102 protein-coding genes and 1 riboswitch (1 of these 103 running past the window's edge) are annotated in these 114,785 nt (G+C 73.6%); of the genes, 64 read left to right on the forward strand and 38 right to left on the reverse strand.

The window, feature by feature from the left end; translation table 11 throughout:
* Window positions 1-57 precede the first annotated feature (57 nt).
* Both V6U88_RS16580 and V6U88_RS16585 read right to left on the reverse strand, forming a co-directional pair.
* Window positions 58-1,662, reverse strand: coding sequence for a YbjN domain-containing protein (locus tag V6U88_RS16580; RefSeq protein WP_442934640.1), 1,605 nt, complete (start codon window positions 1,660-1,662; stop codon window positions 58-60).
* Window positions 1,659-2,135, reverse strand: coding sequence for a YbjN domain-containing protein (locus tag V6U88_RS16585; protein ID WP_334453993.1), 477 nt, complete (start codon window positions 2,133-2,135; stop codon window positions 1,659-1,661). The genes V6U88_RS16580 and V6U88_RS16585 overlap by 4 nt, the downstream gene beginning before the upstream one ends.
* Before the next feature lie 114 nt (window positions 2,136-2,249).
* Between V6U88_RS16585 and V6U88_RS16590 the strand changes: the two genes are divergently transcribed.
* Window positions 2,250-4,703, forward strand: a complete 2,454-nt coding sequence (locus V6U88_RS16590; RefSeq protein ID WP_334453995.1) for an FtsK/SpoIIIE family DNA translocase — start codon at window positions 2,250-2,252, stop codon at window positions 4,701-4,703.
* Between the two features lie 60 nt (window positions 4,704-4,763).
* Here the strand turns inward: V6U88_RS16590 and V6U88_RS16595 are convergent, their stop codons facing one another.
* Together V6U88_RS16595 and V6U88_RS16600 are read right to left on the reverse strand one after the other, a co-directional pair.
* The gene (locus V6U88_RS16595) at window positions 4,764-5,009 is read right to left on the reverse strand and encodes a hypothetical protein (protein WP_334453996.1); all 246 of its coding nucleotides are present in this window, start codon (window positions 5,007-5,009) and stop codon (window positions 4,764-4,766) included.
* A 107-nt stretch (window positions 5,010-5,116) separates the two neighbouring features.
* On the reverse strand, window positions 5,117-5,431 hold the full coding sequence (locus tag V6U88_RS16600) for a DMT family transporter (protein ID WP_334453998.1): 315 nt from the start codon (window positions 5,429-5,431) through the stop codon (window positions 5,117-5,119).
* Between the two features lie 64 nt (window positions 5,432-5,495).
* Window positions 5,496-5,558, reverse strand: a riboswitch (guanidine-III (ykkC-III) riboswitch).
* A gap of 92 nt (window positions 5,559-5,650) precedes the next feature.
* Here V6U88_RS16600 and V6U88_RS16605 point away from each other — a divergent pair.
* The 7 genes from V6U88_RS16605 to pspM all read left to right on the forward strand — a co-directional run bounded on the left by V6U88_RS16605 (window position 5,651) and on the right by pspM (window position 11,992).
* Window positions 5,651-6,574, forward strand: coding sequence for an ornithine cyclodeaminase family protein (locus V6U88_RS16605; protein ID WP_334453999.1), 924 nt, complete (start codon window positions 5,651-5,653; stop codon window positions 6,572-6,574).
* A 76-nt stretch (window positions 6,575-6,650) separates the two neighbouring features.
* A complete protein-coding gene (rimO, locus tag V6U88_RS16610; protein WP_334454000.1) occupies window positions 6,651-8,153 on the forward strand; it encodes a 30S ribosomal protein S12 methylthiotransferase RimO in 1,503 nt (500 codons plus the stop codon).
* 77 nt (window positions 8,154-8,230) lie between these two features.
* The gene (gene pgsA, locus V6U88_RS16615; RefSeq protein WP_334454001.1) at window positions 8,231-8,818 is read left to right on the forward strand and encodes a CDP-diacylglycerol--glycerol-3-phosphate 3-phosphatidyltransferase; all 588 of its coding nucleotides are present in this window, start codon (window positions 8,231-8,233) and stop codon (window positions 8,816-8,818) included.
* Window positions 8,819-8,942: 124 nt separating this feature from the next.
* Window positions 8,943-9,506: a CinA family protein gene (locus V6U88_RS16620; RefSeq protein WP_334454003.1), complete on the forward strand. Its 564-nt coding sequence runs from the start codon at window positions 8,943-8,945 to the stop codon at window positions 9,504-9,506.
* A gap of 161 nt (window positions 9,507-9,667) precedes the next feature.
* On the forward strand, window positions 9,668-10,114 hold the full coding sequence (locus V6U88_RS16625; protein WP_334454005.1) for a helix-turn-helix domain-containing protein: 447 nt from the start codon (window positions 9,668-9,670) through the stop codon (window positions 10,112-10,114).
* Window positions 10,115-10,310: 196 nt separating this feature from the next.
* A complete protein-coding gene (locus V6U88_RS16630; protein WP_334454006.1) occupies window positions 10,311-11,183 on the forward strand; it encodes a PspA/IM30 family protein in 873 nt (290 codons plus the stop codon).
* 23 nt (window positions 11,184-11,206) lie between these two features.
* Complete coding sequence (gene pspM, locus V6U88_RS16635; RefSeq protein WP_334454008.1) at window positions 11,207-11,992, forward strand: phage shock envelope stress response protein PspM; 786 nt, start codon at window positions 11,207-11,209, stop codon at window positions 11,990-11,992.
* Window positions 11,993-12,002: 10 nt separating this feature from the next.
* Here the strand turns inward: pspM and V6U88_RS16640 are convergent, their stop codons facing one another.
* From V6U88_RS16640 to V6U88_RS16655, 4 genes are all read right to left on the reverse strand, one after another.
* Entirely contained in the window at window positions 12,003-15,608 is a 3,606-nt protein-coding gene (locus V6U88_RS16640; RefSeq protein WP_334454009.1) for a hypothetical protein, read from the reverse strand.
* 172 nt (window positions 15,609-15,780) lie between these two features.
* Complete coding sequence (locus V6U88_RS16645; RefSeq protein ID WP_334454011.1) at window positions 15,781-16,596, reverse strand: DNA-formamidopyrimidine glycosylase family protein; 816 nt, start codon at window positions 16,594-16,596, stop codon at window positions 15,781-15,783.
* 256 nt (window positions 16,597-16,852) lie between these two features.
* Window positions 16,853-17,095, reverse strand: coding sequence for a CPCC family cysteine-rich protein (locus tag V6U88_RS16650; RefSeq protein WP_334454012.1), 243 nt, complete (start codon window positions 17,093-17,095; stop codon window positions 16,853-16,855).
* Between the two features lie 39 nt (window positions 17,096-17,134).
* Entirely contained in the window at window positions 17,135-17,962 is an 828-nt protein-coding gene (locus V6U88_RS16655; protein WP_334454014.1) for an SAM hydrolase/SAM-dependent halogenase family protein, read from the reverse strand.
* A 100-nt stretch (window positions 17,963-18,062) separates the two neighbouring features.
* Here V6U88_RS16655 and V6U88_RS16660 point away from each other — a divergent pair, with 100 nt between their 5' ends.
* On the forward strand, window positions 18,063-18,605 hold the full coding sequence (locus V6U88_RS16660) for a hypothetical protein (protein WP_334454015.1): 543 nt from the start codon (window positions 18,063-18,065) through the stop codon (window positions 18,603-18,605).
* A 75-nt stretch (window positions 18,606-18,680) separates the two neighbouring features.
* Here the strand turns inward: V6U88_RS16660 and V6U88_RS16665 are convergent, their stop codons facing one another.
* Window positions 18,681-23,291 (reverse strand): ATP-dependent helicase, encoded by a 4,611-nt coding sequence (locus V6U88_RS16665; RefSeq protein WP_442934641.1) that lies wholly within the window; start codon window positions 23,289-23,291, stop codon window positions 18,681-18,683.
* A gap of 161 nt (window positions 23,292-23,452) precedes the next feature.
* Between V6U88_RS16665 and V6U88_RS16670 the strand changes: the two genes are divergently transcribed.
* The 10 genes from V6U88_RS16670 (at window position 23,453) to V6U88_RS16715 (ending at window position 33,958) form a co-directional block, all read left to right on the forward strand.
* Window positions 23,453-23,839 (forward strand): hypothetical protein, encoded by a 387-nt coding sequence (locus V6U88_RS16670; protein WP_334454016.1) that lies wholly within the window; start codon window positions 23,453-23,455, stop codon window positions 23,837-23,839.
* Window positions 23,840-24,209: 370 nt separating this feature from the next.
* A complete protein-coding gene (locus V6U88_RS16675) occupies window positions 24,210-27,047 on the forward strand; it encodes a Na+/H+ antiporter subunit A (RefSeq protein WP_334454017.1) in 2,838 nt (945 codons plus the stop codon).
* Window positions 27,044-27,526 (forward strand): Na(+)/H(+) antiporter subunit C, encoded by a 483-nt coding sequence (locus V6U88_RS16680; RefSeq protein WP_334454019.1) that lies wholly within the window; start codon window positions 27,044-27,046, stop codon window positions 27,524-27,526. Before V6U88_RS16675 ends, V6U88_RS16680 begins: the two co-directional genes overlap by 4 nt.
* Window positions 27,523-29,028 carry a Na+/H+ antiporter subunit D gene (locus V6U88_RS16685; RefSeq protein ID WP_334454020.1) on the forward strand — a complete coding sequence of 502 codons (1,506 nt, stop codon included), beginning with the start codon at window positions 27,523-27,525 and terminating at the stop codon, window positions 29,026-29,028. The genes V6U88_RS16680 and V6U88_RS16685 overlap by 4 nt, the downstream gene beginning before the upstream one ends.
* Window positions 29,025-29,612 (forward strand): Na+/H+ antiporter subunit E, encoded by a 588-nt coding sequence (locus V6U88_RS16690; RefSeq protein WP_334454022.1) that lies wholly within the window; start codon window positions 29,025-29,027, stop codon window positions 29,610-29,612. The genes V6U88_RS16685 and V6U88_RS16690 overlap by 4 nt, the downstream gene beginning before the upstream one ends.
* Complete coding sequence (locus tag V6U88_RS16695) at window positions 29,609-29,878, forward strand: monovalent cation/H+ antiporter complex subunit F (RefSeq protein WP_334454024.1); 270 nt, start codon at window positions 29,609-29,611, stop codon at window positions 29,876-29,878. The genes V6U88_RS16690 and V6U88_RS16695 overlap by 4 nt, the downstream gene beginning before the upstream one ends.
* A gap of 82 nt (window positions 29,879-29,960) precedes the next feature.
* Entirely contained in the window at window positions 29,961-30,302 is a 342-nt protein-coding gene (gene mnhG, locus V6U88_RS16700; protein WP_334454026.1) for a monovalent cation/H(+) antiporter subunit G, read from the forward strand.
* Between the two features lie 160 nt (window positions 30,303-30,462).
* Window positions 30,463-31,821, forward strand: coding sequence for a hemolysin family protein (locus V6U88_RS16705; protein WP_334454028.1), 1,359 nt, complete (start codon window positions 30,463-30,465; stop codon window positions 31,819-31,821).
* Window positions 31,818-32,882, forward strand: coding sequence for a hemolysin family protein (locus V6U88_RS16710; protein ID WP_334454029.1), 1,065 nt, complete (start codon window positions 31,818-31,820; stop codon window positions 32,880-32,882). Before V6U88_RS16705 ends, V6U88_RS16710 begins: the two co-directional genes overlap by 4 nt.
* A gap of 152 nt (window positions 32,883-33,034) precedes the next feature.
* Complete coding sequence (locus V6U88_RS16715; protein WP_334454031.1) at window positions 33,035-33,958, forward strand: sporulation protein; 924 nt, start codon at window positions 33,035-33,037, stop codon at window positions 33,956-33,958.
* Window positions 33,959-34,011: 53 nt separating this feature from the next.
* Here V6U88_RS16715 and leuE read toward each other — a convergent pair whose 3' ends face one another.
* Both leuE and V6U88_RS16725 read right to left on the reverse strand, forming a co-directional pair.
* Window positions 34,012-34,680, reverse strand: a complete 669-nt coding sequence (leuE, locus tag V6U88_RS16720; RefSeq protein ID WP_334454327.1) for a leucine efflux protein LeuE — start codon at window positions 34,678-34,680, stop codon at window positions 34,012-34,014.
* Window positions 34,680-35,924, reverse strand: a complete 1,245-nt coding sequence (locus V6U88_RS16725; RefSeq protein WP_334454032.1) for a bifunctional pyridoxamine 5'-phosphate oxidase family protein/GNAT family N-acetyltransferase — start codon at window positions 35,922-35,924, stop codon at window positions 34,680-34,682. The genes leuE and V6U88_RS16725 overlap by 1 nt, the downstream gene beginning before the upstream one ends.
* Window positions 35,925-35,962: 38 nt before the next feature.
* On the opposite strand from V6U88_RS16725, the gene V6U88_RS16730 reads away from it, so the two are divergent.
* Together V6U88_RS16730 and V6U88_RS16735 are read left to right on the forward strand one after the other, a co-directional pair.
* Window positions 35,963-37,303 (forward strand): aminotransferase class I/II-fold pyridoxal phosphate-dependent enzyme, encoded by a 1,341-nt coding sequence (locus V6U88_RS16730; protein ID WP_334454033.1) that lies wholly within the window; start codon window positions 35,963-35,965, stop codon window positions 37,301-37,303.
* A gap of 83 nt (window positions 37,304-37,386) precedes the next feature.
* Window positions 37,387-38,088 (forward strand): UdgX family uracil-DNA binding protein, encoded by a 702-nt coding sequence (locus tag V6U88_RS16735; protein WP_334454035.1) that lies wholly within the window; start codon window positions 37,387-37,389, stop codon window positions 38,086-38,088.
* A 9-nt stretch (window positions 38,089-38,097) separates the two neighbouring features.
* On the opposite strand, the gene V6U88_RS16740 is transcribed toward V6U88_RS16735, so the two are convergent.
* A complete protein-coding gene (locus tag V6U88_RS16740) occupies window positions 38,098-38,454 on the reverse strand; it encodes a nuclear transport factor 2 family protein (RefSeq protein WP_334454037.1) in 357 nt (118 codons plus the stop codon).
* A gap of 117 nt (window positions 38,455-38,571) precedes the next feature.
* On the opposite strand from V6U88_RS16740, the gene V6U88_RS16745 reads away from it, so the two are divergent.
* The 7 genes from V6U88_RS16745 (at window position 38,572) to rny (ending at window position 46,669) form a co-directional block, all read left to right on the forward strand.
* A complete protein-coding gene (locus tag V6U88_RS16745) occupies window positions 38,572-39,714 on the forward strand; it encodes an acyl-CoA dehydrogenase family protein (protein ID WP_334454038.1) in 1,143 nt (380 codons plus the stop codon).
* Between the two features lie 75 nt (window positions 39,715-39,789).
* On the forward strand, window positions 39,790-41,133 hold the full coding sequence (locus V6U88_RS16750; RefSeq protein WP_334454040.1) for an MFS transporter: 1,344 nt from the start codon (window positions 39,790-39,792) through the stop codon (window positions 41,131-41,133).
* Window positions 41,134-41,137: 4 nt separating this feature from the next.
* Window positions 41,138-41,338, forward strand: a complete 201-nt coding sequence (locus V6U88_RS16755) for a DUF3046 domain-containing protein (protein WP_334454041.1) — start codon at window positions 41,138-41,140, stop codon at window positions 41,336-41,338.
* A gap of 185 nt (window positions 41,339-41,523) precedes the next feature.
* Entirely contained in the window at window positions 41,524-42,570 is a 1,047-nt protein-coding gene (recA, locus tag V6U88_RS16760; RefSeq protein WP_088978017.1) for a recombinase RecA, read from the forward strand.
* Window positions 42,571-42,584: 14 nt separating this feature from the next.
* On the forward strand, window positions 42,585-43,280 hold the full coding sequence (locus tag V6U88_RS16765; RefSeq protein WP_334454047.1) for a regulatory protein RecX: 696 nt from the start codon (window positions 42,585-42,587) through the stop codon (window positions 43,278-43,280).
* Window positions 43,281-43,467: 187 nt separating this feature from the next.
* On the forward strand, window positions 43,468-44,172 hold the full coding sequence (locus tag V6U88_RS16770; protein WP_334454049.1) for a 3-keto-5-aminohexanoate cleavage protein: 705 nt from the start codon (window positions 43,468-43,470) through the stop codon (window positions 44,170-44,172).
* A 730-nt stretch (window positions 44,173-44,902) separates the two neighbouring features.
* Window positions 44,903-46,669: a ribonuclease Y gene (gene rny, locus V6U88_RS16775; RefSeq protein ID WP_334454051.1), complete on the forward strand. Its 1,767-nt coding sequence runs from the start codon at window positions 44,903-44,905 to the stop codon at window positions 46,667-46,669.
* Between the two features lie 60 nt (window positions 46,670-46,729).
* Here the strand turns inward: rny and V6U88_RS16780 are convergent, their stop codons facing one another.
* The 4 genes from V6U88_RS16780 to V6U88_RS16795 all read right to left on the reverse strand — a co-directional run bounded on the left by V6U88_RS16780 (window position 46,730) and on the right by V6U88_RS16795 (window position 50,137).
* A complete protein-coding gene (locus V6U88_RS16780; RefSeq protein WP_334454053.1) occupies window positions 46,730-47,698 on the reverse strand; it encodes an amino acid ABC transporter permease in 969 nt (322 codons plus the stop codon).
* Complete coding sequence (locus tag V6U88_RS16785) at window positions 47,695-48,402, reverse strand: amino acid ABC transporter permease (protein ID WP_334454055.1); 708 nt, start codon at window positions 48,400-48,402, stop codon at window positions 47,695-47,697. Before V6U88_RS16785 ends, V6U88_RS16780 begins: the two co-directional genes overlap by 4 nt.
* A gap of 42 nt (window positions 48,403-48,444) precedes the next feature.
* Window positions 48,445-49,320 (reverse strand): glutamate ABC transporter substrate-binding protein, encoded by an 876-nt coding sequence (locus tag V6U88_RS16790; RefSeq protein WP_334454057.1) that lies wholly within the window; start codon window positions 49,318-49,320, stop codon window positions 48,445-48,447.
* A gap of 61 nt (window positions 49,321-49,381) precedes the next feature.
* Window positions 49,382-50,137, reverse strand: coding sequence for an amino acid ABC transporter ATP-binding protein (locus V6U88_RS16795; RefSeq protein ID WP_334454059.1), 756 nt, complete (start codon window positions 50,135-50,137; stop codon window positions 49,382-49,384).
* Window positions 50,138-50,329: 192 nt separating this feature from the next.
* On the opposite strand from V6U88_RS16795, the gene selD reads away from it, so the two are divergent.
* A complete protein-coding gene (gene selD, locus V6U88_RS16800; RefSeq protein WP_442934642.1) occupies window positions 50,330-51,325 on the forward strand; it encodes a selenide, water dikinase SelD in 996 nt (331 codons plus the stop codon).
* Window positions 51,326-51,594: 269 nt separating this feature from the next.
* Window positions 51,595-52,074 (forward strand): hypothetical protein, encoded by a 480-nt coding sequence (locus V6U88_RS16805; RefSeq protein WP_334454063.1) that lies wholly within the window; start codon window positions 51,595-51,597, stop codon window positions 52,072-52,074.
* Window positions 52,075-52,097: 23 nt separating this feature from the next.
* Here the strand turns inward: V6U88_RS16805 and V6U88_RS16810 are convergent, their stop codons facing one another.
* Window positions 52,098-52,325, reverse strand: coding sequence for a DUF2277 domain-containing protein (locus V6U88_RS16810; RefSeq protein ID WP_334454065.1), 228 nt, complete (start codon window positions 52,323-52,325; stop codon window positions 52,098-52,100).
* Between the two features lie 52 nt (window positions 52,326-52,377).
* Between V6U88_RS16810 and miaB the strand changes: the two genes are divergently transcribed.
* Window positions 52,378-53,877 (forward strand): tRNA (N6-isopentenyl adenosine(37)-C2)-methylthiotransferase MiaB, encoded by a 1,500-nt coding sequence (gene miaB, locus V6U88_RS16815; protein ID WP_334454067.1) that lies wholly within the window; start codon window positions 52,378-52,380, stop codon window positions 53,875-53,877.
* A gap of 58 nt (window positions 53,878-53,935) precedes the next feature.
* On the opposite strand, the gene V6U88_RS16820 is transcribed toward miaB, so the two are convergent.
* Window positions 53,936-55,543 (reverse strand): cellulase family glycosylhydrolase, encoded by a 1,608-nt coding sequence (locus V6U88_RS16820; protein WP_334454069.1) that lies wholly within the window; start codon window positions 55,541-55,543, stop codon window positions 53,936-53,938.
* A 311-nt stretch (window positions 55,544-55,854) separates the two neighbouring features.
* Window positions 55,855-57,063, reverse strand: coding sequence for a DUF349 domain-containing protein (locus V6U88_RS16825; RefSeq protein WP_334454071.1), 1,209 nt, complete (start codon window positions 57,061-57,063; stop codon window positions 55,855-55,857).
* Window positions 57,064-57,214: 151 nt separating this feature from the next.
* Here V6U88_RS16825 and V6U88_RS16830 point away from each other — a divergent pair, with 151 nt between their 5' ends.
* The 3 genes from V6U88_RS16830 to dapF are packed head-to-tail and all read left to right on the forward strand — an operon-like array spanning window position 57,215 to window position 59,776.
* Complete coding sequence (locus V6U88_RS16830; protein WP_334454073.1) at window positions 57,215-57,985, forward strand: class III extradiol dioxygenase subunit B-like domain-containing protein; 771 nt, start codon at window positions 57,215-57,217, stop codon at window positions 57,983-57,985.
* A complete protein-coding gene (gene miaA, locus V6U88_RS16835) occupies window positions 57,970-58,923 on the forward strand; it encodes a tRNA (adenosine(37)-N6)-dimethylallyltransferase MiaA (protein WP_334454329.1) in 954 nt (317 codons plus the stop codon). The genes V6U88_RS16830 and miaA overlap by 16 nt, the downstream gene beginning before the upstream one ends.
* Window positions 58,924-58,930: 7 nt before the next feature.
* Complete coding sequence (gene dapF / locus V6U88_RS16840; protein ID WP_334454075.1) at window positions 58,931-59,776, forward strand: diaminopimelate epimerase; 846 nt, start codon at window positions 58,931-58,933, stop codon at window positions 59,774-59,776.
* A 146-nt stretch (window positions 59,777-59,922) separates the two neighbouring features.
* Here dapF and V6U88_RS16845 read toward each other — a convergent pair whose 3' ends face one another.
* Window positions 59,923-61,395 carry an NAD-dependent malic enzyme gene (locus tag V6U88_RS16845; RefSeq protein WP_334454077.1) on the reverse strand — a complete coding sequence of 491 codons (1,473 nt, stop codon included), beginning with the start codon at window positions 61,393-61,395 and terminating at the stop codon, window positions 59,923-59,925.
* A gap of 178 nt (window positions 61,396-61,573) precedes the next feature.
* Here V6U88_RS16845 and hflX point away from each other — a divergent pair, with 178 nt between their 5' ends.
* Together hflX and V6U88_RS16855 are read left to right on the forward strand one after the other, a co-directional pair.
* A complete protein-coding gene (gene hflX, locus V6U88_RS16850) occupies window positions 61,574-63,019 on the forward strand; it encodes a GTPase HflX (RefSeq protein ID WP_334454079.1) in 1,446 nt (481 codons plus the stop codon).
* A 49-nt stretch (window positions 63,020-63,068) separates the two neighbouring features.
* Window positions 63,069-64,802, forward strand: coding sequence for a hypothetical protein (locus tag V6U88_RS16855; RefSeq protein WP_334454081.1), 1,734 nt, complete (start codon window positions 63,069-63,071; stop codon window positions 64,800-64,802).
* Window positions 64,803-64,906: 104 nt separating this feature from the next.
* Here V6U88_RS16855 and lexA read toward each other — a convergent pair whose 3' ends face one another.
* Window positions 64,907-65,692: a transcriptional repressor LexA gene (lexA, locus tag V6U88_RS16860; RefSeq protein ID WP_334454083.1), complete on the reverse strand. Its 786-nt coding sequence runs from the start codon at window positions 65,690-65,692 to the stop codon at window positions 64,907-64,909.
* A gap of 573 nt (window positions 65,693-66,265) precedes the next feature.
* Here lexA and nrdR point away from each other — a divergent pair.
* From nrdR to V6U88_RS16915, 11 genes are all read left to right on the forward strand, one after another.
* Window positions 66,266-66,751, forward strand: a complete 486-nt coding sequence (nrdR, locus tag V6U88_RS16865) for a transcriptional regulator NrdR (RefSeq protein ID WP_334454085.1) — start codon at window positions 66,266-66,268, stop codon at window positions 66,749-66,751.
* A gap of 68 nt (window positions 66,752-66,819) precedes the next feature.
* On the forward strand, window positions 66,820-69,699 hold the full coding sequence (locus tag V6U88_RS16870; protein WP_334454330.1) for a vitamin B12-dependent ribonucleotide reductase: 2,880 nt from the start codon (window positions 66,820-66,822) through the stop codon (window positions 69,697-69,699).
* Between the two features lie 132 nt (window positions 69,700-69,831).
* Entirely contained in the window at window positions 69,832-70,614 is a 783-nt protein-coding gene (locus tag V6U88_RS16875) for a hypothetical protein (RefSeq protein WP_334454087.1), read from the forward strand.
* A gap of 11 nt (window positions 70,615-70,625) precedes the next feature.
* A complete protein-coding gene (locus V6U88_RS16880; RefSeq protein ID WP_334454089.1) occupies window positions 70,626-71,036 on the forward strand; it encodes a tyrosine-type recombinase/integrase in 411 nt (136 codons plus the stop codon).
* A complete protein-coding gene (locus tag V6U88_RS16885; protein ID WP_334454091.1) occupies window positions 70,994-71,344 on the forward strand; it encodes a hypothetical protein in 351 nt (116 codons plus the stop codon). The genes V6U88_RS16880 and V6U88_RS16885 overlap by 43 nt, the downstream gene beginning before the upstream one ends.
* A gap of 347 nt (window positions 71,345-71,691) precedes the next feature.
* Window positions 71,692-72,297, forward strand: a complete 606-nt coding sequence (locus V6U88_RS16890) for a vWA domain-containing protein (protein WP_334454093.1) — start codon at window positions 71,692-71,694, stop codon at window positions 72,295-72,297.
* Window positions 72,297-73,685, forward strand: a complete 1,389-nt coding sequence (locus tag V6U88_RS16895) for a protein kinase domain-containing protein (RefSeq protein WP_334454095.1) — start codon at window positions 72,297-72,299, stop codon at window positions 73,683-73,685. Before V6U88_RS16890 ends, V6U88_RS16895 begins: the two co-directional genes overlap by 1 nt.
* Window positions 73,667-76,981: a DEAD/DEAH box helicase gene (locus V6U88_RS16900; RefSeq protein ID WP_334454097.1), complete on the forward strand. Its 3,315-nt coding sequence runs from the start codon at window positions 73,667-73,669 to the stop codon at window positions 76,979-76,981. The genes V6U88_RS16895 and V6U88_RS16900 overlap by 19 nt, the downstream gene beginning before the upstream one ends.
* Before the next feature lie 82 nt (window positions 76,982-77,063).
* A complete protein-coding gene (locus V6U88_RS16905; protein ID WP_334454099.1) occupies window positions 77,064-78,506 on the forward strand; it encodes a hypothetical protein in 1,443 nt (480 codons plus the stop codon).
* A complete protein-coding gene (locus V6U88_RS16910) occupies window positions 78,499-80,832 on the forward strand; it encodes an AAA family ATPase (RefSeq protein WP_334454101.1) in 2,334 nt (777 codons plus the stop codon). Before V6U88_RS16905 ends, V6U88_RS16910 begins: the two co-directional genes overlap by 8 nt.
* Window positions 80,832-82,685 carry a DUF2357 domain-containing protein gene (locus V6U88_RS16915; protein ID WP_334454103.1) on the forward strand — a complete coding sequence of 618 codons (1,854 nt, stop codon included), beginning with the start codon at window positions 80,832-80,834 and terminating at the stop codon, window positions 82,683-82,685. Before V6U88_RS16910 ends, V6U88_RS16915 begins: the two co-directional genes overlap by 1 nt.
* A 254-nt stretch (window positions 82,686-82,939) precedes the next feature.
* On the opposite strand, the gene V6U88_RS16920 is transcribed toward V6U88_RS16915, so the two are convergent.
* Window positions 82,940-83,554, reverse strand: a complete 615-nt coding sequence (locus V6U88_RS16920) for a hypothetical protein (protein ID WP_334454105.1) — start codon at window positions 83,552-83,554, stop codon at window positions 82,940-82,942.
* A 180-nt stretch (window positions 83,555-83,734) separates the two neighbouring features.
* Window positions 83,735-84,892, reverse strand: coding sequence for a hypothetical protein (locus tag V6U88_RS16925; protein WP_334454108.1), 1,158 nt, complete (start codon window positions 84,890-84,892; stop codon window positions 83,735-83,737).
* 1,064 nt (window positions 84,893-85,956) lie between these two features.
* On the opposite strand from V6U88_RS16925, the gene V6U88_RS16930 reads away from it, so the two are divergent.
* Entirely contained in the window at window positions 85,957-86,892 is a 936-nt protein-coding gene (locus V6U88_RS16930) for a DUF2332 domain-containing protein (RefSeq protein WP_334454109.1), read from the forward strand.
* An 81-nt stretch (window positions 86,893-86,973) separates the two neighbouring features.
* Here the strand turns inward: V6U88_RS16930 and V6U88_RS16935 are convergent, their stop codons facing one another.
* From V6U88_RS16935 to V6U88_RS16945, 3 genes are all read right to left on the reverse strand, one after another.
* Window positions 86,974-87,291, reverse strand: a complete 318-nt coding sequence (locus tag V6U88_RS16935; protein WP_334454110.1) for a TraR/DksA family transcriptional regulator — start codon at window positions 87,289-87,291, stop codon at window positions 86,974-86,976.
* Window positions 87,292-87,353: 62 nt separating this feature from the next.
* A complete protein-coding gene (locus tag V6U88_RS16940) occupies window positions 87,354-87,554 on the reverse strand; it encodes a hypothetical protein (protein WP_334454112.1) in 201 nt (66 codons plus the stop codon).
* An 80-nt stretch (window positions 87,555-87,634) separates the two neighbouring features.
* Entirely contained in the window at window positions 87,635-88,180 is a 546-nt protein-coding gene (locus V6U88_RS16945) for a dihydrofolate reductase family protein (RefSeq protein ID WP_334454113.1), read from the reverse strand.
* 220 nt (window positions 88,181-88,400) lie between these two features.
* Here V6U88_RS16945 and V6U88_RS16950 point away from each other — a divergent pair, with 220 nt between their 5' ends.
* The 5 genes from V6U88_RS16950 (at window position 88,401) to V6U88_RS16970 (ending at window position 92,404) form a co-directional block, all read left to right on the forward strand.
* Complete coding sequence (locus tag V6U88_RS16950; protein WP_334454115.1) at window positions 88,401-89,270, forward strand: hypothetical protein; 870 nt, start codon at window positions 88,401-88,403, stop codon at window positions 89,268-89,270.
* Window positions 89,168-89,950 carry an alpha/beta hydrolase gene (locus tag V6U88_RS16955; protein ID WP_334454117.1) on the forward strand — a complete coding sequence of 261 codons (783 nt, stop codon included), beginning with the start codon at window positions 89,168-89,170 and terminating at the stop codon, window positions 89,948-89,950. The genes V6U88_RS16950 and V6U88_RS16955 overlap by 103 nt, the downstream gene beginning before the upstream one ends.
* A 47-nt stretch (window positions 89,951-89,997) precedes the next feature.
* Window positions 89,998-90,240 carry a DUF5522 domain-containing protein gene (locus V6U88_RS16960; RefSeq protein WP_334454119.1) on the forward strand — a complete coding sequence of 81 codons (243 nt, stop codon included), beginning with the start codon at window positions 89,998-90,000 and terminating at the stop codon, window positions 90,238-90,240.
* 119 nt (window positions 90,241-90,359) lie between these two features.
* A complete protein-coding gene (locus V6U88_RS16965) occupies window positions 90,360-91,628 on the forward strand; it encodes an MFS transporter (RefSeq protein WP_334454121.1) in 1,269 nt (422 codons plus the stop codon).
* Between the two features lie 227 nt (window positions 91,629-91,855).
* Window positions 91,856-92,404, forward strand: coding sequence for a hypothetical protein (locus V6U88_RS16970; RefSeq protein ID WP_334454122.1), 549 nt, complete (start codon window positions 91,856-91,858; stop codon window positions 92,402-92,404).
* A gap of 84 nt (window positions 92,405-92,488) precedes the next feature.
* Here the strand turns inward: V6U88_RS16970 and V6U88_RS16975 are convergent, their stop codons facing one another.
* A complete protein-coding gene (locus V6U88_RS16975; protein ID WP_334454124.1) occupies window positions 92,489-93,172 on the reverse strand; it encodes a metal-dependent transcriptional regulator in 684 nt (227 codons plus the stop codon).
* Window positions 93,173-93,267: 95 nt separating this feature from the next.
* Between V6U88_RS16975 and V6U88_RS16980 the strand changes: the two genes are divergently transcribed.
* From V6U88_RS16980 to V6U88_RS16990, 3 genes are read left to right on the forward strand one after another with little or no spacing between them, the layout of a single operon-like run.
* Entirely contained in the window at window positions 93,268-94,125 is an 858-nt protein-coding gene (locus V6U88_RS16980; RefSeq protein WP_334454126.1) for a sulfurtransferase, read from the forward strand.
* A 48-nt stretch (window positions 94,126-94,173) separates the two neighbouring features.
* The gene (locus V6U88_RS16985; RefSeq protein WP_334454128.1) at window positions 94,174-95,355 is read left to right on the forward strand and encodes an acetoin utilization protein AcuC; all 1,182 of its coding nucleotides are present in this window, start codon (window positions 94,174-94,176) and stop codon (window positions 95,353-95,355) included.
* 27 nt (window positions 95,356-95,382) lie between these two features.
* Window positions 95,383-97,938, forward strand: a complete 2,556-nt coding sequence (locus V6U88_RS16990) for a bifunctional acetate--CoA ligase family protein/GNAT family N-acetyltransferase (protein ID WP_334454130.1) — start codon at window positions 95,383-95,385, stop codon at window positions 97,936-97,938.
* A gap of 8 nt (window positions 97,939-97,946) precedes the next feature.
* Here the strand turns inward: V6U88_RS16990 and V6U88_RS16995 are convergent, their stop codons facing one another.
* Both V6U88_RS16995 and sigB read right to left on the reverse strand, forming a co-directional pair.
* The gene (locus V6U88_RS16995) at window positions 97,947-98,354 is read right to left on the reverse strand and encodes a VOC family protein (RefSeq protein ID WP_334454132.1); all 408 of its coding nucleotides are present in this window, start codon (window positions 98,352-98,354) and stop codon (window positions 97,947-97,949) included.
* 91 nt (window positions 98,355-98,445) lie between these two features.
* Window positions 98,446-99,462 (reverse strand): RNA polymerase sigma factor SigB, encoded by a 1,017-nt coding sequence (gene sigB / locus V6U88_RS17000; RefSeq protein ID WP_442934643.1) that lies wholly within the window; start codon window positions 99,460-99,462, stop codon window positions 98,446-98,448.
* A 222-nt stretch (window positions 99,463-99,684) separates the two neighbouring features.
* Between sigB and V6U88_RS17005 the strand changes: the two genes are divergently transcribed.
* A complete protein-coding gene (locus tag V6U88_RS17005) occupies window positions 99,685-100,473 on the forward strand; it encodes a sporulation protein (protein WP_334454135.1) in 789 nt (262 codons plus the stop codon).
* Window positions 100,474-100,561: 88 nt separating this feature from the next.
* On the opposite strand, the gene dtd is transcribed toward V6U88_RS17005, so the two are convergent.
* Window positions 100,562-100,984 carry a D-aminoacyl-tRNA deacylase gene (gene dtd, locus V6U88_RS17010; RefSeq protein WP_334454137.1) on the reverse strand — a complete coding sequence of 141 codons (423 nt, stop codon included), beginning with the start codon at window positions 100,982-100,984 and terminating at the stop codon, window positions 100,562-100,564.
* A gap of 46 nt (window positions 100,985-101,030) precedes the next feature.
* Window positions 101,031-102,515 carry a DUF7782 domain-containing protein gene (locus V6U88_RS17015; RefSeq protein ID WP_334454140.1) on the reverse strand — a complete coding sequence of 495 codons (1,485 nt, stop codon included), beginning with the start codon at window positions 102,513-102,515 and terminating at the stop codon, window positions 101,031-101,033.
* Window positions 102,516-102,702: 187 nt separating this feature from the next.
* Here V6U88_RS17015 and V6U88_RS17020 point away from each other — a divergent pair, with 187 nt between their 5' ends.
* Complete coding sequence (locus tag V6U88_RS17020; RefSeq protein ID WP_334454142.1) at window positions 102,703-103,923, forward strand: S8 family peptidase; 1,221 nt, start codon at window positions 102,703-102,705, stop codon at window positions 103,921-103,923.
* A 62-nt stretch (window positions 103,924-103,985) separates the two neighbouring features.
* On the opposite strand, the gene V6U88_RS17025 is transcribed toward V6U88_RS17020, so the two are convergent.
* From V6U88_RS17025 to V6U88_RS17035, 3 genes are all read right to left on the reverse strand, one after another.
* A complete protein-coding gene (locus V6U88_RS17025; RefSeq protein WP_334454146.1) occupies window positions 103,986-105,074 on the reverse strand; it encodes an ABC transporter ATP-binding protein in 1,089 nt (362 codons plus the stop codon).
* A complete protein-coding gene (locus V6U88_RS17030; RefSeq protein ID WP_334454148.1) occupies window positions 105,071-106,603 on the reverse strand; it encodes an ABC transporter permease in 1,533 nt (510 codons plus the stop codon). The genes V6U88_RS17025 and V6U88_RS17030 overlap by 4 nt, the downstream gene beginning before the upstream one ends.
* 71 nt (window positions 106,604-106,674) lie before the next feature.
* Window positions 106,675-107,733, reverse strand: a complete 1,059-nt coding sequence (locus tag V6U88_RS17035; RefSeq protein WP_334454150.1) for an iron ABC transporter substrate-binding protein — start codon at window positions 107,731-107,733, stop codon at window positions 106,675-106,677.
* A 144-nt stretch (window positions 107,734-107,877) separates the two neighbouring features.
* Between V6U88_RS17035 and V6U88_RS17040 the strand changes: the two genes are divergently transcribed.
* Window positions 107,878-108,453, forward strand: coding sequence for an HhH-GPD-type base excision DNA repair protein (locus V6U88_RS17040; protein ID WP_334454151.1), 576 nt, complete (start codon window positions 107,878-107,880; stop codon window positions 108,451-108,453).
* Window positions 108,454-108,510: 57 nt separating this feature from the next.
* On the forward strand, window positions 108,511-109,707 hold the full coding sequence (locus V6U88_RS17045; protein WP_334454155.1) for a low temperature requirement protein A: 1,197 nt from the start codon (window positions 108,511-108,513) through the stop codon (window positions 109,705-109,707).
* Between the two features lie 25 nt (window positions 109,708-109,732).
* Here V6U88_RS17045 and V6U88_RS17050 read toward each other — a convergent pair whose 3' ends face one another.
* Both V6U88_RS17050 and V6U88_RS17055 read right to left on the reverse strand, forming a co-directional pair.
* Window positions 109,733-110,044 carry a hypothetical protein gene (locus V6U88_RS17050; protein WP_334454157.1) on the reverse strand — a complete coding sequence of 104 codons (312 nt, stop codon included), beginning with the start codon at window positions 110,042-110,044 and terminating at the stop codon, window positions 109,733-109,735.
* A complete protein-coding gene (locus tag V6U88_RS17055) occupies window positions 110,034-110,345 on the reverse strand; it encodes a hypothetical protein (RefSeq protein ID WP_334454159.1) in 312 nt (103 codons plus the stop codon). The genes V6U88_RS17050 and V6U88_RS17055 overlap by 11 nt, the downstream gene beginning before the upstream one ends.
* A 106-nt stretch (window positions 110,346-110,451) precedes the next feature.
* Between V6U88_RS17055 and V6U88_RS17060 the strand changes: the two genes are divergently transcribed.
* Entirely contained in the window at window positions 110,452-110,808 is a 357-nt protein-coding gene (locus tag V6U88_RS17060) for a DUF3099 domain-containing protein (protein ID WP_334454161.1), read from the forward strand.
* Window positions 110,809-110,902: 94 nt separating this feature from the next.
* Here the strand turns inward: V6U88_RS17060 and V6U88_RS17065 are convergent, their stop codons facing one another.
* Window positions 110,903-111,802, reverse strand: coding sequence for a carbohydrate kinase family protein (locus tag V6U88_RS17065; protein WP_334454163.1), 900 nt, complete (start codon window positions 111,800-111,802; stop codon window positions 110,903-110,905).
* A complete protein-coding gene (locus V6U88_RS17070; RefSeq protein ID WP_334454165.1) occupies window positions 111,799-112,734 on the reverse strand; it encodes a pseudouridine-5'-phosphate glycosidase in 936 nt (311 codons plus the stop codon). The genes V6U88_RS17065 and V6U88_RS17070 overlap by 4 nt, the downstream gene beginning before the upstream one ends.
* A gap of 88 nt (window positions 112,735-112,822) precedes the next feature.
* Between V6U88_RS17070 and V6U88_RS17075 the strand changes: the two genes are divergently transcribed.
* The 3 genes from V6U88_RS17075 to V6U88_RS17085 all read left to right on the forward strand — a co-directional run.
* Window positions 112,823-113,041, forward strand: coding sequence for a DUF3039 domain-containing protein (locus V6U88_RS17075; RefSeq protein ID WP_154942858.1), 219 nt, complete (start codon window positions 112,823-112,825; stop codon window positions 113,039-113,041).
* A 42-nt stretch (window positions 113,042-113,083) separates the two neighbouring features.
* Entirely contained in the window at window positions 113,084-113,734 is a 651-nt protein-coding gene (locus V6U88_RS17080) for a trimeric intracellular cation channel family protein (protein WP_334454168.1), read from the forward strand.
* 291 nt (window positions 113,735-114,025) lie between these two features.
* On the forward strand, window positions 114,026-114,785 hold the 5' portion of the coding sequence (locus tag V6U88_RS17085) for a DEAD/DEAH box helicase (protein ID WP_334454170.1). It continues 974 nt past the right edge of the window; 760 of the gene's 1,734 nt are visible here — the first part of the coding sequence; it begins with the start codon at window positions 114,026-114,028; the stop codon falls past the right edge of the window.

The following is a 114,785-nucleotide window of genomic DNA, read 5'->3' on the forward strand; positions in this document are numbered from 1 at the left end:
AACCGTCGGTCAGGGCAAGGGTCAGACAGCCGGGTGACCGCTCCTACATCCTCACTGTCAGGGCAGCGCGGCGACCGCGTCCGCGTACGCGACGCCGGTGGCGACCGCCGCGTCGATGAGGACGCCCAGTTGGGCCGGGGCCACCCCGTGCTCCAGGTCGGTGGTCACGTCGCCGGCCAGCACCAGCTCGCCCTCGCCCAGGTCGTGCACGTACGCCTTGGGCAGCAGCCGGTCGTGGTTCCAGCCGTTGCAGAACTCGTACGCCTCGGTCAGCCGGGACGCGGGCAGGCGCCGGGCCGCCACCACTCGGGCGTGCAGGATCTCGCCGTGCTGCCCGACCTGCCGGAACTGGATGACCGCCTCGTGCCAGCGCCCGACCACCACCGGACCGGCGTCCACGGCGTAGACGTCGCCCCGGCGGTCCAGCGCGGCGATGATCATCGACAGGCTCAGCGGGGCCAGTTCGTCGGCTGCCGGGGCGAACGGTGTGCCGTCCGCCGCCGGGTCCTCGCCGGTCTCGTCGGGCAGCGGCACCGGGGTGGCCAGCGGCCGCTCCGCCAGCCAGGAGGCCATCCGGCCGGACTGGTGCCCGGTGCCGTTGCGCGCGTCGAAGCTGCCGGCCAGCCCGGTGGCCAGCGTCAGCAGGTCGGTGCCGAGGGTCTCCACGTCCACCTCGGCCGCCGGCCGGCTGCCGTGCGCCGGCCGGCGCACCCGCCGCCCGGCCAGCCCCGCCTCGGCGGCCAGGACGCAGACCAGCGCCCCGGCGGCGGCGAACTCCATCGCGGACAGGTCGTCGTACGGATGGTCCAGCCGGTGCAGTTGCTCGGCCAGGATGTCCAGCCCCCGGCCCGGGTGCCCGGCCAGCGCGCAGAAGCGCAGGTGCGCGGCGAGGTACGGGAAGGCGCCCTGCTCCCGCCGGTGCCGCCGGTACGCCCGCAGGTGCGCCTGCCCGGCCCGCTCCGCCTCCCCGCTGCGCAGCCACGGCAGCAGCGCGACGGCCAGGGCCCGCTCCGGGGAGTCGGTGCAGTCCACCGCGCCGTCGAGGACGGGACGCAACGTCTCCAGCGCCGCCGCGTCGTCGCCCCAGCCGGCGAGCAGTTCCGCCCGGCGTACCGGCAGGCAGCCGGGGCAGCCGGCGGTCGGGTCGGGTTCGGCGGCGGTCCAGTCGTCGTACCGGCGGCGGGCGGTCGGTTCGTCGCCGAGGTGGTCGGCGAGCCGGCAGCGCAGCTGGGCGACGAGCGCGGTCGGCTCGCCGGTCCGCCGGGCCAGGTCGTCGAGGAGGGCGCGGGCCTGGTCGAGGCCGATCCGCGGGGTGCCGATCGCCGCCTCGACCGCGTACCGCTGGTGCCGGCGCAGCAGCTCGGCGTCGCCGGGGCGCTCCGCCAGCAGGTCGGGTGCCCGGTCCACGGCCGCCAGGCAGCGCCGCACCGGCTCGGCCAGCCGCCACCGCTCCCCGTGCAGCAGGTACGCCTCGACCAGCGCGAACCGGGCGTCCAGGGCGGAGTGCGCGTCGCCCAGCGCGTCGGCGCGGGCGGCGATCCGGTCCAGCTCGGCGAAGCGGGCCTCACCGTCGGGCATGTCCCGGGCGTCGGCCAGCGCCGCGACCAGCTCCGGGACGCGCGGGTTCAGCCCCCGCCGGAGGTGCTCGCCCCGGCCAGTCACCGGATCGCCCCGGGGAGCTGGGCGACGGCGGCGGCCAGCTGACAGCCGGTGGAGATGCCGCAGTCGACGAGCTGGTCGAGCTGGTGCGGCGTGACCCCCCGTTCCAGGTCGGTGATCACCTCGCCGCAGACCCGGGCCACCCCCTCGTCGTCGACGTGCACGAACGCCTTGGGCCAGAGCCGGTCGTGGTTCCACGAGTTGCAGAAGGCGTAGAGCGTCGGGACGTACTCGATGCCGAAGGCCGGCGCGGCCATGGTGCGGACCTGGAGCAGCTCGCCGGCCTCGCCGGGGCGCAGGAACCAGATCAGGTTGTCGTCCCAGCGCCCCACCAGGTCGCCGTCGGCGTCGGCGGAGAAGGCGTACCCGCGGTTGGCGAGCACGGCGGCGATCAGTTCGCCGGTCAACGGCCGCAGGGCCTGCGGGTGCCCGGCCAGGGGGTCGTCCGGACCGTCCTCGAAAGCAGGCGACGCCATCGGGCATCCCTTCCTGAGGCGAATAACACGTCTGTGGGCGTGGTCCGCGCTGCGACGCGCGGACACGACCCGGAAAAGCGGCGATCTCCCGGGTCACGCCGTTACGGTGACTGTATGGCGGGCCGTACCTCTCAGGCGAGCCGGCGACGCGGCGCGTCGCCGCGCGGTACCACGAACAGCCGTGCCCGCCAGCCGGCGAAGAAGGCCACCCGGGCTCCGGCCCGGCGGCGGCCGGCGGCCCGGCCCGGCCCGGCGGTCTACGTCGGACGCGCGGTGGGTGCACTGTGGATGGGGCTGGCGCACGGCGTGGGCTGGGCGGTCCGCGCGGCCGGCCGGCAGGCCGCCTCCGCCGGCGACCTCGACCCGGAGCACCGCCGCGACGGCGCCGGGCTGCTCCTGTTCGGCCTGGCCATCCTCAGCGGGGTGGGGATCTGGTTCTCCGGGGCCGGCCCGCTCGGCGCCCGGCTCGCCGACACCGTGCGGCTCTTCCTCGGCGCGATCGCGATAGTGGTCCCGGTGCTGCTGATGATCGGCGCCTGGCGGCTGATGCGGACGCCCGCCGACCCCGAGCACCGCGGCCGTGGCCTGGTGGGCTGGGGCTCGATGCTGGTGGCCACGGCGGCGATGCTGCACATCGGACAGGACCCGGTCGACCCGGTGCAGCGCGACTACGCCGGTGGGCTGATCGGCGCCGGCGTGGGCGACCTGCTGGAGGCGGGGGTCACCGCCTGGGTGGCGGTGCCGCTGCTGATCCTGCTGCTCGTCTTCGGGCTGCTGGTGGTCACCGCGACCCCGATCAACAAGATCCCCGAGCGGCTCGGCCTGCTCGCCGGCACGCTGGTCGCGCCGCCGGCCGGCCCGGAGGCGGAGGAGGACCCGGCGGCGAAGCCGGCCCGCCGCCGCCCGGCGAAGCGGACCGCGCCGCCGCCGCTGGACCCGGACGACCTCGACGAGGACGAGGACGCGGTCAACCTCCAGGACACCCTGGTGCTGCCGCGCAAGCCGAAGGTGCCGGCCAGCCGCAAGCCGGTCGAGCCGCCGGAGCACTCGCCCGCGCCCACCCGGGCCGAGCAGCTCGCGCTCACCGGCCTAGCCGGCGACTACACGCTGCCGCCGGCGAACATGCTCAGCAGCGGTGCCGCGCCGAAGACCCGGAGCAAGGCCAACGACGAGGTGATCGCGGCGCTGACCGGCGTCTTCGAGCAGTTCGACGTGGACGCCGCGGTGACCGGGTTCACCCGCGGCCCGACGGTCACCCGCTACGAGGTCGAGCTCGGGCACGGGGTCAAGGTCGAGCGGATCACCCAGCTCTCCCGCAACATCGCGTACGCGGTGAAGTCGCCGGACGTGCGCATCCTCAGCCCGATCCCGGGCAAGAGCGCGGTCGGCGTGGAGATCCCGAACACCGACCCGGAGAACGTCGCCCTCGGTGACGTGCTGCGCTCGCGGGCCGCCACCAGCGACCACCACCCGATGGTGGTGGCGCTCGGCAAGGACATCGAGGGCGGCTACGTGGTGGCCAACCTGGCCAAGATGCCGCACATCCTGATCGCCGGCGCGACCGGCGCGGGCAAGTCGTCCTGCCTGAACTCGCTGCTGGTGTCGATCCTCACCCGGGCCACCCCGGACGAGGTGCGGCTGCTGCTGATCGACCCGAAGCGGGTCGAGATGACCGGGTACGAGGGCATCCCGCACCTGGTCACGCCGATCGTGACCAACGCGAAGAAGGCGGCCGACTCGCTGGAGTGGGTCGTCCGCGAGATGGACATGCGCTACGACGACCTCGCCGCCAACGGGGTCCGGCACATCGACGACTTCAACCGCAAGGTACGCAACGGCGAGATCAAGGCCCCGCCGGGCAGCGAGCGGGAGATGCGGCCGTACCCGTACCTGCTGGTGATCGTGGACGAGCTGGCCGACCTGATGATGGTCGCCCCGCGCGACGTGGAGGACTCGGTCGTCCGGATCACCCAGCTGGCCCGCGCGGCCGGCATCCACCTGGTGCTGGCCACCCAGCGCCCCTCGGTCGACGTGGTCACCGGTCTGATCAAGGCGAACGTGCCGTCCCGGCTGGCGTTCGCCACCTCCTCGCTGGCCGACTCGCGGGTCATCCTCGACCAGCCGGGCGCGGAGAAGCTGCTCGGCCGCGGCGACGGGCTCTTCCTGCCGATGGGCGCCTCCAAGCCGGTGCGGATCCAGGGCGCCTGGGTGACCGAGCGCGAGATCGCCGACGTGGTGAAGTTCTGCAAGGACCAGCGCGAGCCGGAGTTCCGCCCGGACGTGCTGGCCCCGGCGCAGGACAGCAAGAAGAAGATCGACGAGGACATCGGCGACGACCTGGACCTGCTGGTCCAGGCGGTGGAGCTGGTGGTCACCTCGCAGTTCGGCTCGACCTCGATGCTCCAGCGCAAGCTGCGGGTCGGCTTCGCCAAGGCGGGCCGCCTGATGGACCTGATGGAGACCCGGGGCGTGGTCGGCCCGTCCGAGGGCTCCAAGGCCCGCGACGTGCTGGTCAAGCCGGACGAACTGGAAGAGGTCCTGGTCGGCCTCCGCGGCGACCAGGACTAGCCCTTTCGCACGACGAGGCCCGCCGGGATCCGGCGGGCCTCGTCGTGCGAAGGTGGTGGGTCAGTTGTTCATGATGGCGGCGACGAGGGCGATGCCGATGACGGCGCCCACGACGCTCGCGGCGGCGGCGTACCAGCCGAGCGGCTTGTCGCCCAGCACCGCGCCCACGATGCCGAGCACCAGGCCGGCGAGGCCGAAGATCACCGGCGCCACGAAGATGGCGACGACGGCGAAGACGAAGGCCAGGATCGTGCAGATCCGGGCGGCGTTGCTGCGCGGGCGGGCGGTCGCGTGCATGTCGGCCATGACGTCCTCCGAGGTGAGAGCCGCTGTAGGTGTCCGGCCGATCTCTACCCACTCCCGCCTCGGACTACGCATCCGGGTCGATACCACCCCCGCCCGGGCGCTCGCGGTCAGTGGAAGAGCTTGAGCCCCACCACGCCGGCGACCACCAGCAGCAGGCAGGCGATCCGGGCGAAGCTGGCCGACTCGCCGAGGGCCACCATCCCGTACACGGCGGTGCCGACCGCGCCGATGCCGACCCAGATCGCGTAGCCGGTGCCGACCGGGATCTCGCGCAGCGCGTACGCCAGCCCGAGCATGCTGAGCACCAGGGTCACCACGAAGACGACGGAGGGGAGGGGGCGGGTGAAGCCGGCGCTGCGGTCGAGCGACACCGCCCACGCGGTCTCCAACAGGCCGGAGAGCACCAGCACGATCCAGGCCACGGGTCATCACCTCGGTACAGCGGGCCCCGGGCCCTCGCGGCCGGGACGAGTCGGTCTGTTCCTCGCGGGGCGTCTTGGCCTGACCGGGTACGCCCACCACTCGTCCGGGGCGGCCGGGGCCGCCGTCGCCGACGCTAACACCGCCCGGTCCGGGCGGGGCGTGATTCGGCGCACCCACGGGTTGAGCTGAAGCTGACTTCAGGTTGCACGATGGCGGGCATGACGCTGCTCTTCACCGACCGGGAGGTCGCCGCCGCCCTGGACGCCCCCGCGACCGTCGCGGCGATGCGGGACGCGCTGCTGGCCGCCCACGCCGGGCGGCTCGTCGCCCCGCCCCGGACGGCCGCCCCGCTCGGCGGCGGGCGGCTGGTGCTCACCGCCGGCCACCTCACCGGCGAGTGGTACGGCTTCCGCTCGTACGACACCTTCGGGTTGCCGGAGGCCGAGCAGCTCGTGGTGCTGCACGACGGGCGTACCGGGGCGGTGCGGGCGGTGGCGGTCGGCGAGGAGCTGGGCTCCCGGCGTACCGGAGGGCTGGGCGGGGTGGCGGTGGACGCCCTGGCCCGGCCGGACGCGGCCACCCTCGGCGTGATCGGCTCCGGCCGGCAGGCGTGGACGCAGGTCTGGGCCGCCGCGGCGGTGCGCCCGCTGCGCGAGGTGACCGTGCACAGCCGCTCGGCCGCCCGCCGGGACGCGTTCGCCGCCCGGGTCCGCGCCGAGCTGGGGGTACCGGCCCGCGCGGTGGACTCGGCCGGGGCGGCAGTCCGGGACCGGGACGTGGTGGTGCTCGCCACCACCAGCACGACGCCGGTGCTCGACGCCGCCGATCTCGCCCCGGGCACCCACGTCAACGCGGTCGGCTTCAAGCAGGCCGACCGGCACGAGTTCGGCACCGACCTGCTCGACGCCGCCGACCTGCTGGTCACCGACTCGCCGGCCCAGGCGGGCGCGTACTCCCCGCCGATGCTCGCCGCCGTCGAGCCGTACGCGGGAGGGCTGCGCGACCTGGGCGCGGTGCTGGCGGGGGCGGTCCCCGGCCGGACCGGCGCGGACCAGCTCTCCGTCTTCTGCTCCACCGGCCTGGCCGGCACGGAGGTCTTCCTCCTCGACCGGCTGGTGCGGGTGGGTGCGGCGGCGGTCTGACCGGAGGGCGGTGTGAGCCGCCCGATGCGGCGGCGCGGGCGTTGCCGGGCCCCGCCGCGCCGCCCGGTACCCTCGGATGGTGTCTGCCACCTCCCCTTCCCCCGCTGCCGACGGCCGCCGCGTCGCCCTGCTGACCCTGGGCTGTGCCCGCAACGAGGTCGACTCGGAGGAGTTGGCCGCCCGGCTGCACGCCGACGGCTGGCAGGTCACCACCGACGGCGAGGGCGCCGACGTGGTGGTCGTGAACACCTGCGGCTTCGTGGAGAAGGCCAAGCAGGACTCCATCCAGACCCTGCTCGCCGCCGCCGACACCGGCGCCAAGGTGGTCGCGGCCGGCTGCATGGCCGAGCGGTACGGGCGTGAGCTGGCCGACAGCCTCCCCGAGGCGCAGGCGGTGCTCAGCTTCGACGACTACCCGGAGATCTCCGCCCGGCTGAACGCGGTCGTCGCCGGCGAGGCGGTCGACGCGCACACCCCGCGTGACCGGCGCGAGCTGCTGCCGCTCACCCCGGTCTCCCGCCGGGACAGTGCTGTCTCGCTGCCCGGCCACGGCACCCCCGCCCGGGGCGTCACCGAGACCGACGAGCACACCCCGGCGCACCTGCGCCAGGTGCTGCGCCGCCGGCTCGACACCGGCCCGGTCGCCTCGCTGAAGCTGGCCAGCGGCTGCGACCGGCGCTGCGCGTTCTGCGCCATCCCCGCCTTCCGCGGCGCCTTCGTCTCGCGTACGCCGGACGAGCTGCTCGCCGAGGCGGAGTGGCTGGCCAAGACCGGCGTCCGCGAGCTGGTGCTGGTCAGCGAGAATTCCACCTCGTACGGCAAGGACCTGGGCGACCCCCGGGCGCTGGAGAAGCTGCTGCCGCAGCTCGCCGCGATCGACGGCATCGTCCGGGTGCGGGCGAGCTACCTGCAGCCCGCCGAGACCCGGCCCGGCCTGGTCGAGGCGATCGCCACCACGCCCGGCGTGGCGCCCTACTTCGACCTGTCCTTCCAGCACTCCAGCGAGCCGGTGCTGCGCCGGATGCGCCGGTTCGGCTCCACCGACCGGTTCCTGGAGCTGCTGGCGGGCGCCCGCGCCCTGGCGCCGGAGGCCGGCGCGCGGAGCAACTTCATCGTCGGCTTCCCCGGCGAGACCCGCGCCGACGTCAACGAGCTGGTCCGGTTCCTGACCGAGGCGCGCCTCGACGCGATCGGCATGTTCGACTACAGCGACGAGGACGGCACCGAGGCCGCCGGGCTGCCTGGAAAGGTCTCCGCCGCCACCGTCAAGCGCCGGTACGACCGGCTCAGCGCGCTCGCCGACGAGCTCTGCTCGCAGCGGGCCGAGGAGCGGCTCGGCTCGACCGTCGAGGTGCTGGTCGACTCGGTCGACGGCGGCGTGGTCGAGGGGCGGGCGGCCCACCAGGCGCCCGAGGTCGACGGCTCGACCACGCTGGTCGCGCCGGTCGGCGGCGGCGTCGACCTGGCCGCGCTGCGCCCGGGCGATCTGGTCCGCGCCACGGTCACCGCGACCGAGGGTGTCGACCTGGTCGCCGTGCCGGATGAGATGATCTCGGCGGCGCCCGGCGCGGAACGGTGACGGCGCGTCCGGAGAAAGCGGGGGAGCCACGTGGTGCGGTGCCTGGTACGCCACGGCGGCCGGAGCGGGGGGCGACCGTGACCGGTGCGACGGAGTCGGCGCCGGTGGTCGCCCGGGTGCCGGTGGTCAACGCGGCCAACGCGCTGACCGCCCTGCGGCTGGTGCTGGTGCCGGTCTTCGCGGTCTCGGTGATCGTCTCCGGGACGACCCGCGCCGGCTGGCAGATGGCCGCCTGCCTGATCTTCGCGGTCGCCTCGGCGACCGACCTGGTCGACGGCTGGATCGCCCGCCGGTTCAAGCTGGTCACCTCGGTCGGCAAGGTCGCCGACCCGATCGCCGACAAGGCGCTCACCGGCGCCGCCCTGGTGCTGCTCTCCTGGTACGACCGGCTGCCCTGGTGGGTGACGGCGGTGATCCTGGTGCGGGAGTGGGGCGTCACCGCGCTGCGCTTCTGGGTGATCCGGCGCGGGGTGATCGCGGCCAGCCGGGGCGGCAAGATCAAGACGGCGCTGCAGATCCTCGCGATCACCTGGTACCTCTGGCCGATGCCGGCCGCCCTCGCCGCCGTCGGCCCGTGGATCATGGCCGCGGCCGTGGTGGTCACCGTGGTCACCGGCTTCGACTACGTCGCCCAGGCGCTGCGCCTGCGCCGCCCCACCCGCTGACCGGAGCCCGCCGACCCGTGGTCGCCGGTGACGCGCCCGGCGCGGGTCGCCGCAACGGCGCCGCCACCGGCGCTTGCGGGCGCAGGATGAATACGGGCCGGTAGGCGGGGAAGGGAAGCAGAGCATGGGGACGGATGCGAACAACGAGCGGCCCGCCGGGAGCCCGGCGGCGGCCGTGGTGCACAGCCTGCACGAGCGGCACGAGACGCTGGCCACCGTCGAGTCCCTCACCGGCGGGCTGCTCTCCGCCGCGATCGTGGAGATCGCCGGGGTCAGCGGGGTCTACCGGGGCGGACTGGTCACGTACGCCACCGAGCTGAAGTCGGAGCTGGCCGGCGTGCCGGCGGACCTGCTCGCCGAGCGCGGGCCGGTCGACCCCGACGTGGCGCGGGCGCTCGCCGACGGCGGGCGGCGGCGCTGCGGGGCGGACTGGGGGCTGGCCACCACCGGCGTGGCCGGGCCGGAGCCGCAGGACGGCAAGCCGGTCGGGCTGGTCTACGTCGCGGCGGCCGGGCCCACCGGCACCGTCGTCCGCCAGCTGGACCTCGACGGTGGCCGGGACCACATCCGCTCGGCGGCGGTGATCGAGGCGCTGCGCCTGCTGGCCGAGCAGATCCAGGCGGCCGGCGAGGAGACCGGGGCCGGCGTCGACGACGACGCCACCGCCAGCCCGGCCGGACGCCGGTGACGAGTGATCCGATTTGACGGGCGGGGTGGGATGTCGTGGGGGCGGGCAACGGGTACGGTTGCGGGAAGGCTCCGGCGCGCGACGCCGGCGACGGCGCGGGGGACCGCGTCCGGCGCGGGCGGGCGCCCGGGGGAGAGGGATTCCCGTCAGGGGGAGGTGCGATGGTCCTGCTACGACGCGTGATCGGCGACGCTCTGCGGGCGCGCCGACAGGGTCAGCACCGCACCCTGCGTGAGGTCTCGACCGCCGCCAACGTCAGCCTCGGCTACCTGTCCGAGATCGAACGCGGCCAGAAGGAGCCCTCCAGCGAGCTGCTGGCCGCGATCTGCGACGCCCTCGGCGCCCGCCTGTCCGAGCTGCTGCGCGAGGTCAGCGACACCGTCGCCCTCGCCGAGCAGCTGCCGGGCGTGCTGGTGCCGGTGCAGGACGAGCCGGCCCAGCCGGCGCCGGCCCCGGTGGCCGTGCGCAAGGCCACCAACCGGGGCGTCCGTCAGGTCACCTCCGACGGCAAGGTGGCCGTCTCGGTCCGCCAGGACTCGCCGCTGAAGGCCACCCTGCGCAGCACCCGGGTCCGCCCCGCCGAGCGGGACGTGGTCTGCGCCGCCTGACCGCCCGCCCTCCGCGCGACATGGCCGCGCTCGCGCCCGCCGCGTAGGGTTGATCGCAGGCCGTACGGCGCTCCCGCGGTACGGATGCCCGACTGGCGTCCGGCTGCGACGATGGGAGGACACCGCGCGGCCGACCGGTCGGCCCGGTCCGGCTCCGGTCGAGGCGCAGCGACGCTACTGAGGGGATACCGCGGAGATGGCGAACCCGTTCGTCAAGGGCTGGCACTACCTGATGGCGCTCTTCGGTTCCAAGATCGACGAGCACGCCGACCCGAAGGTGCAGATCCAGCAGGCCATCGAGGAGGCGCAGCGCCAGCACCAGGCGCTGGTCCAGCAGGCGGCCGCGGTCATCGGCAACCAGCGCCAGCTGGAGATGAAGCTCTCCCGGCAGATGTCCGAGGTCGAGCGGCTCCAGGGCAACGCCCGGCAGGCGCTGGTCCTCGCCGACCAGGCCCGCGCCCGGGGCGACGAGACCGAGGCCGGCCGCTACGAGCAGTCCGCCCAGGTGCTGGCCACCCAGCTGGTCTCCGCCGAGCAGGCCACCGAGGACCTGAAGACCCTGCACGACCAGGCGCTCGGCGCGGCCGCCCAGGCCCGCCGCGCGGTCGAGAACAACTCGATGATCCTCCAGCAGAAGCTCGCCGAGCGCACCAAGCTGCTCAGCCAGCTGGAGCAGGCCAAGATGCAGGAGAGCGTGGCCCGCTCGCTGGAGTCGATGTCCGCGGTCACCGCCCCCGGCAACACCCCCTCGCTGGACGAGGTGCGCGACCGCATCGAGCGCCGCTACGCCAACGCGATGGGCCGCGCCGAACTGGCCGGCAACTCCGTCGAGGGGCGGATGCTGGAGATCCAGAAGTCGACGCTGGACAGCGCCGGGTCGTCCCGGCTGGAGCAGATCCGCGCGAGCATGGCCGGCGACCAGTTGGGCAAGCAGGAGCAGCCGGCCGTGCAGCAGCAGAAGCAGCCGGCCGCCCCGGCGGCCGACCCGGCCGCCGCCGCCCGGCTCGACGAGATCCGGGCGAGCATGACCCGCGACCGCGGCACGGGGGACACCACCGCCGCCGGCTGAGCGGACGGTACGAGGAGGTACGGGTGGCGGACGAGCGAGCACGACACTTCCGTCGGTTGCGCCGGTTGCGGCGTTCCGCCCGGCGGTGGAGCGTCCTGGCCGGTGGGCTCGGCGGCGCGGCGGCCGTGCTGACCCCGTACGCCGGGCTCGGGCTGCCCGACGCGGCCTGGGCCGGCGCGGCGGGCAGCGCGGTGGCGCTGGCCGCCTGGCGCTGGGTCGACCTGCGGGCCCTCGCGGCCCGGCCCGCACCCCCCGCGCTCGACCCGGCCGAGGCCGCCGCCCGGTCCCGGGCCCGGCTGGTCGCCGCCGTGGAGCGCCTTCCCGTCGGCCCGGGCGTGCTGGCCGAGGTACGCCGGGTCCGCTCCCGGTTGGCGCTGCGCGGCACCACCGCCGCGCCGGCGTGGGCCCGGCTGGACCGGGCCGCCCTCACCCTCGCCGGCATGACGCCCCGGCTGACCGGGCTGGCCGAGCCGGCGGTGCTGGAGGCCGCCGCGGCCGACCGCTCGCTGCGTGACCTGGCCAACCGGGTGGCCAGCGTGGAACGCGCCCTCAAGCTGGCCCCGCCGGAGGCCCGGTCCCGCCTCGGCGAGGCGCACCGCACGCTGGTCGGCCAGCTCGACAGTGGGGTGGCCGCGTACGAGGGGCTGGTCGTCGCGGCGGCCGGCTACGTGGCCGAGGACGCCCGCCCCAGCACCGAGCACCCGGCCGCCTCCCGGCTGACCGAGGCGACCGACCTGCTGCACGGCGTGGCCTCGGCGCTGGCCGAGCTACGCGCCGTCGGCGATCCGCTGCGCGCCCCCACCCGCTGACCGCTGCGGGTCAGTCGGGCGTGGTGACCGGGATCGGCCCGGTGAACGGCGAGCTGCCGACCACGTTGAACGAGCGGATCCGGTAGTGGTACGTCACGCCCCGGGCCAGCCCGGTGTTGGTGAAGCCCCGGCCGGTCACGGTGAAGGTGGCCACCTCCTGGGTGAACGACGGGTCGAGCGCCCGCTGCACCGTGCAGCCCGCGCCCGGGCCGTTCGGCGTACCCGCCGCCCAGTTCAGCACCACCGTCGCCGTGTCCGGCGCGGGGGCGCTCGGGGTGGCGGTCACCCCGGTCGGCGCCGTCGGCGCGGGCGGGCTGGTCACCGTGGCCACCGTCGACCACGGCGAGGCGGCCCCCAGGTACGTGGTGCGGACCCGGTAGTAGTACGTGGTGTCCGGGGCGACCGCCGGGTCGAGGTGGTTGTCCGCCACCGCGATCGCGGTGGTGACCGGTCCGCTGCTGAAGGTCGGGTTGGTGGCCCGCTGCACGTCGATCCCGGTGGCGAAGGAGCGGTTCGTCCAGCGCAGCGCGATCCGCAGCGGCGCGGCCGGCGGGACGGCCGCGGCGACACCGGTCGGCGCGCTGAGCCGCACCGACGCGGGGACGCTGTTGGACCAGGCCGAGCAGCTCACCGCGTTCTCCGCCCGGATCCGGTAGTGGTACGTGACGCCGGGGGTGACCGTCGCGTCGGTGTACCGGGTGGCGGTGGCCGCCACGGTGATCGTGGTCAGCCCCTCGGTGAAGGCCGTGTCGGTGGCCCGCTGCAGCAGGTGACTGGCGGCCGGTGGGCGGCTGCCGTTGCCGGTCCAGGCCAGGGCGATCGCCGGCAGCGCGGTCGCCGAGCCGGGCACCGGCGTCGCGGTGAGCCCGCTCGGCCCCCGGGGCGCGACCCGCAGCACCAGCGGGCGGCTCATCCCCAGGTCGCGCTGGCCGGCCGCGCCGCTGGACCAGCGGTACTCCCAGCCCAGGTTGACCAGTTGGTTGACCACCGTCGCCGGGCGCCCGTCGACCGGGCTGACTCCGGTGGTGCCGACCCGGGCGCCGGCCGGCCGGGTCGGGTCGAGCAGCCGTACGCTGTCGCCGATCTTGAACGGCAGCGGGGGCACCACCGGCCGCAGCGCCACCACCACGTCCTCGGCGGGGTTGACCCGGATCGTCTCCTTCCAGCCCAGCTCCCCGCCGTCCGGGGGGCGGACCGTGCCGTCCCAGCCGACCCGGTTGACCAGTTGCACGTCGCAGCCGCTGATTCGCACCACGTGGGTCTGCCGGTCGGTGCCGCTGATCCGCCACACCTGGGTGCCGTCGGCCACCGCGCCCGGCGGCCCGTCCGGGTCGGCGGCGACGAGCACCTCGGTCGCGGGATCGGCCGGGCCCAGCGGCAGGGACGTCGGGCCGAGCGGGCCCGCGTGCGGGTGGGCGACGCCGAGCCGCCCGGCCTGCCGCCCGTGCCCCGGCTCGAAGACCTGCCCGACCGTCTTGACCTCGATCGGCAGGGTCACCGGGGCGGTGGCGCCGGTCGGGGTGAAGCTGATCGTGGTGTCGTGCACCGGCACCTGCGTCCGGCCGGCGGTGCGGGTGCCGAACGCCGCGTCGTACTCCGGCTGCGGCACGATCGGCGGTCGCTGGCTGGCCGCGTACGCCCCGGGCAGCCGCTCCACCAGCCGGCCCAGGTCGTACGGCTCGGCCGGGGTGCCGGCCACCCGGAACTGGAGCAGGGTACGGGTGTTCGGGCCGTACCCGGGGCGGGTGCCGGCGACGCCCCCCTCGGCGGCGCGGTCCGGTGCGTCGGTGTGGTGGTCGTAGCGGGGGTCGAAGCAGGGCAGCGGGGCCGGGGCGTCGTTGTAGAGGATCAGCGTGCCGCCGGGCGCGACGGTGGAGAAGTCGACGACCACGTCGGCCCGCTCGCCTGGGGCGAGCAGCAGCGCGTGCCCGTCCACGTTGAGCACCGTCGGGTCGCGCCGGTCGTAGCGGTAGCCGATCGGCCGGTTCGGCACCACCACCGGCGCGGGGAGCAGACCGCCCTCGTTGCCGATCCGGATCATGCGGGGCCCCGCCGCCCGGGGATCGGGCACGCCTCCCTCCCGCCCGTCGGTGGGCCAGTCGGCGGGCCGGCCCGAGGCGCGTATCGCCTCCACCATCGGCACCTCGCCGGCCCCGGCGTCGGCCAGCGCCCCGTCCGGGTGCCACATCGCCGCGTCCGAGCGGGCCCGGTAGAGCGCCAGGTTGAGGCTGCGGTCGGCGCAGGCGTTGAGGATCCGGAACCGGTACGCCTTGGGCCGCACCGTCAGGTACGGGTACGCGACGCCGTTGACCAGCGCGGTGTCCCCGTACGCCTCGGGCACCGCGCTCGGGTGCGGCAGCCCCGGCGCCCGGGGCGGCTCCTCCGGGGCGGCGACCGGGTCGTGGTGCGGGTTGTCCACCGGGCCGACCCAGAGCGGGTCGGCGCCGCCCGGCGCGGGTACCCACGGGCCGTAGTCCCAGCGGCCGGTCAGGTTGCGCCCCGACGGGACGTACGGGTTCTGCCGGGGTTGGTAGACGTGCGGGTGCCAGAGGTTGCCCCGGGTGCCCCATCGGTCCCGGTCCCAGGTCGGGTCCTCGGCGGCGAGCTGGGCGTCGTCGGGGACGAAGGTCTTGTCCTGGATCACCAGTGGGAGCTGCTCGGCCGGGAGCACGCCGTCGGCCGCCAGCCGCTCCTCGGCGGGGTCGGTGAGCAGGTAGGGGGCCAATTGTCCGGAGTAGACGGTCAGGCGGGACGTCCCCAGGGTGTTGTCGTGCAGCCACATCAGCCGGCCGCTCTGCTCGTTCGGGAAGTAGAGCGTGGTGGCACCCAGCCCGGGGTGCGGCATGTCCGGCACGTGGCTCAACCCCGGGCCGTTCGGGTACGGGGTGATCTCGCCCGCCGGGGTCACCCACTGCCACGGGTTCCCGGCGCTGGTCCAGCCGGTCTGCGCGCCGGCCAGGTGCGGCACCGCCCGGTTCTGCGGGTACGGCGCCGGCCCGTCCAGCGGCCCGATGCCGGTCCCGTCCAGGGTGGTGTCGACGGGCAGGAAGAGTTCGCCGGCCCGGCCGGTGGGCAGCTGGTTGATGAACTTGACCCGCACCGGCCGCCCCCGCCGCGCGACGATCATCGGCCCCAGGTGGTACGGCCGCTCCGGCGGGGCGACGGTGTTGTGCCCGTCGGGGTCGGTGCCGAGGTTGAGCTGCCGGTAGCCGCGCAGCCGGGTGGTGGGCAGGTCGCGGTGCAGCCGCTGGGTGTACTCGCAGAGCCCGATCTCGTAGTAGTCGCAGCCCGGATAGCTGATCGTGTCCGGCACCGCGACGGGCAGGTGCGCGCCGAGCCCGTTGCGTCCGAGCGGGCCCGGCAGCGGCAGCGCGTCGACGAACTTGCGGATGCCGGTGCCCGGCACCACCCGCCCGCGGTCGTCGAGCGCCGGCAGCGGGCTGTGCGCGAAGTTGGGCACCGGGCCGAAGCAGCGCGGGACGGCGGCCGGGTCCAGGCTGGCCGGCGCCGGCCCGGCCGCCTCGGGGGTACGCGCCGCCGGCACCGTGGGCCCCCCGGCGCGGTCGCGGACCGCGCGGACCGGCCAGCTGGAGCGCAGTCTGCGGAACAGGGCCATGGCTCTCCCCGGGGCCTGGGGGGCACGACGGCCGCCACCTCGACGTGGCGGGTGGTCGCGCCCGGCAGTGACGAGCGGTGAGCACTCAACCGCAGCATGCGACCTCGACGGCCGGATAGGAACTACCCAATCGTCCCAATCCGGTACGTGTCCCGTCGCCCGGGCGTGTCGGTCAGGGCTGCGCCGGGTCGGGTGCGGGCTGGCACACCGGGCACCAGTAGGTGACCCGCTCGCCCAGCTCCTCCTTGCGGATGGCGGTGCCGCAGCGTCGGCAGGGCTGTGCCCGCCGGCCGTAGACGTAGCTGGTGCCGCCCCGGTGCAACGAGCCGGTGGTGCTCTGCGTCCAGCGGCCCCGGTTGGCCGCCAGCAGCCGCTGGGCCAGGGTCACCGTGCCGGCCAGGTCGGGCACCGCGCCGACCGGCGTCCACGGCGAGACGCCGCGCAGGAAGAGCGCCTCGCACTTGTAGAGGTTGCCGACCCCGGCGAGGTTGCGCTGGTCCAGCAGCGCCTCGCCGATGGTGGCCTCGGGGTGCGCGGCGAGCCGGCGGACCGCCTCGGCCGCGTCCCAGTCCGGGCCGAGCAGGTCGGGCCCGAGGTGGCCCACCAGGGACTCCTCCTTGGCCGTCGGCAACAGGGCCAGCTCGTGCAGGTGGTAGCCGACGGCCACCGCGCCCGTGCTGCGCAGCACCACCCGGATCAGGTGCGCGGGCCGCGCGGCCCAGCGTTCCCCCGGCGCGTACGCCCGCCAGGCGCCGTCCATCCGCAGGTGCGAGTGCAGCGTCCAGTGCCGCACGTCCGACCCCGCCTCGGGCGCGGCCAGGCGCAGCAGCAGGTGCTTGCCCCGGCTGGCCGACTCGCGCACCGTCCACCCGGTCAGGTCGATGGTGGCCAGTTGCGGCACCCGGAAGTCGCTGCCGGTCAGGGTGGCGCCGGCCAGCGCCCGGTGCAGGACGCGGGCCGTGTTCCAGACGGTGTCGCCTTCGGGCACCCCACCATCCTCCCTCGCCCGAGCCGAATTCGCAGGTGTCGCAATTTGTACCGTGGTTCCCCTTGATCTCCTGACAAGACACCATCAGGGGGTTCTGAGGAGGATGACATGGGCTGTCCCACGCGTACATCTCGGGCGTCTACGGCGGGCCGTGCCGCGCTGCTGCGCCCACGGGCGGACCGGCGGGGCGCGGGACGCCTCGCCGGTCCGGCGGCCTCGGTGCCGCCCGGTCAGGGCGGCGGAGGTGTTTCCCCGGTCAGGGCCGCTCGTCGGGGCGGGGGGCGCGGACCATGTCCTGGTAGCGGGGGTGGCTGGCGCCGTAGACGGCGAAGTTCAGTCGGGCGTGGGTGAGGCTGAGGTCACCGTTCGGGCCGCCCCGCACCTCGTCGGCGTCCGCCTCGGCCTGGCCGTCGTCCGTCCAGAAGCAGACCGGGCAGGTGCCCCCACCGGTCCGCGAGGCGCAGCAGGGACAGGCGACCGGTACCCAGAGCTCACCCACGCCGAGCAGCATTCCACACCGGACCGTACGGCGGCAGGGTCAGTGTCCCCCGTTGCCGGCCCGCTGCCCGTTGCCCCCGTCGTGGTCCCCGCGCACCGTGACCAGATCGCCCGGCGCCACCCCGAGCAGGTCCGCCGCCCGCCCGCCGTTCACCGCCACCGCCGGCAGGCCGGCGGAGTCGGCGAAGAGCACCAGCGCGCCGGTCGGGGCGTCGCCGAAGGTCCGCCCGCGTACGGCGGGCCGCCCGGCGACCCGCACCGCCCCGGGCAGGGCGGGCAGCAGGTCGGCGCCGGCGGCGAGCTGGACGTTGCCGAAGTGGTCGACGGTCAGCACCTCGGCGGTGAACCCGTCGCCGTCCCGGCGCAGCACCGGCTCGGGCAGCCGGACCAGGGTGGCCGGGTCGACCGGCGGTCCGGCGTCGGCCGGCGGGGCGCCGAGGGCGAGCCGGGCGGCGACCGGCGCGAAGACGTCCCGGCCGTGGAAGGTGCGGGACACCTGCGGGGCCAGCCACTCCGGGTTGGTCAGCTCCACCGCGGCGGTGACCCCGCCCAGGGCGGTGGCGGCGGGCGGCAGCAGGCCGTTGTCCGGCCCGACCAGCAGCCCGCCCGGGGTGACCAGCGCGACGCCCCGCCGGGTCGTGCCGACGCCCGGGTCGACCACCGCCACGTGCACCCCGTACGGCAGGGACGGCACCGTCTGGGCCAGCACCGCCGACCCGCGGCGGACGTCGCCGGCCGGCACCAGGTGGGTCACGTCGACGACCCGCACCGCCGGGGCGATCCGGGCGATCACCCCGTGGCAGGCGGCCACGAATCCGTCGGCGAGGCCGTAGTCGGTGGTCAGCGAGATCCAGGCGGTCGGGGCCATGGGGTGGAGGCTAGCCGGTGCGGGGGCGGCGCTGACCGGAGAACGCCGCTCGGCCGACCGGCCGGTGCCGCTCGGTCACCGCGTTCGGCAGACTGCCGGGGTGACGAAACGCGTTCGTGTCCTGCCGGCCGCCGTGACGATCCTGCTCGCCCTCGGGCTCTCCGCCTGTGGCAGCGACCCCGAGCCGGGTGATCCCTCCTGGGCGAACGGTTCACCGAAGGCCGTCGCCACCAGCGAGGCGCCGCCGGAGGAACCGGCCGGCCCGACGAACGGCAAGGCGCCCCGTACCCCGTCGGAGAGCCCGTCCACTCCGGCCTTCCGGATGCCGACGAAGGCCGCCGGCACCCCCGGGGCCCGGAAGGTCGTCGACGCGTTCAAGGCGGCCGGCCTGAAGGTGACCAACCTGCGCAACCGGACGGTCGACTGTGGACCGGACGGCGCCGGCACCGGCTGCGCCGAGCTGCTGACCACCGACACGGTGAAGGTGTACGTCTTCCCCACCGAGGCGAACGCGACCAACCAGATGGACGTCTGGGGCGCGGACGCCTACCGCAAGGGCGCCGTTGTGCTGAGCTACCTCGGCACGAAGACCGGCGCGGGGGAGCGCAAGCGGTACAACGACGTCCTCGCCAAGCTGGGCTGAGCCCGCTCCGGTCCCGGCCCTTCGCCCGCTCTCGGGGGTCTCGGCGGCGGGCGCTCCCGGCCGCCGGCCCGCGCGTCAGCCGCGCAGCCGCAGCCCGCGCGGGGTGGCCCGGAAACCGGCGGCGGTGAGCGCGTCGCGCAGTGGCGAGGACCCCACCGCCTCCCCGTCGGCCCGCTCCACCGACATCGCCCCCAGCGCGCCGGAGTGCACCGCGTCGGCGAGCGCCTTGCCGGCCGCGGCGAGCGCCTCGGCGTCGTCGGTGAACGACAGGATCGTCCGGCCGCCCCGCTCGACGTAGAGCGCCAGATCCCCGTCGACCAGCACCACCAGCGCGCCGGCCTTGCGCCCGGCCCGGTGCCCGGTCGCTGGGGTGGCCCCGTCCCCGGAGTCCACCACGCGTTCCGGCCAGGGCAGCGCGGCCCCGTACGGGTTGGCCGGGTCGGTGGCCGCGAGCACCAGCGTCGGCCCGCCCCGGCCCCGCCCCCCGTCGGCCGGGTCGGCCAGCGCCCGGATCCGGTCCACCGCCCCCGGCACGGCGAACTGGGCCGCGCCCAGCCCCTCGACGAAGTAGCCGCGCCGGGCGGCGCCGCGCTCCTCCAACGCGGAGAGCACCGGGTAGACCGCGGCGAAGCCGCCGACCACCTGCTCGGCCATCACCGCGCCCCGGGTCACCACCCCGTGCCGTTCCAGCAGCAGGTCGGCCAGCGCCGCGGAGCGGCGGGTCGGGTCGGTGTCCCGCTCCGGCAGCCGGGACCAGCGCCCGGCCACGGTGGGCGGCCCGCCCCGGGTGGGCAGCGCCACCCGGCCCGGACGGCGGTAGCGGGTGCGCGGCGCGGACGGCCGGGACCGGTGCGCCCCGCCGCCGCCCAGCACGGCCCGCAGCGGGGCGAGGGTGTCGTTGGTGAGGTGACCGGCCCAGACCAGGTCCCAGATGACGCCGGTCAGCGCCGCGTCGTCGGTGGCGCCCACCCGGTCGGACAGCGAGCGGAAGAAGAGCGCCTGCCCGTCGGCGAGGGCGTCGAGGACCGCCTCGTGCAGCGGGGTGAGGCTCAGCGCCTCGTCCGGCGGCGACAGCAGCAGCGGCGCGGCGTCGGCGTACGCGAAGGTGACCCAGCCGTCCCCGCCGGAGATCGCCCCGGCGCCGGCCCAGAGCACCTCGCCGCTGGCGCAGAGCTCGTCGAGCTGGGCGGGGGAGTAGTCGGCGACCCGGGCGGGCAGCACCAGCCGTTCCAGCGCGGACGCGGGCACCGCCGCCCCCTGCATCTGTTCGATGGTGGCGGCCAGCGCCTCCACCCCCCGCGCCGACGAGCCGACCTGCTGCCAGCGGGGCAGGAACGCGGCCAGCGCCCGGGGCGGCACCGGCTCGATCTCCCGGCGCAGCGCGGCCAGGCTGCGCCGGCGCAGCAGCCGCAGCACCTCGGCGTCGCACCACTGGGTGCCGACGGTGTCCGGGGCGAACTCGCCGGAGACGACCCGCCCGGTGGCGGCGAGCCGGCGCAGCGCCTGCTCCACCACGAACACCCCGAGGCCGAACCGGGCGGCGCAGGTGGCTGCCGCGAACGGCCCGTGGGTGCGGGCGTACCGGGCCACCAGGTCGCCGAGCGGATCGGCCACCGGCGCCAGGTACGCCTCGGCCACCCCGACCGGCAGCGCCACACCGAGCGCGTCGCGCAGCCGGGCGGCGTCCTCGACCACCACCCAGCGTTCCTCACCGGCGACGCGGACCCGCAGCACCCGGCGGGCGGCCTCCAGCTCGCTCAGCCACGGCAGCGGCGCGCCCCGCTCGGCCAGCTCCGCCTCGGAGAGGTCGCCGACCACCCGGAGCAGCTCGACGACGTCCTCCGCGTCGCGCGGCCGGCGCTGGTCGGTCAGCCAGCGCAGCTGGCGTTCGGTCTCGGCGAGCACCGCCGGGTCCAGCAGCTCGCGCAGGTCGACCCGGCCGAGCAGCTCACCGAGGAGCGCCGAGTCCAGCGCGAGCGCGGCGGCCCGGCGCTCGGCCAGCGGGGCGTCGCCCTCGTAGAGGAAGGCGCCGACGTACCCGAAGAGCAGCGAGCGGGCGAACGGCGACGGCCGGTCGGTCTCCACCTCGACCAGGCGCACCTTGCGGGCGGTCAGGTCGCGCATCAGTTCGGCCAGGGCCGGCTGGTCGAAGACGTCCTGGAGGCATTCCCGGGCGGCCTCCAGGGTGACCGGGAAGTCGGCGTACTCGCGGGCGACGTCGAGCAGCTGCGCGGCGCGCTGCCGCTGCTGCCAGAGCGGCTGGCGGCGGCGCGGGTCGCGGCGGGGCAGCAGCAGCGACCGGGCGGCGCACTCGCGGAACCGGGACGCGAAGAGCGCCGAGGTGCCGACGGACTCCTCGACCAGCTGGGCGATCTCGTCGGGCTCGAAGACCACCACGTCGGCGCCGGGCGGCTCCTCGGCGGTGTCGGGCAGCCGCACCACGATGCCGTCGTCCGAGGGCATGACCTGGGCGTCCACCCCGTACCGTTCGGCCAGCCGGCGGCCGATCGCCAGCGCCCACGGCCCGTTGACCCGGGCGCCGAGCACGCTGTGCACGGCGAGCCGCCAGTCGCCCAGCTCGTCGCGGAACCGCTCGACCACCACCGTGCGGTCGTCGGGCAGCGAGCGGGTCGCGGCCTTCTGCTCGCGCAGGTAGGCCATCAGGTTGCCGGCGGCCCAGTCGTCCAGCCCGCCGGCGCGCAGCGCGGCGACCGCGGTCTCGTCGCTCTGCCGCAGCAGGGCCCGGACCCGGGCGCCGATGGCGCGACCCAGCTCCACCGGCCGGCCGAGCTGGTCGCCCTTCCAGAACGGCATCCGGGCGGCCTGGCCGGGGGCGGGGGAGACCAGCACCCGGTCGGGGGTGATCTCCTCGATCCGCCAGGAGGAGGAGCCGAGCAGGAAGACGTCGCCGACCCGTGACTCGTAGACCATCTCCTCGTCCAGCTCGCCGACCCGGGCGGCGCGTTCCGCGCCGGCCAGGAAGACCCCGAACAGCCCCCGGTCGGGGATGGTGCCGCCGCTGGTGACCGCCAGCCGCTGGGCGCCGGGCCGGCCGGTGAGCACGTCGGCGGCGCGGTCCCAGACCAGCCGGGGACGCAGCTCGGCGAAGGCGGTGGACGGGTAGCGCCCGGAGAGCATGTCGAGCACGGCGTGCAGCGCGGAGTCGGGCAGCTCGGCGAAGGGGGCGGCCCGGCGGACCAGCACGGCCAGGTCGCCGACCCGCCACGGCTCCAGGGCCACCATCGCGACGACCTGCTGGGCCAGCACGTCCAGCGGGTTGCGCGGGTAGTGCAGCTCCTCGATGGCCCCTTCGGCCATCCGCTCGGCGACCACCGTGCAGGAGAGCAGGTCGCCCCGGTGCTTGGGGAAGACCACGCCCCGGGAGACCGCGCCGACCTGGTGCCCGGCCCGGCCGACCCGTTGCAGCCCGGCCGCGACGCTCGGCGGCGCCTCGATCTGCACCACCAGGTCGACCGCGCCCATGTCGATGCCGAGCTCCAGGCTGGAGGTGGCCACCACGGCGGGGAGCTGACCCGACTTGAGTGCCTCCTCGATGTGCTTGCGCTCCTCGCGGGAGACGCTGCCGTGGTGCGCACGGGCGATCACCGGTGGCGCGCCGACCGCCGCGCCCGACTGGGCCATCACCTCGGCCGGCGGCCGGTGGGACCCGACCGGCCCGGCCCCCGGCCCCGGCGTGCCGTCCGGGGCACTCGCGGCGGCCAACTCGTCGGCGGCGAGCTCGTTGAGCCGGGCGCAGAGCCGCTCGGCGCTGCGCCGGGAGTTGGTGAAGACGATGGTCGAGCGGTGCGCGCGGATCAGCGAGAAGACCCGTTCCTCGACGGCCGGCCAGATCGACGCCCGGCGGGGCCCCGGACCGCCCAGGTCGTCCTCCGGCTGCTCCTGCTCGTCGAGGCGGGTCATGTCCTCCACCGGGACCTGCACGCTCACCTCGATGGTCTTGGTGCTGGCCGGCTGCACCACGTCGACCGGGCGGGCGCCGCCGAGGAACCGGGCGCAGGCGTCGATCGGCCGGACCGTGGCGGAGAGGCCGATCCGCTGCGCCGGGGCCTCCAGCAGCTCGTCGAGCCGTTCCAGGGAGAGCGCGAGGTGGGCGCCGCGCTTGGTGCCGGCGACCGCGTGCACCTCGTCGACGATGACCGTCTCGACGCCGCGCAGCGAATCCCGGGCGGCGGAGGTGAGCAGCAGGAACAGCGACTCGGGCGTGGTGATGAGGATGTCCGGCGGGGTGCGCGCGAAGGCCCGCCGCTCGTCGGCGGGGGTGTCACCGGTACGCATCCCGACGGTGATCTCCGGAGGCGCGACACCGAGCCGGGTGGCCGCCTGCCGGATGCCGGCCAGCGGGCCGCGCAGGTTGCGCTCGACGTCGACCGCGAGCGCCTTGAGCGGGCTGACGTAGAGCACCCGGCAGCGCTGCCGCGCCTCGGCGGGCGGCGGCTCCTTGGCCAGCCGGTCCAGTGACCAGAGGAAGGCGGCGAGCGTCTTGCCGGAACCGGTCGGCGCGACGACCAGCGCGTTGCGCCCGGCGGCGACCGACTGCCAGGCGCCCGTCTGCGCCGGGGTGGGCGCGGCGAAGGCGGCCGTGAACCACTCCCGGGTCGCCGCGCCGAAGCCGGCCATCACCCGTGCGCCCTCGGCCCCGCCCGCCTGCTCTGTCACGCCATCCATCCTGCCTCGCCGGTGTGACAACCGGCCGGGCGCGGACGCGGTCTGTCCCGCTGCGGCTGCTTACGGGCCGGATGGGTGTTACGTCTTAACTAACTGCTTGCTTGCGACACGCAACATAAAGTAACTTCACTCGCAGCGCAGCGTCGGGTGGAGGGGATCGGATGACCGTCGAGGAGCACGGCTTCACGCCCGCCACCGACGTGCTCATCCGCAAGGTCGACAGTCATCTCACGGCCGTCCGGGGCAGCCTGCGCGGCCCGGAGCTGGAGCTCGCCGAGCGGCTGGCCCGCTCCCTGCGCGAGCTGGTCGTCTCCACCGCCCAGGCCAGCGCCGCCGACCGGGGCCAGGTGCGGGCCGCGGTCCACTACTTCGTCCTGCGCCGGGAGAGCCGGGGCAACCTGCTCTCGGTGCGCTCGCTCGCCGCCGCCCAGCGCGTGGTCAACAAGGTCGTCGTCCAGCTGGGCCGTCCTGATCTGCTGGTCGAGACCCGCCGGGACCGCCCGTCGCGCGAGGCCGCCGTGCCGGCCGGGGACGTCGCGCTGCGCTGACCGGCAGCGCCCGACCCGCCCGGTACCGACTCCGGGGCGGTTCGTCAGTGCCGACCGTCGCCGGCTGCGGGTCGGCACCCGGTCCCGGAGGGTCATCCGGTCGTCAGGGACCGCGATGGCCGGCCCGGGCGCCCGCGATGCGGATCTCGTCGGCGGTGCCCGCCGCCGGGCGGAGCGGAGCGCCACCGCTGAGTCGTCTACGACATCAGCTCGACAGGACCACCCGGGGTACCTGCCACCCCCGCCCGCGGACGGGCCGGGACGGGTGATTTCCGGAAAACCGCACGTCGCCCGCCGATCTGGCGTCTGATCGGTGCAGACCGGGACGTTCCCGCCCGGCGCGCGCCGCCAGCTCGACCGGGGAGGACGCGTGCTCGTACTGCTGCTCCTCCACCTGGCGGCGGCCCTCGCCGCGCCGCTACTGGTCCGGCGGTGGGGCCCGCGCGCCTGCTACCCGCTCGCGGTGGCGCCGGCCGCCGCGTTCGGCTGGGCGCTGACCCGTACGCCGGCGGTCCGCGACGGCGGCGCAGTCGTCGAGACGTACCGGTGGATCGACCAGCTCGACGTCGACGTGGCGCTGCGGCTGACCACGCTCTCCTGGCTGATGACCCTGCTGGTCGGCGGCGTCGGCGCGCTGGTGCTCATCTACTGCGGCCGGTACTTCGCCGCCGACTCCGCCGGGCTGACCCGGTTCGTCGCGGTGCTGGTCGCCTTCGCCGGCGCGATGCTCGGCCTGGTCCTCGCCGACGACCTGCTGCTGCTCTACGTCTTCTGGGAGCTGACCACCGTCTTCTCCTACCTGCTGATCGGCCACAGCACCGAGCGGCGCTCCAGCCGCTGGGCGGCGGCGCAGGCGCTGACCGTCACCACCATGGGCGGCCTGGCCATGCTGGTCGGCTTCCTGATCCTCGGCGAGCACGCCGGCAGCTACCGCTGGTCGGAGATCGCCGCCGCGCCGCTGCCGGGCGGGGCGGCGCTGGTCACCGCGGTGCTGCTGATCCTGGCCGGCGCGCTCGCCAAGTCGGCGATCGTGCCGTTCAACGCCTGGCTGCCGGTGGCGATGGCCGCGCCCACCCCGGTCAGCGCGTACCTGCACGCGGCGGCCATGGTGAAGGCGGGCGTCTACCTGATCGGGCTGCTCGCCCCGGTGCTCGCCCACGTCGGACCGTGGCGACCGGTGGTGCTCACCCTCGGCCTGGTCACGATGATCGCCGGGGGCTGGGCGGCGTTGCGGCAGTGCGACCTGAAGCTGCTGCTGGCGTACGGCACGGTCAGCCAGCTCGGCCTGCTGGTGGTGGTGATGGGCGCCGGCAGCCCCGACGCCGCGCTCGCCGGGGTGGTGATGCTGCTGGCGCACGCCCTGTTCAAGGCGGCCCTCTTCCTCGTCGTCGGCATCGTCGACCACGAGGCCGGCACCCGCGACCTGCGGGAGCTGTCCGGGCTGGGCCGGCGGGCGCCGGTGCTGACGGCCGTCGCCGCGCTCGCCGCCGCCTCCATGGCGGGGGTGCCGCCGCTGCTCGGCTTCGTCGGCAAGGAGGCGGTCTTCACCGCGCTGGCCGAGTGGCCGGTCGTCCTCGCCGGGCTGGTGGTGGGCACCACCCTCACCGTCGCCTACACCATCCGCTTCCTCTGGGGCGCCTTCGCCACCCGCCCGGACACCGAACCGACCGAGGTCGACCGGGCGCCCCTGGCGATGCTGCTGCCGCCGGCGCTGCTCGCCGTCGGTGGCCTGGTCGCCGGTCCCGCCGTGGCCGCGCTGGACCGGCCGCTGCGCCCGTACGCGGAGCTGTTCGGGACGCCGCACGAGCACCTGGCGCTCTGGCACGGCCTGACCCCGGCACTCGGCCTGTCGGCGCTGGTCCTGGCCGGCGGCTTCGTGCTGCACGCGGTGCGCGGCCCGCTCGCGCCGGTGCTGACCCGGCTCCGCTCGCCGGTGGGCGGCAACCAGGGGTACGAGTGGGTCACCCGCCGCTTCGACCGGCTCGCCATCGAGGTCACCGGCGCCACCCAGCGCGGCTCCCTGCCGCAGTACCTGGGCACCGTCCTGCTCGCGCTGGTGCTCGTGCCCGGCGCGACGCTGCTGGCCGCCCGTCCGTGGCGCGCGCGGATCGCCCTCTGGGACAGCCCGTTGCAGCTGGTGGTCACCGTGGTCATCGCGGTCGCGGCACTGCTCGCGGTCGGCGCCCGCCGGCGGTTGACCGCGATGCTGCTGGTCGGGGTGACCGGCTACGGCACGGCGATGCTCTTCGTGCTCTACGGCGCCCCCGACCTGGCGCTGACCCAGTTCCTGGTGGAGACGGCGACCATCGCCGTGTTCGTGCTGGTGCTGCGCCGGCTGCCGGAACGCTTCTCCGTCCGGCCGCTGCGCCGCAGCCGGTGGGCGCGCCGTGCGATCGGCGTCGGCGTCGGGGTGGTCCTCGCCGGCCTCGCCCTGGTCGCCGCCGGCTCCCGGACCGCCGCGCCGATCTCCGGGGCCTTCCCCGACCTCGCGGTCGTCGAGGGGTACGGCCGCAACGTGGTCAACGTGACCCTGGTGGACATCCGGGCCTGGGACACCATGGGCGAGATCTCGGTGCTGGTGGTGGCCGCGACCGGGGTGGCCAGCCTGATCTTCGAGCGGTCCCGCACCGGCCCCCGCCCCCGCCGGGGCGAACCGTCGGGAGCACCCCGGCGGGACGGCCGGCCGGTCTGGCTCAGCGGCGGCCCGACGCTGCAGGAGCGGCGCCGCTCGATCGTCTTCGAGGTGGTCACCCGGCTGGTCTTCCACACCATGGTGCTCTTCTCGCTCTTCCTGCTCTTCTCCGGTCACAACGCCCCGGGCGGCGGCTTCGCCGGCGGCCTGGTGGCGAGCCTCGCGCTGGCCCTGCGCTACCTCGCCGGCGGCCGGTACGAGCTGGCCGAGGGAGCCCCGGTCGGCGCGGGCACGGTACTCGGCGCCGGGCTGGCGATCTCCGTCGGTGGCGGCGTGGTGTCCCTGCTGACCACCGGCGACGTGCTGGAGAGCGCCAAGGTCTACCTGCCGCTGCCCTGGCTGGGCGAGCCGTACGTGGTCACCTCGCTCTTCTTCGACGTCGGCGTCTACCTGGTCGTGGTGGGGCTGGTGCTGGACATCCTGCGCAGCCTCGGCGCCGAGGTGGACCGGCACATCGAGGCGTCCGGCAGGTCCGAGCGGGGGCTCGTCGTGCAGGAGGAGGGTGAGTCGGGGTGAGGCAGGGCGGTGCGGGGCCGACCCTGGTGCTGGTGCTCGCCGTCGGCGTGCTCGCGGCCACCGGGGTGATCCTGCTGCTGGAGCGCAGCCTGACCCGGATCCTGCTCGGCGTCATCCTGCTCGGAAACGGGGTGAACCTGCTCATCCTGCTCGGCGGCCGGTCCGGCGCGGCGCCGGTGGTGGGCACCGCTGCGGTGGCGGAGTTCAGCGACTCGCTGACCCAGGCCATGGTGCTCACCGCCATCGTGATCACCTTCGGGCTGACCGCGTTCCTGGCCTCGGTCGCGTACCGGAGCTGGTATCTCGGCGGCGACGACGAGGTGCAGGACGACCTGGAGGACCGCCAGATCGTGCAGCTCGCCGAGCGCAACGAGGTGCCCGAGGCCGACCTCGGCGGGGAGGGTCCGGACGACGACCCGGAGCAGGTGGACCCGGAGCCCGCCCGGCGCCGGCTGCGCGGGCGGGGTGATCGCCAGTGAAGCAGCTCCTGCCCCTGCCGGTGATGGTGCCACTGCTCGGCGCCGCGCTGACGCTGATCCTGGCCAACCTGCCCCGGGCGCAGCGGACGGTCAGCGTGGTCGCAGTCACCAGCAACCTGGTCGTCGCGGTGGCGCTGCTGGTCCAGGCGTACCGGCACGGGCCGGTGGTGACGCAGGTGGGCGGGTGGCCCGCGCCGGTGGGGATCGTGCTGGTCGCCGACCAGCTCGCCGCGCTGATGCTGGTGGTCTCCTCGGCGGTGATCCTCTGCGTGCTGTTCTACTCCATCGGCCAGGGTCGCAGCGAGACCAGCGAGTCCTCGCCGGTGAGCATCTACCACCCGACCTACCTGGTGCTGACCGCCGGCATCACCAACGCCTTCCTGGCCGGTGACCTGTTCAACCTCTTCGTCGGCTTCGAGATGCTGCTGGCGGCGAGCTTCGTGCTGATCACGCTGGGCGGCACCGAGGCCCGGATCCGCACCGGCTCGACGTACGTGGTGGTCAGCCTCCTCGCCTCGATGATCTTCCTGATCGCGGTCGGCCTGGTGTACGCCGCCACCGGCACCCTCAACCTGGCCCAGCTCGCCATCCGGCTGGACGCGCTGCCCGACGGCGTACGGATGGGACTGCAGCTGACGCTGCTGCTGGCCTTCGGCGTCAAGGCGGCGGTCTTCCCGGTCTCCGCCTGGCTGCCGGACAGCTACCCCACCGCGCCGGCCCCGGTGACCGCGGTCTTCGCCGGCCTGCTCACCAAGGTCGGCGTCTACGCGATCATCCGCACCGAGACGCTGCTCTTCCCCGGCGGGCAGGTCTCCGACCTGCTCATGGTGGTGGCCGGGCTGACCATGGTGGTCGGCGTGCTCGGCGCGGTGGCGCAGTCGGACATGAAGCGGCTCTTCTCGTTCACCCTGCTCAGCCACATCGGCTACATGATCTACGGGGTGGCGCTGAGCACCGCCGCCGCGCTCTCCGGCGCGATCTTCTACGTGGTGCACCACATCACCATCCAGACCACGCTCTTCCTCGTCGCCGGGCTGGTCGAGGAGCGCGCCGGCAGCACCGACCTGCGCCGGCTCGGCGGCCTGGCCCGGATCGCCCCGCTGCTGGCGGTGCTCTTCTTCGTCCCGGCGATGAACCTCGCCGGCATCCCGCCCTTCTCCGGCTTCCTCGGCAAGGTCGGCCTGCTCCAGGCGGGCGTGGCGGTCGGCGGGCCGCTGCCCTGGATCCTGGTCGCCGCCGGCACGGCGACCAGCCTGCTCACCCTCTACGCCGCCTCCCGGGTGTGGAACATCGCGTTCTGGCGGGCGCCCCGGCTGGCCACCGCCGAGCCGGTGGTCCGGCTGCCCCACCTGATGGTGGGCGCCACCGCCGCCCTGGTGGTGCTGGGGTTGACGTTCACGCTCGCCGCCGGCCCGCTGTTCCGCGTCACCGCCGACGCCGCGGCCGACCTGCGGCTGCGCACCCCGTACGTGCGGGCCGTCCTGCCCGGCGGCGCCCCGTGACCGCCCCCGACGCCGCGGAGCGCCCGTCCCCGAGGCGGGCCGGTCGCCGCCGCGACCAGGCGATCGCCCTGGGCTGGCTGGTCGTGGTCTGGAACCTGCTCTGGGGGGAGTTCTCCTGGGGCAACCTGCTCGGCGGGACGGTGGTCGGCATCGCGGTACTGCTGTTCTTCCCGCTGCCGGCGGTCTCCTTCGGCGGCCGGCTGCGGCCGAGGGCGCTGCTGGTGCTGCTGGTGACGTTCGTCGCCGAACTGGTCCGCGCCAGCGTGCGCATCGCCGCCATCGCCGTACGGCCCGGCTATCGGCCGCGCGGGGCGATCATCCGGGTACGCCTGCGGGTGCGTACCGACCTGAACCTGGCGCTCACCGCCGAGCTGCTCTCCCTGGTCCCCGGCACCCTCATCCTCGATGTCGACCGGGACGGCGGCGCCCTGTACGTGCACGTGCTCGACGTGCGACGCCCGCAGGACCTGATCGACAGCCGGGCGCGGGTCCTCGCCGTGGAGGAACGCGTCGTCCGGGCGGTCGGCTCCGCCGCCGAGCTGCGCCTGCTCGCCACCGATCCGTCGACCGGAGGTAACGCATGACCGTGACCCTGACCCTGACCACCGTCCTCACCCTGCTGCTGTCGGTCACCGCGCTGCTGGCGCTGGCCCGGATCTACCGGGGCCCGTCGCTGCTGGACCGGGTGATCGCCGCCGACCTGCTGCTCTCCACGATGCTCGGCGCGGTCGGCGCGGAGGCGGCGATCAACCGGCACGCCACCACGCTGCCCGTGCTGGTGGTGCTCTCCCTGCTCGGGTTCGTCGGCTCGGTGGCCCTGGTCCGCTTCGCCGTCCGGCAGGAGGCGTGACCCCGGCCCACCGGGCCGGCCGGTGCGCCCCGGCGGCGCCGGCCGTCGGCGCCCCGGCGCGCCCGCACCCGGGGAGGACGTGGTGAGCGCGGGTACGGTCGCCGACTGGCTGGGGGCGGTCGCCCTGGTGGTGGGGGCGCTGCTCAGCCTCGCCGCCGGGATCGGGGTGCTGCGCTTCCCGGACGTGCTGGACCGGATGCACGCCGCCACCAAGCCGCAGGTGCTCGGGGCACTGCTCCTGCTGCTCGGGCTGGCGCTGCGGCTGCGGACCCCGGCCGACCTCGGCATGATCGGGCTGGTCGCCGTCTTCCAGTTGGTCACCGCGCCGGTCGCCGCGCAGATGATCGGACGGGCCGCGTACCGGTCGGGCCGGGTGGACCGGAGCCTGCTGGAGACGGATGAACTCGCCGAGCCCCGGAAATAGGGGATGAGCGGCGGCTTTGTCCCCACTTTCAGCGGGCTTTCAGCGACCGCCGATAGAATGACGGCATGATCGACTCCTCTGCCCAGGAGGGCAGCAGTAGCCAGCCGGGTCGTGCCCGGCATCCCCTCGGCCCGACGTCCCCGGGAGCCCTGAGCGACCCGTGTTGATCGTCGTCGGTCTCGTACTCATCATCGTTCTCACCGCCGCCACCGGTTACTTCGTGGCCCAGGAGTTCGGTTACGTCGCGGTGGACCGCGGCCGGCTCAAGCAGCAGGCCGACGAGGGCGACCAGGCGGCCGCCCGGGCCCTGGAGGTCACCGGCCGGCTCTCCTTCATGCTCTCCGGCGCCCAGCTCGGCATCACCGTCACCGCCCTGCTGGTCGGTTACGTCGCCCAGCCCTACCTGGGCGCCGGGCTGGCCGAGCTGCTCGGCGGCACCGGCGTCTCCACCGCGGTCAGCCTTCCGCTCGCGGTGGCGCTGGCCCTGCTCATCGCCACCGTGGTGCAGATGGTCCTCGGCGAGCTGGCCCCGAAGAACCTGGCCATCGCCCGCGCCGAACCGCTGGCCCGGGCGCTGAGCCGCTCCACCCTGATGTACCTGAAGGTCGCCGGTCCGCTGATCACGCTCTTCGACCGGGCGGCGGTGCGGCTGCTGCGCCGGGTCGGCATCGAGCCGATCGAGGAGCTGCCCAGCGGCGCCACCCCGGAGGACCTGGAGCAGATCATCGCCGAGTCCCGGGAGGAGGGGCACCTCGACGCCGAGATGTCCGACCTGCTCGACCGGGGGCTCGACTTCCGCGAGCTGACCGCCGGCGAGGCCATGGTGCCCCGGGTGGACGTGCACACCGTACGGGCGCACGAGCCGGTCAGCCGGATCGTGGAGCTGCTCGACACCGGCCACTCCCGCTTCCCGGTGCGCGGCGCCGAGGGCGTGGACGACCTCGTCGGGGTGGTCGGCATCGCCGACGTGCTCGGGGTACCCCCGGCGCAGCGGGCCACCACCCCGGTCAGCGCGGTGGCCGTACCCCCGTTGCTGGTGCCGGAGACGCTGCCGCTGCCGACGGTGCTGGACCGGCTGCGGTCCGGGCACCGGCAGCTGGCCTGCGTGGTCGACGAGTACGGCGGCTTCGCCGGCGTGATCACGCTGGAGGACATCGCCGAGGAGCTGGTCGGGCCGATCCGGGACGAGGACGACCCGCCGGAGCGCGCCCCCGCCCGGCAGGCGGACGGCTCCTGGGTGGTGCCGGCCCGCTGGCGGATCGACGAGGTCGCCGACAGCACCGGCATCTCGCTGCCCGAAGCCCCCGAGTACGACACCCTCTCCGGGCTGGTCATGCGGGAGCTGGGGCGGGTGCCCGAGGTGGGTGACCGGCTGGAGATCAGCCTGCCCGCCGACGGCGAGGAGCCACGCGACCGGCCGAAGGCCCTGGTCGAGGTGCTCGTGGTGGACCGGCACGTGGCCGACTCGGTGCGGCTGCGGATGGCCGGCGAGGCCCCCGGCGGGGAGGTGGCGGCATGAGCCCCGGCGTCGCCCTGCTGGTCTCGGCGCTGCTGCTGGCGCTCAACGGCTTCTTCGTGGCCGCCGAGTTCGCGCTGGTGGCGAGCAAGCGCTACCGCCTCGAACAGGCTGCCGCCGGCGGCGGTCGGGCGGCCCGGGCGGCCCTGGACGGCGTCCGCGAACTGTCGCTGATGCTGGCCGGCGCGCAGCTCGGCATCACGCTGTGCACCCTGGGGCTCGGCGCGCTCGCCGAGCCGGCGATCGAGCACCTGCTCAGCCCGCTGCTGCACACGGTGGGTCTGCCCGACGCGGCCAGCCACGCCGTCGCGCTGGTGTTCGCGCTGGGGCTGGTCACCTTCCTGCACCTGGTCGTCGGCGAGATGGCCCCGAAGTCGTGGGCGATCACCGACGCGGAGCGTTCGGCGCTGCTGCTGGCGCTGCCGTTCCGGGCCTTCGCCCGGGTCGCCCGGCCGGTGCTGTCGGCGCTCAACGCGCTGGCCAACGTGATCCTGCGGCTGTTCGGGGTGCAGCAGCAGGATCAGCTCGCCCAGGTGCACGGCCCGGACGAGCTGCGCATCCTGCTGGAGCAGTCCCGCGAACACGGGCTGCTCGGCGCCGAGCAGCACCACCTGCTGACCAGCATGCTGGAGTTGCAGGGCACCACCGTCCGCGACGTGATGGAGCCCTTCGACGAGATCGTCACGGTCCGCCGGGACGACACCGCGGGCCGCATCGAGCAGGTCAGCCGGGACAGCGGCCGGTCCCGGCTCGCCGTGCTGGACCCGGGCGGCGAGGTCTGCGGCCTGGTGCACGTGCGGGAGGCGGTGCGGGCGGTCACCACCGGCCGGTCGGCTACCGCGGGCGAGCTGATGACCCGGGCGTTCACCCTGCCGGCGAGCTCCTCGGTCACCGAGGCGGTGGCGGCGATGCGCGCAGACCAGGCCCAGCTCGCGCTGGTCCGCAACGGCGGCGGCCCCACCCGCCCGATCGGCTTCGTCGCCCTGGAGGACCTCCTGGAGGAGGTCATCGGCGAGTTCGACGACGAGACCGACCCCGTCCCCCGCGGCCGCCGCCTCCGCTGACCCCCCACCAACCCACCCAAGATCCGCGCACGTTCCGAGAAAGCGTGGCCATTCCTCGCCGGATGGCCACGCTTTCTCCGTACGTGCACGGTTGACGGCGCCTTGAGGGGAGGCGTGGTGGGGCGGGTGGGGGGAAAGCCGGGGGTGTGGGGATGCGGGTCACGGGGGTGGCGCGGGAGTCCGGGTGGCCGGGGCTGTCGGTGGGCACCACCCTGACGAACCCGAGCACCCGTCCGGGGCTGCGCCTGCCGGGGCGGGTCACGCTCGCCGCCGGGTCGGAGGACGTACCGGTCCGGCACATCCGGCTGGGGCTGGTCGCCACCGCCGAACCGGACGATCCGCGCAGTCCGCGCCGCCTGGTGCAGTACCACCAGGTGCCGATCGCCGGCCGCTTCGTGGTGCCGGCCGGACGGCGGCGGGCGGTCGACTTCGCCCTGCCGCTGCCCTGGGAGACCCCGGTGACCATCTTCGGCGGGGTGCCGCTGCTCAGCCTGCGCACCGGCCTGCGCACCGAGGTCTCCCTCGACCCGGACCTGGACCAGGGGGCGATGGTGCCGGTGTTCGTCCATCCGCTGCCGATCCAGCAGCACATCCTGGCCGCGCTGGAGACCCTGGGCTTCGCGATGCGCCAGGCCGGTCTGGTGCAGGGTCGGCTTCCCGGGGTGGCGCAGACCCTGCCCGTGCACCAGCGGCTCGGCTACTGGGTGGGGCCGCTCTACGCCGGCCCGATCACCGAGCTGGAGGTGATCTTCGTGACCAACTCGGCCGGCCTGGAGGTGCTCATCTGGCTGGACCGGCGGCTCTCCCTGACCGGCATCAGCCACCAGAGCATCAGCCGGTTCCGGATCTGGCACGCCGGCATGGAGCAGCGGGACTGGGTCGCCACCGTCGACGGCTGGCTGCGCGAGGCGATCAACCGGCACGCGGCGGCCGCCTCGAACGCCCACTGGTCGGCCCGGATCACCGAGTCCGCCCACGTCAGCCGCCACCCCGACGAACCGGTCGCGCCCGGCTACGGCCTCGGCGGCACCGCCGGGGGCGGGGGCATCGGCGGCGGCGGGGGCGACGGCACCTGAACCCGGTCCCGGCCAGCGGCCCGGTCCCGCGCCGGCGCACCCCCCCGCCGGGGTCAGACCGAGGCGGTGGCGAGCTTGAGGCTGAAGCCGAGGAAGAGCACCCCGACGCCGGTGGTGGCACCCGCGGCCAGCCGCCGGCGACGCCGGAACTGCGCCGCCAGGAACGTGCCCGCGAAGATCAACGCGGTCAGGTAGAGCGCGCTGGTGACCTGGGCGATCAGCCCGAGCAGCAGGAACGACAGCGCCGGCCAGGCGTACCCGGGGTCGACGAACTGGATGAAGAACGAGATGAAGAAGAGGATCGCCTTCGGGTTCAGCAGGCTGATCACCAACGCCTTGCGGAACGGGCTGCGCATCGCCGCCGGCTCCGCGGCGTCGATCAGGCGCGGGGCCGCCGGGTCGTTGCGGACGCGCCAGCGCCGCCAGGCGCCGCGCAGCATGGTCACCCCGACGTAGCCGAGGTACGCCGCGCCCGCGTACTTGATCACCAGGAAGAGCGGCGGGTACGCCTTGAGCAGCGACGCCACCCCGGCGGCGGAGAGGAACATCAGCACCCCGTCGCCGACGAACACCCCGCCCGCCGCCCGGTAACCGGCCCCCACCCCGCGCTTGGCGGCGGTGGAGAGCACGAAGAGCGAGTTGGGCCCCGGCAGCAGGATGATCGCCACGGTCCCCAGCACGTACGTCCAGATGTCGGTGATGCCCAGCACGCCCGCCATCATCACGCCGCGGGTGCCGTACGGCGAAGCCTTTCCCGGAGCCTGGCCTGTGCGTTCGGCCACTCGTCGACGGTCATCGCGTACTGCACGGTGTCCCGCCAGGAGCCGTCCGGGCGCTGCCGGTGCATCCGCAGCACGCCCTCCCGGGTGGCGCCCAGGCGCTCGATCGCCGCCTGCGAGCGGGTGTTGCGGATGTCGGTGTGCCAGGCCACCCGGACCGCGCCGAGCTGGTCGAACGCGCGGCCGAGCAGCAGCAGCTTGGCCTCGGTGTTGATTCCGCTGCGCCACCAGGGCCGGCCCAGCCAGGTGTGGCCGATGGCGACCGCCCGCCGCTCGGGGTCGATGTCGTAGTACGAGGTGCTGCCGACGACCGCGCCCGTGCGCGCGCAGCGCTGCACCCAGGCCACCCGCTCACCCCGGTGCCCGGCGGCCAGCGCCCCGGCGACGATCTCCCTCATGGTGGCCGGGTCGGTGGGCAGCCAGTGGGTCAGGTGGGCCCAGACCTCGGGCTCGGCGGTGGCGGTGAAGAGCTCGTCGGCGTGGGCCAGGTCCAGCGGCTCCAGCAGCACGTGCTCGCCCCGCAGGGTCGCCGCCTCGTGCCACGGCGAGCCGGCCGCGCGCAGGTACGCCGGCACCGGCGCGGTCACGCCCGCGTCCGGCTCGGGCAGCCCGGCGGTGAGCCGCAGCGGCACCACCCCGGCCCAGTGCGGCAGGTCGGCGTCGGCCGGGTCGTCCCGGACCCCGCCGGTGCGCGAGCGCAGTGACACCTCGCGCAGCGGCAGCGCCAGCACGGCGGTCTCGGCCAGCTCGCGGCGGCTCGGCGGGCGGCTGTCCGCGCTGCGCCCGGCGCCGACCTTCTCCACCAGCGCGGTCAGCATCCGCAGCTTCTCGGCGTCGTCGGTGACCAGGTGGGCGGTGCCGTGGGCGACCACCGAGCGGTAGTTGGCGCTGTGGTCGAACTGCGAGCGGGCGTAGACGAGCCCGTCGAGCAGGGTGACGGTGACGCAGACCCGCAGCCCGGCGTCGCCGCGGGCGGCGAGCAGCGGCCGGCTGCCGGTGGAGCCGTGCAGGTAGAGGGTGTCGCCGATGCGCACGTGCAGGGTGGGCAGCAGCCGGGGCTCGCCGTCCACGACGAACCCGAGCACGCAGTCGTACGCCTCGTCGAGCACCGCGTGCGTGGCGGCCCGGTCGTAGCTCATCCGGTCGCGGGAGCGGGTGGCCGTGGTGCGCGCGGTCGGGGCGTACATGCGACATCCCACCTTTGTTCTAGTACAATGCTGAAACTGTGGCAGTACGTTATCAGATCACCGGCTCCACGTCGGCCGCGATTTCGGCCAGCGTCGAAAGCGGCATCCGCGCCGACGCGCTGGCGCCGGGCACGGCGCTGCCCGCCGTCCGGGCGCTCGCCGCCGAGCTGGGCGTCAGCCCGGCCACCGTCGCCCGGGCCTACCAGGAGCTGCGCGGGCGCGGCCTGGTGGTGACCGCGGGTCGGCACGGCACCCGGGTCCGCCCCCGGCCTCCGGTCGCCGGCCGTCGCTCCGTGCTGCACCCGCCGCCCGCCCCCGGCACCCGCGACCTCTCCCAGGGGCAACCCGACCCCGGGCTGCTGCCGCCGCTCGGCCCGCACCTGGCCGCGCTCGCCGCCGAGATCGGCCCACCCGCCGGGTACGCCTCGACCGCCGTGCTCCCCGGGCTGGCCGAGGCGGCCCGGGACCGGCTCGCCGCCGACGGCGTACCGGCCGAGGAGATCACCGTCACCGGGGGCGCGCTGGACGGCATCGAGCGGCTGCTCGCCGCCCACCTGCGCCCGGGCGACGCGGTGGCGGTCGAGGACCCGGGCTGGGCCAACCTGCTCGACCTGGTCGCCGCGCTCGGGCTGCGGCCGATCGGCGTACCGGTGGACGACGACGGGCCCACCGAGGCCGGCGTGCGCGACGCCCTGACCCTCGGCGCCCGGGCGCTGGTGGTGACCAGCCGCGCGCAGAACCCGACCGGCGCCGCCGTCTCCGCCGCCCGGGCCGGCGCCCTGCGGGAGCTGCTCGCCGGCCGCCGGGACCTGCTGCTGATCGAGGACGACCACGCCGCCGAGCTGGCCCGGGTGCCGCTGCACCCGCTCGCCGGGGCGACCCCGACCTGGGCCTTCGTCCGGTCGACGAGCAAGCCGTTCGGGCCCGACCTGCGGCTGGCGGTGCTGGCCGGCGACGAGGCCACCGTGGCCCGGGTCGCCGGCCGGGCCCGGGTCGGCGCGGGCTGGGTCTCCACCGTGCTGCAACGGCTCGTGCTGTCGCTCTGGCGCGACCCGGCCACCGCCGAGCTGGTCCACCGCTCCGGCGAGGAGTACGAGCGGCGGCGCACCGGGCTGCTGGCGGCGCTCGCCGCCCGGGGTCTGACCGCCCGCGGCCGCAGCGGCATCAACATCTGGCTGCCGGTGCCGGACGAGACCAGCGTGGTCACCGCCCTGCGCGACGCCGGCTGGTCGGTGGCGCCCGGCGCGCTCTACCGGATCGCCGCCGAGCCCGGGATCCGGATCACCGTCGGCGCGCTTGACGAGGCCGACCTCGTGCCCTTCGCCGACGCGGTGGCGCGGGCGCTGCGGCCGGCCCGGTCGGGCGGGTTCACCGCCTGACCCGGGTCCATCCTCGACGCGTCCCGCCCGCCACGGGCCGCCACACCCGGCGGTGACCGTGAATCCGGTATATAAAGGTCGCCATGGCCGAGACCGACGCGGCGCCGGGTGCGCAGCAGTTCATCCCTCCACAGGCCGACACGCTCGACGAGCTGCGCGCCGCGGCTACCGGCTGCCGGGGCTGCGAGCTCTACCGCGACGCCTCGCAGACGGTCTTCGGCCGGGGTGACGAGAGCGCCCGGGTGGTCCTGGTCGGCGAGCAGCCCGGCGACATGGAGGACCAGAAAGGACTGCCCTTCGTCGGTCCGGCCGGGCGGCTGCTGCGCCGGGCGGTCGACGACGCCGGCCTCGACCCCGGGCACATCTATCTCACGAACGCCGTCAAGCACTTCCGCTTCGAGCTGCGCGGGAAGCGGCGCATCCACCAGACGCCGGACCGGGTGCACATCACCGCCTGCCGGCCGTGGCTGGTCGCCGAGTTCTCCCGGCTGCGCCCGGAGCTGGTGGTGGTGCTCGGTGCGACGGCCGCCAAGGCCCTGCTCGGCCCGTCGTTCCGGGTCACCCGGCAACGGGGCGAACTGCTGCCGTGGCCGGTGTCCGCCCAGCGCCCGGAGGACTTCGCCCGGGTCCCGGTGGACAGCGCCGGGAAGGTGGCCGACGCCCCGGCCGCGCAGCTGCTGGCCACCATCCACCCGTCCGCCGTGCTGCGCGCCGACGACCAGGACGCCGCGTACGCGGGGCTGGTGCAGGACCTGACGGTCGGCGCCCGCGCGCTGGCCGGGTAGGGGCGGCCGTCAGCCCTCGGCGGTGATCTTGCCGTACACGTCCTTGGCGACGATCCGGCCGTCGCGGACCCGGTAGACGTCCAGGCCGCACAGCACCGTGCCGTCCTCGGCCGGCGCCCACGCCCACTCGCAGACCACCCGCTCGCCGGCCGCCCAGACCGGGCCGAGCGCCGGGCCCTCACCGGGCCCGAGCTGGTCGACGAAGGCCGCGGTCACGGCCTCCCGCCCCCGCAGCGTGGTCGCCGGACCGTCCCAGGCGTTCGGGCGGTACGTCACGTCGTCGGCGAGGCAGGCGGAGACCGCCGCCAGGTCGCCGCGTACCCAGGCCGCGTTGAACCGCTCCACCAACGCCCGCGCGTCCGTCATGTCCGGCACGGTAGCTTCCCGGCAGGGAAAGTGCCGCTCCGATAAACAACGATGCCGCCGGTGGTGAACGGGCCTCGCCTCTGGGCAGGGCGGGTGAGCGGTGCCACACTGGCCGCCATGGAGCAGCATCTCTACGAACCGGTCCACGAGGAATTCCGCGACCTGTGCCGGGAGTTCCTGGCCCGCGAGGCGGTGCCGCACCACGCCCGCTGGGAGGCCGACGGCATCGTCGACCGCGAGGTGTGGCGCAAGGCCGGCGCCGCCGGACTGCTCGGCATGGACGTCGACACCGACCACGGCGGCGGGGGGCAGCAGGACTTCCGGTTCAACGCGGTGCTGGACGAGGAGATCGTCGCGTCGGGCTGCTCCGGGCTCGGCTTCGGGCTGCACAACGACGTGGTGGCGCCGTACCTGACCGAACTGACCACCGACGAGCAGCGCAAGCGCTGGCTGCCCAGGTTCTGCTCCGGCGACCTGGTCACCGCGATCGCGATGAGCGAGCCGGGCGCGGGCAGCGACCTGGCGGGCATCCGCACCAGCGCGGTCCGCGACGGCGACGAGTGGGTGCTCAACGGGCAGAAGACGTTCATCACCAACGGCGAGATGGCCGACCTGGTGATCGTGGTGGTCCGCACCGCGCCGGACCAGGGCGCGCACGGGGTCAGCCTGGTGGCGGTGGAGACCGGCACGCCCGGTTTCACCCGGGGCCGGCGGCTGGAGAAGGTGGGCCTGAAGGCCAACGACACCGCGGAGCTGTTCTTCGACGACTGCCGGGTGCCGGCGGAACACCTGATCGGCACCGAGAACCACGGCTTCTACCACCTGATGGCGAACCTGCCCCGGGAGCGGCTGAGCATCGCCGTCGTGGCGGTGGCGGCGGCGGAGAAGCTGCTCGCGCTCACCCTCGACTACGCCCGCTCGCGCGAGGCGTTCGGCCGGCCGATCGGGCGGTTCCAGCACAACCGGTTCCTGCTGGCGGAACTGGACACCGAGATCACCATCGCGCGCACCTTCGTCAACCACTGCGTGGCCGAGTTCAACGCCGGCCGGCTCTCGGTCACCGACGCGGCGAAGGCCAAGTGGTGGACCACCGAGCTGCAGAACAAGGTCGCCGACCGCTGCGTGCAGCTGCACGGCGGCTACGGGTTCGTGCTGGAGCACCCGGTGGCGAAGGCCTGGCTGGACGGGCGGGTGCAGACCATCTACGGCGGCACCACCGAGATCATGAAGGAGATCATCGGGCGGGGGCTCGGCCTGTAGCGAAACCGGGTGCCCGGGGGCGAGGCCGGTTTGCAAGGATGGGGCGGCGTCTGACCCCTTACCGAGGAGGCCGGCATGGCCACCGACCTGACCGCACCGGCCCGTGGCCGGCCCGACGTCGCGCCGATCCAGCGGCGGACCCTGCGCCTGCTCTTCGGCACGCAGATCATCGGCGGGATCGGCGTCACCATCGGCATCTCCGTCGGGGCGCTGCTCGCCGCCCGGGTCGCCGGCACCGCCGTCGCCGGCCTGGCGCAGAGCGCCGCCGTGGTCGGCGGGGCGCTGCTCGCCGTCCCGGTCACCCGGATCATGAACGGGCACGGCCGGCGACCCGGACTGGCCTTCGCCTACCTGGCCGGCGCCGTCGGCGCCGTGCTGGTGGTGCTCGCCACGGTCACCCGCTCCGTACCGCTGCTCTTCCTCGGCATGCTGCTCTTCGGCGGCGGCACGGCGGCGAACCTGCAGGCCCGCTACGCCGCGGTGGACCTCGCCGAGCCGGCCCGCCGGGGCCGGCAGCTCTCGCTGATCGTCTGGGCCACCACCATCGGCGCGGTGACCGCGCCGAACTTCGCCGCGCTGGCCGACCGCACCACCAGCGGGTGGGGGCTGCCGCCGCTGGCCGGCCCGTTCGCGTTCAGCGCCGCCGCGTTCGTGCTCGCCGCCGTCGTACTCGTGGTGCTGCTCCGGCCCGACCCGCTGCTCACCGCGCGCCGGCTGGCGGCGGCCGACGCCCCGGTCGCGGCCGCCGTGGAGGACGTCACCCCGCCGGCCGACGCCGTCGCCGCGCCGGCCCGGACCGCCCGGCGTGGTGCGGGGATGCGCGCGGCCTGGCACGTGGTACGCGGCCGCCCGGCGGCCCGGCTCGGCATCGCGGCGGTCGCGGTCGGGCACGTGGTGATGGTCGCGGTGATGTCGATGACCCCGGTACGCCTCGGCGAGTCGCACGGCGACGCCGACGTGCTGCGGGTGGTCGGCATCGTGCTGAGCCTGCACATCGCCGGCATGTACGCGCTCAGCCCGGTGGTGGGCTGGCTCACCGACCGGCTGGGGCGGCGCGCGGTGGTCCTCGGCGGGGTCGGGCTGCTGCTGGCCGCGTGCGCGGTCGCCGGCACCGCCGGGCACGACACCCCCCGGCTCTCGGTCGGCCTGGCCCTGCTCGGGCTGGGCTGGTCCGGCACCATGGTGGCCGGCTCCACCCTGCTGTCGGAGTCGGTGCCGGCGGCGGTCCGGCCGAGCGTGCAGGGCTTCTCCGACCTGACGATGGGGCTGGCCGGCGCCGGTGCCGCCGCCCTGAGCGGGTTTGTCATGCGGGCCGCGGGTTATCCGGTGCTGACCCTGCTGGCGGCGATCGCGGTGGTGCCCCTGGTGGCGCTAGCGTTGCGTCCGGTGCCGGTGGGGGCACCGGACGAGGAGGACTGATCACGTGCGGCTGACCGACTTCTGGGCCCGGCTGGAGGAGGCCTTCGGGCCGGGCTACGCGGCCAGCATCGCCCGCGACCAGGTGTTGTCCCAGCTGGGCGGGCGGACCATCGAGCAGGCGCTCGCCTCGGGTGAGCAGACCCACGTGGTGTGGCGGGCCGTCGTCGCCGCCTACCCCGACCGGGTGCCCGCCCGGCTACGCTGAGCGGCGCTTTCGTCACTTCCGCGTGTCGCTTGCCGACTCGTACACCTGTTCGGCTATTGTCCACAGCGGGGTGCTCGTCCACAGCTCACGGCCCGTCGGCTGGTTTTCTGTCGGACCCAGCGCCTAGCGTGTCCCGCGTGACGCGAAGCTCAGGAAAGACGCCGGCGAAGGCAGGGGTGGCAAACATGGCCGCAGGGCCCGATCGGGAGAAGGCACTAGACCTTGCTCTCGCTCAGATCGACAAGCAGTTCGGCAAGGGTTCGGTGATGCGGCTGGGGGAGCGGCCGGTCATCCAGACCTCGGTGATCCCCACCGGCTCGATCGCGCTCGACGTGGCGCTCGGCGTGGGCGGTCTGCCCCGCGGCCGGGTCGTCGAGATCTACGGTCCCGAGTCCAGCGGTAAGACCACGGTCGCCCTGCACGCGGTGGCCAACGCCCAGCGGGCCGGCGGCATCGCCGCCTTCGTCGACGCCGAGCACGCGCTCGACCCGGAGTACGCGAAGGCCCTCGGCGTCGACACCGACGCCCTGCTGGTCTCCCAGCCGGACACCGGCGAGCAGGCGCTGGAGATCGCCGACATGCTGGTCCGCTCCGGCGCGATCGACATCATCGTGATCGACTCGGTGGCGGCCCTGGTGCCGCGCGCCGAGATCGAGGGTGAGATGGGCGACAGCCACGTGGGTCTGCAGGCCCGGCTGATGAGCCAGGCGCTGCGGAAGATCACCGGTGTGCTCAACAACACCGGCACCACGGCGATCTTCATCAACCAGCTCCGCGAGAAGATCGGCGTGATGTTCGGCAGCCCGGAGACCACCACCGGTGGTCGGGCGCTGAAGTTCTACGCCTCGGTCCGACTCGACGTGCGCCGCATCGAGAGCCTGAAGGACGGCACCGACGTGGTCGGTAACCGGACCCGGGTCAAGGTCGTGAAGAACAAGGTCGCCGCGCCGTTCAAGCAGGCCGAGTTCGACATCATGTACGGCAAGGGCATCTCCCGCGAGGGCTCGCTGATCGACGTCGGCGTGGAGCAGGCGATCATCCGCAAGTCCGGCGCCTGGTACACCTACGACGGTGACCAGCTCGGCCAGGGCAAGGAGAAGGCCCGCGAGTTCCTCAAGGAGAACCCGGACGTGGCCGCCGAGATCGAGAAGAAGATCCTGGAGAAGCTCGGCGTCGGGGTCGGCGCGGGCGACGCCGCCGGCGGCCCGGAGCTGCCGCCGGTCGACTTCTGATCGGCCGCTGACCGGTGGCAGGACGACGCGCCCGCACGGGGCGGGGCTGGGATGCCAGTCCGCCCCGGGCGGGTGACGGCACCGCGCCCCGGCCCCGGCGGGGTCGTCGTGGCCGGTTCGACGAGACCGATCCGGAGGCACCCCCGAGCCCACCGCGCGACGAGGCCGAGGTGGCCCGGGAGATCTGCCTGCGGCAGCTCGCGGTGCGTCCGCGTACCCGAGCCGAGCTGGCCGGGGCGCTGGCCAAGCGGGGCATCTCCGACGAGGTCTCGGCCGACGTGCTCGACCGGTACGACGAGGTCGGCATCATCGACGACGCCGCCTTCGCCCGGGCCTGGGTCTCCAGCCGGCACACCGGCCGGGGGCTGGCCCGCCGGGCGCTCGCCAACGAGCTGCGCCAGCGCGGCGTGGACGGCGACGTGGCCAGCGAGGCGCTCGGCGAGCTGGACGAGGAGACCGAGGCGGAGACCGCCCGCGCCCTGGTGGAGCGGAAGCTGCGCACCGCCCGGGGCGAACCGGACGCGGTGTTCCGCCGACTGGTCGGGATGCTCGCCCGCAAGGGCTACCCGCCGGGCGTGGCGATCCGCGCGGTGAAGGACGCCCTCGCCGCGCAGAGCGCCGAGGCCGCCGAGTTCGCCGAGCAGATCGACGCCGACGCACTGGCCGAGGCCGAGGGCGAACTCGACCGCGACACCCGCGCCACCGACTGAGCGACGCCCCGCAGCGGGACGCCCGCCACCGACTGAGCGACGCCCCGCAGCGGGACGCCCGCCACCGGCCGAGCGACGTCCCGCAGCAGGGCACCCCACAGCGCGGCTCCGCCGCGTGCCCCAGGGCCCCGCGAGACGGCCGGCGCGAATCGTGCGGGCGTCGCCGGGGGCGGGGGAGGATGATCCGGTGCTGAAGGCCTGTCTCAACGGCGGCCGGGGCCGCGACGAGCATCCCGCCGTGCCGGTCACCCCGGCCGAGCTGGCCGCCGACGCCGCCCGCTGCGCCGACCTCGGGGTGGCCGCCGTGCACGTCCATCCCCGGGACGCCGCGGGCGTCGAGTCGCTGGCGCCGGCCGCGATCTCCGACGCGCTGGCCGCGATCCGGGCCGCCCGGCCGGGGCTGCCCGTCGGGGTGAGCACCGGGGCGTGGATCGAGCCCGACCCGGCCGCTCGGGTTGCCGCCGTACGGGCCTGGACGGTGCTGCCCGACTTCGCCTCGGTCAACGCGCACGAGGCGGGGGCGGAGGCCGTCGCCGCCGCACTGCACGAGCGGGGCGTGCTGGTCGAGGCGGGCCTCTGGACCCCGCAGGCCGTACGGGCCCAGCAACGGTGGCGGGTGCCGGTCGGGCGGATCCTGATCGAGTGCACACCGGACGATCCGGCGCGGGCGCTGGCCGACGCCGAAACCATGCTCGCCGACCTGGCCCCGGGCGGCCCGCCGGTGTTGCTGCACGGCGAGGGTGCCGCCGCCTGGGTGGTGCTCGTCGAGGCGGTACGCCGGGGTCTGGACACCCGGATCGGCCTGGAGGACACCGTCAGCCTCCCGGACGGCGCTGCCGCGCCCGACAACGCGGCGCTGGTCGCCGCCGCCCGCGCCCTCGGCGCCTCCTGACCCGGCACGCCGGATTCGGTCCCGGCCCTCGCCTCGGCTCCGGCTCCGGCTTGCCCCGCCACCCCACGCACCGGGCGCCACCCGGGCATCGAGTGATGTACGTCGGGTCCGGCGAGGTGCCGGGGGAGCCCAGCGGCACCGTCCGCGCCGGGCGGGCACCGTGCCGCCGACGGGGCTGTGAGCAGGTCCGAAGGGCGACGCACGACCCTGTCACCCGGGTCGTTTGTCCGCTGCTGTCCGTCATGCCGTGGGCGGTCGGTGACGACTCAACTTCGCTCCGTTCGGGGGGTTTGATCATGAGTTCTTGACCGAACGGCCCCCGGCGACCTAGCCTCGCCCTACAGGCTCACATTGCCCGACCAGCGCAGGCTAAGCGCACAACATAGATCGCGTAACAGAACAGCATCACTTTGGCCAGCTCCACCGGCCTTTGACGGTCGCTCCGGACAGCCGGTCCGGAGCCGATCCGACAACTGCACCCGGCTGTCGACGATGCCCACCGGGCACCGCCGACGGAGAGCTGTACCCACGGCCAGCCGCTCGGTCGGGCGTCCAGGGCCGTGGAGGCTCGTGCCCGCCGGCACGGTCCTCCACGGTGTCGACGTTCAGGGGAGGCGGCCATGGCGGGGCGGCACAGGGACCACGGGTCCCCAGGGGGTGTCGGCGGTCGCGGGTCCGCCGGTGGCGTAGGACGGTCGGACCTCGTTCGCTGCGGCGAAGGGGCGCCGAGATGAGCGGCGTCGAGGTGGTGCTGCTCGTCGCGGTGCTGCTGCTCGCCGTGGTCGTCGTCGGCGCCGTGCTCTTCGGCGTACGGGCGATGCGGACCTTCCGCGCGGCGCCGGCCCCGGAGGACCCGGCGTTCATCGCCGAGAAGGACCGTCAGGAGCAGTCGCTGGCGGCGCTGCGCAGCGCGGCCGACGAGGCGAACAGCACCATCGACGTGGCGAAGTCCGCTGCGGCCGCCGCCCGGACCGAGGCGGCCGCCGCGAAGGCGGAGGCGAAGTCGGCCCGGGCCGAGGCCCGCCGGGTGCTCGACGACGCCCGCGCCGAGGCGGACACCATCCTGGAGCGGGCCCACCGGCAGGCCGAGGCCGACGCCGAGCAGTTGCGGACCGCCGCCCGGCGCAGCGGTGAGCGGGAGGTGGCCGTCCTGGCCGCCACCACCCGCGAGCAGGCCGCCGAGGTGGAGCGCCGGGCGGCCCGGATGGACGAGCGGGAGCGGCTGCACACCGAGGAAGTCGAGCGGCTGGCCGAGCGGGAACGGCAGCTCACCGCGGCCAGCGCCGAGCTGGCGAAGCGGGAGGCCGGGCTGGTGGAGCGGGAGACCGCGCTGGCCGCCGCCGAGGAGCAGCGCCGCCGCGAGCTGGAACGGGTCGCCGGGCTCACCGCCGACGCCGCGCGCGCCGAGCTGATCGACGCGATCGAGACCCAGGCCAAGCGGGAGGCGGCCCTGCTGGTCCGGGACATCGAGTCCGACGCCCGCAACACCGCCGAGCAGCGTGCCCGGACGATCGTGGTGGACGCCATCCAGCGGGTGGCCAGCGAGCAGACCGCGGAGAGCGTGGTCAGCGTGCTGCACCTGCCCGGGGACGAGATGAAGGGGCGGATCATCGGCCGGGAGGGGCGCAACATCCGCGCCTTCGAGTCGGTCACCGGGGTCAACCTGATCATCGACGACACCCCCGAGGCGGTGCTGCTCTCCTGCTTCGACCCGGTACGCCGGGAGGTCGGCCGGCTCACTCTGGAGAAGCTGGTCCTCGACGGCCGGATCCACCCGCACCGGATCGAGGAGGTGCACGACCTGGCCCGGCAGGAGGTGGAGGAGCTCTGCCACCGGGCGGCCGAGGACGCCCTGGTCGAGGTCGGCATCACCGAGATCCACCCGGAGCTGGTGACCCTGCTCGGCCGGTTGCGCTACCGGACGTCGTACGGGCAGAACGTGCTCAAGCACCTGGTGGAGACCGCGCACATCGCCGGGACGATGGCCGCCGAGCTGCGGTTGGACATCCCCACCATCAAGCGGTGCGCGTTCCTGCACGACATCGGCAAGGCGCTCACCCACGAGGTGGAGGGCAGCCACGCCATCATCGGCGCGGACCTGGCCCGCAAGTACGGCGAGAGCGAGGACGTGGTGCACGCCATCGAGGCGCACCACAACGAGGTGCCGCCGCAGACCATCGAGGCGGTGCTCACCCAGGCCTCCGACGCCTGCTCGGGCGGGCGCCCGGGCGCCCGGCGGGAGAGCCTGGAGGCGTACGTCAAGCGGCTGGAGCGGATCGAGGAGATCGCGGCCGGCAAGCTCGGCGTGGAGAAGGTCTTCGCCATGCAGGCGGGCCGGGAGATCCGGGTGATGGTCAAGCCGGAGGACGTCGACGACATCGGCGCGGCGGTCCTCGCCCGGGACGTGGCCAAGCAGATCGAGGAGGAGCTGACCTACCCGGGTCAGATCCGGGTGACCGTGGTCCGTGAGTCCCGGGTCACCGAGATCGCCCGCTGACGGTACGCAGACGGAAAGGGCCGGCCCACGCGGGCCGGCCCTTTCGTCGTACGTGTCGGGTCAGGCGCTGCCGGCGCCCTCGGCCTGCGACATGAGGGCCGCGGGCGGCGGGTTCTGGGCCGGAGTGCCGGCCGTCTTGCGGCCCTGCGAGAGCCGGCGCTGGAGGTACTGCGCGAGCTTCGACAGCGAGTAGTTGACCACGATGAAGAGCACGGCGATCACGACGTAGACCTGGATCGGGTTGCCCAGCACGCCGATGATCTGCTTGCCGATGTTGAGGGTCTCCTCGTAGCTGATGATGAAGCCCAGCGAGGTGTCCTTGAGGACCACCACGAGCTGGCTGATCAGCGCCGGCAGCATGATCCGGAAGGACTGCGGCAGCAGGATCATCCGGGTGGTCTGGAGCGGGGAGAGCCCGATGGCGGCGGCGGCCTCCCGCTGGCCGCCCGGCAGCCCCTCCATGCCGGAGCGGAGGATCTCGGCGATGACCACGGAGTTGTAGATGGTCAGGCCGATCACCAGGTACCAGAGGGTGTCCATGGCGATGCCGAACTCGGGGAAGCCGCGGGCCACGAAGAAGATGGTGATGACGACCGGCAGGCCGCGGAACACCTCGACGCAGACCCGGGTGACCGCCGAGAGCAGCAGGCTCACCCCGCGCAGCAGGTACGCCAGCGGCGTGGCCATGCCGGTGAAGCGTCGCTGGGTGAGGCTCTTGAGCTGGATCCGCAGCACGGCGAGCAGGGTGCCGACGACCAGCGAGGCGACGATGGCCAGCGCCGCGGCGGTCAGCGTGTTCTTGAAGCCGATCCCGATCCGCTCCCACACCAGGGCGAAGTTCTCGTTGGAGGGGTCGACCAGCGGTCCCCACAGCTCCATGGAGAACTGGCCCTTGTCGGCCAGCGGCTGGTAGATCAGGAAGTACGCCCCGACGAGCAGGACCACCGCGGCGACCACGCTGCTGATCAGCGTGATCCGCCGCTGGCGGGGACCGGGGACGTCGTAGAGGACGCTGGTCTGCTGACTCATCGGGCCACCGCCTGTCGCTTCTCGATCCGGTCCAGCAGGGCACCGAGCGGCACGGTCATGATCAGGTAGCCGATCGAGATGCCGATGGCGACGGGGATGAAGGCGTAGCCCTCGGCTCCGGTGAGCTGGTCGGCCGTGGCCGACAGGTCGCCGACGACCCCGAAGAAGCCGGCCAGCGCCGAGTTCTTGATCATCGCGATGATCACCGAACCGAGCGGAACGATCGAGGCCTTCCAGGACTGCGGCAGCACCACGTACCGCAGGTTCTGGCCGAAGGTCAGGCCCAGCGAGCGGGCGGCCTCGGCCTGGCCGGCGGGCACCGCGTTCACCCCGGAGCGCAGCGCCTCACAGACGAACGCCGCGGTGTAGAGCACCAGGGCGATCAGCGCGAAACGGAAGTACGGCAGGTCGGTGTCGAGCCGGCTGAAGACCGCGTCGAGACCGGGGATGCGCAGGAAGTCGGCGTTGGAGCCGAGCGCCGGCAGGCCGAAGGCGGCGAAGAACATCACCACGGTCAGCGGCATGTTCCGGAAGACGTTCACGTAGCCGGTGCCGACCGCGCGCAGCGGCGGCACCGGCGAGATCCGGAGTACCGCCACGACGGCGCCCAGGAGCAGGGCGCCGATCGCGGCGAGTACGCAGATCTGGAGGGTGAGCCAGAAACCACCCGCAAAGACGTCGAACTTGTCGATGAGCACGTTCACGGGTCGGTGTTCCTCCCCACCCTCTGCGATCGAAGGATCAGATCAGTAGCGGTTGACGGTCGGGGCGGTGCCCAGCTCCGCGCCGAACTTGCCGGCGGTGTCGTCCCAGGCCTTCTTCCAGCGACCGTCGGTCATCGCCTTCTCCAGCGTGTCGTTGATGAAGGTGCGGAACGCGGTGTCCTCCTTCTTCACCCCGATGCCGTACGGCTCCTTGGTGAAGTTGTCGCCGGCCAGCTTGAACGACGCCTCGTCCTTGGCGATGTAGCCGAGCAGGATCACGTTGTCCGTGGTGACGGCGTCGACCTGACCGCCCTTGAGGGCGTCGCGGCACTTGTCGTAGGTGTCGAAGAGCACCAGCTGGGTGGCGACGTCCTTGACGTACTGCTTGATCGTCTCGGCCGGGGTCGAGCCGGTGACCGAGCAGACCTTCTTGGTGCCGTCCTTGAAGGAGTCCGGCCCGGTGATCGCGGTGTCGTCCTTCTTGACCAGGATGTTCTGGCCGGCCTCGTAGTACGGCCCGGCGAAGGCGATCCGCTCCTTGCGCTTGTCGTTGATCGTGTACGTCGCGGCGACCAGGTCGACGCTGCCATCGACGATCTTGTCCTCACGGACCTTCGAGGGGGTCTCCACCCACTCGATCTTGTCCTCGGAGATGCCGAGCTCCTTGGCGAGGATCTTCGCGACCTCGACGTCGAAGCCCTCCGGCTTGCCCGACAGGCCCTTCTGACCGAAGCCCGGCTGGTCGAACTTGGTGCCGATCTTGATCTTCTGGGCCTTGTTGAGCTTCTCCATGGTGGTGCCGGCGGCGAAGGACTTGCTGCCGGCGCCGGTGCCCTCCTCGGCGTCGCCGCCGCAGGCGGCCAGGCCGAACGCCAGGGTTGCGGCCGCCGCGAGCGCCGCTACGCGCTTGATACGCATACTCATCTCCTTCTTGGGGGGTTGAGCCCGCCGGGGGACGGCGCGCTCCACGTACGGACGCCTAGTGCGTGAGGATCTTGGAGAGGAAGTCCTTGGCCCGCTCGCTGCGCGGGTTGGCGAAGAACTCGGCCGGCGGGGCGTCCTCGACGAGCTGCCCGTCGGCCATGAAGATGACCCGGTTCGCCGCGTGCCGGGCGAAGCCCATCTCGTGGGTGACCACGACCATGGTCATGCCCTCGCGGGCCAGCGACGTCATCACGTCCAGCACCTCGCCGACCATCTCCGGGTCGAGCGCGCTGGTGGGCTCGTCGAAGAGCATCGCCTTCGGCTGCATGGCCAGCGCGCGGGCGATCGCGGCCCGCTGCTGCTGGCCGCCGGAGAGCTGGGCCGGGTACTTGTCGGCCTGGTTGGCGATGCCCACCCGGTCGAGCAGGGCCAGGCCGCGCTCGCGGGCGGCGGCCGGCTTCTCCTTGCGGACCTTCACCGGCCCGAGCGTGACGTTCTCGAGGATCGTCTTGTGCGCGAAGAGGTTGAACGACTGGAAGACCATGCCGACCTCGCTGCGCAGCTTCGCCAGCGCCTTGCCTTCGGCGGGCAGCGGCTGCCCGTCGAAGGTGATGGTGCCGGAGTTGATCGGCTCCAGCCGGTTGATCGTTCGGCAGAGCGTCGACTTGCCGGAGCCGGACGGGCCGATCACCACGACCACCTCGCCCCTGCCGACGGAGAGCGACACGTCGTCCAACACGTGCAGCGGGCCGAAGTACTTGTTGACCCCGTCCAGCACGATGAGCGGTTCGCCCGTCGTCACGTCGTACACCGTCCCTGTCGTCTGTCCCGGAAGCGGGGTCGGTCGACCCCCGGTTGGGCAACTGTAGGCGGGGTGATGTGGCAGAACGCAACCTGGTGGGTCACGGAGCGGTAACACCGGTCCCGGCCGTGCCGAGGAGTCCGAATTTCGTCACCCGCGGGCGGGGCCCGAGTGGCGGCGGCGGACCGGTACCGAGATCATGTGGGGATGACCGACCGGGTCCGGCTGACCGATTACGCCCGCGGGGGCGGCTGCGCCTGCAAGATCCCGCCGGGCGAACTGGAGGCGATGGTGGCCGGGCTCGGGCCCGCCACCGGCAGCGCCGACCTGCTGGTCGGGCTGGACCACGGCGACGACGCGGCCGTGGTCCGGCTGGACGAGCGGACCGGGCTGGTCAGCACCGCCGACTTCTTCACCCCGGTCGTCGACGACCCCTACGACTGGGGCCGGATCGCCGCCGCCAACGCGCTGTCCGACGTGTACGCGATGGGCGGCACCCCGCTGGTCGCGCTGAACCTGCTCTGCTGGCCGCGCGACGTGCTCCCGCTGGAACTGGCCCGCGAGGTGCTGCGCGGCGGGCAGGACGTGGCCCGGGAGGCCGGCTGCCACCTGGCCGGCGGGCACAGCGTCGACGACGACGGCCCCAAGTACGGCCTCGCCGTCACCGGGGTGGTCCGCCCCGAGGAGCTGATCACCCTCGACGCCGGCCGGGCCGGCCTGCCGCTGTCGCTGACCAAGCCGCTCGGCGTCGGGGTGCTGAACACCCGGCACAAGCGGACGGGGGAGCGGTTCGCCGAGGCGGTCGCCGCGATGGCCACGCTCAACCGCGACGCCGCCCGTGCGGCGGTCGCGGCCGGCGTCCGCTGCGGCACCGACGTCACCGGCTTCGGCCTGCTCGGGCACGCCGCGAAGTTGGCCCGGGCCAGCCGGCTCACGGTCGCGATCGACACCGCCCGGGTGCCGTACCTGCCAGGCGCGCGGGAGGCCGTCCGCGACGGGTACGTCAGCGGCGGGACGCGCCGCAACCTGGAGTGGGTGACCCCGTGGACCGACTTCGGGCCGACCGGCGAGGCGGACCGGCTGCTGCTCGCCGACGCGCAGACCTCCGGCGGTCTGCTGGTCGCCGGTGAGGTCCCCGGCGGCACCGTGATCGGTGAGCTGCTGCCCGCCGGCGAGCACCGACTCGTGCTCCGCTGACCCGGAGCCCGCCCGCCCCGCCCGGCCCGCCGGCCCCGCCCGGGGAGTGCGGAATCCGACGCGGACCCACCGGGCCCGGTCTCCCGGATCGGGCACCATACCCGATAAACTGTCATCTTCCCGCTACTCGGTGCAACGCTGCCCGAGGAAATTTTGCCCGGAATGGTCACAGACCGGTAACTTGCCCCCGGCTGAGGTCATATGCCCCCCACCATCGTCAGTAAGGCCCGATCCGGAGGCCGGTGGGACGAACGCAGCGAGGAGGCGGCATGACCGAGCTGTGGAACTGGAGAATCGACGGGGCGGCACCGGTGGAGGTGTACCCCGCGCTGGCCGAGGCGCTCGGTCGGGTGGTGATGCCCCTGGCCGTCGCCGACCCGGTCCGGCTGCCCACGTACGCGGTGGTCTGCGACGTGTGGGAGGCGCCGGGGGAGTTCGGCACGGTGGTGGACTGCTACGGGGTGCCCGAGAGCCTGAACGAGCGCAGCAGCGTCGCCGCGCTGGCCCGGCTGCTCGGCCGAAACTGCCTGCTGACCGACGACACCCTCGACGCCGGCCGGCACCTGCTGGTCGCGCCGGACGGCACGATCCGCCCGGTGCACTTCGACGTGACCGAGACCGACGACGGCGAGGTGCTCAGCAACCAGCGGCTCTGCACGCTGGCCAACCCCGGCTGCCGGGGCTGGTCGCGGTGCCACCGGTCGCGCTGGGCGCCCGACTCGGTCAACCCGGCGCTGGCCGCGGCCTGACCCGGCCGCGGCCCCCGCCCCGCTCAGCCGGCCTGCGCCGGGCGGGAGCCGCGCACCTGCAACTGGTCGAGCAGGGTCGCCGTGGCGGCGGCCACCGCGCGCACCGCGGCGTCGAACGCCTCGGCGTTGTGCGCGGCCGGTGCCCGGAAACCCGAGATCTTGCGGACGTACTGCAACGCCGCCGCCTCGATGTCGGCCGGCGTCACCTCCGGCACGTACGGCTCACGCAGGGTCTTGATGCTGCGGCACATGGCTCCTCCTCGTTCGGGTCCACCCGGTCGGCCCGGCTACGCTGTGGACGTCATGACTACCGCAGCCGCCAGCAGCCCGCGTACCTACCAGGTGCGCACGTACGGCTGCCAGATGAACGTGCACGACTCCGAGCGCATCTCCGGCCTGCTGGAGCAGGCGGGGTACGTGCGTGCCGCCGAGGTCGACGACAACCCGGACGTGGTGGTCTTCAACACCTGCGCCGTCCGGGAGAACGCCGACAACCGGCTCTACGGCAACCTGGGTCATCTGCGCCCCGTGAAGGACAAGCACCCCGGTATGCAGATCGCCGTGGGCGGCTGCCTGGCCCAGAAGGACCGCGGCGACATCGTCCGCAAGGCCCCCTGGGTCGACGTGGTCTTCGGCACGCACAACATCGGCTCGCTGCCGGTGCTGCTGGAGCGGGCCCGGCACAACGCCGCCGCCGAGGTGGAGATCCTCGAATCCCTCGACGTCTTCCCCTCCACGCTGCCCACCCGGCGCGAGTCGACGTACGCCGGCTGGGTGTCGATCTCGGTGGGCTGCAACAACACCTGCACGTTCTGCATCGTGCCCTCCCTGCGCGGCAAGGAGAAGGACCGCCGCCCCGGCGACATCCTCTCCGAGGTGCGCGCCCTGGTCGACGAGGGCGTGCTGGAGGTGACCCTGCTCGGGCAGAACGTCAACTCCTACGGCGTTGAGTTCGGCGACCGGTACGCCTTCGGCAAGCTGCTACGCGCCTGCGGTGACATCGACGGCCTGGAGCGGGTCCGGTTCACCAGCCCGCACCCGAAGGACTTCACCGACGACGTGATCGCCGCGATGGCCGAGACCTCGAACGTCTGCCACTCGCTGCACATGCCGTTGCAGTCCGGCTCCGACGACGTGCTGCGCGCGATGCGCCGCTCGTACCGGTCGGAGAAGTACCTGGGGATCATCGAGAAGGTCCGGGCGGCGATGCCGGACGCGGCGATCACCACCGACATCATCGTCGGCTTCCCCGGCGAGACCGAGGCCGACTTCCAGCGCACCCTCGACGTGGTCCGCGAGGCCCGGTTCTCCTCGGCGTTCACCTTCCAGTACTCCAAGCGCCCCGGCACGCCGGCGGCCACCATGGACGGCCAGCTGCCCAAGCAGGTCGTGCAGGAGCGCTACGAGCGGCTGATCGCATGCGTCGAGGAGATCACCTGGGCGGAGAACAAGCGCCTGGTGGGGCAGCCCGTCGAGGTGCTGGTCGCCGTCGGCGAGGGCCGCAAGGACGAGCGCACCGGCCGGATGTCCGGCCGGGCCCGCGACGGCCGGCTGGTCCACTTCGACGCGGGTTCCCTCGTCGGGCAGATCCGCCCCGGCGACATCGTGCACACCACCGTGACCTACGCCGCCCCGCACCACCTCAACGCCGACGGGGAGCCGCTGTCGCACCGGCGTACCCGGGCCGGTGACGCCGCCGAGGCGGGCCGTTCCCCGCGTACCCCTGGGGTGCTGCTCGGGCTGCCCACGATCGGTGCGCCGGCCGCGGCGCCCGCGCCGACGACCGGCTGCGCCGCGCACTGACGCCACCGCCGACGGCCGGGACCTCCACGCGGAGGCCCCGGCCGTCGCCGTGCCGGCCTCAGCAGGCGGTGCCGTTGAGCTTCACCGCGCCCGGCGCGGACGCCGCGCCGTTGGCGGTGAAGCCGATCGTCACCGACGCCCCGGCCGCCAGGGAGCGGGACCAGTCGGGGGCGGCGGCGGTGACCGTCGTGCCGGACTGGGTGACCGTGGCGTTCCAGCCGCTGGCCAGGCTCACCCCAGACGGCCAGGCCCAGGTGACCGACCACGGGTTGACCGCCGCGGTGCCGGTGTTCTTCACGGTCAGCTCACCCTGGAAGCCGCCCTGCCAGGCGTTGACCTGCTTGTAGCTGGCGGTGCAGCCGCCGGTCGGGGTCGGGGTGGTCGGCGTCGGGCCCGGGGTGGTCGGCGTCGGCGACGGTCCGCCACCGCCGCCCACCGGCGGGATCAGGTACGGCTGGAGGATGGCCTGCTTGGTGGTGTTGATGCTGGTCCAGTCGTCCAGCGCGATGCCGCCGGTGTCACCGGAGTTCGGGTTCCACGACCAGTAGGTGAAGGACATCCCGTTGACCCCGGTGCCGGTGTAGGCCATCAAGTTCTCCAGCCAGACCTTGTCCTTCGGGTCCGCGAGGGTGCTGCCGAACTCACCCATCATGATCGGCGCGATGTTCTGCTTGTGCAGGTAACCCCAGTACTTGTCCCAGATCGCCGGCATGTTCGCCGGGTAGTCGGGGGCGTCGAACCAGGCCTGGCGGTAGACCGACGTGGCGTACTCGTGCGGCGAGTAGACCAGCCGGTTCGCCACGTTCAGCCGGACCGGGAAGTCCTTGGCCTTCGTGAGGTTGCCGCCCCACCAGCCGCAGTCCTCGTCGTTGCTGGTGTCGCCGTCCCAGACGTTCGACAGGCCGCCGCTGGGGCAGCTCACCCCCTCCACGAAGATCAGCCAGTTCGGCTGCACCCCGAGGATGGCGTTGCCGGCCCGCTCGGCCGCCAGCCGCCAGTCCCGGGCGGTGTCGCCGCAGCCCCAGCAGGCGCCGGTGGCGGCCGGGTTGGTGCCCTCGGCGTGCGGCTCGTTGTGCAGGTCCGCGCCGATCACCGTCGGGTTGCCCGCGTACCGCTGGGCGAGCATCTTCCAGTCGTTGATCCAGGTCGCCTCGGAGACGGTCGAGGTGTACCAGAGCGGCGACTGCCCGGCCGCGGTCGGCCGGTGCCGGTCCAGGATGACCCGCATCCCCTTGCCGCCGGCGTAGTCGATCACCTTGTCGAGGATCTGCAACGGGGAGAGCCCGACCAGGTCCGGGTTGACGTAGTCGTTGATGCCGCTGGCCGTCGCGCCCGGCTTCAGCGCGTCGTTCGAGTAGGGGATGCGCAGCGTGTTGTAGCCGAGGCTGGCCATCTTGTCGAGCTGGCCGCGCCACGGGTTGTTCGACCAGAGCCCGTGGAACGTCTTGTTGTCCGTCTCCATGCCGAACCAGTTGATGCCGGTGATCCGGACGGTGGCGCCGGTGCTGTCCACGATCTTGTTGCCGCTGGTGCGCAGGTAGCCGGTGCCGGTGCCGCCGACTGCGGCGGCGGCCGGGGTGGTGCTGACGGCGGCGGCGACGAGGACGCCGGCCGCAGCGGTGGCGAGCGCGGTGAACGCGCCGCCGAGGGCGGTGGGTCGGTGCATGCGAGCTCCACTTCAGATGCCCCGCCGCGCCGTGCTCAGGCGGCGCGGAGGGCGAAGGGCCAGGTGGGTGGCCGCGCTCTTCCCCCGGGTACGCGGACAGTGCGCGGCGGTCGGCGTCACGCGGACGCCTCCAACTCGCGACCGGCACCGGCGACTCCCGACGGTGGTCTCCACCGCCGATGCCCTCGCGCCGGGCCTGACCTGACTCTGCCGCCCATTCTGATCAGCGCACCTCGATGCGTCAACCGCCTGCGGATGCGCGGGAGCCCCGGTCCCGTCGAGGGACCGGGGCTCCCGGGAACGCTACGGCGTCAGCCGGCCTGCTCGGCGAGCTGGAGGAACTGCCGCTTCGAGGCGAGCGCCTGCTCGGCCTCCTTGACCCGGCGGGCGTCCCCGGCGGCCTGCGCCCGGGCCAGCCGCTCCTCGGCCTCGGCCACCTGCGCCCGCATCTGGGCGAGCAGCGGGTTGTCCTCCTTGGTGGTCCGTCGCCAGGCCGAGTCCATGACCTCGCGGACCTTGTCGTCCACCGCCCGCAGGCGCCGCTCCAGCCCGGCGGCGGCCTCGCGCGGCACCCGGCCGGCCTCGTGCCACTGCGCCTGGATCTCCCGCAGCTTGGCCTGCGCGCCCTTCGGGTCGGCGTCCACGTCCAGCGCCTCGGCCTCGGCGATCAGCGCCTGCTTGCGCTCCAGGTTGGCCCGCTGCTCGTTGTCGCGGGCCGAGAAGACCTCGCTACGCCGGCTGAAGAAGGCGTCCTGGGCGGCCCGGAACCGTTCCCAGAGCTTCTGCTCGGCCTCCTTGGAGGCGCGCGGCGCGGCCTTCCACTGGTTCATCAGCTCCTTGAGCTGGTTGGCGGTGGCCGCCCACTCGGTGGAGTCCTTCAGCTTCTCCGCCTCGGCGACCAGCTCCTCCTTGACCGTCTGCGCCTGCTTGCGCTGCTGGTCCAGGGAGGCGAAGTGGGCGCCCCGGCGGCGGGTGAACCCGTCCCGCGCGGCGGCGAACCGCTTCCACAGCTCACCGTCGGCCTTCTTGTCGACCCCGCGGATGGTCTTCCACTCGTCGAGGATCTCCTTGAGCCGGTCACCGGCGGTCTTCCAGCCGGTCGACTCGGCGGCCAGCTTCTCCGCCTCCTCGACCAGGGCCGTCTTGCGGGCGAGCGCCTCGCCGCGGGCGGCGTCCCGGGCGGCCTTCGCCTCGCCGGCCTTCTCCTCGGCGACGGCGGCGAGCTTGTCCAGCCGCGCGGCGAGGGCGTCGATGTCGCCGACGACGTGCGCCTCGGCCAGCGAGGCCCGGATCCGGCGGATCGTGGTCAGGGAGTGGCCGGCGTCCGCCGCGCCCGAGTTGAGCCGGGCCTCGGTCAGGTCCACCTCGGTCACCAGGTCGGCGAAGCGTCGGGCGAAGTGGGCCAGCCCCTCCTCGGGGGCTCCCGCCTGCCAGGATCCGACCACCCGCTCGCCCTCGGCGGTCTTGACGTACACGGTGCCGTCCGCGTCCACCCGTCCGAAGGCAGTCCAGTCGCTCATGTGCCCATCCTCGTTCTCCCGGCGTCGACGGGACGGACCCGCGAACGCCGCCACGGCGCAGCCAAGTTACTCCCGGCATTGTCACAGGTCCGCCCCCGTGAGTGTGAAGCGCCTGTCGTCGACCGTGACCATACGGTGTCCTAGCGCTGCAATGACCGGATCGGCGCGGGGACGCACCGGCGCGTCCGGCTACCGTGAACCCGTGTCTCTGGTCGCCGCCGCCGTCTGCCCCCACCCGCCCCTGATCGTGCCCGAGCTGGCCGGCGCCGCCGCCGCCGAGCTGGACGACCTCCGGGCGGCCTGCGACGCCGCCGTGGGCCGGCTGCTCGCCGCCGAGCCGGAGCAGATCCTGCTGGTCGGTGGCGGACCGGAGACGGCCCGCTTCGGTGCCGCCGACTACGGCTCCCTGCGCGCCTACGGCGTCGACCGCCACGTCCGGCTCTGGAAGACCAACTGCGCCGGCGGCGAGCGGCTGCCGCTGAGCCTGACCGTCGGCGCGTGGCTGCTCGGCAGGACGGGCACCGAGCTGCCCCGGTTCGCCGAGGCGGTCGCCACCGACGCCGCCGCCGACGAGTGCGCCGACCTCGGGTCGCGGCTCGCCCGCCGGGCCGAGCAGCGGACCGCGCTGCTGGTCATGGGGGACGGGTCGGCCTGCCGGGGGGAGAAGTCGCCCGGCTACCACGACCCGCGCGCCGAACCGTACGACGAGGGGATCGCCCGGGCGCTGGCCGGCGCGGACGCCGAGGCCCTGCTCGGCCTGGACCCCGCTCTGTCGGCGGAGCTGAAGGTCGCCGGGCGCGCGCCCTGGCAGGTGCTCGCCGGTGCGGCCCGGGCCGCGGGCGGCGCGTGGCGCGGCGAGCTGCACCACGACGCGGCCCCCTACGGCGTGGCCTACCTCGTCGCCACCTGGGAGCGGACGTGACCGCCTCGGCCGACGGCGGGCGGCCGCCGGTCGGGACGGTGGTCGCCGTCGTCGGGCCGACCGCGGCCGGCAAGTCGGCGCTGAGCATCGCCCTGGCGCACGCGCTCGACGGCGAGGTGGTCAACGCCGACTCGATGCAGCTCTACCGGGGTCTGGACATCGGCACCGCCAAGCTGACTCCGGCCGAGCGGGAGGGCGTGCCGCACCACCTGCTGGACATCTGGGACGTCACCGAGCCGGCCAGCGTCGCGGAGTACCAGCGGCTGGCCCGCGCGGCGGTCGACGACATCCTGGCCCGGGGCCGGGTGCCGCTGCTGGTCGGCGGCTCCGGGCTGTACGTGCGGGCGGTGCTGGAACAGTTCGAGTTCCCCGGCACCGACCCGGCTGTGCGGCAGCGGCTGGAGGACGAGCTGGCGGCGGTGGGGCCGGCCCCGCTGCACGCCCGGCTGGCGGAGGCCGACCCGGCCGCCGCGGCCGGCATCCTGCCCGGCAACGGCCGGCGGATCGTGCGGGCGCTGGAAGTGATCGAGCTGACCGGGGCGCCGTTCACCGCCTCGCTGCCGGAGCCGACGCCGTACTACCCGTCGGTGCAGCTCGGCGTCGACCTGGACACCGCGCTGCTGGACGAGCGGATCGCGCTGCGGGTGGACCGGATGTGGGCCGACGGGTTGGTGGCCGAGACCCGCGAGCTGGTCGGCCACGGCCTGGCCGGGGGGCGCACGGCCAGCCGCGCGCTCGGCTACCAGCAGGTGCTGCGCTTCCTCGCCGGGGAGCTGACCGAGACCGAGGCGCACGACGAGACGATCCGGGCCACCCGGCGCTTCGTCCGCCGGCAGCGCTCCTGGTTCCGCCGCGACCCGCGGATCCACTGGCTCGACTCGGCCTCCCCGGCGTTTGTCGACACTGCGCTGCGGATGGCCGCCGAGCATCGGGGATGATGGGGGCGTGGAGTTCACCAAGGGCCACGGCACCGGCAACGACTTCGTCATCCTGCCCGACCCGGACGGGGCGCTCGACCTGACGCCAGAGCTGGTCGCCGCGATCTGCGACCGGCGGCGCGGCGTCGGCGGCGACGGCGTGCTGCGGGTGGTGCGGGCGGCGAAGCACCCCGAGGGCGCCGGCCTGGCCGACGAGGCCGAGTGGTTCATGGACTACTGGAACTCCGACGGGTCGTTCGCCGAGATGTGCGGCAACGGCGCCCGGGTCTTCGTCCGCTATCTGCTGGAGACCGGGCTGGCCACGCCCGCCGGCGCGGCGCTGCCGGTGGCCACCCGGGCCGGCCTGGTGCGCGCGCGCATCGAGGGAGACGCCATCGCCGTCGAGATGCGCCGCCCCCGGGTGTACGACGCCTCGACCGCCACCCTGGGCGGGCTGACCCTGCCCGGCGCGGCGGTGGACGTCGGCAACCCGCACCTGGTCTGCGCGCTGCCGGCCGGGCTGGAGTTGACCACCCTCGACCTCACCCGGGCACCCGAGTACGACGCCGGGGTCTTCCCGAGCGGGGTGAACGTCGAGTTCATCACGCCGGCCGAGCCGGTCGCCGGCGCCGACGGGCACGTGCTCATGCGGGTCTACGAGCGGGGCTCGGCGGAGACGCTCTCCTGCGGCACCGGCGCCTGCGCGGTGGCCGCGGTGGCCCTGCGCGACGACGCCCGGGACACCGGCACGGTCGCGGTAGACGTTCCCGGCGGCCGCCTGACGGTCACCGTCACCGACGATTCCTGCTGGCTGGCCGGCCCGGCCGTCCTGGTGGCCACCGGCACCATCACCCCCGCCACCCTCCTCCCCTGACCCACCCCACCCACCCCGCCCCGCCGTCCACTCCGTCGATCATGAAGTTGGCGGTGCGGAATGTCCGTTCCGCTGCCGCCAACTTCATGATCACCGCGGCGTGGGGCGTGGGCGTGGGCGTGGGTGGGGGTGGGGGTGGGGTGGGGTCAGGGGGTGGCGGCGGCGTTGGCGGCGATCTCGGGGAGGTCGGCCGGGCCGGAGTCGGCCACCGGACGGGCGGTGGCGGCCGGGTTCTGGGCGGCGGCGCGGACGGCGGCGGCGACGGCCGGGGCGACCCGGGCGTCGAAGACGCTCGGCACGATCACCGTCGGGTTGATCTTGTCCTCGCCGACCACGTCCGCGATCGCCCGGGCCGCGGCGATCGCCATCTCCTCGGTGAACTCCTCGGCGTGCGCGTCGAGCATGCCCCGGAACACGCCGGGGAAGGCGAGCACGTTGTTGATCTGGTTCGGCTGGTCCGAGCGGCCGGTGGCGACCACCGCGGCGTGCTTGCGCGCCTCCCGCGGGTCGACCTCCGGGTCCGGGTTGGCCAGCGCGAAGACGATCGCGTCCTTCGCCATGGTGGCGATGTCGTCGCCGGTGAGCAGGTTCGGCGCGCTCACCCCGATGAAGACGTCCGCGCCGCGGACCGCCCCGGGCAGGTCGCCGGCGTAGTTCTCCTTGTTGGTGTGCTCCGCCAGCCACTGCCAGGCCGGGTTCAGGTCGGGCAGGCCGCGGTGCAGGGCGCCCTGCCGGTCGTACGCGATGATGTCGCCCACGCCCTGGCGCAGCAGCAGCTTCATGATCGCGGTGCCGGCCGCGCCGGCCCCGGAGACGACCACTCGGACGTCCGAGAGCTGCTTGCCCACGACGCGCAGCGCGTTGGTCAGCGCGGCGAGCACGCAGATCGCGGTGCCGTGCTGGTCGTCGTGGAAGACCGGGATGTCCAGCGCCTCGCGCAGCCGGGCCTCGATCTCGAAGCAGCGCGGCGCGGCGATGTCCTCCAGGTTGATCCCGCCGTACGCGGGCGCGATCGCCTTGACGATCTGCACGATCTCGTCGGTGTCCTGGGTGTCGAGCACCACCGGCCAGGCGTCCACCCCGCCGAAGCGCTTGAACAGCGCCGCCTTGCCCTCCATCACCGGCAGCGACGCCGCCGGCCCGAGGTTGCCCAGGCCGAGTACGGCCGAGCCGTCGCTGACCACCGCGACGGTGTTGCGCTTGATGGTCAACCGGCGGGCGTCGGCCGGGTTCTCCGCGATCGCCATGCAGACCCGCGCCACCCCCGGGGTGTACGCGCGGGACAGCTCGTCGCGGTTGCGCAGCGCGACCTTCGGGGTGACCTCGATCTTGCCGCCGAGGTGCAGCAGGAACGTCCGGTCGGAGACCTTGCGCACGTCCACGCCGTCCAGCGCGGTCAGCGCGTCGACCACCTGGTCGGCGTGGCTGGCGTCGGCGGTGTCACAGGTGAGGTCGACGATGACGCTGGTCGGGTCGGAGTCGACCACGTCCAGTGCGGTGACGATCGCCCCGGCCTCGCCGACCGCGGTGGTCAGCCGGCCGATCGAGGAGGCGTCCGCGGGTACCGCGATCCGGATCGTGATCGAAAATCCGGCACTCGGTAGTCGGGTGATTGCCACGGGGTCCCTCCGTCGACGCTGAGCGGCTCGCCAGGCATTTCTACCCGCCTACCGAGGTCGCCCGGCATCCGCCCCCGACTTTTGCCATCTCACCCACGGCGGGCATATAGCAGGTGCGTCCGGCGTTGACACATGTCAGGATTACTTTTCTTAGCGTCAAAACGGACAGGAGACCGGTTTGCGGAACCAGGAGAGCTTCGTGCCCTTCGAGGACGAGGAGCTCGATGTCACCACCGGCGAGATGGAACTGTCGGAGCGTCAGTCGCTGCGGCGCGTCCCCGGCCTCAGCACCGAACTCACCGACATCACCGAGGTCGAGTACCGGCAGCTGCGCCTGGAGCGGGTGGTCCTGGTGGGCGTCTGGACCGAGGGCACGCAGAGCGACGCCGAGAACTCGCTGACCGAGCTGGCGGCGCTGGCCGAGACGGCCGGCTCGCAGGTGCTCGAAGGGCTGATCCAGCGGCGGACCCGCCCGGATCCGGCCACCTACATCGGCCGGGGCAAGGTCGACGACCTCGGCGCGATGGTCCTCGCCACCGGCGCGGACACCGTCATCTGCGACGGTGAGCTGTCGCCGTCCCAGCTTCGCAACCTGGAGCAGCGCACCAAGGTCAAGGTCGTCGACCGGACCGCGCTGATCCTCGACATCTTCGCCCAGCACGCCAAGAGCAAGGAGGGCAAGGCGCAGGTCGAGCTGGCCCAGCTCGAATACCTGCTGCCGCGTCTGCGCGGTTGGGGTGAGACGCTGTCCCGGCAGACCGGTGGTTCCGGTCGCGGCGGCGGCGCCGGCGGCGGCGTGGGTCTGCGTGGTCCCGGTGAGACCAAGCTGGAGACCGACCGGCGCCGGATCCGCACCCGCATCTCCCGGCTGCGCCGCGAGATCAAGGGCATGAAGACGGTACGCCAGACCAAGCGCGCCCGCCGTTCCCGTAACGCCGTGCCCGCGGTCGCCATCGCCGGCTACACCAATGCCGGCAAGTCGAGCCTGCTCAACCGGCTGACCGGCGCGGGCGTGCTGGTCGAGAACGCGCTCTTCGCCACCCTCGACCCGACCACCCGCAAGGCCACCACCTCCGACGGCCGGCTCTACACCCTCTCCGACACGGTCGGTTTCGTCCGGCACCTGCCGCACCAGATCGTCGAGGCGTTCCGCTCGACCCTGGAGGAGGTCGCCGAGGCGGATCTGGTGGTGCACGTCGTCGACGGCACCCACCCCGACCCGGAGGAGCAGGTCCGCGCGGTCCGCGAGGTGCTCGCCGAGGTCGGTGCCGACCGGCTGCCCGAGCTGCTGGTGGTCAACAAGACCGACGCGGCCGACGAGGACACCCTGCTGCGGCTCAAGCGGCTCTGGCCGGACGCGGTGTTCGTCTCCGCGCACACCGGGCGCGGCCTCGACGGGCTGCGCCAGACCGTGGAGGAGCGGCTGCCCCGCCCGGCGGTGGAGGTCCGCGTGGTGCTCCCGTACGACCGGGGTGACCTGGTGGCCCGGCTGCACCGCCAGGGCGAGGTGCTGAGCACCTCCCACCTGCCCGAGGGCACCCTGTTGCACGTGCGTGTCGGTGCGGCGCTCGCCGCCGAGCTGGAGCCGTACGCCACCACGGAGGCGGTCGCCGGGGCGCGGTAGCGCTCCCGGCGTGACACTCCCATCCACCGCGGCATGCGACACTGACGCCATGCGCCGCGCTGTTTCTTCGGTCACGGTTGCCCTCGGCCTGCTGGGGGCGACCGTGGCGTCCACAGGTGTCGCCGTCGCGGCACCGGCGACCTCCGCTCCCGCGCCGAAGAAGCGCTGCACCGTGACCGACGAGCGGCTGCGCGAGATGTCCGGGCTGGTGGCAACCAAGAGCGGCTACATCGTGGTCAACGACAGCTCGCTGCAGGAGAGCCGAAAGCGGGTCTTCTACCTCGACACGAAGTGCCGGATCTCGAAGGAGCCGGTCCGTTACTCCGGCGACGGCCCCTTCGACACCGAGGACCTGGCCGTCTCGCCGAACGGCAAGACGCTCTGGATCGCCGACATCGGCGACAACCCGGGCAAGGACCGACGCAGCCGGATCGCGGTGTGGACCATGCCGCTCGATGGGGGCAAGGCGCCGGTGCTGCACCGGCTGTCGTACCCGGAGGGGAAGCCGCACGACGCCGAGGCGCTGCTCGTCGGCGCCGACAACCTGCCCCTGGTGATCACCAAGGTGCCCAGCGGCAAGGCCGGGATCTACACGCCGACCGGAAAGCTGCGCAACGGCGACACCGAGCCGGTGCCGATGAAGAAGGTCGGCGAGATCGCGCTGCCGGAGACCAGCACCGACAACCCGATGAACATCTTCGGCCGGGTGGCGATCACCGGGGCGGCCCGCTCGCCGGACGGCTCGAAGGTGGTGCTGCGCACCTACGCGGACGCCTTCGAGTACGACGTGACCGGCGACGACATCGTGGCGGCGCTGACCACGGGCAAGCCGCGGGTCACCCCGCTGAGCGACCCGTTCGGGGAGGCGATCTCCTACACCCCGGACGGGAAGACGTTCCTGACCGTCTCGGACGCCGGCACGCTCAGCGCCGACGACCAGATCGACATCCTCGCGTACACCCCGTCGAAGACCGGTGCCGAGGCGCTGGCCAAGGGCGCCGACGCCAAGAAGCCGGCGGCGGAGAAGTCCTGGTTCGACACGCTCAGCCTGGACCAGATCACCTACCTGATCGGGGCGATCGGCGTGCTGGGCGCGCTGCTCGTCGCCGCGGGCATCATCGGCATCCTGCGGTCCCGGCGCCGCCCCGCCCCGACGGACGACAGCCGGGACGACCGGGACGGCGACGACGTGTTGTCCTCGGGAGCGATCGACCGGGGTCCCGACGACGGCTTCGGTCCGGGCGACGCCGGCCGGGACGGCCCCCGCGGCGGCGTCTACGGCGGCGCTCCGGCGGGCGGCGGCGTCTACGGCGCTCCCAAGCCGGCCGGTGGTGCCCCGGGCCGGCCGGGGGGCGGCGTGTACGGCGGCGCCCGCCCCGGCGCGGCACCGGGTGCCGGCCGTCCCGACGGGCCCGGCGCGCCGGGTGGAGGGCGTCCGGCCGGGCCGGGCGGCCGTCCCGGTGGCGGCGTCTACGGCGGCGGCCGGCCGGCGGGCGGCGGTGTCTACGGCGGTGCCCCGGCGGGCGCCGCCCAGGGCGGCCCTGGCCCGCGTGCCGGTGGCCCCGGTGGCCCGCCCAGCGGCGGTGGCCCGCGCGGCGGCGCACCCAACGGCGGCGGTCCGCGCGGCGGCGGCGGTGTCTACGGCGCCGGCGGTCGGTCGGAACCGCCGCGTCGCCACCCCCGGGATCCGCGCTCCGGTCCGCGCCACGACGAGGGGTACGACGAGCGGCGCGGCGGACAGTACGGGTACGGGCAGCCGCCCGGCCGGGGCGAGCGCTACTGAGACCAGCGCCGCCGCGCCCCACTTGGCCGCGACTGCGCGAAGAGGCGAGACGACGACGGGTGGCCGCCCCCGCAGGGGCGGCCACCCGTCGTGCGAATGTGGGGTCAGATCCGGCGCAGCACCGCGACGACCCGGCCCATGATGGTGGCGTCGTCGCCGGGGATCGGGTCGAAGGCCGGGTTCTGCGGCATCAGCCAGACGTGCCCGTCGCGGCGCCGGTAGGTCTTGACCGTCGCCTCGCCGTCCAGCATGGCGGCCACGATCTCACCGGAGTCGGCGGTCGGCTGCTGCCGGACCACCACCCAGTCGCCGTCGCAGATCGCCGCGTCGAGCATCGAGTCGCCCTTGACCTGAAGCATGAAGACCTCGCCCTCACCGACCAGCTCGCGGGGGAGGGGGAAGATGTCCTCCACCGCCTGCTCGGCGAGGATCGGCCCACCGGCGGCGATCCGACCCAGCATCGGCACGTACGCCGGGGTGGGCCGCTGGGAGCGGCTCAGCTCGTCGTCGACGGCGTCGCTGGGGGCCCGGACGTCCACCGCGCGCGGCCGGTTGGGGTCGCGGCGCAGGAAGCCCTTCTTCTCCAGCTCCTTGAGCTGGTAGGCGACGCTCGACGGGGAGACCAGGCCGACCGCCTCGCCGATCTCGCGCACGCTCGGCGGGTAGCCCTGCCGCTCGACCCAGCTGCGGATGAACTCCAGGATGCGGCGCTGCCGGGCGGTGAGGTCGACCGCGGCCGGGTCGGGGAAGCTGCTCACGACCGGGGTGACCGAACGCACGGCCGGCTGCCCGGTCCGGCTGCGCGCGGGGCGGGGGCGCCGAATGGCCGGCGGACCCGCCTCGGCGATCTGCTGCGGGTTCTTCTGCCGGCTGGCCCGGTCCTCGGTCACGTCCGTCCTCCCTGGTCGGCGCTGGGTGCCTTGTCGGCTCGTGGTGCATGCGGGGGTGTCGCGGGCCCGACGTCGTGCGACGCGCCCGGTCGTTCATGACCGTATAGGTGGGATCGGTCATTTTCAAACATCTGTACGACCTGCATCGGCGTGTCGGCGCGGTATTCCTGGAAACTCGAACGTGCGTTCTGATAAATGGTACGCCGTCGTCGAACCCCTGTTCGACCGAGAGGGTGCTTTCGCGGTGGCCGTCCGTTTCTCGCGTCCCGGCCGGACGGGCGGTAACCTCCCGCGGGCCGCGCCGTTGGGGATGTCGGCGGCCGGCGCGCGGTGGTTTCCGAGGTGACGCGCCGGACACGCCGCCCAACTTGACCACGCTTGGTCGGCGGCATACGGTCGACCCCTAGATGTAGTAGTCACACGGGCGTAAGTTGCCTACAGGTTGGGTTCGACTACCGACCGCACTCCCGTACCGTCGACGACGGCGACGGCCACCGATGGTGGTCCCGCCGGGTCGACGCGTGCCCGGAGACGGTCGGCGGGCGCCCACGGTCGATCAAAGGAGGTCCGGCTATGCGGTGTCCGTACTGCCGACACGCCGACTCCCGGGTGGTCGACTCGCGGGAGGCCGACGACGGGCAGCTGATCCGTCGTCGCCGCTCCTGCCCGGAGTGCGGCAAGCGGTTCACCACGGTCGAGGAGGCCGTGCTCGCGGTGGTCAAGCGCAGCGGGGTGACCGAGCCGTTCAGCCGGATCAAGATCATCGGCGGGGTGCGCAAGGCGTGCCAGGGCCGGCCGGTCGACGAGGACTCGATCGCGCTGCTGGCGCAGAAGGTCGAGGAGACCGTCCGGGCCAAGGGGGCCGCCGAGATCCCGAGCCACGAGGTGGGGTTGGCGATCCTGGGCCCGCTGCGGGACCTGGACGAGGTGGCCTACCTCCGCTTCGCCAGCGTCTACCGGTCCTTCGACTCGCTCGCCGACTTCGAGCGCGAGATCGAGACGCTGCGGGCCGCCGCACGGGCCCGCGAAGAGGCCGGCGCGGCCGGCCGTACCAGTTGATTTTTTGCGAATTTCTGACGGATGAACGACGCGCGGTGGGTGACCGCGCAGACGAGGGGGCGGATGAGATGGCGGGGGACGGCGTGACAACCAGTCGGTCGCGGACGAAGGCCGGCGCGGTGTCGGGGCTCAAGGTCCAGCGGGTCTGGACGACCGAGGGCGTGCACCCCTACGACGAGGTGGCGTGGGAGCGCCGCGACGTCGTGATGACGAACTGGCGGGACGGCTCGATCAACTTCGAGCAGCGCGGGGTGGAATTCCCCGAGTCCTGGAGCGTCAACGCGGCCAACATCGTGACCACCAAGTACTTCCGGGGCGCGGTGGGGACCCCGGAGCGCGAGTGGTCGCTCAAGCAGCTGATCGACCGGGTCGTCACCACCTACCGCAAGGCCGGTGAGGAGCACGGCTACTTCGCCACCGCCGCGGACGCCGAGGTCTTCGCGCACGAGCTGACCTGGATGCTGCTGCACCAGGTGTTCAGCTTCAACTCGCCGGTCTGGTTCAACGTCGGCACCCCGTCGCCGCAGCAGGTCAGCGCCTGCTTCATCCTCGCGGTCGACGACTCGATGGACTCCATCCTGGACTGGTACAAGGAGGAGGGGCTGATCTTCAAGGGCGGCTCCGGCTCCGGCGTCAACCTGTCCCGGATCCGTTCCTCCCGCGAGCTGCTCTCCTCCGGCGGCACCGCCTCCGGCCCGGTCAGCTTCATGCGCGGCGCCGACGCCTCCGCCGGGACCATAAAGTCCGGTGGCGCCACCCGGCGCGCGGCCAAGATGGTCATCCTCGACGTGGACCACCCGGACATCGAGGAGTTCGTGGTCACCAAGGCGCGCGAGGAGGACAAGATCCGCGCGCTGCGGGACGCCGGCTTCGACATGGACCTGGGCGGCGCCGACATCGTCAGCGTGCAGTACCAGAACGCCAACAACTCGGTCCGGGTCTCCGACGAGTTCATGACCGCGGTGGAGAACGGCGGCGGCTTCGACCTGCGCGGCCGGCTCGACGGGCAGACCATCGAGACGATCGACGCCAAGAAGCTGTTCCGCACCATCTCCCAGGCCGCCTGGGAGTGCGCCGACCCCGGCCTGCAGTACGACGACACCATCAACGACTGGCACACCTGCCCGGAGACCGGGCGGATCACCGCGTCGAACCCGTGCTCGGAGTACCTGCACCTGGACAACTCCTCGTGCAACCTGGCCTCGCTGAACCTGATGAAGTTCCTCCGCGCCGACGGCGGCTTCGAGGTGGAGAAGTTCGTCCGCTCGGTCGAGTTCGTCATCACCGCGATGGACATCTCGATCTGCTTCGCCGACTTCCCGACCGAGAAGATCGGCGAGACCACCCGCGCCTACCGGCAGCTCGGCATCGGGTACGCCAACCTGGGCGCGCTGCTGATGGCCTCCGGCCTGCCGTACGACTCGGAGCAGGGCCGCTCGGTCGCCGCGGCGATCACCTCGCTGATGACCGGCACCGCGTACCGCCGCTCGGCCGAGCTGGCCGGCATCGTCGGCGCGTACGAGGGCTACGCCCGCAACGCCGAGCCGCACAAGCGGGTCATGCGCAAGCACGCCGCCGCCAACGACGCGATCAAGCCGGCCGGTACGGTCGCCACCGCCATCCAGCGGGCGGCCACCAAGCAGTGGACCGAGGGCAACAAGGTCGGTGACAAGTTCGGCTGGCGCAACTCGCAGGCCAGCGTGCTCGCCCCCACCGGCACCATCGGCCTGATGATGGACTGCGACACCACCGGCGTCGAGCCGGACCTGGCGCTGGTCAAGTTCAAGAAGCTGGTCGGCGGCGGCTCGATGCAGATCGTCAACCAGACCGTGCCGCGCGCCCTGCGCAGCCTCGGCTACCCCGAGGAGCAGGTCGAGGCGATCGTCGAGCACATCGCCGACCACGGCCACGTGGTGGACGCCCCGGGCCTCAAGCCGGAGCACTACCCGGTCTTCGACTGCGCGATGGGCGAGCGTTCCATCGCCCCGATGGGGCACGTGCGGATGATGGCGGCGGTCCAGCCGTTCATCTCCGGCGCCATCTCCAAGACGGTCAACATGCCGGAGCAGGCCACCGTCGAGGACGTCGAGAAGATCTACTTCGAGGGCTGGAAGCTCGGTCTCAAGGCGCTGGCGATCTACCGGGACAACTGCAAGGTCGGCCAGCCGCTGTCGGTGGCGAAGCCGAACAAGGCCACCGAGCCGGCCGCCGTCGAGACCGCCGCCCCGGTGGTGGAGAAGGTCGTCGAGTACCGCCCGGTGCGCAAGCGGCTGCCGAAGAAGCGCCCGTCCGAGACGGTCAGCTTCTCCGTCGGCGGCGCCGAGGGCTACCTCACCGCGTCGTCCTACCCGGACGACGGCCTCGGCGAGGTCTTCCTCAAGATGTCGAAGCAGGGCTCGACCCTGGCCGGCGTGATGGACGCCTTCTCGGTGGCCATCTCGATCGGCCTGCAGTACGGCGTGCCGCTGGAGACGTTCGTCAGCAAGTTCACCAACATGCGCTTCGAGCCGGCCGGCATGACCGACGACCCGGACGTGCGGATGGCCGCCTCGGTGATGGACTACATCTTCCGTCGCCTGGCCTTGGACTTCCTGCCGTACGAGCGCCGCGCGGAGCTGGGCATCTTCACCGCCCAGGAGCGGGCCGCCCAGTTGCGGGCCGAGGCCGAGGCGGAGAGCGCCGGCACCGATCTCACCGCGATGGCGTCCTCGGCTCCGGTCGAGTCGCCGGAGCCGAAGACCGGTCCGGTCGCCCAGCCGGCCCAGGAGGTCGCCGAGGTGGCCGCCGCCAAGCCGGCGCCGGCGGTGGGCTCCTCCACCGAGCTGCTGGAGGCCGTGATCGGCAAGGCGGCCGACGCGCCGCTCTGCTTCACCTGCGGCACCAAGATGCGGCCGGCCGGTAGCTGCTACGTCTGTGAGGGCTGCGGCTCCACCAGCGGCTGCAGCTGAAAGGGCCGCGAGTTGCATCAAATGCAACATTTTGGCTTGAGTGGCAACATGACGTAATCGCAGGTCAGGAGGGGGGTCCGGAGATGTCGGATCCCCCTCCTGCGTCCTTGAGCAAGGTGCTTGCAACCGGGCTTGAGTCTCAACATTGTTGCATCTGATGCAACGGAGGCTTCTGTGGCGAGAGCAGCTGATCCGCCGGGTTCGGCGCACCTGGAGCTGGTCGACGGGGTCGTCCATCTGGACCCCAAGCCCGCCCTGCTGGAGGCGATGCTGGGTGGCTGGGTGCGCCAGCAGCAGGCCCGGTTCCTGAAGGACGCGACGATCGAGTCGCGCGTGCAGTTGGTGCGGCGGCTAGTGGGGTTCACCAACGTCTACCCTTGGGAGCGGCAGCCCACCGACGGCGAGGCTTTCATTGCCCACCTGCGCTCACCCAGCCGCAAACGCCCGATCAGGATGTCGACCGGCCGAGGCTATGAGGCGACGCTGACGCTGTTCAGGACCTTCCTGACCGACCGCCGCTACGGGTGGGCCGAGCAGTGCCTGGAGCGGTTCGGGCAGGCCCCGCAGCAGGTCTTCCACGAGGACAACCGGGTCGCCCACACTGTCGAGTACGAGGGCCAGCCGGGCCGCCGCCCGCTCACCTACGACGAGGTCCAGGCCCTGTTCGACGCCGTCGACGGCCGGGTGGAACAGACGCGCGCCCGCGGACGCAAGGGCGCGCTCACCGCGATGCGAGACGCCGCCCTGCTTAAAACTGTCTACGCCTACGGGCTCCGCCGGGCCGAGGCGCGAATGCTGGACCTGGCCGACCTGCGCCGCAACCCCAAGATCCCCAGTTCCGGCGGTTCGGCGGGCTGTATGTCCGCTACGGCAAGTCCTCCAACGGCAGCCCGCCCAAGCGGCGCACGGTGCTGACCGTCGTTGAGATGGACTGGATCGGCGACGTCCTCGACCACTGGCTTACCGAGGTCCGGCCGGCCCTGTCGCCGGGCAAGAACCCTGCGCTGTTCGTCACCGAACGGGCCAGCCGTCTGTCCCTCGGCCGGCTCAACGCGGCGTTCGTGCAGGCCAGGGATGACGCCGGGCTGCCACCCGAGCTCAACCTGCATTCACTGCGGCACAGTTACGTCACTCACCTCGTGGAGTTCAACTACCCCGAGAAGCTCATCTCGTTGCAGGTCGGCCACGCCTACGCGAGCGCCACGGCGATCTACATCGGGGTGTCGGACGAGTACCGCAACCGGCTGGTGCAGCGCTCGCTGAAGGACCGTCACCCGGATCTGTGGGAGCACGAATGGGCAAGAAAGTGGAGATCGTCTGGAACCTGCGCCGGCTGATGGCCACCCGGGACATGTTCCAGACCACCGACTTGGTCGGCCCGCTGGCCGAACGCGGTGTCCACCTGTCCCGTGAGCAGGTGTTCCTACCACGCAGTGTTCTTCCTCGGTCTCGACGACGAGCAATGGTGGGCACACGATCGAGACCGCGTCGCATCGACGTCGACCTTCTTTGTGGGGCTTCCCCGGCCGCCCAAAGCGTCATCTTCACGACCACTAGTCCGTACGCCCGCAAGGGCCGCATCGCCGACTTCTACGTCTTCACCATGCCCGATGACGCTGGCGTACCCGAGTTGGATCAAGGCTGAGGAGGGGCTCTGCAATCCGACGGTGAGGGTGCGGACCCTGGTCTGGCCCCGAGCGGCGACTTGCGGTGGACGGGGCAGCCGAGCGGTCATCGCGCGCCGATCGGCGACGTCACTGGCCCGCGTGACCTTTGGCGGGACCCCGCGGCATATGACATTCATCCTTATGGACGTTGACGTCCGGATTGAGTGTCTGCAATTCTGACTGGCTCCGCGCCGTCGCGAGAGGTTCGCCGATCTCGGGCGCAGGGCGTCGTTCGACGAATGGTGGGGGAGTGAACTTCGTGGTGGAACCCGCAATGGTACGGCCGGACACGCTGGCGTCCCGGCCCCGGAGGGCGCCCCGGCCGATGCCGGTGATCGTGTTGGCGGACGTCAGCGGCAGCATGGAGGGCGACAAGATTGTCCAGCTGAACCGGAGCATCGCGGCGATGTTCGACGCATTCGGCGCGGAGGACTCCGTTCGAGGTGAGATCCACGTGGCGGTGGTCGCCTTCGGCGGCGACGAGGCCGTGCTGCACCAGGCGATGGTCCCTGCGTCGCGAGCTGTCTGGGTCGATCTGACTCCGCGCGGCCGCACGCCAATGGGCAGCGCGTTCATCCGGGTCCGCGAGTTGCTCGACGACGCCGAGGCGGTGTCGGAGCGGGCGTTTCCACCGGCACTCGTGCTGGTCTCGGACGGCATGCCGACCGACGACTGGGAAGCGCCGTTGGACGACCTGCTGTCCTCGCGCTGGGGGAGCCGCGCGCTGCGGGTGGCCGTCGGCATCGGCACGGACCGGACGGCCGAAGCTGATGAGGTATTGCGCACGTTCAGCACGCCCGGCGTGGGCGTCCTGAGGACCGACCAGGTTCACGACATCAGCGGACTGTTCCGGTGGGTGACGGCCACCGTCACGACCACTCTGCACGAGCGCACGGGTCAACAGGCGGTGCGGCTGGAGGAGTTCGACTGATGGCCGGTCAGCTGGCGGCAGACTGGCCATCGAGCGTGCGGACGGCGCGCAGCGGTCAACATCTGGAACTGGTCCTCGATCCACCGCTGGGCCAAGGCGGCGAGGGCGTGGTGTTCCGCACCCACCACGGCGGGCTGGCGGTGAAGCTCTGCAACGGCGGCTCGGCGATGCGCCTTGAGGACCGCCTGGGCCGGCTGCGCTGGCTGCCGCTTCAGGGTGTCCCGATCTGTCGCCCCTTGGAGCCACTGGCCGCACCTCACGTCGGTTACGTGATGGAGCTTCTGCAGGACATGGTCGCGTTCAGTGCGGTCTGCGCACCTACAAGCGACGACGTCGCGGGCTGGTACGCGCAGGGTGGCGGGCTGCGCCGTCGGCTGCGGCTGCTCGCCCGGTGCGCCGCGATCCTCGGGACGCTGCACGACCGGGGCATCGTCTACGGCGACGTCTCGCCCGGCAACGTGCTCGTCTCCGCCCAGCCGGAGCACGACGAGGTGTGGCTCGTCGATGCGGACAACCTTCAGACGGAGAGCGGTCCCGGCTCATACCGCCTCATCACCGCCTACTACGCGGCGCCGGAGGTGCTGCGGGGCACATCCGGCAACACCGTGTTCAGCGACGTTTACTCGTTCGCGGTCCTGGCCTACGAGACCCTCACCACGAATCACCCGCTCATCGGGGACTACGTCGACCAGGGACCGGCTGAGCTGGAGGATGACGCCCAACACGGCCTCCTGCCTTGGATCGAGCACAGCACAGACGACCGGAACCGGACCACGTACGGCTACCCGGCCGAGCGGGTCCTGACGCGGCAGCTGCTGGCCCTGTTCCGGCGGACCTTCGAAGACGGCATACACGACCCCCGCTCCCGGCCAGGCGCCGGCGAATGGGCCGCCGCCCTCGACGGCGCGGCCGACCGGTGTGTGCAGTGTTCGAAGTGTCCGCACAGCTACGTTGTGGCGAAGGACCGCTGCCCGTGGTGCGGCGCCGATCGCCCGGCGGTCGTCCCGGTGCTGGTACGAGAACAGTTCCCCTGGCTCGGCGACCGGCGTCCACTGACGCTGGAGGACAAGAGCTTGACCTTGTTTGTTCAGGCGGACCGGCCGCTGCTCGTCACTGCTCGTACCGTGTACCGCGGGGCCGCAGATCCTCTTGCGGTGGTCGCTGAGGTTGACTGGGACGGTGGGGACAGCCTGGTCGTCCGGAACCGGGGCACTAGCGTAATCCGCCGGGTTCCGCCGAAGGGCGGCCTGGGGCGGTCGCTGTTGCCGGGCGGTCGCGCCGACGAGTCGCTGTCCGCGGCGTGGACGTGGCACTTCGGTGACGACAGCCGGCCGCACCGAATGCTGGTGCCGCAGCCAGCGGAGGTCACGTGTTCGCTGAGCAGTTGAGGCCGGGCGAGATCCGCATCGTGTCGCTGCCCACCGGCCCGGCCACTTCGGTCCCGCGGTGGCTAATTAAGCTCGCCGACAAGTACGCCAAGAACCGGGAGGTCGTGCTCCGCCACCGGACCGGCCGCGCGGAGTTCGAGGTGGCGCCCGCAATCGGCGGCGGCCAGCCGATCCGGCTTCCGGTCGCGGACCAGGAGACGGTGGATTGGCTCACCGCAGCTGGACGCACGGTCGTGTCGTGGGTCGTCGACGTCACCCCGCAGCAAATCGGCTTGCAGTGCCACGCGTTCGCTACCGCGGATATCGGAGCGAGCATGACCGTCGGCATTGATGACGGCGTGGCCGAGCAGGTGCGGATCGCCACTCAGCGGGCGGTGACGGGTTTCGACCCGATCCGGGACTGGTTGCGCGAGGAGTTCGCGCTTCCCGCGCTGCCGGGCCGGACCGAGGAGCGGTTCGTCCATAGCGGAGGTCCGGGGAGCGAGTTGGGGTCCGGCGTCCGCGCCCTCACTCTGCACGGTCGGCGATGGGTCGCCGACATCGCCCTCGCCGACGACGCCCTGCGCCTCGTGCGCCTCACCGACGCGTCTTCTCGGCAGCACGCTCGCTGGTTCCGGCTCAGCCCAATCGACCTGCGGTTTGTCGACCGGGGCGATGAGGCCGCCGCCAGTGAGGTCATCCGGGCCGCCTTGCAGGGGCTCACCTCGGACGGGCGGACATATCTGGACCTTTGGCAGGCGTACAACGAGATTGAGCGCGAGTCGCTGGTCGACGAAGCCCGGCGTATGGGTTCTGCCCGGTACCGCTCGTGTCAGGTCACCGCGGATGGGCTCTGGCGCTTCGAGCTGCAGCCCGACGACCGCGCCGCAGCCTTCCTCCGGGCGGTGGCCTCGTTCAGCGGAAAGCTGCAGCTAGAGGCGTCCGTCAACCTCCCGCCCGAGCTGCACGGCGGACGCGGCCGACCGGGTGCCGGCGTGCACGGCGAGGTGCGGTACGTGGTCAGGAACAACTGGACCGTCGACCTCGCCGTTGGCGGAGAGGACGCACCCCCGCCGACCGGCCACCTGTTCCGGTCGCTCTCCGGGGACCGGGTCCGCCTGCGCCGCCGAGACCTGGCCCGCGAACGGATTGAGACTGACCAGGCCGAGATGCCCGGGCTGCGGCTGCTTATCGAGGGGGTGCCGCGGCCGGGAGCGCATCCGCGCGCTGAGAGGGCTCACGAGAAGGCTATCGCTGCGGCTATCAATGGCTCTGATGGCCCGGCCCCCACCGACGTCCAGCGGGCCGCGCTGCGCATGGCGCTGGGAACTCCAGACGTCTTGCTCGTGCAGGGACCGCCGGGCACTGGCAAGACCCGTTTCATCGCGGACCTGCTGCGCTGCCTGGACGAGCTGGGCGAGCGCACGGTGTCGATGCAGCGGATCCTGCTTTCCAGCGTGCAGCACGACGCGGTCGACAACGTCGCCCGCAAGGCACGCCGGCACGGCCTTCCACCGACGCGGGTCGGGGCGCGGCCGGGCCGCGACTGGGAGAGCTCCCGCGAATGGCGCGACGGCGTGGTCGCGACGGTCGAGCGGTACCTGCAGGAGCACCGGCCTGCGTCCGCCCGCCACGACGCTGCGCGAAAGCTGCGGGAGCTCGCGTCGGCCTACGAGCGGCACCCGATGAGCGGTCCCGACCTGGTCGCGCTCCTCGGCACCGTCAAGGAGCTGGCGGGTACCCGCTTGCCCGGCGTGCTGCGGGACGAGCTCGACCACCTGCTGGCTGACCGGGCCGTGGTCGACCGGGTCGCCGTGACGCTGGCCGGCGACGAGCGGGAACGGCTGGCGCGGGAGGCGCGGTCGCTGCGCGTCACTGCGGTCGCGTTCGCCGACGACGGTCCGCAGCGCGCCGTCCGGGCGTTGCGCGAGCTGGACCGGCTGCTCGACAAGCCGGCCCGGCAGTTGCTGGAGGCCGCTGCGGAGGTCGGCGACAGCGGTGACGGCCTGCTGGCCGAACTCGCCGCGCTACGCGTCGAGCTGCTCGGTCGGCTCGCCGCCGACACCGCCTTGCTCCACGCGCCGATGCACGATCCCGACGTGGAGGCGCTGCTGCACCTCGTCGCGGACGCGGTGGCGGAGGAGGCCGCCGAGACTGCCGACAGCGCGGACGAGGTCCTGCTGGCCTACCGCGACGATCTGCGGGAGGACTTGGCCCTCGTGGAGTCGACGCTGGCCCGGTACAACGCCGTGCTCGCCTCGACCGTCCAGCAGTCGAACTCGGAGGAGATGTCGCGGCTGCTCGACGCGCCGCTGCCCGTGTTCGATACCGTCGTCGTTGACGAGGCGGCGCGGGCGAATCCGCTCGACCTGATGATCCCGATGGCGTTCGCTCGTCGGCGCATCGTCCTCGTCGGCGACCACAAGCAGCTGCCGCACGTCCTGGAGCAGAAGGTCGAGCGGGAGCTGCGCCGCAACCGCTCCCTCGACGGCTCGGAGCTGTCGCAAAGCCTTTTCGAGCGCTGGTTTGACCTGTTCGCCGACGAGAAGCCGGCGGCGCGAACGATCGTGCTGGACACGCAGTTCCGCATGCATCCCGCGCTCGGCCGGTTCGTGAGCGAGGTCTTTTACGGCGGCCCCGACGTGATCAAGCCCGATCCGTCGACAGCGCGGCTGACCCACGAGCTGTCGACCTACGCCGGCAAGGTGGCGGCCTGGATCGACGTGCCGCGACGGGACGGAGACGAGAAGCGGTCCGGGACGAGCTGGACCCGGCCCGCCGAGGCCCGTCGGCTGGTCCGGGAGCTGTCCGAGCTGGCCGAGCTGGACCGGGAGCGGCGACTGTCGTTCGGTGTAATCACGTTCTACAAGGCCCAGCAGGAGCTGCTGGAGGGTGAGTTGCAGCAGGCCGGGCTGGCCGTGGTCGACGACGACGGCACCTTCATGCCCGTGCCGGCGATGCAGTTCACGAACGAGGAGCGGCCGCGGCCGAGGCTGCGGGTAGGCACCGTGGACGCGTTTCAGGGCATGGAATTCGACGTCGTGCTGCTGTCCGTGACGCGCAGCAGTGAGGTCCCGCGGCCCTTGGGCGGTCCCGCCCAGGCCGTGCAGAGGTACGGGCACCTGCTCAGCGACAGCCGCATGTGCGTGGCGATGAGCCGACAACGCCGGTTGCTTATCGCCGTCGGGGACGCCGCCATGGCAGAACGGGCGGCCACGCCGGAGCTGCCAGGCCGGCCGGGCCGGTCCGTCGCCGAGGGTATTGTCGCGTTTCGCGAATTCTGTGAGGGGGTGCAGGGTGCCGGGATTCGGACCTGAGTGCCCGGTCGTCCGGCCCGAGTTCGCCGAGTTCCGGGGTCGGCAGCGGTGGCTCCTCTGGCCGGCGCTGCGGTACCGCGTCGTGTCGCCGCTGGTGCACGAGGATCGGCTCAACGTGTTCCAGGCAGCGGTGCTGGGCCTGGCCCGCGCTGGCCTGCGGGAGGCGGCCGACATCGGCCGGCTCCTCGGACTCCAGGACGACCTCGTCGAGTTGGTCCGCTCCGACCTGCGCGCGCTGAAGTACCTCGACCGGTACGGCGTCATCACGACAAACGGCCGCCACGTCCTGCAGGGTGGATTCCCCGACCCCACGCGGGTCATCACGACCTACGTCTACCAGGACGTGACGACCGGCACGCTCTGGCCGGCCTCGACCGTCGAACCGGCTCACTGCCAATGCGACTGGCAGAGTCGGACGGCGGCGACGCTGCAGCTGCGCAGCGCAGGCGCGCCGCTGCGGGTGCACGCGTTCGCCGTTTATCCCGGCGGCTGGAACAGTACCGAGCCACCGGCTCACGAGCAGGTCGTGGAGGCCGTCTCCCGCGGCGAAACCGCCAAACGGCAGGGCGGCGGACGGACGCGGCGTTGGCAGGCCGGCCCGCCCGAGCGGGTGGTTTCGCGCGTGTCAGTGATGACCGATGGGCAGCCGGTGTGGATCCCACTGCCACTGCTCGCCCGGACGCGCGACGAGGGTGGCGAAACCACGGTGACGTGGGACGCGATGAGCCCGTTCGGCGGGCACGCCAGCCCCTACCTTCGGCGGCTGGTGGCGACCCAGATCCAGCGGTCGGCCCGGCTGCGCGACCACATCCAACAGTTCATCGGCCGCCGTACTGAGGGCCTCCTGGCCGAGTCCGACCTCATCGAGGTCAAGCTGCGGCGCAGCATCGCCGAGACGCTCGAGCACCGGTTCACCGCCCGGGTACGCGACCACGACGCCGTGTTCGAGCTGCTCACGCTGCTCGAGCGAGAGATCGACCGGGCACGTCGGCGCGGCGACGGCAGTCCCGAGGTGGGCGACGTCGCGCGGTACTCCTGGCGGCTGCACGAGCTCGTGCTACGCGACCTCGTGGCTCGGCATCGGCCACCGCCACGGGTCGTCGAACAGCTGCGGGATCCACTCGCCCGGCAGCTCGGCACCTACTGCCGGCAGCTCGGCATGTCGTTCGGCGAACACGCGCGGCTCGGCGCGGTGGAGGCCGAAAAGCTCCGGCGGGGAATCCGACACCCTGACCGGGCGACGACCCCCGTGCTGCTGGCCGCCTCGCTCGTCAGCGCCGCCAACAGCACGCCCGACCATCCGTTCCGCCAGGTGGCCGCGGCTCGGCCGACGCTGCTCAGCGACCTCACGAATGTATCGAAGGACCGGAACACCGGTGGTGCGCACGCCGCCGCGGTGCCGTTAAACCTTGACTACGGTGAGACCGCCTGGCGGCTTGCGCAAGACACCGCGGCTGCCTACCTCGGCGTGCCGCTGCCCGATCTCCGGACGCCTAGCGAAAGGGACCGCTCCACCAATGGGTAGGCGAAAAAATAAGCCGAACTGGCCGCCGAATCAGCGCCGCTCGGCTCAGCAGGCGGCCGCTGACAAGATTGCCGACTTGGCGGTGGCCGATAGGCGGGCTGAGGACGACACGGAGGTCAGAGCTGCCCTCGCTGAGCAGGGGCTGGAGCCGACCACGAACGACGACGCGGTGCTGTCCGCGTACGACGCCCTGCTGCGCCAGGCCGCCGAATACGAGCGCGCAGCGAGAGCGGCTCGGGAACGGATGCAGACGGCCGCGGACGCGGAGGCCGCTGCGGACGCCGCCCGCCAGCGCCTCGACGTGGATCTCGCTGAGGCCGCCTCGGCCCGCGACGCCGCCGAGGCGCTCCGGGCCGAGGCCACCACCGAACTGGCGCAGCTGCGTCTCCGGAGCGAGCAGGTGAGCGCCCGCGAGCAGGAGGCCCGGGACGGATTCACTGCACAGGCCCAGGCGGCCCACGCCGAGCTCGATGCCGAGCTGGAACGCCGCCGGCAGGCGGCCCAGATCGAAGAGGAGGAGCGGCGGCGCGGGCTCGCCGAGGAGCACGCGGAACAGGTGGCCCGGCTGCAGGAGGACCGAGCGGCGCTCCGTCGCTCCGAGGAGGAGCTGAATGACCAACGCAGGACGGTGCTGGGACAGCAGTTCCAGTTGCAGCGCAAGCTCGACGACTTGGAGGCGGAGATTCAGGCACGCGCCGTGGCCGACGTCGCCGCTCTCGACCGCGAGCTGCAAGTCCTGCGGATCCAGTCCGACGCTCGGATCAAGACAATCGACGAGCTGCGCAAGCAGTTGGCCGACCGGGAGCAGCAACTGCTGCGGATCGGTGGCACTGATCCGCAGTACCTTCTCGACGAACGCGATCGGCTGGCCGCGGACAACGCCGAGCTGCGCGGCAAGCTCGCCGAGCGGCTGGCCGACGACGACCTGCACCGGCTGCGCCGGCTGGAGCAGCAGCACCGGGAGGTGACCGGCGAGCGCGACCGCCTCGCCTACCGAGTACAGGAGCTGGAGGGTGCTGCCCTCGCGAGCCGCATCAACAACCTGCAGTTGAAGCAGCTCAGCGACGCTGAGCGGCACTTCGAGGTGGTCGCCCGCGGCTACGAGAGTCGGATCGCCGAGCTGCACGGCACCGTCGAGCAGCTGACCCGGGATCGTCCCGACCCCGGCACGCCGCTCTTCCCCCGCTGCGTTGCGATGGACGACGACCCGCAGCTGAACGAGCCGGCAGCGATCAGCGCCGAGCGGCCCAACCTCTCGCAGCTGGCCCGGTCGCTGCAGGCGGTCATGTTCGCCGACAGCCGGCGGGCCTACCGGCTTAACGACGTGTGCGTCCTCCTCGGCGGACTGGCGATGAGCCGGCTGCACCTGTTGGAGGGCATGAGCGGTATCGGCAAGACGTCGTTGCCGGTCGCCCTCGCCAAGGCGCTCGGCACCGAGTGCACCGTCGTCGAGGTGCAAGCCGGCTGGCGCGACCGGACGGACCTCTTCGGACACCACAACACATTCGAGCGCCGCTTCGAGGAGTCCGAATTCCTCCAAGCCCTGTACCTCGCGCAGACGCCGAGGTACCGGGAACGGCCGTTCTTCATCGTTCTCGACGAGATGAACCTGGCCCGGCCGGAACAGTACTTCTCGGTCCTGCTCTCGAAGCTCGAGCACGAGGGCGAGCCGATCCAGCTGGTCACTCGCGGCACCGGCCGGGCACCGCAGTGGTTCGTGGACGGCTGGCGGATCCGCCTGCCCAGAAACGTCTGGTTCATCGGCACAGCGAACCAGGACGAGTCGACGCTGGAGTTCGCCGACAAGACCTACAACCGTGCGCACCTGATGGAGCTGCCGGCCCAGCGTCCCCGGCTGCCCCAGCCGGCCACGGTCCCGGAGATTGAGCCGTACGGTGCTGTCGCGCTGCGCAAGTCGTTCGAGCAGGCCAAGCAGGCGCACCGGACGGACACGGCCGAGGTGCGCGAATTCCTAGAGGTGGTAGCCGACGACCTGCGCGAGCACGGCCGGGCGGTCATGGGCCCGCGGCTTGAGCGCCAGCTTGAGGCCTTCGTGCCTGTCGTCGTAGCGGCCCACGCTGGCGACCCGGTCGTCGAGCGGCCCGAGGGCGAGGACAGCGGGCAGGACGGCCGGTCGCTCGCCGCCGATCACTTCCTGGCCCGGAAGGTCCTTCGGTCCCTGCGCGGTCGGTACGACGTCACCCCCGGCGGCCTCAGCAAGATCCGGGAGGCTATCTGCACCGCCTGGGAGCTCCGCAGGTTGCGCGGTGCCCCGGTGCGGTGCGTGCGGCTCCTTGACGACGAGCAGCGGCGCAGGGAAGGGTGATGGCCGACCGGCCCGGCGCACCTGACCCGCTCGTCGTCGGCACCGTCATCGACGTCGCCCGCGCGCTGGCCAGGAACACGACCCTCGGCACGTGGCTAGCTGACAACATGTTTGTGGCCGATGCGTCGCACCACGCCGAGTTGAGCCCGTTCGAGCGCGCCATTCTCGACGGGCTCGACGTTCTCGCCGACGTCTGCCTTCGACCCCACGACCGGCTCGACCGGGTGGACGAGCTGGTGCGGGCGGACCTGGCGCGCCGGGTGCCGCCTGCCGGTCTCGCCCGCCTGGCCGGGCACACCGAGGACTGGGCGGGCGTGGAGCACGGGCGCATCATGCCGCTGCGCGTGCTGTCGCAACGGTTCGCCGAAGACGTCGACTTTTACGAGAACCAGGTGGCCGCGCAGCTCGTGGACCGGCTCGGCGAGCACCTGACCCGGCGCATCCGCGAGCTGACTACGCTCGCCGACGGCCTGACCGACCTCGACGAGTACAACCGGGTGCTGAAACACGCGCGGTCGTGGCGCCGGCTCGACCGGGTCGCCCGCCTCGTCGCCAAGGCGGTCTCTGACACCACGGCGTCGGCGCTGGCGGTCGCCGAGACCCTCGACGTGTTCCGCCGTGCCCGGGCACGGCTTGCGGCGCTGCACGGATCGCCGGTGCTGCGGCGGGCCAACCGCCGGGTGCCCGTGCCGATCCGGCTCATGCGCACCAACCTGTTCCTAGGCGATGGGCGGTACCGGCAGATCGGCGCGCTCTGGGAGCTATGGGCGGTCCATGAGTCCTCCGTTTTGGCGGGCGTGAGGTCGGCGGAGCGTACGTTCCCCGAGGCGTACGCGCACTACGTCGCCGCGCTCTCCCTGCGTGCGCTGGCGATCCTCGGTTACCAGCCGGACGATCCGGCCGATGCACTGCCGGTCGTCGGCTCCACCGTGCTCCTGAGCGGTCCGGCCGGCAGTGTCACGTGGTCGATGGCGGAAGACGGAACCCTGCGTGTCGCCGCCGACGGACGGCACCTGGCCCAGCTGGCGCCGGTCGGCGACGACCTCGGCCAGCCCGCCGCCGAACGGGCGCGCGCCGCCGCGCTCGGCATGCAGGCCAACCCCACGATCGTGGTGTATCCGGGCCTCCGCGCCGCCCGGGCGGCATTGCCGTCCACCACGGGGCGCCTCGTGCACCCGGCCGGCTTCGGCGCGCTGCCCTGTCTGGTTCCTGTGACACCGCTAGAGATCGAGGGGGAGGAGCGACTTGCCCGGGCGCTGCGGTGGGTCCTGCAAGGCCGCCGGTTCGTCGCCGAGTATCCGCCCGCTGCAGAGCTGTCCGCGAGTGTGCCGAAGAGCAGCGATGGCTGGTGGCGCCCGGCTGGTCCGAGGCGCATCGCGGTGACCCGCCGGCCGTCGATGGACGAGGCGGAAGCGCTGGTCCGCGCAACAACCGGACGTGAGCGGGGCCCGCGGTCCACGGCGTCGTCGCTGCCAGGGGCTATGGCTGCGGTCGAGGCGGCGGCGCGGTCGTTCGACCTGTTCGAGACGTGCCCCATCTGTCACAGCACTATGACCGAGTTCGAGCCTCGGGACCGGAACACATTCCAATGCCGCTGTGAAGTCTGCTCGACGGGCTGGGGTACCCGGATCTGCGGATCGTGCGGCAAAGTCTATCCCGTTTTGTGGATGCACAACGTCCTGCCCGACGGGACCGGCGGCGATCGCCTCGACGTGACGGCGGGCGCCGACCTGCTCGCCGTGCCTTGCGTTGACGGCCGCCTTGCGCCGGGTGCCCGGTTCCGGTGTTCCTGGTGTCACGCCTGCGCGGGCCATCCCGGATGCGGTTGTCCGGTTGTTCCTGCCGCTGGCTAGGGCAGGCAGCAGTCATGCCTCTGCTGTGCCCGGCTGTTCGTTTGACAGGCCCTACCTGGGCGGCGACGCGGCGTACCTGGACGGGTCGATGTGGACCCTGACGGCAGCCGGAACCTGGAGATCGGCGGCGGCTAGGACGCGGTGAACCTCGACCTCAACCCCACCCAGCTGCGGGAGCTGCACGACGCGCTCTCCGCCACCATCACCGCCGACGACTTCCAGCCGCGCTCGTTGAGCGCGGCTTACTTCGGCGGTTACCGTGAGCCCACCTTGAGCTTGGTCGACCAGGTGCGGCCGCGCCGGACGCCGTACCGCTCGGACCAGAGCTGCTCGCCGTTCATGGTGATGGTCAGGCCGTGGTGCCAGCGCAGCTGGACCTCACCCAGTCCGAGCTGGCCGGTCAGTCGACGTGCGAGCCCTGCCAGGGGGTCCTCCGGTGGGTGCTGCTGGAGGCGATCCAGCCAGGCGGCAGGGCCGGGGCAGGTCAGGATCGGCAGGCGGCCGAATCCGTCCCAGTCGACGTGGGTGTAGTCGGCGGCCTGAGCGATCCACTTGGTGTAGCCCTTGATCCCGGAGTGCCGCCGCGGGAGTTTGAACTCCAGTCCGAAGGCGACATCGTCGTCTTTCCAATCGGTGGAGTCGTGGGCCTGGATCACCGCGTCGACGCGCACCTGTCGTCCTGAACAGTGAGTTCCCCGGCGTTCCCGGTGGATCAGGAAGGTCGTGCTGAGCCGGTTGAGGACCGCGTCGGCGAGCGCGGCTTCGGAGGGGAAGCCGGTGAGGTTGAGTTCGTAGGGGACGTCCCCGCGGGGAATAGCCGGGGTCCGTGGGTCCGGCTCGCCGGCGAGGGTTTGGAAGTCTGCCGTCACGCCACCTCCCGTTTGGACGTGAACAGTCATGGCCAGGAAGGTACCGCCGACCCCTGACGCTCCCGTGATACTGGTGCGACGGTCCAGGCGCCCACTGACACCTGCCTGGAACAGACCCGACAACGACAGCGGGCCTCATGGGGATTGCTCCCGTGAGGCCCGCATGGGGTGGGTCCTTGGCTACGCAGCCGCCAGCTCATTGATGATCTCGGCGACTTCCTTGGGCATACGGAACCAGTGGTCGCCTTCGGCGTAGCTGCTCTTTTTATAGGGCGGGTATCCGTTGCACCTGCGCTCAGCGGCACCCAGCGTCCCGGACGCCTGGCGGGGCCTGGTGGGCTCAGGGAGCGGCTGGCGGCGGGCTGGGGCGACCGGGGGCTGCACCCGTGCAAGGCGGGAGGTGATCGCGCCGTGGTTACGGCCGAACTCCTCCATCAACTCGGAGATGCTCGCGCCTTCTGCAGCGCGTCGCGCGAGCCGTTCGTCGTCCTCGGGCTCCCACGGCCTGTGCGAGTTCGGGTGGAGCTGGCGCAGGTCTTCCATCGTGTACGCCGGCGTTCGCGGGGGTGCCGGTGGCCGGCTGGTGTTCGGCCCGGGAAACGGGGCCAGGCCCAGGGCGTGCAGCTTGTACTGGATGCTGTTGGCGGTCCGCCCCAGCTCCACGGCGATCGCCTCGGCATCGGCGCCGTCGCGGTGCCGACTGGCCACGTACGCGGTCTCCTGCTCCGACCAGGATCGGGGACGGCGGGCCGCCGGACCGCGTGTCGACGCGTCGGGGTTCGCCACGGCGGCGAGGAACGCCCGTGCCACGAGGGACAGATCGCCGCCCGGCAGGTGTCCGGCGAGTTGGGCGATGAGCTGGCCCTCGTTGTCGGCGCCGGTCACTTCGACGGTCGGGCCGTCCACGCCCGTGGTGAGGGTCAGCCTGTAGTGCCGCCCGGCGTCGCTGACCTCCCACGACAGCACCAGCGGCATTGGATCCGGCGCCGCTGGTGTGGCGGGAGCGGCTGGCACCGGATCGCGCACGACCGGTGGCCAGGAGCTGATGGGCAGCCGGTGCACGTCGATGCCGAACAGCAGCTCGTCGACCTCGTCGGTGGCGTAGTGCACCGTACCGTTGTCGAGCCGGTACGCGATCTCGCCGGCCACCTGCTCGTCAATGCTGGCCACAGCCACGCGCAACGTCTGCCCGGCGAAGCTGCTGTCGGCACCCGGGTCGGCGGGACCAGGGCGGAACGTCAACGTCGCGTAGGTCGCCCGGCCCATCCCTCGATAGGTCCTGCCAGGGTTGCCGTGCCACCTGCCGTCCTCGTCTTCAAACGCATAGATCAGCGCCACGAGCGCACCCTACGATCGGCCACCGACAATTTCGACATCGTCGCCTTCGGACCAGTCGTACGGGTTTCCGTAGTCCTAGCGGAAAAACCGACGGATATGGCTGGGGACCACTACGAACGCGGCGAGGTGTCGACGTCGCGCCCTCAGCCGGTCATCCGCATCAGATCACCGAGGTTGCGGTGCAGCGGGGCGTCCACAGCCGCAGCCTCGCCGGGGCAGCGGCCCGCCGAAGTCAAGCCCGGACAGCACCATTGGCAACCGGGTCGCCCGCCACTCGATCAGCGCCCACTCGTCAGCCCGCTCGTTCCTGTGGGTCTCGCTGAATCCGCTGGCCGGCCGGCTCGCGGTCGGTTGAAGGCTCGGACGTGCCTCCGCCATCTGCACGATGTACCTGGCTGTACACGTTGACCCATACGCCGACACCCTCAGCAGACTGTCAGAGTTTGATCGAGTCGGACGGCTTCGGCAGTAGCGCCTGGATCAGTTGGCCGAGACGATGGCGCACTACAGAGCGGGCTGCGACGATTGCCTCACGTAGTCGCTTGAATTCTTCGTGTTGGGCGGCCAGCCGGGAGATCGCCAGTTGCTGGAACTGCTTGAGGTCAGCGATATCTTTGTCTCGCGCGGCGACGCGCTCCTTAAGCCTGAGGGACGTCTCCCGGTGAGCACGGCCGGCCGGTCGCGCCGATGCGCGCCACGCCGTTCGACGCCGTGCCCGAGGCCCGACCTTATCCACCAGCCCAAGTGGGACGGATCTCCCGAGATTTCGACGTGTCTCAGGGGCGAGACGTCTCCGCGCACAGTCAGGCTGACCATGCCGACCCACGCGGCTCGATCGAGACCACGTTGTTGCTACCGGCGGCTCTGCGACATCGGTGCGGTGTGTAGCCGAGGCCACCTCGCGGTCGGGGAATATTGCAGCCTCCGAATAAGTGCCCTGCCCCAGTACCCTCTCGGTCCGACGGCAGGTCGTGTCCGACCTGCCGGCCTGATCACCGGAAAGTCCCCCGGACCGCCACGGTCCGGGGGACTTTTCGCGCGGGGATCACTGCGATCATCGACACATGACCATCGCCGCGAGCTACGCCGAGTTCGCCGCCCGGGAGGCGCGCGGCGTGTCGCCCGGGTACGAGCGCCTGTCCCTCGCCGTGTCGCGCGACGACGAGCTGCTCGCCCTGCTCGGCACGCTGCCGCCGGGCAAACGGCAGCCGAACCTGCTGTTCGGCGTCGTCCGGTGGCTCGGCGGGCCGGTGGGCGACCCGGCCGCGTTCCGCGAGTTCACGGTGGCGAACTGGCCGGCGGTCGAGCGCGAGCTGCGCACCCGGGCCACCCAGACGAACGAGCCGGGGCGGTGTGCCGTCCTGCTGCCGGTGCTCGCCGCGCTGCCGCAGCCGCTCGCGCTGCTGGAGGTCGGCGCGTCCGCCGGGCTCTGCCTCTACCCCGACCGGTACGCCTACCGGTACGGCGAGCACCTGCTCGGCACGGGCGAGCCGGTCTGCGACTGCGCGGCCACCGGAATGCCACCACCGACCCGCCTGCCCGAGGTGGTGTGGCGGGCCGGCCTGGATCTGCATCCGCTCGACCTGACCGATCCCGCGGACGTCGACTGGCTCGACGCGCTCATCTGGCCGGAGCACGAGCACCGGCGTGCCCGGCTCCGCGCGGCGGCGGCCGTCGCCGCGGCCGAGCCGCCGCTGCTGGTCCGCGGCGACCTGGTGGACGACCTGCCGGCGCTGGCCGCGCGGGCGCCGGCCGGGGCGACGCTGGTGGTGTTCCACACCTCCGTGCTCTACCAGGTGCCGCCGCTGCGGCGGCAGGCGTTCACCGAGGTGGTACGCGGGCTGCCCGGCCATTGGATCTCGAACGAGGCCCCGGAGGTGCTGACCCACGACGGGCTGCCGGAGCCACCGGGCGAGGCGCTGTGCAACGTGCTGGCGCTCGACGGGCAGCCGCTCGCCTGGACCCGCTCGCACGGGCAGGCGATGACCTGGTTCGGCTGACCGGACTCCCGGAGGTGCCGCAGTGGCCGGCCGAACACGGACGAGCGGGGGCTGCCGCGTCGGCGCGGCAGCCCCACCAGGTCAGCGCTGCTTCTGCTGGCAGGGCACGCAGAAGCGGGCGTGCGGCAGCACCTCCAGGCGTTCCTGCGGGATCGGCGCGGCACACCGCTCGCAGATCCCGTACCGGCCCTCGGCGATGCGCCGCAGCGCCCCGGTGATCTGCTCCAGGCTCTGCCGGGTGGCGGCGAGCATCGCGTCCCGGGTGTGGGCCTCGGCCGGGTCACCGGTGTCGGCGGTGAGTTCGGTCAGCCGGGCGGTGTGCATCTCGAAGTCGGACGTCAGGGTCGACCGCAGTTCGTCGATCCAGTGCTGCTGGCCCGGCTGGGTGTGCGTGGTCATGGCGTAGCTCCTCGGAAAAAGAAAAAGGGCCGAAGCTGTGGAAGCTTCGCCCTGGTGGCCGTTCACATGGTGTGCACCGGTCCAGGAGGGCTACGTCCGGCGGGGCTCGGCAGTCCGGGGGCGACCGAGCCGGCGCGCGACGGCGCGACCGCGACTCGCACGACGCGGGTGGCCACCGTGACCGCCACGGCACGCCGGCGGACAGCAGCGGGCGCCGCCGTCGTGCTGACGGCGGTGCTCTCCTGCTGCCCGGACAGACGCATGCCGCCCACCATAGGCCGGGCCGACCGGAAAGCCAACGCCCTTACCTGGGCCCCGAGCCCGCCCGTCGATGCGGGTCGGGTCAGTCCCGCGCGCGCTCGTGCCGCAGCAGGACGACACCGTTGCCGAAGGTGCGGGTCCCGGTCAGGCGCAGCGGGAACCGGTCGCCCGACGCGGGGAAGAGCGGGCGGCCGGCGCCGAGCACGACCGGGTGGACGTAGAGCCGGTACTCGTCGACCAGGTCGTGCCGGAGGAAGGTGGTGAGCAGGTCCGCTCCGCCGAGGGCCAGGTCCCCGCCCGGCTCGGCCTTGAGCCGCCGGACCTCGTCGGGTACGACCTCCCGGACGACGGTGGCGTTCCAGTCGGCCCGCTCCAGAGTCCGGGAGTAGACGACCTTCGGCATGTCCCGCCAGATGTCGGCGAACTCCACCATCGGGGCGGTGCTGGCCGGGTCCCGGTCGGCGGTCGGCCAGAACTCGGCCATCAGCTCGTAGGAGCGGCGCCCGTTGAGGAACCCGCCCATGGTGCGCAGCTCGGCATTGAAGTGGCGGTGCAGCTCGTCGTCGACCTGGTGCCAGTCGAGGCTGCCGCCGGGGCCCTCGAAGAACCCGTCCAGCGACACGCTCATGTGTACAACGGTCCTTCTCATCCGCCGTCCCTCCACTGTCGAAGCTCGTCGGCGTCCAGCATGGTGCAGAGGTCCGACACGGCCGCTCCGATCGGCCCATCTGCCCGATCGCCGTGCGCGAGTTGCACGCATTCGCCCTGGGTTACGGATACGGGACAGTCAGTGAGGCTGATCTTCACTAGTCCGGCGGTCCAGCCGACGTCGACCCCGGTGAGGTGTCATGGCGCTGCCGTCGTTTCCCCGTACCCGTTTGGCCCTCGCCCTCGCGGTCCTGGCCCCGGTCGCCTGGGGTCTGGTCGTCGGCTGGTGGACCCCGCGCGGCCCGGGCGGAAACGTCGACGCCGTCAGCTCCGTCCTGGTCAGCCTCGTCGTCGGGCTGCTCGCCGGGTGGCTCAGCCGCTCCCGCTGGTCGATGCTGGCCGCCCCGGTGCTCTTCGCGCTCGCCGTCGAACTGGTCCGGATGCCGCTGCGCGGGCCCTCCGTGGACGCCTCGCACCTGAGCGGCTTCGGCCTCGGCGCGCTGATCCTGGGCCGGGGCCTGCACGGCCTGCTGACCCTGCTGCCGCTGCTGGTCGGGGCCGCCTACAGCGCCGGCATCGCCCGTCGCACCGCCACCCGGGCCGACCGCCGGAAGAGCGACGACGACCGTCGGCTCGCGACCAGCCCGGATGACGTAGCGGGCAAGGAAAGCCGTCCGGCCGCCCACCGGCACCCGCTGCGGGTCTGGCTGGGCCGCGGCGCGGTCGGTCTGCTCGCCGCGTTCCTCCTGCTGGTCACGGTGGCGGTGGCGCTGCCGGCGAGGACCGCACCGATCGCAGGCGGGGTCGCCGAGCTGACCACCGTGGCCAGCGGCGACCGCGAGCTGGGGCTGATGCTGCGCGGGGCGGACGCCACCGCACCCGTCCTGCTCTTCCTGCCCGGGCGCCGGGCAGCTCCGAGATCGGCGCCGTACGCCGGCACCTCGCCGGACTGGAACGGCACTTCGTGGTGGCCACCCTGGACCGGCGCGGCGCGGCGAAGTCCTGGGCGGCGTTCGCGCCCTCGTCCACGTTCACGCTGGACAGCGAGGTCGCCGACGCCGTCGCCGTGATCAACCACCTGCGCGGGCGGTTCCGGCAGGACAAGGTGTACCTGATGGCGCACTCCGGCGGCTCGCTGGTCGGGGTGACCGCCGTGCAGCGGCACCCGGAGCTGTTCCGCGCCTACGTCGGCGTCGGCCAGGCGATCGACCTGCGCGAGGCCGACCGCAGCCAGTACGCCGACACCGTCGCCTGGGCCCGTCGCACCGGCCGGTCCGACCTGGCGCGGCAGCTCACCGACCTCGGCCCGCCGCCGTACGCCGACATGTACACCTACGAGCCGTTGCTCGCCAACGAGACGGGCGCGTTCGACCACGACCGCACCGGCAGCAGCGAGGGCCGGGACGGCGCGGTCACCAAGCTGGGCGTGCCCGAGTACACGCTGCTGGAGAAGGCGCACGTGCTCGGCGGCACGCTCGACGGCTGGGACGTGCTCTACCCCCAGCTCCAGGACCTCGACCTGCGCCGCGAGATCCGCCGGCTCCAGGTGCCGGTGTACCTGGTGGACGGCGTCCACGAGGTGCCCGGCCGGCTGGTGCTGCTGCGACAGTGGTACGCGCAGCTCCAGGCGCTCCGCAAGGAGCACGTGGTGCTCGACGGCGCGGGACACCGCTCGCTCTTCCAACGGCCCGGCCCCTTCATCGACCTGCTCCTGCGGGTACGCGCCGAGACCGGGCCACCGGGCGTGTGACCCCGACGGGTGGCGGGAGACGGCGGAGCGCTTCGTAGACTGCGCCGGTGGGTGCAGAGCGGCGACCGTTGGCGGACCGACCGTTGACCGAGCCGCACCCGTCGCGGCTGCCGCCGGAGCACCCCGACCGGGAGCGCATCCTCGCGGCCCACGCCGCCGCGCTCGCCGCCGGTGAGGCCGGCTACCTCGACCCGTCCAGTGGGCTCTTCGTGCTCAGCGCCGGCTTCCTGGCCCGGCGGGGCACCTGCTGCGGGCGGGGCTGCCGGCACTGCCCGTACGTCGACGACTGACCGTCGGCCCGGCGATACTCGGGTGCCCGCACCGGTGCCGCCACCTAGGTTGGGTCGGCCGAGCCGCCGGTTCGGCGAGGACCCTCGGGGTCCGTGCTCCTGCCCGGAAGTGGTGACCCGTGACCCCGCACCTGGCGGCCGCCGCGCCGCAGCGGCCCCGCCCCCGGCCGCTCTGGCGCCGCCGCGACTTCGCCCTGCTCTGGGGCGGTCAGACGGTCAGCGAGGTCGGCACCCGGATCTCCGGGGTGGCGGTACCGCTGCTCGCCGCCGACACCCTGCGCGCGAGCGTGTTCCAGGTCTCCCTGCTGACCTTCCTGGCCTGGCTGCCGTACCTGCTCTTCTCGCTCCCCGCCGGCCTGCTCGCCGACCGGGTCGACCAGCGGCGGCTGATGGTCGCCTGCGACCTCGGCCGCGCCGCGCTGCTGCTGTCGCTGCCGGTGGCCGCCCTGGTCGGTCGCCTCACCCTGCCCTTCCTGTACGTCGTGGTCGGCCTCTCCGGCGTGCTGACGGTGCTGTTCACCGTGGCGTACAAGAGCACGCTGCCCCGGCTGGTGCCGGCGGACCAACTGGTCGAGGGCAATGCCCGGCTCGCCGTCAGCCAGGACGCGGCCCAACTGATCGGGCCGATGGTCGGCGGGGCGCTGACCGGGCTCGTCGGCGCGGCGCGGACCTTCCTCGGGACGGCGTTCGCCTTCGTGGTCAGCGCGGTGACGCTGCTGCTGATCCGGCAGCCGGCCGCCACCCGCCCGGCGACCGCCGGCCGGGTGCCGGTCCGCGCCGCCCTCACCGAAGGGCTGGGGTTCATCCGCCGGCAGCCCATCCTGGTACGGATCCTGGCCTGCGTGACCACGTCCAACTTCTTCGCCATGGCGACCAGTTCGCTGGAGGTCACCTACCTGGTGCGGGAGCTGCACGCCTCCCCGGTGGTGGTCGGGGTGGTCTTCTCCCTCGGCGCGGTGGGCGGGCTGGTGAGCGGCGCGTTGGCCGACCGGCTCTCCCGGTGGATCGGGTCGGCGCGGGTGATCTGGGTCGCGATGGCCGTCCCGGGGCCGCTCTACCTGCTGGTGCCGCTGGCCCGGCCCGGCTGGGGACTGGTGCTCTACGCCGTCGGCCTCGCCGCGTTCTCCGCCAACGCGGTGCTGTTCAACGTCGCCATCCTGTCGTACCGGCAGCGCATCACCCCGCCGGAGCTGCTCGGCCGGGTGAACGCCTCGTTCCTGTGGATCTGCTTCGGGGTGGTGCCGCTCGGCGCGCTCTTCGGCGGGACGCTCGGCAGCCAGTGGGGGTTGCGGCCGGCGCTGGTCCTGACGACGCTGGGAATGTGGAGCGCGGCGCTCTTCGTGGTCTGCTCTCCACTGCGCCGGATGCGCGACCTGCCGACGGACTGATCCGCCCTTCGGCCCGGGCCGACGTCCGGTTGCTGGCGCCGGGCCGCTTCCTCTTCCACGGCGATCGGCACGCCCGGGTGACGCGGCGGTCGCGGACCGCGACGCCCGGCGAGGCCCCGCTTCGAGTGCGCGCCGAAGGACTTCCGCGCCGGCACGCGTTGCCCGTACGGTGTCCGACGGACATCCGGCGGACACCCCCTCCCGCCGACGACCGCGGAGGTTTCCCCGTGCACGCGCGGATCTGGCTCACCGCCTCAGCCGTCCTGCTGACCACCGGCTGCGGTGCCCAGCCCCGACCGGTGGCCGTGCCGCCGGTCGACCCGGTGACCGTCGAGGTGGCGGCGGCCTCCTCGGGCGGCGCGTGCCGGCTGCTGGACTTCGCGGTGATCGAGGAGCACACCGGCGTCCGGTTCGACGTGGCCGCGGCCAGCGACAAGGGCGACACCCACACCTGCGTGGTACGCAGCGGGTCGGCGGCGATGCCCGAGCTGACCCTGACCGTCACCGACACCTCGATCGACGTCGCCACCTTCAACGCGGACGTGCTGCCCGGGGGGACGACGAAGGTGTCGAAGCTGGGCCGGGTCGCCTACCGCCGCACCCTGGCCAAGACGGCGAAGCGCGGGCCGGTGGCCGAGGTGGGCTGGCTCGCCACCGAGGGCCGGTTGGCCACCCTGCACTGGACGTGTGAGCGTGGCGCACCGAAGGCCGAGGCCGAGGAGCTGACCGGCAAGCTGGTCGCCCTGGCAAAGAAGATCAACACCCGGGCCATGTGAGGCTCGCAGGCGGGGCGCGCCAACGGAAGCGGGCCGCCCGCGCGGACCGGGGCGGTGGCCCCGGGGAGCAGGCGGCCCGAGCCGTCAGTGCGCGGCGACGAAGACCCGGGACGCGACCTCGCGGGGCAGCCGGACCTTCTCGCCCGAGCGGTCGATGAACACCCCGTCCCGCTCCTGGGCGACCGTGACCGTGGCACCCGGGTCGACCCCGGCGGCGTGCAGCTGGCGCAGCACGTCGGCGTCGGTCTGCACGCTCTCGCAGATCCGCCGGACCACGACCGTCCCGGAGAGGCCGGGGAAGGCCAGGTTGCGCTCACCCTCGGCCGTGTCGGCCTCGGGCTCCGGCGAGCCCAGCTCCTCCAGCCCGGGGATCGGGTTGCCGTACGGCGACCGGGTGGGCCGGTTGAGCAGGTCGTAGACCCGCTTCTCGACGGCGTCGCTCATCACGTGCTCCCACCGGCAGGCCTCCTCGTGGGCCTCCTCGTAGGGCATCCCGATGACGTTGACCAGCAGCAGCTCGGCGAGGCGGTGCTTGCGCATCACGGAGACGGCGCTGTTGCGACCCAGCGGGGTCAGCGTCAGGTGCCGGTCGCCCTCGACGGTGAGCAGGCCGTCGCGCTCCATCCGGGCGACGGTCTGGCTGACGGTGGGCCCGCTCTGTCGCAGTCGCTCCGCGATCCGCGCACGCAGCGGCGGCACACCCTCCTCTTCCAGCTCGAGGATGGTGCGAAGGTACATCTCGGTCGTGTCGACCAAATCATGTTTCACGTCAGCCCTCCGGTGCACGATGCTACCCCGGAGCCCCCGACAACGGCCGGTGCCGAACCGGGAGGTCGCTGCCCGGATGGTGTTGACTGGTCGCCATGTCCGGAACCCAGGAGCCGCTGATCGAGGCCGAGCAGCTCGCCGCCGCGCTCGCCGAGCCCGACCCGCCCACCCTGCTCGACGTGCGCTGGCGGCTGACCGGCCCACCCGGCCGGGACGACTACGCCGCTTCTCACCTGCCCGGCGCGGTCTTCATCGACCTGGACACCGCGCTCTGCGGTGCACCCGGCGCCGCCGGCCGGCACCCGCTGCCCGACCCGGCCGCGCTCCAGGCCGCGCTGCGGGCCGCCGGCGTCCGCGCCGGTCACCCCGTCGTGGTGTACGACGGCGGCGACGGCATGGCCGCCGCCCGCGCCTGGTGGACCCTGCGCTGGGCCGGTCACCGGCCGGTACGGCTGCTGCACGGCGGCTGGCCCGCCTGGCTCGCCGCCGGCCTGCCCACCTCCACCGAGGCGCCCACCCCGCCCCCGGGCGACGTGACCGTCCGCCCCGGCGCGCTGCCGGTGCTGGACGCCAACGAGGCAGCCCGGCTCGCCGCCGCGGACGCCGGCGTGCTGCTCGACGTCCGGGCGGCGCCCCGCTACCGGGGCGAGACCGAGCCGATCGACCCGGTCGCCGGGCACGTGCCGGGCGCGGTCAACCTGCCCGCCCCGGAGTACGTCACCGAGGGCCGCTTCCCGGCCGTCGAGGCGCTGCGCGAGCGGTTCGCCGCGGCCGGGGTGGCCGAGGGCACGCCGGTCGGGGCGTACTGCGGATCGGGGGTGACCGCCGCGCAGGCGGTGCTCGCCCTGCACCTGGCCGGGCGGCCGGACGCCGCGCTCTACGTCGGCTCGTGGAGCAACTGGGTGGCCGAGGAGGACCGGCCGGTGGCCACCGGGGAGACGGCACCCCGCTGAGCAGCGCGTGCGGTGGGCGGCCCGCGGCGCTCGTGCGACGATGAGCCCATGTCGGACGACACGGTGGTGGTGTGGGACGAGGCCCTGCTCGCCTACGACATGGGCGAGCACCCGCTGGACCCGGTGCGGGTCGAGCTGACCATGGCGCTCGCCCGCGAACTGGGCGTCCTCGACCGGCCCGGCGTCCGGTTGGTCAGGCCGGTGCCGGCCGACGACGCGCTGCTGACCAGGGTGCACCAGCCGGACTATCTGGACGCCGTCCGGGCCGCGCCGAGCGACCCGCTCTTCGCCGGCTACGGGCTGGGCACCTCGGACAATCCCGTCTTCGAGGGCATGCACGAGTCCAGCGCGCTGATCGCCGGGGCGAGCGTCGCCGCCGCCGAGGCGGTCTGGCGGGGCGAGGCCCGCCGCGCGGTGAACGTGGCCGGTGGGCTGCACCACGCCATGCCGGACCGGGCCGCCGGCTTCTGCGTCTACAACGACCCGGCGGTGGCCATCGCCCGCCTGCTCGACCTGGGCGCCGAGCGGGTCGCGTACGTGGACGTGGACGTGCACCACGGCGACGGCGTGCAGGAGATGTTCTACCGGGACCCGCGGGTGCTGACGGTCAGCCTGCACGAGACCCCGCTGGCGCTCTTCCCCGGCACCGGCTTCCCCGACGAGACCGGCGGCCCGGGCGCGGCGGGCAGCGCGGTCAACGTGCCGCTGCCGCCCGGCATCGACGACGCCGGCTGGCAGCGCGCCTTCCACGCGATCGTGCCGTCGGTGCTGCGCGCGTTCCGGCCGCAGATCCTCGTCACCCAGTGCGGCGCGGACGGGCACCGGGCCGACCCGCTGGCCGACCTGCACCTCACCGTCGACGGGCAGCGCGCCACCTACCTGGCCCTGCGGGCGCTCGCCGACGAACTCTGCGAGGGCCGCTGGGTCGCCACCGGCGGCGGCGGGTACGCGCTGGCCGAGGTGGTGCCCCGGGCGTGGACCCACCTGCTCGCCGTCGCCACCGGCGACCCGATCGCGCCGGCCACCCTGACCCCGCCGGCCTGGCGGGAACTGGTCGCCAAGCGGCTGCCCGGGCGGGAGATCCCGTTGCGGATGACCGACGACGCCGACCCGGCGTACCAGCCGTGGCAGCCGACCGGCGAGCCGACCTCGGTGGACCGGGCGATCGCCGCCACCCGCAAGGCGGTCTTCCCGCTGCTCGGGCTCGACCCGTACGACCCCCGCGACTGACCCGGTGGGCGGGGGAGGGGACGACCGGTGACCACTGTCGACCAGCCGGTGGACGTGCTGCTCAGCGACGGCAGCACCGTCCAGCTCCGCCCGATCCGCCCGCAGGACGGGCCGGAGATCGTGGCGATGCACTCGCGCTTCTCCGAGCGCACCCGCTACCTGCGCTACTTCTCCCCGTACCCGCGCATCCCCGACCGGGACCTGCAACGCTTCGTCAACGTTGACCACCGCGACCGGGAGGCCTTCGTGGTGCTCGCCGGCGACCGGATCGTCGCCGTCGGCCGGTACGAGCGGCTCGGCCCGGAGGCCCCGGAGGCCGAGGTGGCGTTCGTGGTCGAGGACGCGTACCAGGGCCGGGGGATCGGCTCGGTGCTGCTGGAGCACCTCGCCGACGCCGCCCGGCGCGCCGGCATCGTGCACTTCGTCGCCGAGGTGCTGCCCGCCAACGGCGCGATGCTGCGGGTCTTCTCCGACTTCGGTTACCAGGTCCAGCGCCAGTTCGCCGACGGCGTGGTGCACCTGAGCTTCGCGATCGCCCCCACCGAGTCGACGCTGGAGGTGCAGCGCGGCCGGGAGCACCGCACCGAGGCGCGCTCGATCGCCCGGCTGCTCGCCCCGCGCGGCATCGCCGTCTACGGGGCCAGCGCCACCGGCCAGGGCGTCGGCGCGGCCGTGCTCGGGCACCTGCGCGACGGCGGCTACCCCGGGGCGATCGTGCCGGTGCACCCCAGCGCGGCCACCGTGGCCGGGCTGCCCGCGTACCCGTCGGCGGCCGACGCCGGTCTCGACATCGACCTGGCGGTCGTCGCCGTGGCCCCCGACGCGGCGCCCCTGGTGGTCGCGGACGCCGCCGCCGCCGGCGCGCACGGTCTGGTGGTCATCTCCGCCGGCTTCGCCGAGGCCGGTCCAGAGGGCGCGGCGGCGCAGCGGGCGCTGGTCCGCGCCGCGCACGCCGCCGGCATGCGGGTGGTCGGCCCGAACTGCCTGGGCGTGGCGAACACCGACGAGAAGGTACGCCTCAACGCCACCCTCGCCCCCGTCCTGCCGGCCCCGGGCCGGGTCGGCCTGTTCAGCCAGTCCGGCGTGTTCGGCGTGGCGCTGCTCGCCGAGGCCCAGCGGCGCGGCCTCGGCCTGTCCAGCTTCGTCTCGGCCGGCAACCGGGCCGACGTCTCCGGCAACGACCTGCTCCAGTACTGGCAGGACGATCCGGGCACCGACGTGATCCTGCTCTACCTGGAGACCTTCGGTAACCCGCGCAAGTTCGCCCGGCTGGCCCGGCGGATCGGCCGGGACAAGCCGGTGGTGGCGCTCGCCTCGCTGGCCCGACCGGCCGGCCTCGGCGAGGGGCCGGCGCTGGACGCCGCCGCGGTCAGCGCGCTCTTCGCCCAGTCCGGCGTGATCCGGGTGGACACCGTCGCCGAGCTGCTCGACGTCGGCGTGCTGCTGGCCCACCAGCCGCTGCCCGCCGGCCCCCGGGTCGGCGTGGTCGGCAACTCCTCGGCGTTGACCGGGCTCGCCGCCACCGCCTGCGCCGCGCAGGGGCTCACCGTCGCCGACGGGTACCCGCGCAACGTCGGCCCGCACGCCGGCGCGGCCGAGTTCGGCACGGCGCTGGCCGCGGCGACCGCCGACCCGGCCGTGGACGCCCTGGTCGCCGTCTTCGCGCCGCCGCTGCCCGGCCAGCTCACCATGGAGGAGGCGGACTTCACCAGCGCCCTGCCGACCGCGCTGGCCGCCGGCAAGCCCACCGTGGCGACGTTCCTGGCCGGGCGGGTACCGGCCGGGGTGCCGGCGTACCCGAGCGTGGAGGAGGCCGTGCGGGCCCTCGCGCGGGTCACCACGTACGCGGCCTGGCTGCGCCGGGACCCGGGCACGCTGCCCGAACTGCCGCGGGTGGACCCCGCCGCCGGGCAGGCCGCGCTGCGCGCCGACGCCACCGACCCGGCCGGGCTGCTCGCCGCGTACGGGATCGACGTGGTCGGCTCCGCGCCGGCCGCCACCGCCGACGAGGCGGTCGCCGCCGCCGAACGGCTCGGCTGGCCGGTGGCGCTCAAGGCCGCCGCCCCCGGCCTGCGGCACCGCCTCGACCTCGGCGCCGTCCGCCTCGACCTGGCCGACCCGGGCGCGCTGCGCCGCGCGTACGCCGAGATGGCTCCGGTCTTCGGCGCGGACGTGCTGGTCCAGCCGATGGTCCCGCCCGGGGTGGCGTGCGTGGTGGAGCTGATGGAGGATCCGGCGTTCGGGCCGGTGGTCGGCTTCGGTCTCGGCGGCGTCGCCACCGAACTGCTCGGCGACCGGGCCTGGCGGGCGGTGCCGCTGACCGACCGGGACGCCGCCGAGCTGGTCGACGAGCCGCGGGCCGCGCCGCTGCTGCGCGGGCACCGGGGCGCCGCGCCGGTGGACCGGGGCGCCCTGGCCGAGCTGCTGCTGCGGGTCGGCCGGCTCGCCGACGAGCAGCCCCGGATCCGGTCGCTGACGTTGAACCCGGTGCTGGCCCGGCCGGACGGCATCTCGGTGCTGCACGCCGGGGTGCGGATCGGCGCGGCGGGCGCCCGACCGGACACCGGGCCGCGGCGCCTCTGAGCCTCGGCTCAGCCCCGGCTGGAGATCTGCTGCACCCCCCAGGCGTTGCCGTCGGGGTCGGTGAAGAAGACGAAGCCGACGTTGTCCAGCGGGTGCGGCACCGGCCGGGGGTTCTTCCCCACCACCTGGATCTCGCTGACCTCGACGTCCCGCGCCACCAGCTCCGCGTGGGCCTTCTCCAGGTCGGGCACGACCAGTTGCAGGCCCTTGAGCGAGCCCGGCGGCATCTCCGGCACCGCGCCCCGGCCGATCACGATCGAGCAGCCGGAGCCCGGGGGAGTGAGCTGCACGATCCGCACGTCGTCGCCGATGCGGGTGTCGTGGTCGACGGCGAAGCCGAGCCGGTCGGCGTAGAACTCCTTGGCCCGGTCGATGTCGCTGACCGGTACCACCACCACTTCCAGCATCCAGTTCATACGGTCGACCCTGCCCGAGGAGTACGACATCGCCGGGCCGACACACGGCGAAGGCCCCGGCGAATCGCCGGGGCCTTCGGATCGGGGAGGGTCAGCAGGCGTACGCCTCCAGGCGCTGCGCCCGCTCCGGGGCGCGCAGCTTCAGCAGCGTCACCTTCTCGATCTGCCGGATCCGCTCCCGGGACAGGCCGAACTCCTTGCCCACCTCGTCCAGCGTGCGCTGCCGGCCGTCGTCCAGGCCGAACCGCAGCCGGATCACGGCCTGCTCCCGCTGGGAGAGGGTGGCCAGCACGATGCGCACCTCGTTGCGCAGCTCGCCGTTGGCGGCCGCGTCGCCCGGCTCCTGGCGCGGGTCCACCGCGGCGACGAAGTCACCCAGCGCGCTCTCGCCGTCCTCGCCGACGGCCTGGTCCAGGCTGACCGGCTCCCGGTCGTACGAGATCAGCTCGATCACCTGGAACTCGGGGATCTCCAGCGCCACGGCCACCTCGGCCACGGTGGGCTCCCGACCCAGGGTGACCGACAGTTCCCGGCGGACCCGGACCATCCGGTTGACCTGCTCCACCATGTGCACCGGGATGCGGATGGTGCGCGCCTGGTCGGCCATCGCCCGGGTGATCGCCTGCCGGATCCACCAGGTGGCGTACGTGGAGAACTTGTAGCCCTTGGCGTAGTCGAACTTCTCCACCGCGCGGATCAGGCCCAGGTTGCCCTCCTGGATCAGGTCCAGGAACGCCATCCCGCGTCCGGTGTAGCGCTTGGCGATGCTCACCACCAGCCGCAGGTTCGCCTCCAGCAGGTGGTCCTTGGCGGCGCGGCCCTGCGCCACGATCAGCTCCAGGTCGCTCTTCAGCTCGGCGGAGACCGGGGTGCAGGCGGCGAGCTTCTCCTCGGCGAACAGCCCCGCCTCGATCCGCTTCGCCAGCTCGACCTCCTGCGCGGCGGTCAGCAGCTTCGTCCGGCCGATCCCGTTCAGGTACGCCCGGACGAGGTCGGTGGAGATGCCGCGCTCGTCGGTGGCGTCCAGGTCGGTCAGGGTCTCCGTGCCGTGCTCGGCGTCGATGGTGGCGGCCGGGCGCGTCTGGTTCTCGATCATCTGCAGGGCCATCTCAGTCTCTCCCCGTGTCCGCTTCTGTGCCGCGTACCGGCCCCAGTGGTGCCGGTGACGAACAGCTTTCCAACCGGGGCGTGAAACGGGAGTGAGGCGATCGGGGACCCGACAGCAATCCGGTCGCCTGTGGGGTGTCGTCGCCGGGTCCGTTTGCCGGAGCCGGTTACCGTGCCAGCGGTCGGCCAGCGGGGCCGGCCGGGACAGGCAACGGAGGACGCGGTGGTCTTCAAGCGGCTCATGCAGGCGATGGGTGTCGGTGGCCCGTCGGTGGAAACCGTGCTGACCAACCCCCACTGCCGCCCGGGCGGTCAGCTGGAGGGACGGATCCAGGTGGCCGGCGGGGACCACCAGGTGGACGTCTCCTATGTGGCCCTCGGCCTGGTCACCCGGGTCGAGGTCGAGGGCGCCGACTCCGAGTACGACACCACGCAGGAGTTCGGCCGCCGGCAGGTGACCGGCGCGTTCCGGCTGGAGCCCGGGCAGCGGTACGACATCCCGTTCCGCTTCGACGTGCCCTGGGAGACCCCGCTGACCGACCTGTACGGGCAGCACCTGCACGGAATGACGATGGGTCTGCGTACCGAGCTGGAGGTGGCGCGGGCGGTCGACAAGGGTGACCTGGACCCGGTGGCCGTGCACCCGCTGCCCGCGCAGGAGCGGCTGCTGGAGGCGTTGCTGCGGCTGGGCTTCCGGTTCGCCCGGGCCGACGTCGAGCGGGGGCACATCTACGGCGTACGGCAGAGCCTGCCGTTCTACCAGGAGATCGAGTTCCACCCGGCGCCGCAGTACGCCCGCGCGATCAACCAGTTGGAGCTGACCTTCATCAGCGACCCGCAGCAGACCCAGGTGGTGCTGGAGATGGACAAGCGGGGCGGCGTCTTCACCGAGGGCCGCGACGCCTTCGGCCGCTTCACCGTCGACCACGCCACCCTCGACCGCACCGACTGGGCCGCCCAACTGGACGCCTGGCTCCGCCAGTCCCTCCAACGCCGCGGCCTCTTCTCCTGACCCAAGGCTGGTACCTCGGCGATCATGAAGTTGGCGGCGGTCCGGATCTCTTCCGGTGCCGCCAACTTCATGATCACCCGGGGTGGGGTCAGAGGTCGAGGAGGAGGGTGCGGGGGCCGATGTTGACGCTCTCCACCAGCATGTGGGTGCGGAAGCGGCCGGTCTCGACCTTGGCGCCGCGGTCGCGGAGCGCCTCGACGACCGCCGTGAACAGGGGTTCGGCGACCTCGGCGGGGGCGGCGGCGGTCCAGGTGGGGCGTCTGCCCTTGCGCGCGTCGCCGTAGAGGGTGAACTGGCTGACCACCAGGATCGGGGCGCCGGTGTCGGCGGCGCTGCGCTCCTCGTCGAGGATGCGCAACTCGTGGATCTTGCGGGCCATGGTCTGCGCCACCTGCGGCGTGTCGGCGTGGGTCACCCCGAGCAGCACCAGCAGCCCGTCGCTGATCGATCCGACCACCTCACCGTCGACGGTGACGCTGGCCCGGCCGACGGTCTGCACCACCGCGCGCATCAGCCGAGCACCCGTCGACCGCCCGGCACCGCCCGCGTCGCCGGCGTCATGCCGTCACCGGCTCGATGATGCCGCGCTCCACCAGGTGCGCCACGATCGGGCCGGCCGCCTCGGCCAGCTCCTGCGGGGTGACGTCGTGCGCGGCGGCGAGCAGGGCGAGCTGGTCACCCAGGGCCAGCCGGCCGTCGCACCCGCCGACCAGCGCCAGCACCAGCGGGTCGATCTCCTCGCTCCAGCGCAGCCCGTGGGGCATCGTGAGGACCTGCCGGTCCACCGCCCAGCCCTCCTCGCCCATGGTGGCCTCCTGCCGCAGCTGGAGTCCCTCGGCGGCCCGGTAGCGCTCGGCGAGCAGCGCGTCGGTGTCGCGTACCCGGAGGAAGTCCTGGCGGTCGAACCAGGTGGCGACCCGGTCGCCCATCGGCGGTTCCACCCGCTGGCGCAGGTCCTCCACCCGGACCACCGGGTCGGCGTGCCCGGACCGGCGCAGCGAGACGATGCCGAAGCCGATCGCCTCCACCTTGTGCGCGTCGAACCAGTCCAGCCAGGCCGCCATCCGCTGCGGGTCGGCCGCCTCGCCGACATCGGTGAGCCAGAGGTTGACGTACGCCATCGGGTCGGCCACCTCGCGCTGGATCACCCAGGCGTCCAGGCCGGTGCCGGCGAACCAGCCGGTCACCCGCTCGTGCCACTCCTCGCCGGCCACGTGCACCCAGTTCGCGAGGTACTGCATGGTGCCGCCCTCGGTGAGCAGGTTCGGCGCGGCGGCGGCCAGCTCGGCGCCGATCGCGTCGCCGACCCGCCCGGAGTCCCGGTAGACGTGGGTGGTGGTGCCGGGGCCGACCACGAACGGCGGGTTGCTCACCACCAGGTCGAAGCGGCGACCGGCGACGGGCGCGACCAGGTCCCCGCGCAGCAGCTCCCAGTCCTGCCCGTTGAGCGCGGCGGTGGTGGCGGCGAAGCGCAGCGCCCGCTCCGAGAGGTCGGTGGCGGTGACCCGGCGGGCGTGGGTGGCCAGGTGCAGCGCCTGGACGCCGGAACCGGTGCCCAGGTCCAGCGCGGTCTCCACCGGCCGGCGGACGGTGGCGCCGATCAGCGTCTGGGTGGCGCCGCCGATGCCGAGCACGTGTTCGCTGTGCAGCGGCCGACCGGGGCGGGCGCTGGCCGGCACGTCGGCGAGGACCCACCAGTCGTCGCCGTACGGCTCCAGGTCGACCCCGGCGCGCAGGCCGTCGCCGTGCCGTTCGACCAGCCCGCCGGCGAGCGCCTCGGCGAGGTCCAGCGGGGCGAGCGCGGCGGCGACCGCCGCCTCGGACTCGGTCTGGTCGCAGATGAAGACCCGGATCAGCGTGGCGAGCGGATCGCGGTCCTCGGTGGCGCGCAGCGCGGCGCGGAAGTCGTTGCGGGCGACCCCACCGGTGGCCTGCGGCCCGAGCCGGTCGGCGATGCCGTTGGAGGTGAAGCCCGCCCGGCTGAGCGCGGTCCGCAGCGCCTCGACGCCGGCGGGGGAGAGCAGCATGTCGTGTCGTTCCACGTCGCCATCCTGCCTCCCGGTTCTGGTCTATCGGTCGGCACCCGGGACATCCATACCGCGAGCTGTATTGATTGGTCGTTATCTCTTTTATGAACATCGATGTGTGGCTAGCATCTGCCCCAACATCCGTCGATGGGCGTCCCGGCGGCCACCAGCCTGTCCGGGCACACCGGTAGGGAGTCAGACGATGTCAGCTCTGCCCGTCCCCCGGCGCCGCGCGATCCGCGCCGTCGCCGTCGCGGCCGCCGCGGCGGCCCTCTCCGTCGCCGCCTCCACCCCCGCCCTCGCCGCCCCCACCGGGGAGGTCCGCGGCGCGTCCGCCCCCGGCGCGATCAGCGGCAGCTACCTGGTCGTGCTCCGCACCGACGCGGTCGGCGCCGCGAACACCCTCGCCGCCCGCACCGCCGTGCCGGACCGCGCCGCCACCCTCGCCAAGCGGTACGGCGGCAGCGTCGCCGACGTCTACAGCGCCGCCCTCACCGGCTTCAGCGCGAAGATGAGCGCCAGCCAGGCCCGCCGGCTTGCCGCCGACCCGGCCGTCGCGTACGTCGAGCAGGACCGGGTGGTCACCGTCCAGGGCACCCAGGCCAACCCGCCGTGGGGCCTGGACCGGATCGACCAGCGCAACCTGCCGCTGAACGCCAGCTACACGTACCCGAACACCGCCTCCAACGTCCGGGCGTACGTCATCGACACCGGCATCCGGACCACCCACGCCGACTTCGGTGGCCGGGCCAGCTGGGGCACCAACACCGTCGACAGCAACAACACCGACTGCAACGGCCACGGCACCCACGTCGCCGGCACCGTCGGCGGCAACGCGTACGGCGTGGCCAAGCAGGTCCGCCTGATCGCGGTGAAGGTGCTCAACTGCTCCGGCAGCGGCAGCACCACCGGCGTGGTGAGCGGCATCAACTGGGTGACCGCCAACGCGGTCAAGCCGGCGGTGGCCAACATGAGCCTCGGCGGCGGCGCCAGCAGCTCCATCGACAACGCGGTGACCAACTCGATCAACTCGGGCATCACGTACGCGGTGGCGGCGGGCAACTCCAGCGCCAACGCGTGCAGCTACTCCCCGGCCCGGGCCGCCGCCGCAATCACCGTCGGCGCCACCACCCGCACCGACGCCCGCGCCTCCTACTCCAACTACGGCTCCTGCGTGGACATCTTCGCGCCGGGGTCGAGCATCCTGTCCGCCTGGCGGACCAGCGACACCGCCACCAACACCATCAGCGGCACCTCGATGGCCTCGCCGCACGTGGCCGGCGCGGCGGCGCTGGTGCTCTCGGCCAACCCGTCGTACACCCCGGCGCAGGTGGCCAGCTACCTGACCACCAACGCCACCCCCGGCAAGGTGACCAGCCCGGGCACGGGCTCGCCGAACCGGCTGCTCTTCGTCGTCAACTGACGGCACCCGTCCGGCGCGGCCCGGTGGACACCACCCCTGTCCACCGGGCCGCGTCCCGTGCGCTAGGCGACCGGATGGACGGGGCGCGGGTCCGCCACCGCGGCCGGCGCCGGCACCGGCGTCGCGGGCCAGGCCCGGACGGGCCCCTCGACGCGGACCGCCACCTCGGCGCCGACTCCGACCGGGTCGGCGTCGTCCCACACCCGGGCGACGACCCGGGTGTCGTCGGCCAGCCGGAGGGCGACCAGCGCGTCGTGGCCGTGGAAGTCGTGCCGCAGCACGGTCGCGGTCACCGCGTCGGCGCCCGGCGCGGTGGCGAGGCGCAGCTGCTCCGGCCGGACCAGCACGGTCACCGGACCGTCAGCCCGGGTACCGGCGATCGACAGGGTGCCCAGGGGCGTGCGTGCGGTACCGCCCGACGCCACCGCGGGCAGCAGCACCGCCTCGCCGACGAACCCGGCCACCCATGGGTCGGCCGGCTCCCGGTAGAGCGTGGTCGGCGCGCCGGACTGCACCACCTGCCCGGACCGCAGCACCACCACCCGGTCCGCCACCGACAGGGCCTCGCCCTGGTCGTGGGTGACCAGCACGGCGGTCGCCCCGTCGGCCCGCAGCGCCTCCCGGACGTCGTGCCGCAGCCCGGCGCGCAGCCCGGCGTCGAGCGCGCTGAACGGCTCGTCGAGCAGCACCAGCGACGGGCGCGGGGCCAACGCCCGGGCCACCGCGACCCGCTGCTGCTGGCCGCCGGAGAGCTGGTGCGGCATCCGGTCGCCGTAGCCGGCCAACCCGACCAGGGTCAGCACCTCGTCCACCCGGTCGCCCCGCCGGTCGGCGCGGTCCAGCCCGTACGCGATGTTCGCCGCCACGCTCAGGTGCGGGAAGAGGGCGCCCTCCTGCGGCACCACGGCGATCCGGCGGCGGTGCGCCGGCAGGTGCCGACCCGGGCCGGCCACCTCGCGCCCCTCGACGACGATCCGGCCGGCGTCGAGGCGTTCGAAGCCGGCCAGGCAGCGCAGCAGCGTGGTCTTGCCGCAGCCGGACGGGCCGAGGACCGCGGTCAGCGCGCCCGCCGGAACGGTCAGGTCGATCCCGTCCAGGGCGGTCACCCGGCCGTACCGCTTGACCACTCCGGTCAGTGTCACCTCGCTCATCGGTCCTCCTTGTCGAGCAGGCCGCCCCGGGCGACCAGCCACCAGGTGGGCAGTGCCGAGATGACCACCAGCAGCGCCGCGTAGGGGGCGGCGGCCGCGTACGCCCCGACGGAGGTGGCCGTCCACAGCTCGGTGGCCAGGGTGTCGGTGCCGGTGGGGCGCAGCAGCAGGGTGGCGGGGAGTTCCTTCATGCCGGTGAGGAAGACCAGCGCCGCCCCCGCGCCGATCCCGGGCAGGGTCAGCGGCAGGGTCACCGTGCGCAGCACGGCCAGCGGCCCGCGCCCCAGCGAGCGGGCCACCTCCTCCAGGCCGGGTGGGGCCTGGGCGGCGGCGCCGGCCACCGCGCCGACGGCCAGCGGCAGGAAGAGCGTCGCGTACGCCAGCGCCAGCAGCCACGGCGTCTGGTACAGCGGATACGCCACGCTGATACCGAAGAAGATCAGCGACAGCCCGATCACCACGCCGGGCAGAGCGTGGGCCAGGTAGGCGAGCCGGTCCAGCACGGTGGCCAGCGGGCCGGGGGCGCGCGCGGTGAGCAGTCCCAGCGGCAGGGCCAGCAGCATGGTCAGCGCGGCGCCGGCCAGCGACAGCCAGAGCGAGTTGCCGGCGGCGGTGGCCACCTCGCCGAGCGCGCCAGGGCGGGACACCCCGCTGACCAGCCGACGGGCCAGGCTCACCGCCGGCACGCCGAGCGCCAGCGCGCCCACCGCGAGCAGCGCGGCGAGGGCGGGCCAGCGGACCGGGCCGAGGCGCAGCCGGGCGGCCGGACGGCGGGCGCCGCCGAGCCGGGCGTACCGGGCGCCGCGCCGCCGGGTGGCGGTCTCCCCGGCCAGCAGCAGCATGGTCAGCACCACCAGCACGCTGGAGAGCACCAGCGCGCCGGTGCGGTCGAAGCCCAGGTCGAAGGCGACGAAGATGGCCCGGGTGAAGGTGTCGGCGCGCAGGATCGACACCGCCCCGAAGTCGGCCAGCACGTAGAGCGCGACCAGCAGCGCCCCGGCGGCGGTCGCCGGCCGGATCTGGCGCAGCGTGACGTCGGTGAAGGTGCGCCAGCCGCCCCGGCCCAGCGAGCGGGAGACCTCCTCCTGGGCCGGGTCCGCGCCGCGCAGCGCCGCCGCGACCGGCAGGAAGACGTACGGGTACGAGCAGAGGGTCAGCACCAGCGCGGCCGGCCAGAACCCCTCCAGCCGGTCGAAGAGCGAGACCCAGGCGAACGCGGCGATGTAGGTGGGCACGGCCAGCGGCAGCGCGGCGAGCACCGCGAAGACCCGCCGGCCGGGCAGGTCGGTGCGGGTGACCAGCCAGGCGGCGCCGACGCCGAGCAGCACGCAGGCGGTGGTGACGACGGCGGCCAGCCCGAGGCTGCGCACCGCGAGCAGCCCGACCCGCTCGGTCCACAGCTCGGCGACGATCCGCTCGGCCCCCGCCTCGGCGGTGCGTACCGCGAGATAGACCAGGGGGATCAGGGCCACGGCGACCGCGGCGGTCGAGGCCGCGAGCAGCGTCGGGCGCGGCGCCAGCCGCCGCAACGACCCGGGTCCGCCGAAGCGGGCCGGCCCGGAACGGGCCGGCCCTGCGCCGGAGGTGGTGGTCGGGGCGGTCAGGGTACGAGCCCCGAGTCCTTGATCAGGCCGATCGTGGCGTCCAGCGTGTCCAGGTCGTTGAGGTCGATGTCCGGGCTGTCCAGGTCGGCCAGGGGCGGTACGCCGGCCGGGGCGGCGACCCCGGTCACCACCGGGTACTCGAAGGTCTGCTCGGCGAAGTACCGCTGCGACTCCGGGTTGAGCAGGAAGTCCACGAAGGCCTTCGTGTCCGGGTCGGTGGCGGAGCGCTTGAGCACGCCGACGCCCGCGACGTTGACCAGCGCGCCGGTGTCCCCGCCGGGGAAAAAGTGCAGCTTCGCCTTCAGCGCGTCCGGCGTGGTGCCCTTCTCCTTGGCCACCTCGCCGAGGTAGTAGTGGTTGACCAGGCCGACCGGGATGGCACCCCGGTCGACGTCCTCCACGATCTTGACGTTGTTGTCCCGGATCTGCGGCTCGTTGGCCTTGAGACCGGCGAGGAAGTCCTTGGCCTTCTGGTCGCCGTGCTGAACCCGGATCGCGGTGACGAACGCCTGGAAGGAGGCGTTGGTCGGGGCGAGGCCGATCTTGCCCTTCCACTTCGGGTCGGTCAGCTCGAAGACCGACTTCGGCAGCTCGGCGGCGGGGACGGCGTCGGCGTTGTAGGCGAGCACCCGGGAGCGGGCGCTGACGCCGACCCACTGGCCGTTGCGGGACCGGTAGGACTGCGGGACCTTCTCCAGGTCGGCGGCGGGCAGCGGGGCGAACATGTCCCGCTTGGCGACCGCGCCGAGGGCGCCGGCGTCCTGGGCGAAGAAGGCGTCGGCCGGGGACTTGCCGCCCTCCTCGACCAGCTGGGCGGCGAGCTGGGCGGTGGTGGCGTACCGGGTCTTCACGGTGATGCCGGTCTGCGCGGTGAACCGGTCGAGCAGCGGCTTGACCAGCTGCTCGTTGCGTCCGCTGTAGACGGTGATGCTCTTGTCGCCGGGCTTGCCGGGGTCGGCGGCGTTGTCCTCGCCGGAGCCGCAGGCGACCAGGCCGATCGAGAGCAGGCCGGCGGCGAGGGCGGCCGCGAGGGACCTGCGGGCGGTGACGGTCACGGCGGCACTCCTTCGGCTCCGGCCGGCGGGCCCTCCGCCGACGGGGGAGAAGTTAGCACAGCCTAACCTTGGTGTCCCTGTGGGGCCGGTGCCCACCCGGGGAGTCGGCGCCGCGCCGGCCGCGCCGACCGGCAGGATGGGCCCATGACGCTCTCGCTGCCCATCGACCCCGAGGCCAACCGGCTGCTCGAGCGCAGCCCGCTGGCCCTGCTCACCGGCATGGTCCTCGACCAGCAGATCCCGCTCGAGAAGGCGTTCACCTCGCCGTACGTGCTGGCGCAGCGGCTGGGGCATGAACCGGACGCCCGGGAGCTGGCCGAGTACGACCCCGAGGCGCTGGTCGAGGTCTTCGCCCGGCCGCCGGCGCTGCACCGCTTCCCGAAGGCGATGGCCGCCCGGGTCCAGCAGGTGTGCCAGGTGCTGGTCGACCGGTACGACGGCGACGCCGCCCGGCTCTGGTCGGACGTCGCCGACGGTCGGGAGCTGCTGCGCCGGATCGGCGAGCTGCCCGGCTTCGGCCGGCAGAAGGCGCAGATCTTCGTGGCCCTGCTCGGCAAGCGGTACGACGTGCGCCCGGACGGCTGGCGGGAGGCCGCCGGCGGGTACGGCGAACCGGACGCGTACCGGTCGGTGGCCGACATCACCGACCCGGAGTCGCTGCGCCGGGTGCGCGAGTTCAAGCAGGCCGCGAAGGCGGCGGCCAAGGCGGCGAAGGGCTGACGCAACCGGCCCGCGTGCCGGCTCGTTGAGATCCGCGACGGCGGCGACGGGTGGGCGATGACGAACGGGCGGGGCGCGGCGCTGCTGCGGGGCGCCATCAGCTCGCCGCGCGCCACGTTCCTGGAGCTCTTCTTCGACCTGGTCTTCGTCTTCGCGCTGACCCGCGTCTCGCGGCGGTTGATCGACGACGTGTCGGCCAACCCGCCGGACGTGGTCCGTCAGGCGGCCCAGACCGTGCTGCTGTTCCTCGCGCTGTGGCTGGTCTGGTCGCTGACCGCCTGGGTGACCAGCCGGTACGAGCCGGAGCAGAGCGTGATCCAGTTCGTGGTGGTCGCCTCCATGTTCGCCAGTATGGTGATGGCCGTCGCGCTGCCCCGGGCGTTCGCCGAGCGGGCGCTGTTGTTCGCGGTGGGCTACGTGGCGATCCAGGTCGGCCGGCCGCTGCTGCTCACCCTGGTCCTGGGCGGGCACCCGCGCCGGGCGGTCACCGGACGCATCATGCTCTGGTCGGCGGTCGGGGCGGTGCCCTGGCTGCTCGGCGCGCTGCTGCCGCCGGCCCAGGAGGTGCTGTGGACGCTCGCCCTGGCCTGGGACTACGCCGGGCTGGCGCTCGGCTGGCCGGTGCCGGGGCGCGGGACGGTGCGCACCTCGGGCTGGGCGGTGATGGGGGAGCACCTGGCCGAGCGGTACCAGCAGTTCTTCCTGATCGCGCTCGGCGAGACGATCCTGGTCATCGGAATGACCGCCAGCGTGGGCGACTTCACGGCAGGCCAGGCGCTCGGCTTCACCCTGTCGTTCGTCACCACCGCGCTGCTGTGGCGGATCTACTTCCACCGGGCGGGGCACGTGCTGACCGAGGCGATCAGGGTGGCCCGCTCGCCGGGGGTGCTGGGGGAGTCGGCGAGCTGGACGCACCTGCTGATCGTGGGCGGTGTGCTGCTCACCGGCGTGGGCTACGAGCTGGTGATCGCCCACCCGTCCGGGCGTACCCCGCTGGGCTGGGCGGTGTTCGTGGCGGGTGGCCCGGCGATCTTCCTGGTCGCCCGGGCCCGCTTCGAGTACGAGATCTTCGGGCGGGTGTCGCGCAGCCGGGTGGTCGGGGCGGTGCTCCTGCTCGGGCTGGTCCCGATGGCGTCGTGGCTGCCGCCGGTCGGCCTGCTCGCGCTGAGCGCGGTGGTGCTGGCCGGGATCGCCGTCGCCGACGCCGTGCGGGCCTACGGCCGTCCCCCCGAACGACCCGCGTCACCCCTGTGACGTGCGGGCGCAGGCCCGGCCGGTCTCAGGCGGCGGTCGGGCGGGAGAGCGCGGCCAGCGCCCGCCGCACGTCGGCCAGGGAGACGGTGGCGGAGTCGTCCAGGTCGGCCAGCCCGGCCTCGATCCACTGCCGCATCAGCGTGGTGACGCCGATGCCCCGGGCGTCGGCGGCCTTGCGGACCCGCTCGTACGTCTCCACCGGCAGGCGCACCGAGCGGCTGACCATCGGCACGTCGCTGTCGGGGGTGGGCAGTTCCACCGGCTGGCTCTCGTCGATCAGGTCGGCGAACGCGTCGTCGCCGCCGTGGAACCGCTTGGTCGCCTCGTCACGGTTCATCGTGACCGCCTCCTCGTCGGCGATCCCTCCGCACGGCCTCGTCGTAGCGCTTGGCCTCGACGTCGCTCAGGTCGCGGGCGGAGAGGATGTCCCAGTCGTTGTCGGTGCCGTCGGCCTCGGCGAGCAGCACGGCCAGCCGCCTGCCGCGGCGGTTCGCCGCGTAGACGACCATCACGTCGTCGCCCAGGTGCCGGATCACCCGGCGGGTGCTGTGCAGGGCCTCCCAGACTTCCCCGGGCGTGACGTCGTAGACCCGCAGGTTGGCCAACGCCTCGTCGGTGAAGCTGAACCGGCTGCCCACGCGCGGAGCGTACCACGAGCGTAACACGCGTTCCGCTGAGTCGATTTTCGCTGATCACGGCCGGGGAGTGACAGGATGGGTCGTAATCCCCTCGAGGAGGTCCGTGGTGAAGCGTCAGGCGTACCAGCCGATTCTGATCACCGACGCCTCGCGCAGCCAGGACGACCAGCTCAGCAGCCGGCAGAAGCGGTACGTGCTGATGATGGGCATCCGGGTGGCCTGCGTGATCGTCGGTGCGATCCTGGTCGGCGCGAAGGCCCCTCTGCTCTGGCTCTGGCTGCCGCTCTGCGGCGTCGGGATGGTGCTCATCCCGTGGCTGGCGGTGCTGCTGGCCAACGACCGCCCGCCGAAGGAGCAGCACCGGTTGGCGGCGAAGTTCCAGCCCAACCGGCGCGACGAGACCCCGCCGATGAGCCTGACCGCCGAGGAACGGCCGCACAAGGTCATCGACGTCGAACCCTGACCGCCGGAGGCGCCGGACCCTCCGGTCCGGCGCCCGCCCGCGTCATTGCCCCCGTTCGCGTCATGCCGGGTTCGCCTCGTGTGGCGTCCGCGGTTCAGGCCGTCGGCCGGGCGCCCACCGTCGAGACGGCCAGCGCGCCGAGGTCGCCGGCCCGGCCCAGCGCGCCCCGGGGCTCCGCGCCGCCCAGCCAGGCGGTCAGCAGGCCCGCCGCGAAGGCGTCCCCCGCGCCGGTGACGTCCACCACCGCGACCCGCCGGGCTGGCGCCACGCTGACCGTCGCGCTCCGGTCGACCCAGACCGCGCCGGCCTCGCCCCGCTTCACCACCACCCGCCGGGCCGACGCCGACAGCGCCCGCGCCTGCGCCCCCGGGTCCAGCCCACCGGCCAGCACACCCGCCTCGTCCGCGTTGACCAGCAGCAGGTCGACGTCGCGTACCCAGGACAGGAAGGCCGCCGCGCCGACCCGCCGCAGCGGCGCCGCGGAGGCCGCGTCGACGCTGGTGGTGAGCCCTTGCGCCCGGGCGGCGGCCAACGCCGCCAGCCCGGCCGGTCGCGACGCGGCGTCCAGCAGGCAGTACCCGGACAGGTGCAGGTGCCCGGCGTCGGGCGCCGCGGCCAGCGCCCGCTCGACGTGCCCGACCGTCAGGCGCAGGTTCGCGCCACGTTCGGTGACCATCGTGCGTTCCCCGGCGGTGGCGAGCACGATCACCGTGCCGGTGGCGGCGCCCGGGTGCACCTCGACCGCGCACGTCACGCCGACCCGCTCCAGCTCGGCCACCCGGTCCCGCCCGGCGCTGTCGTCACCGACCGCGCCCACCAGCGTCACCGGAACGCCCTGCGCGGCGATCCACGCCGCGGTGTTCGCGGCCTGACCGCCCCCGCTGACCTGGATGGCCGCCGGGGTGTCCGAGCCGGTGGCCAGCGGCCCGGCGAGCACCGCCACCACGTCGGTGATCAGGTCACCGACCACGACCACCCGGGACGGGCCGGTCATGCCGGGGAGTCGGTGCGGCGGGTGGCCGCGGCGACGGCGATCCGGGCCGCCAGGTCGGCGTTGCGCAGGATGATCCGCACGTTCACCGCCAGGCTGGCGCCCTCGGTGGCCGAGTGGAAGTGGGCCAGCAGGAACGGGGTCACCGCCTTGCCGGTCACCCCCTCACGGCCGAGCCGGGCGAGGCCCTCGGCCAGGGTCCGGTCGTGCAGCGCCGGATCGAGCTGCTCGTCGGTCGGCAGCGGGTTGGCCACGATCAGCCCGCCGCCGTGCACGCCCTGCTGCTCCCGGGCGGCCAGCACGTCCGCCACCTGCTCCGGGGAGTCCACCGACCAGTCCAGGTCGAAGCCGGCGTCGGTGAGGTAGAAGCCCGGGAAGCGCCGGGTGCGGTAACCGACCACCCCGACGCCGAGGGTCTCCAGCCGCTCCAGCGTCGCGCCCACGTCGAGGATCGACTTGACCCCGGCGCAGACCACCGCGATCGGCGTCCGGGCCAGGGTGACCAGGTCGGCGGACTCGTCGAAGGTCTGCGCGGCCTCCCGGTGCACGCCGCCCAGCCCGCCGGTGGCGAAGACGCCGATCCCGGCCGCCGCGGCGACCGCGCTGGTCGCGGCCACCGTGGTGGCGCCGTCCGCGCCGGTGGCGGCGGCCACCGCCAGATCGCGTACGGAGAGCTTGCTCACTCCGTCGACGGTGGCGAGGCGGGTCAGCTGCGCGTCGTCGAGCCCCACCACCAGCTCGCCGCCGACCATGCCGATGGTGGCCGGCACCGCGCCGGCCTCCCGTACGGCCCGCTCGATCTGGCGGGCCACTCGCAGGTTGTCCGGTCGGGGCAGACCGTGCGAGACGATGGTGCTCTCCAGGGCGACGACGGGTCGGCCGTCGCGCAGGGCGTCGGCGACCTCGGCGCCGAGACGGGTGTGAAAGTTGGTCACCTCCGTTACCGTACGGGCCGCCCTCGGGTGGGCTGCGGTGGACCGCCCCCCACCGACCTGCCAAACTAAAAAGTTGGAGGTGTCAACAGTGAGCACACAGATTCTCGAACGGCCGGAGCTGAAGGACGCGGACACCGGTCCGGAGATGTTCCACTACGTCCGCAAGGAGAAGATCGCCGAAAGTGCCGTCATGGGCACCTACGTGGTGGCGCTCTGCGGCGAGACGTTCCCGGTGACCAAGGCCGCCAAGCCCGGCTCGCCGGTCTGCCCGAAGTGCAAGGAGATCTACGACTCGTACGGTGAGTGATCCGCGGCGGCCGGTCCGGCCGCCCACGTACCCTTCGGCGGTGTGACGACCTCCACCGCCCTGCTCTTCGCCGACCTGACCGGGGTGGCGGTCTTCGCCGCCTCCGGGGCCTCGGCGGCGGTGGCCAAACGGCTCGACCTCTTCGGCGTCGTCTTCGTGGGATTCGTCGCCGCCCTCGGCGGCGGGATCGTCCGCGACCTGGCCATCGACGAGGTGCCGCCGCTGGCCTTCGCCGACTGGCGCTACGCCACCACCGCCGCGGTCACCGCCGCCGCCGTGTTCTGGCTGCACCCCCAACTGGCCCGGCTGCGCACCACCGTGCTGGTGCTGGACGCGGCGGGCCTGGGGCTGTTCACCGTCACCGGCACGCTCAAGGCGCTCGACGCACAGGTGCCGCCGGTCGGCGCCTGCGTGATCGGCATGCTCACCGCCATCGGCGGCGGGCTCGGCCGGGACCTGCTCACCGCCGAGATCCCGGTGGTGCTGCGCCGGGAGATCTACGCGGTGGCCGCGCTGGCCGGCGCGATCGCGGTGGCCCTGCTCGACGCGGCCGGCCGCGCCACCACCCTCCCCCTGACCGCGGCGGCGGTGCTGGTCGTCGCCCTGCGGCTGATTGCGCTGCGGCGACGCTGGTCGGCCCCGGTGGCCACGATGCGCCCCCCGAAGACCGGGGTCCGCGGCCCCCAGACCTGACCCACCCGCCGCCGTCTCCTCCCCGACGCCTGCCTGGCCCGCCTTGCCCCGCCTCGCGGCGTGTCGGGGTGTCGGCGGGCCGGGACGCCCCGACACGCCGCAGAGGGGGTCGGGCGGGGCGCGGGCGGGGGTGGCGGATGTGACCAGCGTGGCGTCGAGTGGGGCGAGCGGCCCGCGCTGGTTATGCTGAGTCGGCCTTCGCGGCATCTTCTGCGCGGAGGCGTTTTCATGGGCGGCGGTACCGTGGCCCTCGGCCGGGGTCCGCCATGTGCGGTCGGAGAGGAGCTTGGCGTGGCAGCCCGGTTGCCGGCGCTCGAGACGTTCCCGCCCCTGCGCGCCTGGCAACGCAAGGCGATGGTGGAGTACCTGCGCCGCCGCACCGAGGACTTCACCGCGGTCGCCACCCCCGGCGCCGGCAAGACCACCTTCGCCCTGCGGATCGCCGCCGAGCTGCTGGTGGACGGCACCGTCGAGGCGGTCACCGTGGTGGCCCCGACCGAGCACCTGAAGACCCAGTGGGCGAACGCCGCCGCGCGGGTCGGCATCCAGCTCGACGCCGCGTTCCGCAACGCCGATCTGCACTCCTCCGCCGACTTCCACGGCGCGGTGGTCACCTACGCGCAGGTCGGCATGGCCCCGCAGGTGCACCGGCGGCGCACCATGACCCGGCGCACGCTGGTCATCCTCGACGAGATCCACCACGCGGGCGACTCCCGCTCCTGGGGCGACGGGGTCAAGGCCGCCTTCGAGCCCGCGGTACGCCGGCTGATGCTGACCGGTACGCCCTTCCGCTCCGACGACAACCCCATCCCGTTCGTCAGCTACGAGCGCGGCGGCGACGGGCTGCTGCGCTCCCGCGCCGACTCGGTCTACGGCTACTCCGACGCGCTGCGCGACGGCGTCGTCCGGCCGGTGCTCTTCCTGGCGTACTCGGGGGAGACCCGGTGGCGTACCAACGCCGGTGACGAGCTGGCGGCGCGGCTGGGCGAGCCGATGACGCAGGACCTGGTCGCGCAGGCCTGGCGGACCGCCCTGGACCCGGCCGGGGACT

The sequence above is a fragment of the Micromonospora sp. CPCC 205739 genome (genome assembly GCF_036906795.1).
Lineage (GTDB): Bacteria > Actinomycetota > Actinomycetes > Mycobacteriales > Micromonosporaceae > Micromonospora.

Coding starts and splice junctions, on each gene's coding strand:
- V6U88_RS16950 (WP_334454115.1), top strand. CDS start 88,401: ATGGCGCTGCCGTCGTTTCCCCGTACCCGTTTGGCCCTCGCCCTCGCG.
- V6U88_RS16945 (WP_334454113.1), bottom strand. CDS start 88,180: ATGAGCGTGTCGCTGGACGGGTTCTTCGAGGGCCCCGGCGGCAGCCTC.
- rny (WP_334454051.1), top strand. CDS start 44,903: ATGAGCGGCGTCGAGGTGGTGCTGCTCGTCGCGGTGCTGCTGCTCGCC.
- V6U88_RS16895 (WP_334454095.1), top strand. CDS start 72,297: ATGGCCGGTCAGCTGGCGGCAGACTGGCCATCGAGCGTGCGGACGGCG.
- V6U88_RS16995 (WP_334454132.1), bottom strand. CDS start 98,354: ATGAACTGGATGCTGGAAGTGGTGGTGGTACCGGTCAGCGACATCGAC.
- V6U88_RS17020 (WP_334454142.1), top strand. CDS start 102,703: ATGTCAGCTCTGCCCGTCCCCCGGCGCCGCGCGATCCGCGCCGTCGCC.
- V6U88_RS16710 (WP_334454029.1), top strand. CDS start 31,818: ATGAGCCCCGGCGTCGCCCTGCTGGTCTCGGCGCTGCTGCTGGCGCTC.
- V6U88_RS16750 (WP_334454040.1), top strand. CDS start 39,790: ATGGCCACCGACCTGACCGCACCGGCCCGTGGCCGGCCCGACGTCGCG.
- leuE (WP_334454327.1), bottom strand. CDS start 34,680: ATGATGGCGGGCGTGCTGGGCATCACCGACATCTGGACGTACGTGCTG.
- V6U88_RS16870 (WP_334454330.1), top strand. CDS start 66,820: ATGGCGGGGGACGGCGTGACAACCAGTCGGTCGCGGACGAAGGCCGGC.
- V6U88_RS16595 (WP_334453996.1), bottom strand. CDS start 5,009: ATGGCCGACATGCACGCGACCGCCCGCCCGCGCAGCAACGCCGCCCGG.
- V6U88_RS16915 (WP_334454103.1), top strand. CDS start 80,832: ATGGCCGACCGGCCCGGCGCACCTGACCCGCTCGTCGTCGGCACCGTC.
- V6U88_RS16715 (WP_334454031.1), top strand. CDS start 33,035: ATGCGGGTCACGGGGGTGGCGCGGGAGTCCGGGTGGCCGGGGCTGTCG.
- V6U88_RS16620 (WP_334454003.1), top strand. CDS start 8,943: ATGGGGACGGATGCGAACAACGAGCGGCCCGCCGGGAGCCCGGCGGCG.
- V6U88_RS16820 (WP_334454069.1), bottom strand. CDS start 55,543: ATGCACCGACCCACCGCCCTCGGCGGCGCGTTCACCGCGCTCGCCACC.
- dtd (WP_334454137.1), bottom strand. CDS start 100,984: ATGCGCGCGGTGGTGCAGACCGTCGGCCGGGCCAGCGTCACCGTCGAC.
- sigB (WP_442934643.1), bottom strand. CDS start 99,462: ATGGCCCTGCAGATGATCGAGAACCAGACGCGCCCGGCCGCCACCATC.
- V6U88_RS17040 (WP_334454151.1), top strand. CDS start 107,878: ATGACGCTCTCGCTGCCCATCGACCCCGAGGCCAACCGGCTGCTCGAG.
- V6U88_RS16695 (WP_334454024.1), top strand. CDS start 29,609: ATGACCGTGACCCTGACCCTGACCACCGTCCTCACCCTGCTGCTGTCG.
- V6U88_RS16985 (WP_334454128.1), top strand. CDS start 94,174: ATGTCGGACGACACGGTGGTGGTGTGGGACGAGGCCCTGCTCGCCTAC.
- V6U88_RS16805 (WP_334454063.1), top strand. CDS start 51,595: ATGACCGAGCTGTGGAACTGGAGAATCGACGGGGCGGCACCGGTGGAG.
- V6U88_RS16655 (WP_334454014.1), bottom strand. CDS start 17,962: ATGGCCCCGACCGCCTGGATCTCGCTGACCACCGACTACGGCCTCGCC.
- V6U88_RS16980 (WP_334454126.1), top strand. CDS start 93,268: ATGTCCGGAACCCAGGAGCCGCTGATCGAGGCCGAGCAGCTCGCCGCC.
- rimO (WP_334454000.1), top strand. CDS start 6,651: ATGGTGTCTGCCACCTCCCCTTCCCCCGCTGCCGACGGCCGCCGCGTC.
- V6U88_RS16590 (WP_334453995.1), top strand. CDS start 2,250: ATGGCGGGCCGTACCTCTCAGGCGAGCCGGCGACGCGGCGCGTCGCCG.
- recA (WP_088978017.1), top strand. CDS start 41,524: ATGGCCGCAGGGCCCGATCGGGAGAAGGCACTAGACCTTGCTCTCGCT.
- V6U88_RS16740 (WP_334454037.1), bottom strand. CDS start 38,454: ATGACGGACGCGCGGGCGTTGGTGGAGCGGTTCAACGCGGCCTGGGTA.
- V6U88_RS16855 (WP_334454081.1), top strand. CDS start 63,069: ATGCGCCGCGCTGTTTCTTCGGTCACGGTTGCCCTCGGCCTGCTGGGG.
- V6U88_RS17065 (WP_334454163.1), bottom strand. CDS start 111,802: ATGACCGGCCCGTCCCGGGTGGTCGTGGTCGGTGACCTGATCACCGAC.
- V6U88_RS16630 (WP_334454006.1), top strand. CDS start 10,311: ATGGCGAACCCGTTCGTCAAGGGCTGGCACTACCTGATGGCGCTCTTC.
- V6U88_RS16880 (WP_334454089.1), top strand. CDS start 70,626: ATGGACTGGATCGGCGACGTCCTCGACCACTGGCTTACCGAGGTCCGG.
- V6U88_RS16625 (WP_334454005.1), top strand. CDS start 9,668: ATGGTCCTGCTACGACGCGTGATCGGCGACGCTCTGCGGGCGCGCCGA.
- V6U88_RS16790 (WP_334454057.1), bottom strand. CDS start 49,320: ATGCGTATCAAGCGCGTAGCGGCGCTCGCGGCGGCCGCAACCCTGGCG.
- V6U88_RS16780 (WP_334454053.1), bottom strand. CDS start 47,698: ATGAGTCAGCAGACCAGCGTCCTCTACGACGTCCCCGGTCCCCGCCAG.
- V6U88_RS17045 (WP_334454155.1), top strand. CDS start 108,511: ATGACGAACGGGCGGGGCGCGGCGCTGCTGCGGGGCGCCATCAGCTCG.
- miaB (WP_334454067.1), top strand. CDS start 52,378: ATGACTACCGCAGCCGCCAGCAGCCCGCGTACCTACCAGGTGCGCACG.
- V6U88_RS16930 (WP_334454109.1), top strand. CDS start 85,957: ATGACCATCGCCGCGAGCTACGCCGAGTTCGCCGCCCGGGAGGCGCGC.
- V6U88_RS16810 (WP_334454065.1), bottom strand. CDS start 52,325: ATGTGCCGCAGCATCAAGACCCTGCGTGAGCCGTACGTGCCGGAGGTG.
- V6U88_RS16585 (WP_334453993.1), bottom strand. CDS start 2,135: ATGGCGTCGCCTGCTTTCGAGGACGGTCCGGACGACCCCCTGGCCGGG.
- V6U88_RS16670 (WP_334454016.1), top strand. CDS start 23,453: ATGACCGTCGAGGAGCACGGCTTCACGCCCGCCACCGACGTGCTCATC.
- V6U88_RS16745 (WP_334454038.1), top strand. CDS start 38,572: ATGGAGCAGCATCTCTACGAACCGGTCCACGAGGAATTCCGCGACCTG.
- V6U88_RS16735 (WP_334454035.1), top strand. CDS start 37,387: ATGGCCGAGACCGACGCGGCGCCGGGTGCGCAGCAGTTCATCCCTCCA.
- V6U88_RS16725 (WP_334454032.1), bottom strand. CDS start 35,924: ATGTACGCCCCGACCGCGCGCACCACGGCCACCCGCTCCCGCGACCGG.
- V6U88_RS17025 (WP_334454146.1), bottom strand. CDS start 105,074: ATGAGCGAGGTGACACTGACCGGAGTGGTCAAGCGGTACGGCCGGGTG.
- V6U88_RS16910 (WP_334454101.1), top strand. CDS start 78,499: ATGGGTAGGCGAAAAAATAAGCCGAACTGGCCGCCGAATCAGCGCCGC.
- V6U88_RS16890 (WP_334454093.1), top strand. CDS start 71,692: ATGCCGGTGATCGTGTTGGCGGACGTCAGCGGCAGCATGGAGGGCGAC.
- V6U88_RS16940 (WP_334454112.1), bottom strand. CDS start 87,554: ATGCGTCTGTCCGGGCAGCAGGAGAGCACCGCCGTCAGCACGACGGCG.
- V6U88_RS16605 (WP_334453999.1), top strand. CDS start 5,651: ATGACGCTGCTCTTCACCGACCGGGAGGTCGCCGCCGCCCTGGACGCC.
- V6U88_RS16825 (WP_334454071.1), bottom strand. CDS start 57,063: ATGAGCGACTGGACTGCCTTCGGACGGGTGGACGCGGACGGCACCGTG.
- V6U88_RS16830 (WP_334454073.1), top strand. CDS start 57,215: ATGACCGGATCGGCGCGGGGACGCACCGGCGCGTCCGGCTACCGTGAA.
- V6U88_RS16665 (WP_442934641.1), bottom strand. CDS start 23,291: ATGGATGGCGTGACAGAGCAGGCGGGCGGGGCCGAGGGCGCACGGGTG.
- V6U88_RS16640 (WP_334454009.1), bottom strand. CDS start 15,608: ATGGCCCTGTTCCGCAGACTGCGCTCCAGCTGGCCGGTCCGCGCGGTC.
- V6U88_RS16885 (WP_334454091.1), top strand. CDS start 70,994: ATGGGCAAGAAAGTGGAGATCGTCTGGAACCTGCGCCGGCTGATGGCC.
- V6U88_RS17050 (WP_334454157.1), bottom strand. CDS start 110,044: ATGAACCGTGACGAGGCGACCAAGCGGTTCCACGGCGGCGACGACGCG.
- nrdR (WP_334454085.1), top strand. CDS start 66,266: ATGCGGTGTCCGTACTGCCGACACGCCGACTCCCGGGTGGTCGACTCG.
- V6U88_RS16935 (WP_334454110.1), bottom strand. CDS start 87,291: ATGACCACGCACACCCAGCCGGGCCAGCAGCACTGGATCGACGAACTG.